The organism is Streptomyces sp. NPDC045695 (assembly GCF_056432025.1).
The window spans coordinates 1-114,075 of the sequence record NZ_JBWKJU010000012.1; the positions used below are offsets into that span (position 1 = coordinate 1).

Annotated in this window: 100 protein-coding genes, 1 tRNA gene and 3 pseudogenes (1 of these 104 only partly in view); 41 read left to right on the top strand and 63 right to left on the bottom strand. The window is 72.3% G+C overall.

Annotated features, from left to right (window positions below):
• Positions 1-758: 758 nt before the first annotated feature.
• Positions 759-1,760 (top strand): tryptophan--tRNA ligase, encoded by a 1,002-nt coding sequence (gene trpS / locus AC07DU_RS21025; protein WP_479035893.1) that lies wholly within the window; start codon positions 759-761, stop codon positions 1,758-1,760.
• Between the two features lie 48 nt (positions 1,761-1,808).
• On the opposite strand, the gene proC is transcribed toward trpS, so the two are convergent.
• The 5 genes from proC to AC07DU_RS21050 all read right to left on the bottom strand — a co-directional run bounded on the left by proC (position 1,809) and on the right by AC07DU_RS21050 (position 5,328).
• On the bottom strand, positions 1,809-2,618 hold the full coding sequence (gene proC / locus AC07DU_RS21030; RefSeq protein ID WP_360894789.1) for a pyrroline-5-carboxylate reductase: 810 nt from the start codon (positions 2,616-2,618) through the stop codon (positions 1,809-1,811).
• A gap of 108 nt (positions 2,619-2,726) precedes the next feature.
• Positions 2,727-3,482, bottom strand: a complete 756-nt coding sequence (locus AC07DU_RS21035) for an ABC transporter permease (RefSeq protein WP_479112855.1) — start codon at positions 3,480-3,482, stop codon at positions 2,727-2,729.
• Positions 3,479-4,303 carry an ABC transporter ATP-binding protein gene (locus tag AC07DU_RS21040; protein WP_479112857.1) on the bottom strand — a complete coding sequence of 275 codons (825 nt, stop codon included), beginning with the start codon at positions 4,301-4,303 and terminating at the stop codon, positions 3,479-3,481. Before AC07DU_RS21040 ends, AC07DU_RS21035 begins: the two co-directional genes overlap by 4 nt.
• A 78-nt stretch (positions 4,304-4,381) precedes the next feature.
• The gene (locus AC07DU_RS21045) at positions 4,382-4,924 is read right to left on the bottom strand and encodes a hypothetical protein (RefSeq protein ID WP_479112859.1); all 543 of its coding nucleotides are present in this window, start codon (positions 4,922-4,924) and stop codon (positions 4,382-4,384) included.
• A 56-nt stretch (positions 4,925-4,980) separates the two neighbouring features.
• A complete protein-coding gene (locus tag AC07DU_RS21050; protein WP_479112861.1) occupies positions 4,981-5,328 on the bottom strand; it encodes a peptidase in 348 nt (115 codons plus the stop codon).
• A 105-nt stretch (positions 5,329-5,433) separates the two neighbouring features.
• Between AC07DU_RS21050 and AC07DU_RS21055 the strand changes: the two genes are divergently transcribed.
• Positions 5,434-7,566 (top strand): serine/threonine-protein kinase, encoded by a 2,133-nt coding sequence (locus AC07DU_RS21055; protein WP_479112863.1) that lies wholly within the window; start codon positions 5,434-5,436, stop codon positions 7,564-7,566.
• Between the two features lie 72 nt (positions 7,567-7,638).
• On the opposite strand, the gene ilvD is transcribed toward AC07DU_RS21055, so the two are convergent.
• The 4 genes and pseudogenes from ilvD to AC07DU_RS21075 form a co-directional block, all read right to left on the bottom strand.
• The gene (ilvD, locus tag AC07DU_RS21060) at positions 7,639-9,489 is read right to left on the bottom strand and encodes a dihydroxy-acid dehydratase (protein ID WP_479112865.1); all 1,851 of its coding nucleotides are present in this window, start codon (positions 9,487-9,489) and stop codon (positions 7,639-7,641) included.
• Positions 9,490-9,623: 134 nt separating this feature from the next.
• Positions 9,624-10,280, bottom strand: a complete 657-nt coding sequence (locus AC07DU_RS21065) for a TetR/AcrR family transcriptional regulator (protein ID WP_479112867.1) — start codon at positions 10,278-10,280, stop codon at positions 9,624-9,626.
• Positions 10,277-11,122, bottom strand: coding sequence for a sugar phosphate isomerase/epimerase family protein (locus tag AC07DU_RS21070; protein WP_360894809.1), 846 nt, complete (start codon positions 11,120-11,122; stop codon positions 10,277-10,279). Before AC07DU_RS21070 ends, AC07DU_RS21065 begins: the two co-directional genes overlap by 4 nt.
• Positions 11,123-11,191: 69 nt before the next feature.
• A pseudogene (locus AC07DU_RS21075) lies at positions 11,192-11,844 on the bottom strand (DUF7691 family protein).
• A gap of 84 nt (positions 11,845-11,928) precedes the next feature.
• Here AC07DU_RS21075 and AC07DU_RS21080 point away from each other — a divergent pair.
• The gene (locus AC07DU_RS21080) at positions 11,929-12,462 is read left to right on the top strand and encodes a hypothetical protein (RefSeq protein ID WP_479112869.1); all 534 of its coding nucleotides are present in this window, start codon (positions 11,929-11,931) and stop codon (positions 12,460-12,462) included.
• Positions 12,463-12,595: 133 nt separating this feature from the next.
• Here the strand turns inward: AC07DU_RS21080 and AC07DU_RS21085 are convergent, their stop codons facing one another.
• On the bottom strand, positions 12,596-13,534 hold the full coding sequence (locus AC07DU_RS21085; protein WP_479112871.1) for a Ppx/GppA family phosphatase: 939 nt from the start codon (positions 13,532-13,534) through the stop codon (positions 12,596-12,598).
• Between the two features lie 120 nt (positions 13,535-13,654).
• On the opposite strand from AC07DU_RS21085, the gene AC07DU_RS21090 reads away from it, so the two are divergent.
• Entirely contained in the window at positions 13,655-14,491 is an 837-nt protein-coding gene (locus tag AC07DU_RS21090) for a DUF3109 family protein (RefSeq protein ID WP_479036274.1), read from the top strand.
• A gap of 41 nt (positions 14,492-14,532) precedes the next feature.
• On the opposite strand, the gene AC07DU_RS21095 is transcribed toward AC07DU_RS21090, so the two are convergent.
• On the bottom strand, positions 14,533-16,296 hold the full coding sequence (locus AC07DU_RS21095; protein ID WP_479112873.1) for a BACON domain-containing protein: 1,764 nt from the start codon (positions 16,294-16,296) through the stop codon (positions 14,533-14,535).
• Positions 16,297-16,504: 208 nt separating this feature from the next.
• Here AC07DU_RS21095 and radA point away from each other — a divergent pair, with 208 nt between their 5' ends.
• The gene (radA, locus tag AC07DU_RS21100) at positions 16,505-17,917 is read left to right on the top strand and encodes a DNA repair protein RadA (RefSeq protein ID WP_453374942.1); all 1,413 of its coding nucleotides are present in this window, start codon (positions 16,505-16,507) and stop codon (positions 17,915-17,917) included.
• Between the two features lie 180 nt (positions 17,918-18,097).
• The gene (disA, locus tag AC07DU_RS21105; protein WP_360894829.1) at positions 18,098-19,222 is read left to right on the top strand and encodes a DNA integrity scanning diadenylate cyclase DisA; all 1,125 of its coding nucleotides are present in this window, start codon (positions 18,098-18,100) and stop codon (positions 19,220-19,222) included.
• Positions 19,223-19,425: 203 nt separating this feature from the next.
• Here the strand turns inward: disA and AC07DU_RS21110 are convergent, their stop codons facing one another.
• Positions 19,426-20,256 carry a hypothetical protein gene (locus AC07DU_RS21110; protein ID WP_360894832.1) on the bottom strand — a complete coding sequence of 277 codons (831 nt, stop codon included), beginning with the start codon at positions 20,254-20,256 and terminating at the stop codon, positions 19,426-19,428.
• Positions 20,257-20,408: 152 nt separating this feature from the next.
• Here AC07DU_RS21110 and AC07DU_RS21115 point away from each other — a divergent pair, with 152 nt between their 5' ends.
• From AC07DU_RS21115 to AC07DU_RS21145, 7 genes are all read left to right on the top strand, one after another.
• Positions 20,409-21,011 (top strand): phosphatase PAP2 family protein, encoded by a 603-nt coding sequence (locus tag AC07DU_RS21115; protein WP_479112875.1) that lies wholly within the window; start codon positions 20,409-20,411, stop codon positions 21,009-21,011.
• A gap of 29 nt (positions 21,012-21,040) precedes the next feature.
• Positions 21,041-22,015, top strand: coding sequence for an HhH-GPD family protein (locus tag AC07DU_RS21120; RefSeq protein ID WP_479112877.1), 975 nt, complete (start codon positions 21,041-21,043; stop codon positions 22,013-22,015).
• Positions 22,016-22,315: 300 nt separating this feature from the next.
• A complete protein-coding gene (locus AC07DU_RS21125; RefSeq protein ID WP_360894841.1) occupies positions 22,316-22,876 on the top strand; it encodes a SigE family RNA polymerase sigma factor in 561 nt (186 codons plus the stop codon).
• A 65-nt stretch (positions 22,877-22,941) separates the two neighbouring features.
• On the top strand, positions 22,942-23,577 hold the full coding sequence (locus tag AC07DU_RS21130; RefSeq protein WP_360894844.1) for a hypothetical protein: 636 nt from the start codon (positions 22,942-22,944) through the stop codon (positions 23,575-23,577).
• Between the two features lie 34 nt (positions 23,578-23,611).
• The gene (cseB, locus tag AC07DU_RS21135) at positions 23,612-24,334 is read left to right on the top strand and encodes a two-component system response regulator CseB (RefSeq protein WP_360894847.1); all 723 of its coding nucleotides are present in this window, start codon (positions 23,612-23,614) and stop codon (positions 24,332-24,334) included.
• Positions 24,331-25,647, top strand: coding sequence for a two-component system sensor histidine kinase CseC (gene cseC, locus AC07DU_RS21140; RefSeq protein ID WP_360894851.1), 1,317 nt, complete (start codon positions 24,331-24,333; stop codon positions 25,645-25,647). Before cseB ends, cseC begins: the two co-directional genes overlap by 4 nt.
• Before the next feature lie 106 nt (positions 25,648-25,753).
• Complete coding sequence (locus AC07DU_RS21145) at positions 25,754-26,944, top strand: LamG-like jellyroll fold domain-containing protein (protein ID WP_479112879.1); 1,191 nt, start codon at positions 25,754-25,756, stop codon at positions 26,942-26,944.
• 52 nt (positions 26,945-26,996) lie between these two features.
• Here AC07DU_RS21145 and AC07DU_RS21150 read toward each other — a convergent pair whose 3' ends face one another.
• Positions 26,997-27,584, bottom strand: coding sequence for a M23 family metallopeptidase (locus tag AC07DU_RS21150; protein WP_479112881.1), 588 nt, complete (start codon positions 27,582-27,584; stop codon positions 26,997-26,999).
• 348 nt (positions 27,585-27,932) lie between these two features.
• Here AC07DU_RS21150 and AC07DU_RS21155 point away from each other — a divergent pair, with 348 nt between their 5' ends.
• On the top strand, positions 27,933-30,911 hold the full coding sequence (locus AC07DU_RS21155) for an NACHT domain-containing protein (protein ID WP_479112883.1): 2,979 nt from the start codon (positions 27,933-27,935) through the stop codon (positions 30,909-30,911).
• A gap of 71 nt (positions 30,912-30,982) precedes the next feature.
• Here the strand turns inward: AC07DU_RS21155 and AC07DU_RS21160 are convergent, their stop codons facing one another.
• Complete coding sequence (locus tag AC07DU_RS21160; protein ID WP_266603452.1) at positions 30,983-33,508, bottom strand: ATP-dependent Clp protease ATP-binding subunit; 2,526 nt, start codon at positions 33,506-33,508, stop codon at positions 30,983-30,985.
• 463 nt (positions 33,509-33,971) lie between these two features.
• Between AC07DU_RS21160 and AC07DU_RS21165 the strand changes: the two genes are divergently transcribed.
• The gene (locus AC07DU_RS21165) at positions 33,972-34,583 is read left to right on the top strand and encodes an SCO3374 family protein (RefSeq protein ID WP_479112885.1); all 612 of its coding nucleotides are present in this window, start codon (positions 33,972-33,974) and stop codon (positions 34,581-34,583) included.
• Here the strand turns inward: AC07DU_RS21165 and AC07DU_RS21170 are convergent.
• From AC07DU_RS21170 to AC07DU_RS21200, 7 genes are all read right to left on the bottom strand, one after another.
• On the bottom strand, positions 34,562-34,900 hold the full coding sequence (locus AC07DU_RS21170; RefSeq protein ID WP_360894862.1) for a histone-like nucleoid-structuring protein Lsr2: 339 nt from the start codon (positions 34,898-34,900) through the stop codon (positions 34,562-34,564). The genes AC07DU_RS21165 and AC07DU_RS21170 overlap by 22 nt on opposite strands.
• Before the next feature lie 165 nt (positions 34,901-35,065).
• A complete protein-coding gene (locus AC07DU_RS21175) occupies positions 35,066-35,596 on the bottom strand; it encodes an amino-acid N-acetyltransferase (RefSeq protein WP_360894865.1) in 531 nt (176 codons plus the stop codon).
• An 11-nt stretch (positions 35,597-35,607) separates the two neighbouring features.
• On the bottom strand, positions 35,608-36,090 hold the full coding sequence (locus tag AC07DU_RS21180; protein ID WP_479112887.1) for a BlaI/MecI/CopY family transcriptional regulator: 483 nt from the start codon (positions 36,088-36,090) through the stop codon (positions 35,608-35,610).
• A gap of 131 nt (positions 36,091-36,221) precedes the next feature.
• Positions 36,222-36,386, bottom strand: a complete 165-nt coding sequence (locus AC07DU_RS21185; RefSeq protein ID WP_360894871.1) for a hypothetical protein — start codon at positions 36,384-36,386, stop codon at positions 36,222-36,224.
• A 174-nt stretch (positions 36,387-36,560) separates the two neighbouring features.
• The gene (locus AC07DU_RS21190; protein ID WP_479112889.1) at positions 36,561-37,163 is read right to left on the bottom strand and encodes a hypothetical protein; all 603 of its coding nucleotides are present in this window, start codon (positions 37,161-37,163) and stop codon (positions 36,561-36,563) included.
• A gap of 48 nt (positions 37,164-37,211) precedes the next feature.
• Positions 37,212-37,403 carry a DUF397 domain-containing protein gene (locus AC07DU_RS21195; RefSeq protein WP_361952262.1) on the bottom strand — a complete coding sequence of 64 codons (192 nt, stop codon included), beginning with the start codon at positions 37,401-37,403 and terminating at the stop codon, positions 37,212-37,214.
• 121 nt (positions 37,404-37,524) lie between these two features.
• Positions 37,525-38,655: a threonine aldolase family protein gene (locus tag AC07DU_RS21200; protein ID WP_479112891.1), complete on the bottom strand. Its 1,131-nt coding sequence runs from the start codon at positions 38,653-38,655 to the stop codon at positions 37,525-37,527.
• 110 nt (positions 38,656-38,765) lie between these two features.
• Between AC07DU_RS21200 and AC07DU_RS21205 the strand changes: the two genes are divergently transcribed.
• The 7 genes from AC07DU_RS21205 to AC07DU_RS21235 all read left to right on the top strand — a co-directional run bounded on the left by AC07DU_RS21205 (position 38,766) and on the right by AC07DU_RS21235 (position 47,154).
• A complete protein-coding gene (locus AC07DU_RS21205) occupies positions 38,766-39,698 on the top strand; it encodes a Rossmann-like and DUF2520 domain-containing protein (RefSeq protein WP_453371295.1) in 933 nt (310 codons plus the stop codon).
• Positions 39,695-40,687 (top strand): pantoate--beta-alanine ligase, encoded by a 993-nt coding sequence (panC, locus tag AC07DU_RS21210; protein ID WP_360894886.1) that lies wholly within the window; start codon positions 39,695-39,697, stop codon positions 40,685-40,687. Before AC07DU_RS21205 ends, panC begins: the two co-directional genes overlap by 4 nt.
• Positions 40,684-42,435, top strand: coding sequence for an L-aspartate oxidase (locus AC07DU_RS21215; RefSeq protein WP_479035965.1), 1,752 nt, complete (start codon positions 40,684-40,686; stop codon positions 42,433-42,435). The genes panC and AC07DU_RS21215 overlap by 4 nt, the downstream gene beginning before the upstream one ends.
• A gap of 2 nt (positions 42,436-42,437) precedes the next feature.
• The gene (gene nadC / locus AC07DU_RS21220; protein ID WP_479035968.1) at positions 42,438-43,406 is read left to right on the top strand and encodes a carboxylating nicotinate-nucleotide diphosphorylase; all 969 of its coding nucleotides are present in this window, start codon (positions 42,438-42,440) and stop codon (positions 43,404-43,406) included.
• A 3-nt stretch (positions 43,407-43,409) separates the two neighbouring features.
• The gene (locus AC07DU_RS21225) at positions 43,410-44,219 is read left to right on the top strand and encodes a type III pantothenate kinase (RefSeq protein WP_360894895.1); all 810 of its coding nucleotides are present in this window, start codon (positions 43,410-43,412) and stop codon (positions 44,217-44,219) included.
• Positions 44,220-44,341: 122 nt separating this feature from the next.
• Positions 44,342-45,466, top strand: coding sequence for a DUF5937 family protein (locus AC07DU_RS21230; protein WP_479112894.1), 1,125 nt, complete (start codon positions 44,342-44,344; stop codon positions 45,464-45,466).
• A gap of 140 nt (positions 45,467-45,606) precedes the next feature.
• The gene (locus AC07DU_RS21235; RefSeq protein ID WP_479112896.1) at positions 45,607-47,154 is read left to right on the top strand and encodes a M28 family metallopeptidase; all 1,548 of its coding nucleotides are present in this window, start codon (positions 45,607-45,609) and stop codon (positions 47,152-47,154) included.
• 144 nt (positions 47,155-47,298) lie between these two features.
• Here the strand turns inward: AC07DU_RS21235 and AC07DU_RS21240 are convergent, their stop codons facing one another.
• Positions 47,299-48,288, bottom strand: a complete 990-nt coding sequence (locus tag AC07DU_RS21240; protein ID WP_479112898.1) for an SAM-dependent methyltransferase — start codon at positions 48,286-48,288, stop codon at positions 47,299-47,301.
• A 107-nt stretch (positions 48,289-48,395) separates the two neighbouring features.
• Between AC07DU_RS21240 and AC07DU_RS21245 the strand changes: the two genes are divergently transcribed.
• Positions 48,396-49,598 (top strand): sensor histidine kinase, encoded by a 1,203-nt coding sequence (locus AC07DU_RS21245; RefSeq protein ID WP_453371301.1) that lies wholly within the window; start codon positions 48,396-48,398, stop codon positions 49,596-49,598.
• 17 nt (positions 49,599-49,615) lie between these two features.
• A complete protein-coding gene (locus tag AC07DU_RS21250; RefSeq protein ID WP_360894910.1) occupies positions 49,616-50,290 on the top strand; it encodes a response regulator transcription factor in 675 nt (224 codons plus the stop codon).
• Positions 50,291-50,319: 29 nt separating this feature from the next.
• Here the strand turns inward: AC07DU_RS21250 and AC07DU_RS21255 are convergent, their stop codons facing one another.
• Positions 50,320-51,711, bottom strand: coding sequence for a PH domain-containing protein (locus AC07DU_RS21255; protein WP_479112900.1), 1,392 nt, complete (start codon positions 51,709-51,711; stop codon positions 50,320-50,322).
• Positions 51,708-52,199 (bottom strand): PH domain-containing protein, encoded by a 492-nt coding sequence (locus tag AC07DU_RS21260; protein WP_479112902.1) that lies wholly within the window; start codon positions 52,197-52,199, stop codon positions 51,708-51,710. The genes AC07DU_RS21255 and AC07DU_RS21260 overlap by 4 nt, the downstream gene beginning before the upstream one ends.
• Before the next feature lie 31 nt (positions 52,200-52,230).
• Between AC07DU_RS21260 and AC07DU_RS21265 the strand changes: the two genes are divergently transcribed.
• The 3 genes from AC07DU_RS21265 to AC07DU_RS21275 are packed head-to-tail and all read left to right on the top strand — an operon-like array spanning position 52,231 to position 54,504.
• Positions 52,231-53,373 carry an NADH-quinone oxidoreductase subunit D gene (locus AC07DU_RS21265; protein ID WP_392058289.1) on the top strand — a complete coding sequence of 381 codons (1,143 nt, stop codon included), beginning with the start codon at positions 52,231-52,233 and terminating at the stop codon, positions 53,371-53,373.
• Between the two features lie 17 nt (positions 53,374-53,390).
• Entirely contained in the window at positions 53,391-54,239 is an 849-nt protein-coding gene (locus AC07DU_RS21270; RefSeq protein ID WP_479112905.1) for an arylamine N-acetyltransferase family protein, read from the top strand.
• 49 nt (positions 54,240-54,288) lie between these two features.
• Positions 54,289-54,504 carry a hypothetical protein gene (locus tag AC07DU_RS21275; protein ID WP_360894922.1) on the top strand — a complete coding sequence of 72 codons (216 nt, stop codon included), beginning with the start codon at positions 54,289-54,291 and terminating at the stop codon, positions 54,502-54,504.
• Between the two features lie 18 nt (positions 54,505-54,522).
• On the opposite strand, the gene AC07DU_RS21280 is transcribed toward AC07DU_RS21275, so the two are convergent.
• On the bottom strand, positions 54,523-55,416 hold the full coding sequence (locus tag AC07DU_RS21280; RefSeq protein ID WP_479112907.1) for an NAD(P)-dependent oxidoreductase: 894 nt from the start codon (positions 55,414-55,416) through the stop codon (positions 54,523-54,525).
• A gap of 115 nt (positions 55,417-55,531) precedes the next feature.
• Here AC07DU_RS21280 and AC07DU_RS21285 point away from each other — a divergent pair, with 115 nt between their 5' ends.
• On the top strand, positions 55,532-56,146 hold the full coding sequence (locus AC07DU_RS21285) for a TetR/AcrR family transcriptional regulator (protein WP_360894928.1): 615 nt from the start codon (positions 55,532-55,534) through the stop codon (positions 56,144-56,146).
• 9 nt (positions 56,147-56,155) lie between these two features.
• On the opposite strand, the gene AC07DU_RS21290 is transcribed toward AC07DU_RS21285, so the two are convergent.
• The 4 genes from AC07DU_RS21290 to AC07DU_RS21305 all read right to left on the bottom strand — a co-directional run bounded on the left by AC07DU_RS21290 (position 56,156) and on the right by AC07DU_RS21305 (position 59,683).
• Entirely contained in the window at positions 56,156-57,169 is a 1,014-nt protein-coding gene (locus tag AC07DU_RS21290; RefSeq protein WP_479112909.1) for a hypothetical protein, read from the bottom strand.
• Positions 57,170-57,277: 108 nt separating this feature from the next.
• Positions 57,278-58,273, bottom strand: coding sequence for an ABC transporter substrate-binding protein (locus tag AC07DU_RS21295; RefSeq protein WP_479112911.1), 996 nt, complete (start codon positions 58,271-58,273; stop codon positions 57,278-57,280).
• A 32-nt stretch (positions 58,274-58,305) separates the two neighbouring features.
• Positions 58,306-58,980, bottom strand: a complete 675-nt coding sequence (locus AC07DU_RS21300; protein WP_360894937.1) for an ABC transporter permease — start codon at positions 58,978-58,980, stop codon at positions 58,306-58,308.
• A 4-nt stretch (positions 58,981-58,984) separates the two neighbouring features.
• Positions 58,985-59,683 (bottom strand): ABC transporter permease, encoded by a 699-nt coding sequence (locus tag AC07DU_RS21305; protein WP_479036001.1) that lies wholly within the window; start codon positions 59,681-59,683, stop codon positions 58,985-58,987.
• Positions 59,684-59,813: 130 nt separating this feature from the next.
• Here AC07DU_RS21305 and AC07DU_RS21310 point away from each other — a divergent pair, with 130 nt between their 5' ends.
• Complete coding sequence (locus AC07DU_RS21310; protein WP_479036004.1) at positions 59,814-60,776, top strand: ABC transporter ATP-binding protein; 963 nt, start codon at positions 59,814-59,816, stop codon at positions 60,774-60,776.
• 90 nt (positions 60,777-60,866) lie between these two features.
• Here the strand turns inward: AC07DU_RS21310 and AC07DU_RS21315 are convergent, their stop codons facing one another.
• Positions 60,867-61,976 carry an alpha/beta hydrolase gene (locus AC07DU_RS21315; RefSeq protein ID WP_479036007.1) on the bottom strand — a complete coding sequence of 370 codons (1,110 nt, stop codon included), beginning with the start codon at positions 61,974-61,976 and terminating at the stop codon, positions 60,867-60,869.
• A gap of 152 nt (positions 61,977-62,128) precedes the next feature.
• Here AC07DU_RS21315 and AC07DU_RS21320 point away from each other — a divergent pair, with 152 nt between their 5' ends.
• From AC07DU_RS21320 to AC07DU_RS21345, 6 genes are all read left to right on the top strand, one after another.
• Complete coding sequence (locus tag AC07DU_RS21320) at positions 62,129-63,976, top strand: phosphatidylglycerol lysyltransferase domain-containing protein (RefSeq protein ID WP_479036011.1); 1,848 nt, start codon at positions 62,129-62,131, stop codon at positions 63,974-63,976.
• A gap of 246 nt (positions 63,977-64,222) precedes the next feature.
• Entirely contained in the window at positions 64,223-65,095 is an 873-nt protein-coding gene (gene folP / locus AC07DU_RS21325; protein ID WP_360894950.1) for a dihydropteroate synthase, read from the top strand.
• Between the two features lie 25 nt (positions 65,096-65,120).
• Positions 65,121-65,564 carry a nuclear transport factor 2 family protein gene (locus tag AC07DU_RS21330; protein WP_360894953.1) on the top strand — a complete coding sequence of 148 codons (444 nt, stop codon included), beginning with the start codon at positions 65,121-65,123 and terminating at the stop codon, positions 65,562-65,564.
• 130 nt (positions 65,565-65,694) lie between these two features.
• On the top strand, positions 65,695-66,054 hold the full coding sequence (gene folB / locus AC07DU_RS21335; protein WP_360894955.1) for a dihydroneopterin aldolase: 360 nt from the start codon (positions 65,695-65,697) through the stop codon (positions 66,052-66,054).
• Positions 66,051-66,659, top strand: a complete 609-nt coding sequence (gene folK, locus AC07DU_RS21340) for a 2-amino-4-hydroxy-6-hydroxymethyldihydropteridine diphosphokinase (protein ID WP_360894958.1) — start codon at positions 66,051-66,053, stop codon at positions 66,657-66,659. Before folB ends, folK begins: the two co-directional genes overlap by 4 nt.
• 52 nt (positions 66,660-66,711) lie before the next feature.
• Entirely contained in the window at positions 66,712-67,197 is a 486-nt protein-coding gene (locus AC07DU_RS21345; protein ID WP_360894962.1) for a DUF3180 domain-containing protein, read from the top strand.
• Positions 67,198-67,240: 43 nt separating this feature from the next.
• Here AC07DU_RS21345 and folE read toward each other — a convergent pair whose 3' ends face one another.
• From folE to dacB, 6 genes are all read right to left on the bottom strand, one after another.
• The gene (gene folE / locus AC07DU_RS21350) at positions 67,241-67,849 is read right to left on the bottom strand and encodes a GTP cyclohydrolase I FolE (protein WP_360894965.1); all 609 of its coding nucleotides are present in this window, start codon (positions 67,847-67,849) and stop codon (positions 67,241-67,243) included.
• Positions 67,850-67,961: 112 nt separating this feature from the next.
• On the bottom strand, positions 67,962-69,977 hold the full coding sequence (gene ftsH / locus AC07DU_RS21355) for an ATP-dependent zinc metalloprotease FtsH (protein WP_479036018.1): 2,016 nt from the start codon (positions 69,975-69,977) through the stop codon (positions 67,962-67,964).
• A gap of 204 nt (positions 69,978-70,181) precedes the next feature.
• On the bottom strand, positions 70,182-70,742 hold the full coding sequence (gene hpt, locus AC07DU_RS21360; protein ID WP_030010907.1) for a hypoxanthine phosphoribosyltransferase: 561 nt from the start codon (positions 70,740-70,742) through the stop codon (positions 70,182-70,184).
• A gap of 67 nt (positions 70,743-70,809) precedes the next feature.
• Positions 70,810-71,871: a tRNA lysidine(34) synthetase TilS gene (gene tilS / locus AC07DU_RS21365; RefSeq protein WP_453371319.1), complete on the bottom strand. Its 1,062-nt coding sequence runs from the start codon at positions 71,869-71,871 to the stop codon at positions 70,810-70,812.
• Between the two features lie 176 nt (positions 71,872-72,047).
• Complete coding sequence (locus tag AC07DU_RS21370) at positions 72,048-73,193, bottom strand: zinc-dependent metalloprotease (RefSeq protein ID WP_360894974.1); 1,146 nt, start codon at positions 73,191-73,193, stop codon at positions 72,048-72,050.
• Between the two features lie 56 nt (positions 73,194-73,249).
• Positions 73,250-74,749: a D-alanyl-D-alanine carboxypeptidase/D-alanyl-D-alanine endopeptidase gene (dacB, locus tag AC07DU_RS21375; RefSeq protein ID WP_479112914.1), complete on the bottom strand. Its 1,500-nt coding sequence runs from the start codon at positions 74,747-74,749 to the stop codon at positions 73,250-73,252.
• 142 nt (positions 74,750-74,891) lie between these two features.
• On the opposite strand from dacB, the gene AC07DU_RS21380 reads away from it, so the two are divergent.
• A complete protein-coding gene (locus tag AC07DU_RS21380) occupies positions 74,892-75,386 on the top strand; it encodes an inorganic diphosphatase (protein WP_008742522.1) in 495 nt (164 codons plus the stop codon).
• A 192-nt stretch (positions 75,387-75,578) separates the two neighbouring features.
• The gene (locus AC07DU_RS21385; protein WP_479112916.1) at positions 75,579-77,222 is read left to right on the top strand and encodes a threonine/serine exporter family protein; all 1,644 of its coding nucleotides are present in this window, start codon (positions 75,579-75,581) and stop codon (positions 77,220-77,222) included.
• Positions 77,223-77,342: 120 nt separating this feature from the next.
• Here the strand turns inward: AC07DU_RS21385 and AC07DU_RS21390 are convergent.
• The 6 genes and pseudogenes from AC07DU_RS21390 to AC07DU_RS21415 all read right to left on the bottom strand — a co-directional run.
• Positions 77,343-77,966 (bottom strand): annotated as a pseudogene (locus AC07DU_RS21390) (DedA family protein); the annotation flags it as partial.
• 129 nt (positions 77,967-78,095) lie between these two features.
• Positions 78,096-78,854: a MerR family transcriptional regulator gene (locus AC07DU_RS21395; RefSeq protein ID WP_479112918.1), complete on the bottom strand. Its 759-nt coding sequence runs from the start codon at positions 78,852-78,854 to the stop codon at positions 78,096-78,098.
• A gap of 78 nt (positions 78,855-78,932) precedes the next feature.
• Positions 78,933-79,445: a DinB family protein gene (locus AC07DU_RS21400; protein WP_479036032.1), complete on the bottom strand. Its 513-nt coding sequence runs from the start codon at positions 79,443-79,445 to the stop codon at positions 78,933-78,935.
• Positions 79,446-79,561: 116 nt separating this feature from the next.
• Positions 79,562-81,643: pseudogene (gene mrdA / locus AC07DU_RS21405) on the bottom strand (penicillin-binding protein 2); the annotation flags it as partial.
• A gap of 40 nt (positions 81,644-81,683) precedes the next feature.
• Positions 81,684-83,141 (bottom strand): aldehyde dehydrogenase family protein, encoded by a 1,458-nt coding sequence (locus AC07DU_RS21410; RefSeq protein WP_479112920.1) that lies wholly within the window; start codon positions 83,139-83,141, stop codon positions 81,684-81,686.
• Between the two features lie 86 nt (positions 83,142-83,227).
• Positions 83,228-84,088 (bottom strand): helix-turn-helix domain-containing protein, encoded by an 861-nt coding sequence (locus tag AC07DU_RS21415; RefSeq protein WP_392058334.1) that lies wholly within the window; start codon positions 84,086-84,088, stop codon positions 83,228-83,230.
• 387 nt (positions 84,089-84,475) lie between these two features.
• On the opposite strand from AC07DU_RS21415, the gene AC07DU_RS21420 reads away from it, so the two are divergent.
• Complete coding sequence (locus AC07DU_RS21420; protein ID WP_360894994.1) at positions 84,476-84,985, top strand: ATP-binding protein; 510 nt, start codon at positions 84,476-84,478, stop codon at positions 84,983-84,985.
• Between the two features lie 121 nt (positions 84,986-85,106).
• On the opposite strand, the gene AC07DU_RS21425 is transcribed toward AC07DU_RS21420, so the two are convergent.
• The 3 genes from AC07DU_RS21425 to AC07DU_RS21435 form a co-directional block, all read right to left on the bottom strand.
• Positions 85,107-85,352, bottom strand: coding sequence for a DUF397 domain-containing protein (locus tag AC07DU_RS21425; protein ID WP_360894997.1), 246 nt, complete (start codon positions 85,350-85,352; stop codon positions 85,107-85,109).
• 196 nt (positions 85,353-85,548) lie between these two features.
• Positions 85,549-86,760 (bottom strand): DUF2786 domain-containing protein, encoded by a 1,212-nt coding sequence (locus AC07DU_RS21430; RefSeq protein WP_479112922.1) that lies wholly within the window; start codon positions 86,758-86,760, stop codon positions 85,549-85,551.
• Positions 86,730-87,140: a winged helix-turn-helix transcriptional regulator gene (locus tag AC07DU_RS21435; RefSeq protein WP_360895003.1), complete on the bottom strand. Its 411-nt coding sequence runs from the start codon at positions 87,138-87,140 to the stop codon at positions 86,730-86,732. The genes AC07DU_RS21430 and AC07DU_RS21435 overlap by 31 nt, the downstream gene beginning before the upstream one ends.
• Positions 87,141-87,221: 81 nt before the next feature.
• Here AC07DU_RS21435 and AC07DU_RS21440 point away from each other — a divergent pair, with 81 nt between their 5' ends.
• Positions 87,222-88,028, top strand: a complete 807-nt coding sequence (locus tag AC07DU_RS21440) for an NAD(P)H-binding protein (protein ID WP_479112924.1) — start codon at positions 87,222-87,224, stop codon at positions 88,026-88,028.
• A gap of 380 nt (positions 88,029-88,408) precedes the next feature.
• The gene (locus AC07DU_RS21445; RefSeq protein ID WP_479112926.1) at positions 88,409-90,178 is read left to right on the top strand and encodes a bifunctional 3'-5' exonuclease/DNA polymerase; all 1,770 of its coding nucleotides are present in this window, start codon (positions 88,409-88,411) and stop codon (positions 90,176-90,178) included.
• A gap of 3 nt (positions 90,179-90,181) precedes the next feature.
• Here AC07DU_RS21445 and AC07DU_RS21450 read toward each other — a convergent pair whose 3' ends face one another.
• The 13 genes from AC07DU_RS21450 to bldG form a co-directional block, all read right to left on the bottom strand.
• Entirely contained in the window at positions 90,182-91,435 is a 1,254-nt protein-coding gene (locus tag AC07DU_RS21450; protein WP_479112928.1) for a hypothetical protein, read from the bottom strand.
• Positions 91,436-91,529: 94 nt separating this feature from the next.
• Entirely contained in the window at positions 91,530-92,045 is a 516-nt protein-coding gene (locus AC07DU_RS21455) for a SigE family RNA polymerase sigma factor (RefSeq protein ID WP_453371329.1), read from the bottom strand.
• A 56-nt stretch (positions 92,046-92,101) separates the two neighbouring features.
• Positions 92,102-92,596: an N-acetyltransferase family protein gene (locus tag AC07DU_RS21460; RefSeq protein WP_479112930.1), complete on the bottom strand. Its 495-nt coding sequence runs from the start codon at positions 92,594-92,596 to the stop codon at positions 92,102-92,104.
• Positions 92,597-93,041: 445 nt separating this feature from the next.
• A tRNA-Thr gene (locus tag AC07DU_RS21465) sits at positions 93,042-93,115 on the bottom strand.
• Between the two features lie 217 nt (positions 93,116-93,332).
• Positions 93,333-94,901: an alpha/beta hydrolase gene (locus tag AC07DU_RS21470; RefSeq protein ID WP_479112932.1), complete on the bottom strand. Its 1,569-nt coding sequence runs from the start codon at positions 94,899-94,901 to the stop codon at positions 93,333-93,335.
• Positions 94,902-95,123: 222 nt separating this feature from the next.
• On the bottom strand, positions 95,124-96,338 hold the full coding sequence (locus AC07DU_RS21475) for a DNA polymerase III subunit delta' (RefSeq protein WP_360895037.1): 1,215 nt from the start codon (positions 96,336-96,338) through the stop codon (positions 95,124-95,126).
• A gap of 71 nt (positions 96,339-96,409) precedes the next feature.
• Positions 96,410-99,706, bottom strand: coding sequence for a dTMP kinase (tmk, locus tag AC07DU_RS21480; protein ID WP_479112934.1), 3,297 nt, complete (start codon positions 99,704-99,706; stop codon positions 96,410-96,412).
• A 229-nt stretch (positions 99,707-99,935) separates the two neighbouring features.
• On the bottom strand, positions 99,936-102,749 hold the full coding sequence (gene topA, locus AC07DU_RS21485) for a type I DNA topoisomerase (RefSeq protein ID WP_479112936.1): 2,814 nt from the start codon (positions 102,747-102,749) through the stop codon (positions 99,936-99,938).
• A gap of 577 nt (positions 102,750-103,326) precedes the next feature.
• Entirely contained in the window at positions 103,327-104,853 is a 1,527-nt protein-coding gene (locus tag AC07DU_RS21490; protein ID WP_479112938.1) for a DUF7059 domain-containing protein, read from the bottom strand.
• Positions 104,854-105,102: 249 nt separating this feature from the next.
• Entirely contained in the window at positions 105,103-105,669 is a 567-nt protein-coding gene (locus AC07DU_RS21495; protein WP_360895048.1) for a small secreted protein, read from the bottom strand.
• A 162-nt stretch (positions 105,670-105,831) separates the two neighbouring features.
• Positions 105,832-108,234 carry a sodium-translocating pyrophosphatase gene (locus AC07DU_RS21500; RefSeq protein WP_360895050.1) on the bottom strand — a complete coding sequence of 801 codons (2,403 nt, stop codon included), beginning with the start codon at positions 108,232-108,234 and terminating at the stop codon, positions 105,832-105,834.
• 308 nt (positions 108,235-108,542) lie between these two features.
• Positions 108,543-108,983, bottom strand: coding sequence for an ATP-binding protein (locus AC07DU_RS21505; RefSeq protein WP_360895053.1), 441 nt, complete (start codon positions 108,981-108,983; stop codon positions 108,543-108,545).
• A gap of 122 nt (positions 108,984-109,105) precedes the next feature.
• Positions 109,106-109,447, bottom strand: coding sequence for an anti-sigma factor antagonist BldG (gene bldG / locus AC07DU_RS21510; RefSeq protein ID WP_008743037.1), 342 nt, complete (start codon positions 109,445-109,447; stop codon positions 109,106-109,108).
• A gap of 81 nt (positions 109,448-109,528) precedes the next feature.
• Between bldG and AC07DU_RS21515 the strand changes: the two genes are divergently transcribed.
• A complete protein-coding gene (locus tag AC07DU_RS21515) occupies positions 109,529-112,000 on the top strand; it encodes a DEAD/DEAH box helicase (RefSeq protein ID WP_360895056.1) in 2,472 nt (823 codons plus the stop codon).
• Between the two features lie 76 nt (positions 112,001-112,076).
• Here the strand turns inward: AC07DU_RS21515 and AC07DU_RS21520 are convergent, their stop codons facing one another.
• The 5 genes from AC07DU_RS21520 to AC07DU_RS21540 form a co-directional block, all read right to left on the bottom strand.
• On the bottom strand, positions 112,077-112,430 hold the full coding sequence (locus AC07DU_RS21520; RefSeq protein WP_479036081.1) for an Rv3654c family TadE-like protein: 354 nt from the start codon (positions 112,428-112,430) through the stop codon (positions 112,077-112,079).
• Positions 112,427-112,813 carry a TadE family type IV pilus minor pilin gene (locus AC07DU_RS21525; RefSeq protein WP_360895062.1) on the bottom strand — a complete coding sequence of 129 codons (387 nt, stop codon included), beginning with the start codon at positions 112,811-112,813 and terminating at the stop codon, positions 112,427-112,429. Before AC07DU_RS21525 ends, AC07DU_RS21520 begins: the two co-directional genes overlap by 4 nt.
• Positions 112,800-112,997, bottom strand: coding sequence for a DUF4244 domain-containing protein (locus tag AC07DU_RS21530; RefSeq protein ID WP_360895164.1), 198 nt, complete (start codon positions 112,995-112,997; stop codon positions 112,800-112,802). The genes AC07DU_RS21525 and AC07DU_RS21530 overlap by 14 nt, the downstream gene beginning before the upstream one ends.
• Before the next feature lie 93 nt (positions 112,998-113,090).
• Positions 113,091-113,867, bottom strand: a complete 777-nt coding sequence (locus AC07DU_RS21535; RefSeq protein ID WP_479112942.1) for a type II secretion system F family protein — start codon at positions 113,865-113,867, stop codon at positions 113,091-113,093.
• Positions 113,867-114,075, bottom strand: the 3' end of a protein-coding gene (locus AC07DU_RS21540; protein WP_479112944.1) for a type II secretion system F family protein. The gene runs 676 nt beyond the window's last position; only the last 209 of its 885 coding nucleotides appear in the window; its start codon lies beyond the right edge, outside the window; it ends in the stop codon at positions 113,867-113,869. The genes AC07DU_RS21535 and AC07DU_RS21540 overlap by 1 nt, the downstream gene beginning before the upstream one ends.

Sequence of the window (114,075 nt, forward strand, 5' to 3'; positions counted from 1 at the left end):
CCGAAGTGGACGGGGTATCAACTTCTGGCGTTGATTTTTGGCACGCTGTTGAGTTCTCAAGGAACGGACGCTTCCTTTGTACTCACCCTCTCGGGCTTTCCTCCGGGCTTTCGTTCTGTTCTTGCGTTTCCGACTCTATCAGAGCCAGTCCCGCTCGCTTTCCAGGTTCTCGCTTTCGCGTTTCCCTTTCCGGCGATTCCGACTCTATCAGATCCTTTCGGGCCTGACCCCCGGTCAGCGGGGTTTGCGTTCCGGGCTGTTAGGCCCTTCCGGCGAGTGAGACAGTAGCGGATTCCTTGCCCCCGAACCTAATCGGCGGCTGCGTCCAGTGGACGCGGATTCCTCATTCGCAAATACGCATGAAAACGAGACGACACGGTGCGTCGTTCGTTCGAATGTGTAGTGCGGGATGGTCGTCCGGGGACCGACCGGGGGTCGGCGCTCACTTCGGACAACTCGAAGAACCTTACGGATCAGGCACACCTGTGTCAACCCCCGGCTGACCTGCCCCACGAGATGAAAGAACTTCCCCCCGTCCTCCTGCCGATCCGTCTACGCTGGGTCCCATGACGACGCATGCGCTCACGCTCGACCTGCGCTGGTGGCCCGCCTGACGGCGGCCCAGCTTCTGCGCGAGCACGCATGCGCTAACGGCCGCCGCTACGGCGGCCGTTTTTCTTTCTCCCCTCCCGGGAGCGGCTCGGTCGCCGCACACAGTGGCCTCGGCACGACTCACACGGGACAGAGGAGAGCGGGACATGACGAAGAGGATCTTCAGCGGGATCAAGCCGACCGGGCACCTGACGCTGGGGAACTACCTGGGGGCCGTGCGGCAGTGGGTCGCCGCCGACCGCGCGCCGGACGAGGCGCTGTTCTGCGTCGTCGATCTGCACGCGCTGACCGTCGAACACGAGCCGGCGCGCGTACGGCGGCTGAGCCGGCAGGCCGCGACGCTGTTGCTCGCCGCCGGGCTCTCACCGGAGAAATGCACCTTGTTCGTGCAGAGCCATGTCGACGAGCACACGCGGCTGGCCTACCTGATGGAGTGCACCGCCACCGACGGGGAGCTGCGGCGGATGATCCAGTACAAGGAGAAGGCGGCGAGGGCGCAGGCCACCGGGGAGGGCGTGCGGCTGTCGCTGCTGACCTATCCCGCGCTGATGGCCGCCGACATCCTGGCGTACGGGGCGTCGGAGGTGCCGGTCGGCGAGGACCAGCGCCAGCACGTCGAGCTGACCCGGGATCTGGCCGTGCGTTTCAACCAGCGCTACGGGCACACCTTCACCGTGCCCAAGGCCACGCTGCCGACGGTGGCCGCGCGGGTCATGGACCTCCAGGACCCGACGTCGAAGATGGGGAAGTCCCACGAGAGCGGGGCGGGGATCGTCTACCTGCTCGACGAGCCGGCGGTCATCGCCAAGAAGGTGATGCGGGCGGTCACCGACAGCGGGGACGGTGCGGTGGTCTACGACCGGGAGGCGCGGCCGGGGGTCGCGAACCTGCTGGACGTCCTGGCGGCGTGCTCCGGGGGTGATCCGGCCGTGCTCGCCGACGGGTACAGCGGGTACGGGGCGCTCAAGCGGGACGTCGCCGACGCGGTGGTGGAGCTGCTGCGGCCGTTGCAGGAGCGGCACGCCGGGCTGGCGGCCGATCCGGGCGCCGTGGAGAAGGTGCTGCGGGAGGGCGCCGAGCGGGCCCGGGCGCTGGCGCGGCCCGTGGTGAACCGGGCGTACGAGGCCATCGGCCTGCTCGCGCCGTAGGGGGTACGGGGTACGGGCTCCGCGTGCCGGGGCCCGTACCCGTGGGGGTCAGTTGTTGCCGGAGGCGAGCTCGCGGCTGCGGTCGCGGGCCGCTTCGAGGGCGGCGATCAGGGCCGCGCGTACGCCGTGCTTCTCCAGCTCCACGATCGCGTTGATCGTCGTACCGGCGGGGGAGGTCACCGCCTCGCGCAGCTTGACCGGGTGTTCGCCGCTGTCGCGGAGCATCACGGCGGCGCCGACGGCGGCCTGGACGATCAGGTCGTGGGCCTGGGCGCGGGGCAGGCCGAGGAGGATGCCGGCGTCGGTCATGGCCTCGACGAGGTAGTAGAAGTACGCGGGTCCCGAGCCGGAGAGGGCGGTGGCCGCGTCCTGCTGGGACTCCGGGACGCGCAGGGTCTTGCCGACGCCGCCGAAGATCTCCTCGGTGTGGGCGAGGTGCTCGGCGGTGGCGTGGCTGCCGGCGGAGATGACGGACATGGCCTCGTCGACGAGGGCGGGGGTGTTCGTCATGACGCGGACGACGGGGGTGCCGGGGGTGAGCCGCTCCTCGAAGAAGGAGGTGGGGATGCCGGCGGCGCCGCTGATGACCAGGCGGTCGACGGGGACGTGCGGGGCGAGCTCGTCGAGGAGCTTGGCCATGTCCTGGGGCTTGACGGTGAGGATGAGGGTGTCGGCGCGCTTGGCGGCCTCGGCGTTGGAGACGGCCTCGACCCCGTAGCGGCTGCGGAGTTCCTCGGCGCGGTCGGCGCGGCGGGCGGTGACGAGGAGTTTGGAGGCGGGTCGGCCGCCGCGGATCATTCCGCTGAGCAGGGCCTCGCCGATCTTGCCGGTACCGAGGACTGCGACTGTCTGGGTCATGCCCGATTCACCTCGCCGAACTGTTCTTGCGCGTGAGCTGCGTATGCGTCCTCATCCTCCCACCCGGGCCGGGGGGCGGGCGGAGTTGTCCGGAGTGCGGTCAGGCGGTCAGGTGGTGCGGCGGCGGAGGGTGGCCGCGCCGAGGACGAGGACGAGCAGGGCGCAGGCGGCGACGACGATCGCGTCGCGTACGAAGTCGGCGGTCATGTCGGTGTGGGTGAGGACCTGGTTCATGCCGTCGACGGCGTAGGACATGGGCAGGACGTCGGAGATCGACTCCAGGACCGGGTGCATGGTGTCGCGGGGCGCGAAGAGTCCGCACAGGAGCAGCTGGGGGAAGATCACCGCCGGCATGAACTGGACGGCCTGGAACTCGGAGGCCGCGAAGGCGGAGACGAAGAGGCCGAGCGCGGTGCCGAGGAGTGCGTCGAGGAGCGCGACGAGCAGGAGCAGCCAGGGCGAGCCGACGACGTCGAGGCCGAGGAGCCAGAGGGCGAGGCCGGTGGCGAGGAGGGACTGGACGACGGCGACGGCGCCGAAGGCGAGGGCGTAGCCGGCGATGAGGTCGCCTTTGCCCAGCGGCATGGCGAGGAGTCGTTCGAGGGTGCCGGAGGTGCGTTCGCGCAGGGTCGCGATGGAGGTCACCAGGAACATGGTGATGAGGGGGAAGATCCCGAGGAGTGACGCGCCGGTGCCGTCGAAGGTGCGGGGGCTGGCGTCGAAGACGAAGCGCAGCAGGGTGAGCATCAGGACGGGGACCAGCAGCATCAACGCGATGGAGCGCGGGTCGTGGCGGAGCTGCCGTAGCACGCGGGTGGCGGTGGCGAGGGTACGGGCGCCGCTCATCGCGGTCACGGCGGTCATCGGGCGCTCTTTTCTGCGGTGGCAGTGTTCGCGGTGGTGTCGGCGGCTCGGGCGCCGGCCTCGTCGACCAGGCGCAGGAAGCCCTCCTCGACGGTGGCGCTGCGCGTACGGGTGCGCAGCGCGTCGGGTGTGTCCTGGGCGAGGATGCGGCCCTCGCGCATGAGGAGCAGGTTGTGGCAGCGCTCGGCCTCGTCCATGACGTGCGAGGAGACGAGGAGCGTGGCGCCGCGGGTGGCGACGATCTCGTGGAAGAGGTTCCACAGGTCGCGGCGCAGGACGGGGTCGAGGCCGACGGTGGGTTCGTCGAGGACGAGGAGCTCGGGGGTGCCGAGCAGGGCGACGGCGAGGGAGACGCGGCTGCGCTGGCCGCCGGAGAGGTTCCCGGCGAGGGCGTCGGCGCGGGAGGTGAGGTCGACGTCGGTGATGGCCCGGTGCACGGCCGCGGCGCGACGGTCGGCGGCTCGGCGGCTGGGGTCGAGGATCGCGGCGAAGTAGTCGAGGTTCTGCCGCACGGTGAGGTCGTCGTAGACGGAGGGCGCCTGGGTGACGTAGCCGATGCGGGAGCGGAGCGTGGGGTGGCCGGCGGGGCGGCCGAGCACGTCGAGGGTGCCGGTGACGTGGGCCTGGGTGCCGACGATGGCGCGCATGAGGGTGGATTTGCCGCAGCCGGAGGGGCCGAGGAGGCCGGTGATGCGGCCGCGGGGGACGTCGAAGTCGATGGCGTCGATGACGGTGCGGGGGGCGCGGCCGGCGCCGCGGCGGACGGTCAGGCCGTGGGCGTGGACGGCGGCCGGGTCTCCCTCGGGCTGGTTATTCATCATGTGATGAATAATGCTCCTGGCGGTGCCCGGGCGTCAATCACCTGGAGGCGGGAGTGTGGGCCCGCGGGGCCGCGGTCCCTACTTCTTGCGCTTGGGGCGGCGGGCGGCCGGGTTGCCCGTACGGGTGCTGCGGCGGCGGGCGAATTCGGCCTTCGCGCGCTCGTACTCGGCGCGGCGGAGCTTCTCGCCCGGGGCCTCGCCGAGGCAGCGCAGGAAGTACGCGATGAGGGAGCCGATGAAACCGATCGCCTTGAGGCCCTTGAGGGCGGCCTCGTCGGAGGACGGGGCCGGGCGGCGGCTGTAGGAGTCCCAGGTCTTGGCGAAGGCGATGGAGCTGGCGATCGCGAAGAGGATGACGACGGAGATGCTGAGGAAGGGGCCGACGTTGCCGATCTCCAGGCCCTCGTAGGAGAGCCGGAGCAGGACGGCCGCGGCGACGGCGGTGACGAGCGAGCCGACGGCGACGCCGGCGCGGCGCAGGGCGTAGCCGCCGTCGTGGTCCACCCAGGTGGTGCCGAAGAACCGGATCGGCTCGGGCTCGGGGCCGGTGGGAACCGGGGCCGGGCCGGGGGCCGGGGCCGGGGCGGCGGGGGTCTGGTCTCGCTGGTCGTCGTCGCTCACACCGGCGATTATCACCCCCGGTGACGTCGCGACCCCCGCCGCCGGGCGCCGGTGCGTCAGCCGCAGCGGTTGGCGACGTAGCCGTCGCTGCCCGTCTTGACGTACGCGTCGGAGACGAAGAGGCCGTTGCCGATGCAGTCCCAGATGTCGGTGGTGCCGTAGGGGCCCGAGACGGTGGTTCCAGGGCACTGGCAGCGGATGCCCACGGTGGCGTCGTAGGGCAGCACCTTCATGATCGAGTACTGGGTACCCGGGCCGCTGCGGACGTTGACGCGGTAGCCCGGGGCGACCGGGAAGTACTCGATGCCGTCCTCGGCGAGGCTCTGGACCAGGGCCGCCTCGGGCTCCACCAACGCCTCGACCGACGCCTCCACGGGCGCCTCCATCGACTTCTCAACCGACATGCAAAATCTCCCCCTTGCGCATGACGCTCTGCAACTCGCGCAGGGTAGCAGGACCTTACCGATTCATATGCGCCATCGACTAGGCTCCGGCGGGGGTGGTCGGCAGTGCATTCGCTGTGCGCGGAACGGGCCGGATTTCCGGAATACGCCGGGCAGTACCGGCTGGAGTCCGTGCTGGGATCCGGCGGCATGGGGGTGGTGCATCTGGCCACCTCGGCGTCCGGCCTGCGCCTCGCCGTGAAGGTCGTACACGCTCAGCACGCGGTCGATCCGGAGTTCCGGGCCCGCTTCCGGCAGGAGGTCGCCGCCGCCCGCCGGGTGAGCGGGGCGTTCACCGCGCCGGTCGTGGACGCCGACCCCGACGCCGAACGGCCGTGGATGGCCACGCTGTTCATCGACGCCCCGACGCTCGCCGAGCGGGTACGGGAACGGCCCCTCGACGCGGCCGAGGCGACCCGGCTCGGCGCCGGGCTCGCGGAAGCGCTGCGGGACATCCACCGGGCGGGCGTGGTGCACCGGGACCTGAAGCCCAGCAACGTCCTGATGGCGCCCGACGGGGTACGGGTCATCGACTTCGGGATCTCGCGGCCGGTGGACAGCGACCTGCGGACCGAGACGGGAAAGCTGATCGGGACTCCGCCTTTCATGGCGCCCGAGCAGTTCCAGCGGCCGAGGGAGGTCGGGCCGGCGGCGGACGTGTTCGCGATGGGCGCCGTACTGGTCCACTCCGTGACGGGACGCGGGCCCTTCGACTCCGACAGCCACTACCTCGTCGCCTACCAGGTGGTGCACAGCGAGCCCGATCTGACCGGCGTGCCGGACGTGCTCGCGCCGATCGTCGAGCGCTGCCTCGCCAAGGACCCCGCCGACCGCCCCACCCCCGGCGCCCTGCTCGGCGAGCTGCGGGCCGCCGCGTATCCGACCGGCGACGAGACCCGCGCCTTCATCCCGCAGCCGCGCCGGCCCCTGGCCGCCGAGGCGAAGCCGGCGGCCGAGGAGGAGACCCACCGGCGGGTACGGGTGGAGGCGCCGCCCCGGCGCACGGCGCGCCCGCGGCCGTGGCGCACCGCCGCGGCGCTCGCCACGGGCCTGCTGCTCGCGGGGGGCGCGGTCGGCGGGTACCTCCGGATGCACGAGGTGGATCCCGGGCCGGCCGTACGGACCTCCGCCGCCGAGCCGTCGCGGCAAGGACAGCCCGTCAGCGCCTGGGCGACCTCCCTGGAGAGCCAGGGCCGCGCGAACCTCGTCGTGTCCTGCTCCCCGGCGGCCGGCGCCCTGTACTGCTCGACGCCCGCCCTGGCCGCCGCGCAGCTGAACCCGGCGGACGGCGCCGTCACCTGGTCGGTGCGGGCGACGGCGCCGGGCGCGGACAGCCAGGCCCCGCTGCACATCGGCGGGCTCGTCGTGACGGCGACTCCGGGCAGCGGGACGGTGCAGGCCCTCGACCCGGCGACCGGTGCGCGGCGCTGGCAGAAGCCGATGCCGGGCGGCGGGCGGATCCTGCCCGCCGCCGGGACCGTCCTGGTGACCGGCGGGGACGGAAGGGCGAGCGCACTCGACGCCGCCACGGGAGCCACCCTGTGGACGAAGCAGATCGGTGGCGTGGGGTCCCTCTGGCTCGCGGGCCCCGAGGGCCCCGACGGCTGCGTCCTGTACGTGGCCACCCCGGCGGGTGACGGCCGCTCGACCCAGGTCTCGGCCGTGGACTGCGCGAACGCGACGGTGCGGTGGCAGCAGCGCACGCCGGGCACGGCCGAGCCGGTCGGGGTCGCGCAGGGCGCGCTGCACCTGCTGCGGACCGACTCCGACGGGCGGACCCGAGCGGTCCTGCGGGTCGACCTGCGGACGCGAGCCGTGAAGGAGACGCCGCTGCTGGGACTGCCGCAGGCGCAGGCGGCGGTCGACGCCCACGGAACGGTGTACGTCTTCGGCATGTCCGGCGCGCTGGCGGCGGTCGGCGCGGAGACGGAGGAGTGGCGGCTGGAGACCGGGGTGTCGGTCGCCTCGCGGCCCGTGGCCGACGGCGGCCGCGTCTACCTGAGCGCGGTGGACGGGCGGCTGCTGGCGGTGGACGGGGCCGCCGGGCGGCTCATCGGCCAGACGAAGCCCCGTATGGGCACGGGGCACGCCTACACGGCGACGGTGCCCGCCCCCGTCGTCGCGGACGGGCGGGTCTTCGGGAGTGCGCCCGACGGGTCCGTCTTCGCGGTGGACGCGGTGGACCCCGCCGGCTGGTGAGCGCGGCGGGGTCCGTGGTCCGGCGTCGGCCGGTCGTCGCGGGCGGGGCCCCACCGCGCCGGTGAGGCCGGTTCAGCCCAGGCGGGAGACGTCGCGGACCGCGCCCTTGTCGGCGCTGGTGGCCATGGCGGCGTAGGCGCGCAGGGCGGCGGAGACGGTGCGCTCGCGGTTCTTCGGGGCGTAGACCCCGCCGAGGGCCGCGTGGCGTGCGGCGAGGGTGGCGTCGTCGACCAGGAGCTCGATCGAACGGTTCGGGATGTCGATGCGGATCAGGTCGCCGTCCTCGACGACGGCGATGGTGCCGCCCGAGGCCGCCTCCGGGGACGCGTGGCCGATGGAGAGGCCCGAGGTGCCGCCGGAGAAGCGGCCGTCGGTGACCAGGGCGCAGACCTTGCCGAGGCCGCGGCCCTTGAGGAAGGACGTCGGGTAGAGCATCTCCTGCATGCCGGGGCCGCCGCGCGGGCCCTCGTAGCGGATCACGACGACGTCACCCGCCTTGATCTCCTTGCGGAGGATCTTGTCGACGGCCTCGTCCTGCGACTCGCAGACGACCGCCGGGCCCTCGAAGGTCCAGATCGACTCGTCGACGCCCGCCGTCTTCACGACGCAGCCGTCGACCGCGATGTTGCCGCGCAGGACGGCGAGGCCGCCGTCCTTGGAGTACGCGTGCTGCACGGAGCGGATGCAGCCGCCCTCGGCGTCGAGGTCGAGGGTCTCCCAGCGCTCGGACTGGGAGAAGGCGGTGGCGGAGCGCTTGCAGCCGGGGGCGGCGTGCCACAGCTCCATGGCCTCCTCGCTGGCCGTGCCGGAGCGGGCGTCCCACTTCGCGAGCCAGTCCTCCAGGTTCGCCGAGTGGACGGTGGTGACGTCCTTGTTCAGGAGGCCGCCGCGGTGGAGCTCGCCGAGGATGGCGGGGATGCCGCCGGCGCGGTGGATGTCCTCCATGTAGTACGTGCCGCCGGGTGCCACGTTCGGGGCGACCTTGGACAGGCACGGGACGCGGCGCGAGACGGCGTCGATGTCGGTGAGGTCGTAGTCCAGGCCCGCTTCCTGCGCCGCGGCCAGCAGGTGCAGGATCGTGTTCGTGGAGCCGCCCATCGCGATGTCCAGGGCCATGGCGTTCTCGAAGGCCTCACGGGTGGCGATGTTGCGCGGCAGGACGGACTCGTCGCCGTCCTCGTAGTAGCGCTTGGTGATCTCCACGACCGTGCGGCCGGCGTCCTCGTACAGGGCGCGGCGGGCGGTGTGGGTGGCCAGGACCGAGCCGTTGCCGGGCAGGGCCAGGCCGATGGCCTCGGCGAGGCAGTTCATCGAGTTGGCGGTGAACATGCCCGAACACGAACCACACGTCGGACAGGCGTTCTCCTCGATGCGCAGCACGTCCTCGTCCGAGACGTTCTCGTTGGAGGCGTCGACCATGGCGTCGATCAGGTCGAGCTTGCGGACGGTGCCGTCCACCAGCGTCGCCTGCCCGGCCTCCATCGGACCGCCGGAGACGAAGACCACCGGGATGTTCAGGCGCAGGGCGGCCATGAGCATGCCGGGGGTGATCTTGTCGCAGTTGGAGATGCAGATCAGGGCGTCGGCGCAGTGGGCCTCGACCATGTACTCGACGCTGTCCGCGATGAGGTCGCGGGAGGGCAGGGAGTACAGCATGCCGGCGTGGCCCATCGCGATGCCGTCGTCGACGGCGATCGTGTTGAACTCGCGCGGGATGGCGCCGGCGGCCCGGACGGCGTCGGAGACGATCCGGCCGACGGGCGCCAGGTGCGTGTGGCCGGGGACGAACTCGGTGAAGGAGTTGGCGACCGCGATGATCGGCTTGCCGATGTCCTCGCTCGCTACGCCCGACGCGCGCATCAGCGCACGAGCGCCTGCCATGTTGCGGCCGTGGGTGACGGTGCGGGACCTCAGCTCGGGCATGCGGTTTCACTCCCCATGAGTGCGGCTGTACGGGGCAGCCGCGACTGCGGATATGGCTCAGGTACGAGGCTACGCCCCCTGCCCGCGATCCGGACGGCTCGTCCGGATGCCGGGACGAAGGGCTCATTCCTCGGTCAGGCCTCGGTCAGGTAGCGCTGGAGCGTGGGCGCGACCAGGGCCACGATGTCCTCCGGGTCCGCGGACGCGAGGGGCTCGACCTGGACGACGTAGCGCAGGATCGCGATGCCGACCATGTGGGAGGCGGCGAGCTCGGCGCGGAAGGTCGGGTCGGGGACGTCGAGGTCGGCGGCGACCCGCTCCAGCACCCGCCGCAGGACCAGCCCGCGCAGGACCTTCGCGGCGGCCTCGTGCGTGAGCGCCGAGCGGATGACGGCGAGCAGCGGAACGCGCGTGACCGGGTTCTCCCAGACGCCCAGGAAATAGCGGGCGAGCCGCTCGCCGATGCCGTCCGGGCCCTCCCCGAGGATCGCCGGGACCACCAGGGCGGGCTCCAGGCTCACCTCGACGGCGGCGGCGAAGAGGTCGTCCTTGCTGCCGAAATAGTGGTGGACCAGGGCCGGGTCCACACCGGCCACCTTCGCGACGCCGCGCACGGACGTCTTGTCGTACCCGCGCTCCGCGAACACCTCACGCGCGGCGAGCCGGATGCGCTCCTGCGTGCCGGGCCCCTCGTCGGCCTCGTCCTGGCGGGGCCGCCCGGGCCCGCGCCGACGCGGCTTCGCGGGCGGTACGGGTCCCACGGACTCCGCGGACTCTGCGGGCTCCGTCACGGCCGGTGCGCCCCGTCGCGCTCGTCCCGCCCGGCGCGCGCGGCGGTGGCGAGGTGCAGCCGCGTGAAGGCCAGGGCCTCGGCGAGATCGGCCTCGCGTTCGGCGGAGGACATGGCGCGCCGGGTGTTCACCTCTATGACCACGTGCCCGTCGAAGGACGTACGGGCCAGCCGCTCCAGCAGCTCGGCGCAGGGCTGCGTACCGCGCCCCGGGACGAGGTGCTCGTCCTTGGCGGAACCGTTCCCGTCGGCGAGGTGGACGTGGGCCAGCCGGTCGCCCATCCGGTCGATCATGGCGAGGGCGTCCGTACGGGCGGTCGCGGTGTGCGACAGGTCCACGGTGAAGTGCCGGTAGTCGTCCTTCGTCACGTCCCACTCGGGCGCGTACGCGAGCACCTCGCGGTCGCGGTAGCGCCACGGGTACATGTTCTCGACGGCGAACCGGACGTCGGTCTCGTCGGCCATCCGCCAGATGCCGCTGACGAAGTCCCGGGAGTACTGGCGCTGCCACCGGAACGGCGGATGCACGACCACGGTGGACGCCCCGAGCCGCTCGGCCGCCGCCTTGGCGCGGCGCAGCTTGGTCCAGGGGTCGGTCGACCACACCCGCTGGGTGATCAGCAGGCAGGGCGCGTGGACGGCCAGGACCGGCACCTGGTGGAAGTCCGAGAGCCGGCGCAGGGCGTCGATGTCCTGGCTGACCGGATCCGTCCAGACCATGACCTCGACGCCGTCGTACCCGAGGCGCGCGGCGATCTCGAAGGCGGTCGCGGTGGACTCCGGATAGACGGAGGCCGTGGAAAGGGCGACTTTCGCGGTCGGGACGCGGACTGGTTCTGCCACGGAGACAGGGTACGGGCCCGCCGCCCGGGCGGTACGTGACGACCGCCACGCGGGCCCGGCCCGACGGCGTCAGGTGAGCTTGAAGAAGAGGGTGTCCTGCGTGTACCAGCCGACGTTCTTCGTGGCGAACTCCCACTCGCGGTGCTCGAAGTCGAGCTTCTCGATCAGCTCCTGGACGTCGTACCGGAAGTCCTGGTCCATCCGCTGCAGGACGGCCCGGTAGGCGTCGGCGGCCGGCTTGGTCTTGGCCAGCGGCAGGTGGCCGATGGCCGGGTACCCGTCCATCGGGAAGGGGACGTACGGGAACTCGTCGGGCGGCCCGCCGTAGAGGAACCCGTGGGGCAACAGGTCGGCGGGCACGCCGAGGCGGCGCATCTCGTCGTCCACCAGAGCGAAGAAGGTGCTGGGCTTGGAATACGTGCCCAGCTGGCTCTGGGGTCCGAGGCGTTGTGGTCGATGACGTGCTGCAGGGCGGCGTGGTACGCGTTGCCCGCGCACGGCGCGTCCGAGTCGGTGCGCCCGGCGATGAGGTGTTCGAGGGCCTCGGGGACGGACAGGCCCCAGTCGACGTCCTGCCGGTCGAGGTCGTCCTGCTGGACCTGGGCGGCCCTGCGCATGTGCCCCAGAAGGCGCTGCTGGTCCGCCGTCAGGTTGCCGTTGCTGCCCAGGAAGGCCAGCACGTGGGCCTTGTCCGCCGTCGAGTAGGCGATGTTGTGACTCATGATCACAATGGTGCCCACCGGCACTGACAGCCGCTGTCAGGGGTCGGCCCTACGATCCGGGCAGGATCCAACGGAGGGCACGGCATGGGTTTTTCGGGTGAGCTGGTCTTCGGCCGCAGCGCGCGTCCGCTGCTGGAGGCGCCGGTGTTCGGTGGCGCGCAGGAGGACGACGGGGGCGGCGTCACCGCCTGGTGGCCGAGGCCGGGCGGCTGGCAGACGCTGCAGTTCCACGACACGCTGCCGGCCGACCCGGCCGACGTCCTGCGCGCGGTGGTCGAGTGGACCGGCGCACCGGCCTGCGTGGCCCGCGTGCACGACAGCGACGTCGCGCTGGTGAGCGGCCTGGAACCGGGTGGCGACCGGTGGCAGACCTGGCTGAACCTTGAGATCGCCGCCGAGATGACCGACCGCCCGCCGGCCGAGCTGGACGCCCGCGTCCCCGGCGACGCCGCCCGCATCCTGGCGTGGGCCTGGGACGCGGATGCCGGGGAGGGCGTGGAGTCAGCGGCGGTCGCCCAGACCCTGCGCTCCCGAGAACCGTTCGTGGAAGACCTCTTCAGCGCCCTCCTGGACCGCCTGGGCTTCCCGCCCGCCACGGACCCGGAAGCCCAGGGCTGACGGCCGCCGCCCTCGCGAGGCGCCTACCCGTCTGCGGCGGCCTGTTCCCAGCCCCGGACGGCCGCCGGACGCTGAGACGCGAGAAGCACGTAGCGATCTGACGCGCCCGCCCCCCGAAGCGAAACCGCTACGCCTACGCCCCCGCCGTCGGCAAGTGGTCCAGCCTCCGCAGGATCACGCCCTCCCGCAGCGCCCACGGGCAGATCTCCAGCTCATCGACGCCGAAGAGGTCCATCGCCCCCTCCGCGACCAGCGCCCCCGCCAGCAGCTGGTTCGCCCGGCCCTCCGAGACGCCCGGAAGGGCCGAGCGCTGGGCCGTGCTCATCGCGGCCAGGCGCGGGACCCACTCCTCCAGCGATTTGCGGCTCAGGTCCCGCTGCACGTACAGGCCGTCCGCCGAGCGGGCCGCGCCCGCGATGCGAGCCAGCTGCTTGAAGGTCTTCGACGTCGCCACCACGTGGTCCGGGGCCCCGAAGCGGCGGAACTCGCCGACCGTGCGGGCGATCTCCGCCCGCACGTGCCGCCGTAGCGCCCGGACGTCCAGCGAGTCCGGCGGGTCGCCCGGGAGCCAGCCCGCCGTCAGGCGACCCGCGCCCAGCGGGAGGGAGACGGCCGCGTCCGGGTCCTCGTCGATGCCGTACGCGATCTCCAGCGAGCCGCCGCCGATGTCCAGGACCAGCAGTTTCCCGGCGGACCAGCCGAACCACCGGCGCGCCGCCAGGAACGTCAGCCGGGCCTCGTCCTCACCGCTGAGCACCGGCAGCTCGATGCCGGTCTCGCGCTTCACCCGCGCGAGGACCTCGTCCGAGTTCGTGGCCTCGCGCACGGCACTGGTCGCGAAGGGCAGGACGTCCTCGCACCCCTTGTCCTCCGCGGCCTGCACCGCGTCGGCGATGACGGACACCAGCCGCTCGACCCCCTCGGGGGTCACGGCGCCGCCCTCGTCGAGCAGCTCCGCCAGCCGCATCTCCACCTTGTGCGAGTGCGCCGGCTGCGGGCGCGCGCCGGGGTGCGCGTCCACCACCAGCAGGTGGACCGTATTCGAACCCACATCCAGGACACCGAGTCTCATAGGGGGAAACGCTACTGCGGCGAACGCGCGGGGGTTGAGGAAGGGGCGCTTACGCTTGGGTTTGTGCCACATACGAAGAAGGCCAACAAGACCCGCTCGAAAAACGACACGGACACGGTCGTGGCCAAGGACGACACCAAGGTCACGGCGAAAGCCTCCAAGGCCGAGGCCAAGACCAAGGTCAGGACCAAGACCAAGAGCACCACCGTCGTCGACGACGAGAAGGGCCTCGACTTCCCCCGGGCCTGGGTGGAGTTCCCCGACCCCGCCGACGACGAGCAGGTCTTCCGCTGCGACCTGACCTGGCTGACCTCCCGCTGGACGTGCATTTTCGGCAGCGGCTGCCAGGGCATCCAGGCGGGCCGCGCCGACGACGGCTGCTGCACGCTCGGCGCGCACTTCTCCGACGAGGACGACGAGAAGCGCGTCGCCGAACACGTCGCCCGGCTGACGCCCGAGCTGTGGCAGTTCCACGACGTCGGCAGCGAGACCGGGTGGACGCAGCTCGACGACGACGGCGAGAAGCAGACCCGTCGCTGGGACGGTGCGTGCATCTTCCTGAACCGGCCCGGCTTCCCCGCCGGGGCCGGCTGCTCCCTGCACATCCTGGCGTTGAAGAGCGGCCAGGAGCCGCTGGAGACCAAGCCCGACGTCTGCTGGCAGCTGCCGATCCGCCGGACGTACGACTGGATCGACCGGCCCGACGACACGCGCGTGCTCCAGGTGTCGATCGGCGAGTACGACCGCCGCGGCTGGGGGCCCGGCGGCCACGACCTGCACTGGTGGTGCACGTCGGCCACCTCCGCGCACGGCGCCGGCGACCCGGTGTACGTGTCGTACCGGGCCGAGCTGACGGAGCTGATGGGCAAGGAGGGGTACGAGGCGCTCGTGAAGCTGTGCGAGCAGCGGCTGTCCTCGCTCCTCCCCATGGCACCGCACCCCGCCGACCCGGCCTGAGCCGCGCAGCACACGACCGGCGGCCGTACGGTACGACGACGCTAAGCCTGTGACGCCGACGCCCCCGGCCCCGGCGCATCCGTTCCGCCCGAGCCCTCCGTCGGCGACGGCGCAGGCGTCGGGGACGGCGGCGGGATCGTCGGTTCCGTCGCCGTGGGCGTCGGGGTGGGGCTCGGGGTCTGCGGCTCCGTCGGCATCGGCGTCGGCGTCGGCGTGGCCGGCTGCGTCGGCTCCGGCGGCGGCGTCTGCGCGGGGCGGCCGCGGCCCTGGATGGAGACCACCGCGCCGCTCGGGTCCACCCCCACCCGGGCCTTCCACGCGCCCACGGGCTGCGCCTCGCGGTCCACGGCGATCCGCAGGGTGACCGATTCTCCGGGGGCCAGCGTGCCCGCGGTCCGGCTCGCGCGCAGCCAGGGGGCGTCGGACCACAGCCGCCAGTGCACCGGGGCGCCGCCCGCGGCGGTGAGGGTGATCAGGGTGCTGGACCCGTAGGAGGTCGCGCTCACGGTGAGGTGGCCGGCGACCCCCGCGGGGTCGGGGGACGCCGGGCCGCCGGCGCTGATCACCTCGACGGAGACGTCGGGCGCCCCGCTGTCCTGGAGGAAGCCGGGGCTGCCGGTGGTGCTGGCGGTGTTCCCGGCGATCTCGAAGGCGGTCAGCGGACGGCCGTCGGTCCGCGCCGCCGGCATCTCGGACTCGCTCGCGGAGATGCGCGACGCGTCGCCGCCGATGGGCTCGCCCGTACTGGGCGCCCCCCGGTACGCCGCCCACAGCGCCAGGACCGGAGCCGCGACGACGGTGGCGACCACGGTGGTGGTCACCGCCCGGGCACGGAGCCGGTCGCGGCGGGCCGCGCGGTCCCTCGGGTCCATCGGGAAGCCGGTGCGGTCGAAGCGCGGTCCGGGCCGGCGGCCGCGGCCCCGGCCGGAGCGGAGCATCGCGGCGTGGACGGCGGTGCGGGGGGCCGGTACGAGGGGGAGCGCGGCGGTGTCGAGGCCGCCGGAGCCCGGCCAGGGGGACGCGGCGCCGACCCGTTCGGCGACGCGGCGGCACCGGGGGCAGTCGTCGACGTGGCGGACGAGCTCGGCGCGCAGGGTGGTGGACAGCAGGACCTGCCCGTCTCCGGTGAGCCGGGAGACGGCGGGGCAGCTGCCGGTCTCCACGACGGCGAGGGCGGTACGGGTGCGCTCCACCTCGCAGGCGGCGCCGGACAGCAGCTCCCGGGCGGAGGCCGGCGGGGTGCCGAGGACGGCCGCGAGTTCGGGGACGCCGAGGCGGTGGCGGACGGCGAGTTCGAGGGCTTCGCGCTGCTCGGGGGTGGTCCCGGCGGCCTCGGGCCAGGCGAGCCGGGCCAGCTCGGTACGACGGTACGCGTTCACGTCAAGGGCGCGACGGGCCGTGGGGGCGCGGCTGGTATCGGGATCGGCGTCCCGGTCACCACCCGGCGCACGGCCGTCCTCGGTGTGCTCCGGCGTGCGCTGGGCGGAATGCGCTCCCTGTCGCGCGCGCCTCCGCTCCGCGAGCTGGCGCAGACAGCCCCAGCGGGCGAGGGCGTAGAGCCAGGCCCGCCGGTCCCCCTCGTCGGGGCAGCGGCCTGGGTGCCGCTCGGCCACGGCGAGGACGTCGCCGAGCACGTCGGTCGCGGCGTCGTGGTCGCACAGGACCGAAAGGCAGTAGGTGAACAGACCGTCGAGGTAGGGCTCGTGCCGGAAAGGAGGCGGGAGCGCCCCCTCACGGGGTGTGCGCCCGTGCGCCCGGTGTGCGCCGGTGCGCGCTGAGGGGTGTGCCTGGCTGCTGCTGTTCACCTGGCGACCGTAGGCGGCACGCCGGTGGCGCCCCGGAAGCCTTCAGCACATTTAGTCCTTACGGGTGAACAGATCGGCGGTGCGCTGACCCGGGCCCTGACGCGGGACGCCCCGTAGCCCCCTCCCGCCTCCTCCCACCCCCCTGCCCCCTCCCCCACGCGCACCACCGCCGCCCCCGCTGTCAGTGCGGGCGGCTACGGTGAACGCCATGGCTGCCCGCACTGCTCGTTCATCCGCCAAGGACCGGCCGTCCTACCGCTGTACCGAGTGCGGCTGGACCACCGCGAAGTGGCTCGGGCGGTGTCCCGAATGCCAGGCGTGGGGCACCGTCGAGGAGATGGGCGCGCCCGCCGTGCGGACCACCGCCGCGGGCCGGGTGTCGACCGCCGCGGTGCCGATCGGGCAGGTCGACGGCCGGACGGCGACCGCGCGCAGCACCGGCGTGGACGAGCTCGACCGCGTCTTGGGCGGCGGGCTCGTGCCCGGGGCCGTCGTCCTGCTCGCCGGCGAGCCCGGTGTCGGGAAGTCCACGCTGCTGCTGGACGTCGCGGCGAAGGCGGCCAGCGACGAGCACCGCACGCTGTACGTCACGGGCGAGGAGAGCGCGAGCCAGGTGCGGCTGCGCGCCGACCGGATCAGCGCCCTCAGCGACCACCTCTACCTGGCCGCCGAGACCGACCTGTCGGCCGTGCTCGGGCACCTCGACGCCGTGAAGCCCTCGCTGCTGATCCTGGACTCCGTACAGACCGTCGCCTCCCCCGAGATCGACGGCGCGCCCGGCGGCATGGCCCAGGTGCGGGAGGTGGCCGGGGCGCTGATCCGGGCCTCCAAGGAGCGCGGGATGTCCACCCTCCTCGTCGGCCACGTGACCAAGGACGGGGCCATCGCCGGACCCCGGCTCCTGGAGCACCTCGTCGACGTGGTGCTCAGCTTCGAGGGCGACCGGCACGCCCGGCTGCGGCTCGTGCGCGGCATCAAGAACCGGTACGGGGCCACCGACGAGGTCGGTTGCTTCGAGCTGCACGACGAGGGCATCACGGGGCTCGCCGACCCGAGCGGGCTGTTCCTGACGCGGCGCGCCGAGGCCGTGCCGGGGACCTGCCTGACCGTGACCCTGGAGGGCAAGCGTCCGCTGGTCGCCGAGGTGCAGGCGCTGACCGTGGACTCGCAGATCCCCTCTCCTCGGCGGACGACCTCCGGTCTGGAGACCTCGCGCGTCTCGATGATGCTGGCGGTGCTGGAGCAGCGCGGCCGGATCACGGCGCTCGGCAAGCGCGACATCTACAGCGCCACCGTGGGCGGGGTGAAGCTCACCGAGCCGGCCGCCGACCTGGCGATCGCGCTCGCCCTGGCCTCCGCGGCCAGTGACGTCCCGCTCCCGAAGAACCTCGTGGCCATCGGGGAGGTCGGGCTGGCCGGCGAGGTGCGGCGGGTGACCGGCGTCCAGCGACGGCTCGCGGAGGCGCACCGGCTGGGCTTCACGCACGCCCTGGTGCCGTCGGATCCGGGGAAGGTGCCGGCCGGGATGAAGGTCATCGAGGTGGCGGACATGGGCGACGCGCTACGGGTCCTGCCGCGCGGGCGGTCCCGTACGCCGGCCAGGGAGCGGGCCACCGAGTAGCCCCGCCGGGGCCCTGTACGGGCCCCGCCGTAGACCCGCCGGGCCCTCTCGGGACCGGCCTGGTCAAGCCACCGCGGGCTCACAGCGCACGCCGGTAGACTTCTGGATGGTCCGCCCGGCCGTACGCACTCCCTCGTGCCCGCGTCGCAGGGCGGCGCAACCCGCGACCGGAGGAGTGCAGTGGCAGCCAAGGACGGGGCAGCAGCATCCGGCAAGTCGGGCGCCGGCTCCAAGCAGGAGGCCATGATGCGCGCCTCGCTGAGCGCGGTCGCGCCTGGTCAGCCGCTGCGTGACGGCTTGGAGCGGATCGTCCGCGGCAACACCGGCGGGCTCATCGTCCTCGGCATGGACAAGAGCGTCGAAGCGATGTGCACCGGCGGCTTCGTGCTGGACGTGGAGTTCACCGCGACCCGGCTGCGCGAGCTGTGCAAGCTCGACGGCGCGCTCATCCTCGACAAGGACATCACCAAGATCCTGCGGGCGGGCGTGCAGCTGGTGCCGGACGCGTCGATCCCGACGGAGGAGACCGGCACCCGGCACCGTACGGCCGACCGCGTCTCCAAGCAGTGCGGCTTCCCGGTCGTCTCGGTGTCCCAGTCGATGCGGCTGATCGCGCTGTACGTGGACGGGGAGCGCCGGGTCCTGGAGGAGTCCGGGGCGATCCTGTCGCGGGCGAACCAGGCGCTGGCGACGCTGGAGCGGTACAAGCTGCGCCTCGACGAGGTCGCGGGCACGCTGTCGGCGCTGGAGATCGAGGACCTGGTGACGGTCCGCGATGTGACGGCGGTCGCGCAGCGGCTGGAAATGGTCCGCCGGATCGCGACCGAGATCGCCGAGTACGTGGTCGAGCTGGGCACCGACGGGCGACTCCTGTCGCTCCAGCTGGACGAGCTGACGGTCGGGATCGAGCAGGAGCGCGAGCTGGTCATCCGGGACTACGTGCCGGAGCCGACGGCGAAGCGTTCCCGCACGGTGGAGGAGGCGCTGCCCGCGCTGGACGCGCTGTCGCACCCGGAGTTGCTGGAGCTGGCGATCGTGGCGAAGGCGCTCGGGTACACGGGGTCGCCGGAGACGCTGGACTCGGCGGTGTCCCCGCGGGGTTACCGGCTGCTGGCGAAGATCCCCCGGCTGCCGGGGGCCATCATCGAGCGGCTCGTGGAGCACTTCGGCGGCCTGCAGAAGCTGCTCGCCGCGAGCGTCGACGACCTCCAGACGGTGGACGGCGTGGGCGAGGCCCGTGCCCGCAGCGTCCGCGAGGGCCTGTCGCGGCTCGCGGAGTCCTCAATCCTGGAGCGGTACGTCTAAGAGCCGTCCCGCTCGCGCGCCGCTGCCGGGGCCCCGGCCCTAAGGGCTGTCCCGTAATCCCCGGCGGGCGCGCGACGCCGGCTACGGCGCCTCGCCGCGTTGTCGGAACGCCCCCATACGCCCAGTATGAGGACGCTCCTCCGCCTTGCGAGGCACCGCATCCGACGCCGCACGCTGATCCACCGGCGATTACGGGACAGCCCTTAGTTCGGCTTCAGGACGAACGAGGTGCGGGCCACCGGCATGCCGGGCGCCTTGACCTCGACCACGTACGTGTCCGCGGCCGCCGACCCCGCCGGAGGCGCCTGGCACTGGTCGGCCGCGCTGAACCTGCGGTCCCACTCCAGCGACTGCTTCGTCTCGCCCTGCGCCGGGACGCGGTAGAAGGCGTTGCCCGCGCCCGTCGGGCAGTCCGCCGAGGACCACACGGCCTTGCTGCTGCTCGCCTGAAGAATGGTCAGGACCGCCTGCTTGGGGCCGAGATCGACCTTGCAGGTGGTTCCGGAGACGTTGCGGGCGACCAGTTCGAGTCGGGGCTTCTCGTTCGCCTCGTACTCGTTCTTGACGCTCTTGACCTCCCACTGCAGCGCGGCCGGCGCGCACGTGGGGAGCGGGGAGTCCGCCGGGACCGGTGCCGGACCGGCTCCGGCGCCGCCGGCAGCCGCGGCGCCGCCCGCACCCGCCGCGCCACCCGAGCCCGCGGCGCCGCCGGGTTCGCCGTTCTTGCCGGAGCCGCCCGTGGAGGCGCCGTCGGAGCCGCCGCCGGAGCCCGCGGCCGCGCCGCCGCCCGACTCCGCGCGCCCGCCGGGTGCCGCGCTGATGGCCGGTCCCGTACCGGACGGGCCCGGGGTGATCGAGGCGACGGGGTCGGGGCCGCCCCGGCCCTTTCCGTTCGTACTCGTCTTCCCCCCGCCGGAACTGACGGTCCATACGGCGAGGAGCGCGAGGAGCGCGACAACGGACGCCAGCACAGCCCTCCGTCGCCAGTAGATGGAGGAGGGGAGCGGCCCGACCGGATTGCGCAGAGATCCCACGGACGGAACTTTACGAGAGTTCGCGGCCCGATCAGTGCCCCCCATGCCGCACGGCAGGCTCGATTTGCCGATGATCATCTCGGTGGCGTACTCGGGACGCCGAAAATCAGCCAGGGACCGGATGCGTAGATCATCCGCTTTGAGTATTTTTAATGACCATGAACACCTCCGGCCTCTACCGCGGCGTCACCGGCTTCGCCCACTCCGCGCCCACCTGGGTGCAGTCGGCGTTCCAGGCCTGGACGGCGTACGGGCTCCTGCTCTTCGGCGTGCTCTTCACGGCCGTCTGGTGGCGCTCGCGCGGCCGGGGCGGCCCCCGCCCGGTGGCGCTCGCCGTCCTCGCGCCGTCGGCCACCGCCGCCGCCTACGCGACCTCGGAGGTCGTGAAGAACACCGTGGACGAGGAGCGGCCCTGCCGCGCGCTCGCCGGCGCCGCCGCCTCGCTGGTCCCGTGCCCGGCGTCCGGCGACTGGTCCTTCCCCAGCAACCACGCGGTCATCGCGGGCGCCGCCGCCGTGGCCCTGGCCATGGCCGTACCCCGGCTCGCGCTGCTGACCGTCCCGCTCGCGCTGCTGATGGCCTTCTCCCGCGTGTTCGTGGGCGTGCACTACCCACACGACGTGGCGTGGGGCCTGCTGCTGGGCGGTGCGGTGGCGGCGCTCCTCGTCCTCGCACTCACGGGGCCGGTCAGCGCGGTCATCGCCTCCGTGCGGGCGAGGGGGCCCCGCGCCGTTGTCTGGTTCACGGGCCCGTAGGTCCGAAACGTGCCAGGATGCCGTCTGCCATGACTGCATCTCCCGTACCCCCCGCCACCGAGTCCCCCGACGCCTCCCCCTCCTCCCACGCGCTGCACTCCCCCGTCATCGCGTGGTTCGAGGAGCACGCCCGCGACCTGCCTTGGCGCCGCCCCGAGGCCGGCCCCTGGGGGGTCATGGTCAGCGAGTTCATGCTCCAGCAGACCCCCGTCAGCCGAGTCCTGCCGGTCTACGAGCAGTGGCTCGCCCGCTGGCCCCGCCCCGCCGACCTGGCCGCCGAGACCCCCGGTGAGGCCGTACGGGCCTGGGGGCGCCTCGGCTACCCCCGCCGGGCCCTGCGGCTGCACGGCGCGGCCGTCGCGATAACGGAGCGGCACGGCGGCGACGTACCGAGGGAGCACGCGCAGCTCCTCTCGCTGCCCGGGATCGGGGAGTACACGGCGGCCGCCGTGGCCTCCTTCGCGTACGGGCAGCGGCACGCCGTCCTCGACACCAACGTCCGGCGGGTCTTCGCGCGCACCGCCGCCGGCGTCGAGTACCCGCCGAACGCCACCACCGCCGCCGAGCGGCGCCTGGCCCGGGCCCTGCTGCCCGAGGACGAGCACACCGCGGCCCGCTGGGCGGCGGCCTCGATGGAGCTCGGCGCGCTGGTGTGCACCGCCAAGAGCCCGGACTGCGCCCGCTGCCCCGTGGCCGGGCTGTGCGCGTGGCGCCTCGCCGGGAAACCGGCGCACGAGGGACCGCCGCGCCGCGGGCAGACGTACGCCGGGACCGACCGGCAGGTGCGCGGCAGGCTCCTCGCGGTGCTCCGGGAGGCGGTGGGGGCCGTTCCGCAAGCCGTGCTCGACACGGTCTGGGACGAGCCGGTGCAGCGGGCCCGTGCGCTGGACGGGCTGGTCTCCGACGGCCTCGTGGAACCGCTCGACGGAGGCTTCTACCGGCTCCCGCAGAGCACACCGCAGAGCTCGGCCCGGATCGCACCCCAAAGCCCGTCGCACAGCTGATCGCACTGCTGATCGCGGAGCCGATCGCGCGGACGGCCGGCGCACGGCCCGGTGACCGCCGGGCCGCGTCCCGGGTTACGCCTCCGCGACGACTCGTCAACCGCTCGTAGTCGACCTTGGAACTGACGCCCTGATTCCGCTTTTCGCCGCTAAACCCCAGCTCACGACACTGTTACACAACCTATGGGTGTCCGTGCGCCCACCGAAGGCTGGCCCGCACAGGCCCGTGACAACCCCTCCGTACCTTCAGATCCGTAAGGCAGGGGATGAACGGGTGGACGGTAGCGGAGGCGGTCTGAGATGGCGCACGGCGAGGTACTCGAATTCGAGGAGTACGTACGCACCCGGCAGGACGCGCTGCTGCGCAGTGCCCGGCGCCTGGTCCCGGACCCGACCGACGCGCAGGACCTCCTGCAGACCGCCCTCGTGCGCACCTACGGCCGCTGGGACGGCATCGCCGACAAGTCCCTCGCCGACGCCTACCTCCGCCGGGTCATGATCAACACGCGCACCGAGTGGTGGCGCGCCCGCAAGCTCGAAGAGGTCCCCACCGAGCAGCTCCCGGACGCCTCCGTCGAGGACGGCTCCGACCAGCGCGCCGACCGCGCCCTGCTCATGGACATCCTCAAGGTGCTCGCGCCCAAGCAGCGCAGCGTGGTCGTGCTGCGACACTGGGAGCAGATGAGCACCGAGGAGACGGCCGCGGCGCTCGGGATGTCGGCGGGAACCGTGAAGAGCACTCTGCACCGCGCGCTGGCCCGCCTCCGGCAGGAACTGGAGAGCCGGGACTTGGACATGCGGGCGCTGGAGCGCGGTGACCACACCAGCCGGCACGAGGGGCGTGAGCGGTGCGCGGCCTGAACGGCCAAGGTCCGAACGGCAGGAGCTCTCCCCTGGCCGGCGCCGCCAGAGGCCCCCTGGTACTGATGTCGGCGGGGACGGTCGTCCTCGTCGGCGTCGCCGTGTTCGCGGTCGGCTGCGCCACCGGCGGCACCGGTCTGCGCGACGGCGGCCCCGCCCGCAGCAGCGAGGCCGTGGCCAGGGCCACCCCGAACGCCCCCTCGCCCGACGCCTCCTCGGCCTCCTCCTCCGGCGCCGCCCTCAAGAAGGTCGACCCGGTGGCGCTGCTCAAGGCGGACCCCAAGGTCAGCTCCGAGATCAAGCGGGACCTCAAGCCCTGCACGGGCAAGGAGTACCCGGTGGACGTGAGCTACGGGAAGGTCACCGGCAGCCCCGTCGTCGACGTCGTCATCAACGTCCTGTCCTGTGCCGACGCCCTGGGCCGCGGCAGCTTCGTGTACCGAGCGGACGGCGCGAAGTACGAGAATGTGTTCTCGGACGAGCAGCCACCCGTCTACGCGGAGATCGACCGGGGCGACCTGGTGGTCACGAAGCAGGTCTACGGAAAGAGCGACGCGCTCGCCTATCCGTCGGGCGAGGACGTGATCACGTACCGCTGGAACGGGGAGAAGTTCACCGAGCAGGACCGAGTGCACTCGGAGTACAGCAACGTGGCCGACGACGGGGTGCAGCCCGCCCCGGCCACGAGTCAAAAGAACTGAGCACAGCAGAGAAGAACTGAGGCGAGGCTTCCGCATGGCCGAGACCCATGTCCTGTTCGTGGAGGACGACGACGTCATCCGTGAGGCCACGACCCTGGCGCTGGAGCGCGACGGGTTCGTGGTCACCGCCATGCCCGACGGCCTGTCCGGCCTGGAGTCCTTCCGCGCCGACCGCCCCGACATCGCGCTGCTCGACGTGATGGTCCCGGGCATGGACGGCGTGAGCCTGTGCCGCCGCATCCGCGACGAGTCCACCGTCCCCGTGATCATGCTGTCGGCGCGCGCCGACTCCATCGACGTGGTGCTGGGCCTGGAGGCGGGCGCCGACGACTACGTCACCAAGCCCTTCGACGGCTCCGTGCTCGTCGCCCGGATCCGGGCCGTGCTGCGCCGCTTCGACCATTCGAGCGGGCCGCGCAACGGCGGACCGGGCGCGGCGGGCGCCGCCGACAGCGGTCCGGACGCGGAGCGCGGGGTGCTCTCCTTCGGTGACCTGGAGGTGGACACCGAGGGCATGGAGGTGCGCAAGGCGGGCGCCGCCGTGGCGCTGACGCCGACCGAGATGCGGCTGCTGCTGGAGTTCTCCTCCTCGCCGGGCACCGTACTGTCGCGCGACCGCCTGCTGGAGCGGGTCTGGGACTACGACTGGGGCGGTGACACCCGCGTCGTCGACGTCCACGTCCAGCGGCTGCGCACCAAGATCGGGCAGGACCGGATCGAGACGGTCCGAGGCTTCGGATACAAGCTCAAAGCATGAGACGGTTCACCCTGCGCACGGGGATCCGCTGGAAGATCACGCTCGCCATCGCCGCCGTGGGCGCCCTCGTGACGGTCGCGCTGAGCCTGGTCGTGCACAACGCTGCCCGCGTGTCGATGCTGGAGAGCGCCCGCGAGGTGCAGCTGGACCGCGTGCAGTTCATCTCCCGCAACGCCGAGGCCGGGCGCAAGCCGCCCATGGGCGCCAAGCTCAACGACCCGGAGCTGCCCGCCGAGCTGCGGCGCAAGGTGCAGTCGGGGCGGCGCGGTACGTACATCCAGGAGCCGGCGCACGGGCGGCCCGAGGTGTGGGCCGCCGTGCCGCTCGGGAACGGGCAGGTGCTCTCGCTGCACACGCAGTTCCAGAGGAACACCGATCTGATCCCCGACCTGGACCGCGCCCTGCTCGTCGGCGGCCTCGCCGCCGTGATCGGCGGTTCGGCGCTCGGCGTGCTCATCGGCGGGCAGATCTCCAGCAGGCTGCGCAAGGCGGCGGCCGCCGCACGGCGGGTGGCGCACGGCGATCCCGACGTACGGGTGCGGGACGCGGTCGGTGGCGTCGTACGCGATGAGACGGACGACCTCGCGCGGGCCGTGGACGCCATGGCCGACGCCCTCCAGCAGCGGCTCGAAGCCGAGCGGCGGGTGACTGCGGACATCGCGCACGAGCTGCGCACGCCGGTGACGGGCCTGCTCACGGCGGCGGAGCTGCTGCCTCCGGGGCGGCCGACCGAGCTGGTGCGGGACCGGGCGCAGGCCCTGCGCGCGCTGGTCGAGGACGTACTGGAGGTGGCCCGGCTGGACAGCGCGTCCGAGCGGGCGGAGCTCCAGGACGTGGCCCTGGGCGAGTTCGTGAGCCGGCGCGTGACCTCGCTGATGCCGGAGGCGACCGTGCGGGTCGTGGCGGACGAGATAGTCAGCACCGACCCGCGGCGCCTGGAGCGGATCCTGGGGAACCTGCTGGCCAATGCCGCGCGGTACGGCCGGCCGCCGGTCCAGGTCGACGTCGAGGGCCGGGTCGTACGGGTCCGGGACCACGGGCCGGGCTTCCCGGAGGCGCTTCTGCGCGAGGGGCCGAGCCGGTTCCGGACCGGGTCGACGGACCGCGCGGGCGTGGGCCACGGGCTGGGGCTGACGATCGCGGAGGGCCAGGCGCGGGTCCTGGGCGCCCGGCTGACCTTCCGCAACGTGGCGGCTCCGGGCGGCATCGACCGCGAGGGAGCGGCGGCGGGCGCGGTGGCGGTGCTGTGGCTGCCGGAGCACGCGCCGACGGCCACGGGCAGCTTCCCGGTGATCAAGCTGCCGCAGGGCTGAGGGGTCCGGTCCGGGGGCCGCAGCGGACCCGCCGCGGACCCGCCCTGGCATGCGGGGCCGGTACCGGGCGGTTCGGTCCGGCGGGTCGTGTTTTAGCATCCGTGGCATGACCGACGCCGTGAACCCCCCGAGCAACCCGCAGCCCGAGCCCGCTCCCGGGAGCGGCGGATACGGGTTCCCGCCGGGACCGCCCGCACAGGGCGGCGGCTACGGCTTCCCGCCCGGCCCGTCCGCACAGGGCTCCGGCCAGGGCGGCTACGGCTACCCGTCGGGCGGCGCCGGCTACGGCTACCCGCAGCCCGGCCAGCAGCCGAACCCGTACCAGCAGGCCTCCGCAGGCCAGTGGCCCCCGACCCAGGCGGACCTCCCCACCCAGGACGCCCACCCGGCCCTGTCGCCGACCCCGCAGCCGGACTGGGAGGCCATGGCAGACCGGTCGGCCGCCGAGCGGCGCAAGAAGCGGCTGTGGATGCTGGGCGGAGGGGTGACCGTACTGGCGCTGCTGGCCGGCGGCGGAACCTTCTTCCTGCTCGGCCAGAACGGCGACGACTCCGGCGGGGCCGACGCCCAGCCCTCGGCGACCGCCGAACCGGAGCCCGGCGGTTCGAAGTCCCCCGCGGCGTACACCGCCACCGTCGAGGGTGACGCGACGCTGCTGCGCGACAGCTACGGCAAGACCGGCATCCGGCTGGGCCCCGACTTGCAGGTCGGCCCGCTGGGCAAGCGGTTCCAGATCGTGGGGAAGGGCACAGGGAACTCCTACGCCCAGTCCGCCGAGCCGGTCGTGGACGTGACCAAGAGCTTCACGCTCACGGCGCGCGTCTACAGCTCGGGGACCAAGGGCTCGCGGATCGCGATCAGCCAGGGCGACGGGGAGTCGTTCTCCTTCGAGCTCGGCGTGAACGAGGTGAACGGCAAGCAGGCCTGGATCTTCCGCGTGCAGACCGGCGACAAGGGCGCCGCGGCGACCACGAGGACCGTCACCGCCGAGGGCGTCACCGTGCTCAAGACGCCCACCATGCTGATGGCCACCTACGACGCCGAGAAGAAGAACATCGCCCTCTACGTGGAGGGCAAGAAGGCCGGCGAGACCCCCGTGCCGCCCATCTGGCAGGCACCGGGCCCGCTCCAGCTGGGCCGTTCCAAGCACCACAACATCTGGACCGGCCCCTGGCAGGGCGCCCTGCACAACATCAAGATCTACGACACGGCCTTCACGCCGGAGCAGGCCGCCGCCTACAAGGAGGGCAAGCTCGGCCCGGAGACGAAGCCGGCCCACGCCTGGCTGCTCACCTGACCCGGCCGGCTCGGGCGGGTCAGGCGGACAGGCGCAGGACGCACAGGGCGGGTCAGATGGTGACGCCGACCTTGCGCAGGAAGGCCACCGGGTTCACGGCCGAGCCGTAGTTCGGGGTGGTCCGGATCTCGAAGTGCAGGTGCGGGCCGCTGGAGTTGCCGGTGTTGCCCGACAGGGCGATCCGCTGCTCGACGGCGACCTTCTGGCCGATCCTGACCTGGATCCGCGAGAGGTGCGCGTACTGCGAGTACGTGTTGTTGGCGTGCTTGATCACGATGGCGTTGCCGTACGCCGGACCGTCGCCGCCACCGTTCGGGCCCGCCTTGACGACGACGCCGGCGGCCGCGGCCTTGACCGGGGTGCCGACGGGGACGGCGAAGTCCTGGCCGGAGTGCTTGTGCGACCACATGCTGCCGCCCTTGCCGAAGGTCGCCGACAGCGTGTACTTGTCGAGCGGCTTGTCCCACAGGCCGCTCTTCGCGGAGGCGGCCTTGTCGGCGGTGACGACGGCCTGAGCGGCCTTCGGCGCGGTGTCGGCGAACGCGGCGGTCGTGCCCGCCCCGAGGGCCAGCGCCGCACCGAGAGCGGTGGCGCCGACGGCGAGACGGGTAGGACGGGTGCTGACGCGCTTCGCGGACATGAAGCAGACCTCCGGGGCCGGGAACGAGGACGGGTCACGCCCGACAGGGCATGAAGCGACCCGGCACGATGCGGCGTGTGCCGGGTTGGCCCACCTTTGGTAACCCGAGGTCCCTGACTTCCCCAAATGTCCCGGTTACTACCGGAGCTCGTAGTCGGGGCCGTGTGACGTGGCCCGTTGACGGCTCCCGCCCGTGGACCCAGGCAGGCCCTCCCCCGCCGCTGAACCCATTGGATCTACGAAACCACCTAGTACGTCCGATTTGCCCTGTGCGGCTTGTCACCGGTTCAGGACCTTCGCCCCGCCGATCCGGGACCATCGGCGGGCAACCGCAACTACGCTCCCGTCGTGGACGCATCGGTGGTGGGGATCCGGCTGGCGTCGGGGGTCGTGGCCCCTCTCGTCAAGAAGCTCTTCCAGGGAGAGGGGGCGGGCGCGGGCCTGGTGGACCGGCCCCTGCGCATCTCCTCCTACCTGGCCCGGCGCGAGAAGCGCGACCTCGACGCCGCGGACCTCGACAAGCTCGCCGGCCACCTGGTCCGGGAGGCCTTACGGGCCCCCGGCGAACGGCCCCTCCCGCCCTGCGAGGAGGCCGGCGTGTCGGCCGCCCTCGCCGCGACCCTGCACGCGCTGGGCGACCTCACCCTCTCCGACGTGGAGGCCGTCAGCCTCGGACCGAGGGCCTTCGCCCGCAGGCTCCGGGCCGCGGCCCCCCAGACCGGGCTCTCCCGGGACGCCGAACTCTTCCACGCCCGCCTGGTCGACCTGGCCTGCCTGCACATCCTGAACTTCTTCACCCAGCGCTCCACCTTCGTCGCGGCGACCCTCGTCGAACAGTCCCGGCTGCACGCCGAGACCATCGCCAAGGTGGACGAGCTGCTGACCCGGATCCCCCGCCAGGACGCCCGCGACAGCGCCTTCGAGACCCGCTACCTCTCCTACCTGGCCCACCGCCACCGCACGCTCACCATCTTCGGCCTGGACCTGGCCCCCGGCTCCGCCCGCTGGCCGCTGGACGCGGCGTACGTGAGCCTGGAGGTCGCCGGACCGCCGCCGCCCACCCCCTGGGGCCCGGGGCCCGACGGGAGCGCCGCCCCCCGCGTCCTGCCCGCCGAGCAACTCCTCACCGAGCACCGGCGGGCCCTGCTGCGCGGCGAGGCCGGATCGGGGAAGACCACCCTGATCCAGTGGCTGGCCGTCTCCGCCGCCCGCGAACCGGGCGGACCCGTCCCGTTCGTCCTGCCCCTGCGCACCCTCACCCGGCACGGCGAGCGACTGCCCGCGCCCCGCGACTTCCTCGCCGGCTCCCCCCTGGCCGGCGAAGCCCCCGAAGGCTGGGAGGGCCGCGTCCTGCGCGACGGCCGCGCCCTGCTGCTGGTCGACGGCATCGACGAGATCCCGGAGGCCGAGCGGGGCCCCGCCCGGGACTGGCTGGCCGACCTGATCACCGCCTTCCCCGGCAACCGCTGGCTGGTCACCTCCCGCCCTTCGGCCGTCCGGCACGACTGGCTCGCCGACGTCGAGTTCTCCGAGGTGACCCTGGCCCCGATGAGCCGGGCCCACGTACGGGCCTTCATCGAACGCTGGCACGCCGCCGCCGACCACGCCCCGCCGGAGTACCGGGAGCAGCTGCTGAACGCCGTGCGCAGCAAGCCGGACCTGGCCCGGCTGGCCACCAACCCGCTGCTGTGCGGGCTCATCTGCGCCCTGCACCGCGAGCGCCGGGGCTTCCTGCCCTCGGGCCGCAAGGAGCTGTACTCGGCGGCCCTGTCGATGCTGCTGGACCGGCGCGACCGCGAGCGCCTGCTGCGGCTGCCGTACCTGGCCGAGGAGCCCCAGCTCCAGCTGCTCCAGCGGCTCGCGTACTGGCTGATCCGCAACGGGCGCACCGAGATGGACCGCACCCGGGCCGAGGCCCTCATCGCGGACGCGCTGCCCTCCGTACCGGCCGCCCGCGCCCTGGGGGACGCGCCGGCCGTGTTCCGGCACTTCCTGGAGCGCACCGGCCTGCTGCGGGCCCCCACGGTCGACACCGTCGAGTTCGTCCACCGCACCTTCCAGGACTTCCTGGGCGCGCGGGCGGCCCTGGACGAGGGCGGCCTCGGGGAGCTGACCCGGCACGCCGAGGACGACCAGTGGGAGGACGTCATCCGCATGGCGGTGGCCCAGGGCCGCCCCCGGGACCGCGCCGAGATCATGAACGACCTGCTGAAACGGGGAGAGGGATCGCCGCGTGCGGCGCTCCTCGCCTACGCCTGCCTGGAGGAGGCGGCCGAGCTGGACTCCCGGCTGCGGGAGGAGGTCACGACGGCTGCCCGTGCGCTCGTCCCCCCGAGGGACAACGAGGCGGCCACGTCTCTGGCCCGGGTCGGCCCCCTGATCCTGGAGGTGCTGCCGGGCCCGGACGACCTCGACGACGAGGCCCCCGCCGCGTACACGATCATCGCTGCGGCGGGCACCGGTTCCGACGAGGCGCTCCCCTTCCTGGCCCGGTACGCCGTTCACCCTTCGGAACCGGCGCGGGAGCTGCTGGCCGGGTTCTGGAGCCGCTTCGACCTCGCGCGGTACGCCGAGGAGGTGATCGCCCCCCTGGACCCGGCCCCCGAGCGGCTCATCGTCACCTCGGACGACCAGCTCCTGGCCCTGTCCGGGTTCACCGGCCCGCCCGGTCTGATCATCGGCCGGCACGTGTCCCGCGCGGCCCTGTCCGCCTTCCTGCGCCGCTTCCCCGTGTCGGCGCTGTCCCTGCTCCACTTCGCCGGCGGGGCCGACGTGGAGTTCCTGCGGGGCCACGGTTCGCTGCGACGGCTGAGCATCGATGCCTGGCCCGAGCTGGAGGACCTGAGCGGGCTGTACGGGCTGCCCCTGGAGGAGGTCACCCTGTCCCCGGGCCGCCGTCCGGACCTCGGACCGGCCACGGCTTCCTGGCCCCGGCTGCGCAGCCTCACCCTGGCCGGGGACCACGCCCCGTGGTCCTTCCACTGTGTGGACCCCTCGGCGCCCCTGGAGGAGATCGAGCTCCAGCACGCCCCCGGCGACCTCGCGGGCCTGGGTCGGCTGCGCACCCTGCGCCGCCTGCAGCTCGGCCACGCGTGGCGCCCCGTCGCACCGGCCGCCTGGTACGAGCTCTCCCTGCTCATGCACCTCCAGGAGCTCGCCCTGCCGGCCGAGACGCTGGGCGGCCTCGTGCGGTGCCCCGGCCTGTTCTCGCTCCAGGAGGTGTACGTGTACCCGTACGAGGAGGTCGATCCCGCCGTCGAGGAGCGGCTGCGCAGCCGCTTCCCCGGGGTGGCCCTGTTGGAGCTGCAGGAGGAGTCCCAGCCATGACGAAGGGGCGGCCCGGAACCTCGTGGGTTCCGGGCCGCCCCTTCGTACCGCTCTGGATCAGCGCCTAGCGCTTACGCACCCTTGGAGAGGTCCGGGCCGGAGCCCGTGGCCTCGATCGGGGGCAGGTCCGGCAGGGCCGACTTCTCCTCGCCGCGGAAGGTGAACTTGGCCTCTTCGCCCTCACCCTCCTTGCCGACGACCACGATGTGACCGGGGCGCAGCTCGCCGAAGAGGATCTTCTCCGACAGGATGTCCTCGATCTCGCGCTGGATGGTCCGGCGCAGCGGCCGGGCACCCAGGATCGGGTCGTAGCCCCGCTTGGCGAGCAGGAGCTTCGCGTCACCGCTCAGCTCGATGCCCATGTCGCGGTCCTTGAGGCGCTCGTCGACCTTGGCGATCATCAGGTCGACGATCTGGATGATGTCTTCCTCGGTGAGCTGGTGGAAGACGACCGTGTCGTCGACACGGTTGAGGAACTCGGGCCGGAAGTGCTGCTTGAGCTCTTCGTTGACCTTCGCCTTCATCCGGTCGTATCCGGTCTTGGTGTCGCCCTGCGCCGCGAAGCCCAGGTTGAACCCCTTCGAGATGTCCCGGGTACCCAGGTTGGTCGTCATGATGATGACCGTGTTCTTGAAGTCCACGACCCGGCCCTGGGAGTCGGTCAGGCGACCGTCCTCCAGGATCTGGAGAAGGGAATTGAAGATATCCGGGTGGGCCTTCTCGACCTCGTCGAAGAGGACGACGGAGAACGGCTTGCGGCGCACCTTCTCGGTGAGCTGGCCGCCCTCTTCGTAGCCCACGTAGCCGGGGGGCGAACCGAAGAGACGGGAAACCGTGTGCTTCTCGCTGAACTCCGACATGTCGAGGGAGATCAGCGCGTCCTCGTCGCCGAAGAGGAATTCGGCGAGCGTCTTGGAGAGCTCGGTCTTACCGACACCGGACGGACCGGCGAAGATGAACGAGCCACCCGGGCGCTTCGGGTCCTTCAGACCCGCACGGGTACGGCGGATCGCCTGGGAGAGCGCCTTGATGGCGTCCTTCTGGCCGATGACCCGGCGGTGGAGCTCGTCCTCCATGCGGAGCAGTCGCGAGGACTCCTCCTCGGTGAGCTTGAAGACGGGAATGCCGGTCGCGGTCGCGAGGACTTCGGCGATGAGCTCGCCGTCGACCTCGGCGACGACGTCCATGTCGCCGGCCTTCCATTCCTTCTCGCGCTTGGTCTTCGCCGCCAGCAGCTGCTTCTCCTTGTCGCGGAGGGAAGCTGCCTTCTCGAAGTCCTGGGAGTCGATGGCCGACTCCTTGTCGCGGCGCACGCCCGCGATCTTCTCGTCGAACTCGCGGAGGTCCGGCGGCGCGGTCATCCGACGGATGCGCATCCGGGAGCCGGCCTCGTCGATCAGGTCGATCGCCTTGTCCGGGAGGAAGCGGTCCGAGATGTACCGGTCCGCCAGCGTCGCCGCCTGGACGAGGGCCTCGTCCGTGATGGAGACGCGGTGGTGGGCCTCGTAGCGGTCGCGCAGGCCCTTGAGGATCTCGATCGTGTGGGGGAGGGAAGGCTCCGCCACCTGGATCGGCTGGAAGCGGCGCTCAAGGGCCGCGTCCTTCTCGAGGTGCTTGCGGTACTCGTCCAGCGTGGTGGCACCGATGGTCTGGAGCTCACCACGGGCCAGCATGGGCTTGAGGATGCTGGCGGCGTCGATCGCGCCCTCGGCGGCGCCCGCACCCACGAGGGTGTGGAGCTCGTCGATGAACAGGATGATGTCGCCGCGGGTGCGGATCTCCTTGAGGACCTTCTTCAGGCGCTCCTCGAAGTCACCGCGGTAGCGGGAACCGGCGACCAGGGCACCGAGGTCAAGCGTGTAGAGGTGCTTGTCCTTGAGGGTCTCGGGGACCTCGCCCTTGACGATCGCCTGGGCCAGGCCCTCGACGACGGCGGTCTTGCCGACGCCGGGCTCGCCGATGAGGACCGGGTTGTTCTTGGTGCGGCGGGACAGCACCTGCATGACCCGCTCGATCTCCTTCTCGCGCCCGATGACCGGGTCGAGCTTGGATTCGCGGGCCGCCTGGGTGAGGTTGCGGCCGAACTGGTCCAGGACGAGCGAGGTCGAGGGCGTGCCCTCGGCCGGGCCGCCGGCCGTGGCCGACTCCTTGCCCCCGCCGGTGTAGCCGGAGAGCAGCTGGATGACCTGCTGCCGGACTCGGTTGAGATCGGCGCCCAGCTTCACGAGGACCTGGGCGGCGACGCCCTCGCCCTCGCGGATCAGGCCGAGCAGGATGTGCTCGGTGCCGATGTAGTTGTGGCCGAGCTGGAGGGCCTCTCGGAGCGAAAGCTCCAGGACCTTCTTCGCCCGCGGGGTGAAGGGGATGTGGCCGGACGGGGCCTGCTGCCCCTGACCGATGATCTCCTCAACCTGCTGGCGAACAGCCTCGAGCGAAATCCCGAGGCTCTCCAGGGCCTTAGCGGCGACACCCTCACCCTCGTGGATCAAGCCCAGGAGGATGTGCTCGGTGCCGATGTAGTTGTGGTTGAGCATCCGGGCTTCTTCCTGAGCCAGGACGACAACCCGCCGCGCGCGGTCGGTGAACCTCTCGAACATCGTTTATCGCTCCTCAGAGCGGTCGGGCAGTTCGGGGTCGGTCCCCGCCCTGTCCTTCCGCATGCTAGTCCCGTGAGGCGGGACAGCTCATTCCAACTGCCGACATCCGTCCACGGCTCACCCCTGCATCAGCGGGAAAACCGGCTTGAAGCGCCGACAACTGCTCCAACTCGATGGTGCGAGACGATGTTCCCGCAGGCCAGGCAGATACCCGTCATGCGTGTACGCCGACGGCGAACGGAAGCCGCTCAAATCAGCGTGTCGCCCCGATCCACTAGGCAATGTCTTACCCGTAAGGGCTGACACTCCATGCCGATCGCACCACTTCCCTCCGCTGAGGGCGAACACGACTGCGTCCCGAATGTGGGACTCCGCCGCCGCGGACGTTTACGTTCCGCTCAGGAACGGGTGCGGAGCGTCACTCCGACCGTAACCCCGGGGCGTTTGCGCAGTTGCTCCGGGCATGGCCGTAACCGTTCCGCCGAGCGTGCCGCCGACCGTCCCGACGCCCCGCGTCCCGCCCGAGGGCGACACGTACGCCTCCTGGTACGGGAGAGTGCTCGGCTGGGCCGTCACCGCCGGCCCGCCCGCCCAGCTCGTGACCGGGATCGGCTTCGACGTGCTGGAGCTGCCGTCCGATGCGGGGGCGGCGGTGCTGCGCAGGCCGGTCGCCACGGGCCCGGTGGCGCTCATGGGGCGCCGGATGCGGTTCCTGGTGGCCGCGGGGAGCGCAGAGGAGCTGGACGGGCTGCTCGACTGGCTCGAATGGGGCGGGGTCGCCCTGGATCTCGCCGCCCTGGGTGCGGGGGGCAGGATCACCGCCCCGGCTCCCCCGGGGATGTCCGTGCGGGACAGCCCTCGGGGAGCCGCCGTGTGGCTGCGACCCCCCGAGCAGGGGTGTGAGGCACTGCTGCCGGCCCTGCCCGGGCAGGGAAGGGCCGTCGGGCCCCGTCCTGGAAAAGGCACGGCCGGGCCCGATCTCGTACGCCTGGTGGCCGCGGCGGCGACGGAATGCCACCGGGCCCGCCTGGGGCGTCTTACGTCAGCGGCTTGTCAGCCGTTGGCCTTCTCGTAGGCCTCGCGGATCTCGGCCGGGACGCGGCCGCGGTCGTTCACGTTCCAGCCGTTGTCCTTCGCCCACGCCCGGATGAGCGCGGTGTCCGGGTTGGCGGCCGTCGCGCCGCCGCGGCCCTTGGCGCGCGCCGCGGTGGCACGGCCACCGGTGCGGCGGCCGCCCTTGGTGTACGGGTCGAGCAGACCGCGGAGCTTTTCAGCGTTGGCGGTGGTGAGGTCGATCTCGTAGGTCTTGCCATCCAGAGCGAACGTCACCGTCTCGTCCGCCTCGCCACCGTCGAGGTCGTCGACAAGAAGGACCTGAACCTTCTGTGCCACCGGGATTTCCTTTCATCGAAAAGCAGTACGCGGAAAGGAAACCGCTTTTGCGTGGAAAACACAAACCCCCGGGGAGAGGTTCGAGACCACTACGGGGCGGGAAACGTGCGCGATTCGGACATAGGCCACAGGTGTGCCGAGGGCGGGAAAAGCCAAGGCCATCGATCAGAGGTGCAGAAGCATCCGACTGTTGCCCAAGGTGTTCGGCTTCACTCGTTCGAGACCGAGGAACTCCGCGACGCCCTCGTCATAGGAACGCAGCAGCTCCATGTACACATCGGTCTCGACCGGAGTCTCCCCGATCTCGACGAAGCCGTGCTTCGCGAAGAAGTCCACTTCGAAGGTCAGGCAGAAAACCCGGCTCACCCCGAGGGTGCGGGCCGTCCGCAACAACTGCTCCAGCACCTGGTGACCGACGCCGGCGCCCTTCAACTCGCGGTCGACGGCGAGAGTGCGCACTTCGGCCAGGTCTTCCCACATCACGTGGAGAGCGCCGCAGCCGACCACCTGACCGTCGCGGTCGCGTTCCGCGACCCAGAACTCCTGGATGTCCTCGTAAAGGACGACCGGCGCTTTGTCGAGCAGGATCCGCTGCTGCACGTACTGGTCGAGGAGGCGACGCAGCGCGGGAACATCACCGGTGCGGGCACGGCGGATCGTCACTGTTTCTGCATGTGCAGTGGAAAACTCTCCCATGGCTGCGGACGTTATCGCCCCGGCTCCGCCGGGCGCTCGGCGGAGTCCCCCCGGACTTCGCCGGGAGCGGCGGCTTCGCCGGCGGCGGGGGATGCGGCGGGGGGCGGGGCGGGGACGTCGGCGGCGGACTCGTCGTCGTGCTGGACGACCCGTACGGCGTCCCGGAGGGCTTCGCGCTGTTCCGCCGACATCATGCCGAAGAAGGCGACCAGGGCGGCCGCCGGGTTGTCGCTCGTCGACCAGGCTTCGTTCATCAGTGCGGCCGAGTAGGCGGCGCGGGTGGAGACCGCCGTATATCGATAGGCGCGGCCTTCGGCTTCCCGGCGGACCCAGCCCTTCTGATGAAGATTGTCCATAACGGTCATGACCGTGGTGTACGCGATGGACCGTTCCTGCTGGAGGTCTTCCAGCACTTCGCGAACAGTGACCGGGCGGTTCCACTGCCACACCCGCGTCATGACGGCGTCTTCGAGTTCTCCCAAGGGGCGAGGCACAACAGCACGATAGTGCGAGTTGTGCGGAATTGCCCGACTATTCACCCGGTAACGCGCGGCGACATTCCGGGGACGCCCCGTCGAAGTCGGGCAGGAGTACGGCCGGTGCGGCCTCACTCCTGCCCGGAGGCTTACTTCTGCTGCTGGGCGGCTTCGGCCCGGGCGATCACGGCGTCGACCGCCGCGTCCTCCTTGGCCTTGTTGGAGCCGCCCTGGCTCTTCACGATCGTCACGACGAGAGCGATGAAGAACGCGGCCATCGCGATGGGGGGCACGAGCGCGGAGACGTAGTCCATGCCCTCAGACTAGCGAGTGCTGTGGCCGGAGAGGTTTGCCGGGTCGCGGCGTCCGGTGCGGTGCATCGCAAGGCGGAGGGCCGCGGCTCGTACTGGACGTACCTGCGCGGTCCGACAACGCGGCGAGGTGCCGTGCCGGGCGCCGCGACGCGGTGAACCTCTCCGGTCACAGCACTACCCGCACGCCAGCCCGGCCGCCGGGGGCGAGGTGGGCTTGCGCCGCGGCGGGAAGACCTCGCCGGGGGTCGGGACCGGCCGCTCGGGACGCGGCGGCTCCTTCGGCTGCGGCGCCGGCCGCGACGGCTCCTCCTTGCGGCCGGCCAGGGCGAGCAGCCGCGTGCGGGGTGCGGGGGTCGTCGACAGGCGACGACGTACGGAGCGCTCCGCGACGCCCTGGGCCCGCTCCAGCAGCGCGGCCGCGACCGGGTTGGCGCGCAGCGCGCGCAGGGCGGCCAGGTCGTCGGGGACCGGCTCGTAGCCGGCGGCCAGGGCGTCCTGGAGCAGCTCCAGGTAGCCCGGGAGGCTGCCGGGCAGGGCCCCCCGGTAGCGGGCCAGATCCGCCAGGAGGAAGGCTCTGAGCCGGCCCGCCTCCAGGACCGCGTCGTCCACCGACTGCGCGAGGTGCAGGCAGTCCTGGACCTCCGCGGCCGTCAGGGCCGACGGAGTCGTCAGGGGGGCCGAGGAGGGCTGGAGGGCGTGGGCGAGGAGGCGCCTGAGCACGTGCAGCTCAGCCGCGCTGAACGCCATGCCGCCGCGGGATCCGTAGGGCGTGGGCATGGGCCGAAGATACGCGCTAATCGGACAAAACTCCCTCAGGGTGAGGGGTTACGGCGCGGCGGTCTCCTTGACGGCGCGCAGGAAGTCGGCCCAGGCGGCCTGGGTGGTGGCGAGCACGAGATGGGCCGGGTCGACGCGGTCGGCGACGCGGACGAGGGCGCCGGGGGCGGTGGCGACGTAGACGCAGGCGTCGCCCTCACCGCAGAACGAGGACTTCTGCCACGCGGTCGGTGCGGTCATGGTGTCTCCTCCGGGCACGGTGGCCGGTCATTTTCCGTGAAGGGACGGTATCCCCGTGACCGGCCCGGCCGGTGACTTTCCCGGAATTCGGTGTTTCGGGCTCCGCCGCCCCCGACACCCCCTACAGCCGGGCCACGAAGGCCGCCACCGCCTCCTTCACGTCGGACTCCGTCCAGGACAGCCCCGGTGCGGTGATCTCCAGTTCCGTCACCGACAGACCCGGCGGCCCGTCGGGGGACCACCGGCGGAAGAGGACGGTGCCCGTCTCCTCCGCCTGGCGCAGGCCCGCCTCCGTCAGGCGGTCCGCCTCGTACGGGAGCCACACCTGGAACTGGTGGGTGTGCGGCTCCTGCGGGTGGATCCGGGACCACGGGACCCCCGACTCCGCGAACGCCGTGCTCAGCGCGCCCGCCACCACCCGCGCCTGGGCGACGTACTGCGGCAGGCGCGGCAGCTCCCGCTCCAGTCCCGCCAGCGCGGACAGGGCCTGCGGGAACTGCCGGAAGATCTGGCCGCCGTACCGGTGGCGCCAGACCCGGGTCTCCTCCACGAACTCCCACGAGCCCGCCAGCGCGGCCCCGCTCAGGCCGCCCAGCGACTTGTAGAAGGAGACGTACACCGAGTCCGCCAGCGCGGCGATCTCCGGCAGGGTGCGCCCGAAGTGGACGGTGGACTCCCACAGCCGGGCCCCGTCGAAGTGGACCACCGCCTCCCGTTCGCGGGCCGCGTCGACCAGGGCCTCCAGCTCCTCCCAGGAGGGCAGGAGGAAGCCCGCGTCCCGCAGGGGCAGCTCCAGCATCAGGGTGCCGAAGGGTTCGCGCAGCTCCGTGACCTCCGCGGGCGTCGGCTGGCGCGCCTCCGTCGTCGGGTGCACCACCCGCAGCCCGGACACGGCCGACAGGGCCTGGCCCTCCCACTTCTCCGGATGGCTCAGCGGGTGCAGGGCCACCACCGGGTTCCCGGTCCGGCCGGCCCAGCACCGCAGCGCGATCTGCTGCGCCATCGTCCCCGTCGGGAAGAACGCGGCGTCCTGGGTCCCCAGCAGCTGCGCCACCCTGCGCTCCAGCGCTTCCACGACCCCGTCGCCGTACGCGTCGGCGGGTGCGTCCATGTCGTACGGGGCTCCGGCGAGCGGGGCGAGCAGCTCCCCGACCGTGGGTTCCAGCAGGCTGCGGGAGAGCTTGCGCTCGGCCCCGCGCCAGGCCGCCACCAGCCGCCTCGTGCGTTCCGTGTTCTCGGTGTCGTCGCTCATGGGGTCCGATCCTCGCCCCTGTCGCCGCCGACCCGCCAATGGGCCAGGAGCTAGCATGGCCGCGTAACGTCCGGTACCCCCCGCGGACTGGAACGGAAGGCCCTCCCCGCGTGAACTCATCACAGCAGCCGCGCCCTGCCCGGCTCGCCGTCGGCGTCGTCGGAGCCGGCCGCGTCGGTCCGGCGCTGGCCCGCGCGCTCCAGCAGGCCGGGCACCGGCCCGTCGCCGTCTCCGGAGTCTCCGACGCGTCCGTGCGCCGCGCCGCGCGGATGCTGCCCGACGTACCGCTCGTACCGCCCGCCCAGGTGCTGGAGCTGGCCGACCTCGTCCTGCTGACCGTGCCCGACGACGCGTTGCCGTCCCTCGTGGAGGGTCTCGCCGAGACCGGCGCGATCCGGCCCGGGCAGCTCCTCGTCCACACCTCGGGGCGGTACGGGACCGCCGTGCTGGACCCGGCGCGCCGCGCGGGCGGTCTGCCGCTGGCCCTGCACCCCGCGATGACCTTCACCGGTACCGAGGTCGACGTGCAGCGCCTGGCCGGCTGCTCCTTCGGCGTCACCGCCCCCGAGGAGCTGCGGCTCGCCGCCGAGGCCCTGGTCATCGAGATGGGCGGGGAGCCCGAGTGGATCGCGGAGGAGAGCCGTCCGCTCTACCACGCGGCTCTCGCCCTCGGCGCGAACCACCTCGTCACGCTGGTCGCCCAGTCGATGGAGCTTCTCCACAAGGCCGGGGTCGAGCACCCCGACCGGATGCTCGGCCCGCTGCTCGGCGCGGCCCTCGACAACGCCCTGCGCTCCGGTGACGGCGCCCTGACCGGGCCGGTGGCCCGCGGTGACGCCGGTACGGTCGCCGCGCACGTCTCGGAGCTGCGCAGGCACGCGCCCGGCACGGTCGCCGGGTACCTGGCGATGGCCCGCACCACCGCCGACCGGGCCCTCGCGCACGGTCTGCTCAAGCCCGAACTCGCCGAGGACCTGCTCGGTGTCCTCGCGGACGACGCCGGCCCCGGCACCGTCACCGGCACCGGGGGCGGGGACCAGTGAGCGAGCTGCTGATCGACACCGCCGGGGAGCTCCTGGCGCTCCCGCGCACCGGCCGCCGGGCCGTGGTGATGACCATGGGCGCCCTGCACGAGGGCCACGCCACCCTGGTGCGAACGGCGCGCGAGCTGGCCGGGCCCGAGGGGCAGGTCGTGGTCACCGTCTTCGTCAACCCGCTGCAGTTCGGGGCGGGCGAGGACCTCGACCGCTATCCGCGCACCCTCGACGCGGACCTGCGGATCGCCGAAGGGGCGGGCGCCGACGCGGTGTTCGCGCCGTCCGTCGAGGAGGTCTACCCGGGCGGCGACCCGCAGGTGCGGATCAGCGCCGGCCCCATGGGCGAGCGACTCGAAGGGGCCACCCGCCCCGGCCACTTCGACGGGATGCTGACCGTCGTCGCCAAGCTGCTCCACCTGACCCGTCCCGACCTGGCCCTCTTCGGTCAGAAGGACGCGCAGCAACTGGCCCTGATCCGGCGGATGGTGACCGACCTGAACTTCCCCGTCGAGGTGGTCGGCGTGCCGACCGTCCGCGAGGAGGACGGGCTCGCGCTGTCGTCCCGCAACCGCTACCTCTCCCCCGCCGAGCGGCAGACCGCCCTGGCGCTGTCCCGCGCCCTGTTCGCCGGACAGGACCGGCTCGCCGCGCAGGCGGCGCTGCGCGCCCGCGCCGAGGCCGCCCCGGCCAGCGACGAGCGGGCCACCGCGCTGGCGCGGCTCGGCGAGATCCGCGCCTCCGCCGACGCGCACGCCGTCTCGGCGGCGGGCGGGGGGCTGCCGGACGCCGTACGGGCCGCCGCGCGCCACGTCCTGGAGGAGGCGGGCCGCCACGAGCCGCCGCTCGTGCTGGACTACCTGGCGCTGGTGGACCCGAAGGACTTCACCGAGGCCGGACCCGACTTCACCGGGCAGGCCGTGCTGGCCGTCGCGGCGAAGGTGGGCACGACCCGGCTGATCGACAACATCCCATTGGAGTTCGGAGCACACTCGTGAGCACCCCAGGCAGAGGCATCCCCTCGGACGGCGCGGAAGCGGGCACCGGCATACGGCTGCACGCACCGGCCCCCGGCTGGTCCCTCGACGCCGATGTCGTGGTCGTCGGTTCCGGCGTGGCGGGCCTGACGGCCGCGCTGCGCTGCGCCGCCGGGGGCCGCCGTACGGTCGTGGTCACCAAGGCCAGGCTCGACGACGGCTCCACCCGCTGGGCCCAGGGCGGGATCGCCGCGGCCCTCGGCGAGGGCGACACCCCCGAGCAGCACCTGGACGACACCCTGGTCGCGGGCGCGGGCCTGTGCGACGAGGCGGCCGTGCGGCTGCTCGTCACCGAGGGCCCCGACGCGGTGCGCCGGCTGATGGCCACGGGCGCGGTCTTCGACACCTCCGAGGAGACCGGCGAGATAGAGCTGACCCGCGAGGGCGGCCACCACCGCCGCCGGATCGCGCACGCGGGCGGCGACGCCACGGGCGCCGAGATCTCGCGGGCGCTCGTCGAGGCGGTCCAGGCCGCGGGCATCGAGACGGTGGAGAACGCGCTCGTACTGGACCTGCTCCAGGACGCGCAGGGCCGTACGGCCGGCGTCACGCTGCACGTCATGGGCGAGGGCCAGCACGACGGGGTCGGCGCGGTCCACGCGCCCGCCGTGATCCTCGCGACCGGCGGCATGGGCCAGGTGTTCTCGGCCACCACCAACCCGTCGGTGTCCACCGGTGACGGCGTGGCGCTCGCGCTGCGCGCCGGCGCGGAGGTCTCCGACCTCGAATTCGTGCAGTTCCATCCGACGGTGCTGTTCCTCGGCCCGGAGGCCGAGGGGCAGCAGCCGCTGGTGTCGGAGGCGGTCCGGGGCGAGGGCGCGTACCTCGTCGACGCGGATGGCGTGCGCTTCATGGTCGGCCAGCACGAGCTCGCCGAGCTGGCCCCGCGCGACATCGTCGCCAAGGGCATCATGCGCCGCATGCAGGAGCAGGGCGCGCAGCACATGTTCCTGGACGCCCGGCACTTCGGCGCCGAGATGTGGGAGCAGCGCTTTCCGACGATCCTCGCCGCCTGCCGGGCCCACGGCATCGACCCGGTGACCGAGCCGATCCCGGTCGCGCCCGCCGCGCACTACGCGTCCGGCGGCGTACGGACCGACCTGCAGGGGCGGACCACCGTCCGCGGCCTGTACGCCTGCGGCGAGGTCGCCTGCACCGGGGTGCACGGCGCGAACCGGCTCGCCTCGAACTCCCTGCTGGAGGGCCTGGTCTTCGCCGAGCGGATCGCCGAGGACATCATCACCCAGCGGTACGACAGCGCCGATCCGGTCGTCCCGGTGCCCGCGACCGGCCCGCTCCAGCCCGCCGCGGCGCGGCACGAGATCCAGCGGATCATGACGGACGGCGCGGGCGTGCTCCGTTCCGCCGCGTCGCTGAGCACGGCGGCCGGCGCCCTCGAAGCGCTGTACGCGACCGCCCTGAACGACCTCGAAGCGCACGGCAAGACCGCCGAGCCGGGCGTGGACACCTGGGAGGCCACGAACCTGCTGTGCGTGGCGCGGGTCCTGGTCGCCGCCGCCGAGCGGCGCGTGGAGACCCGCGGCTGCCACTGGCGCGAGGACCACCCGGACCGCGACGATGCCGACTGGCGCCGCCATCTCGTCGTGCGCCTCTCGGCGACCGAGAAGCGGGCCCTGGTCGTCGTCCCCACCGACTCCGCGGACTTCCCCGCAGTGGAACCCCTGAACCCCCCGAGCCTGGAGCAGTGACCGTGAGCACCCCCGAACTTCCCCTGATCGACCAGAACGACGGCGGCTGCGGCGACGACTGCGGCTGCGGCGACGGCGAGGAGAGCGGCCTGGACCCGGCGCTGGCCCAGCTGCTCGCCGACGCGGGCCTGGACCCCATCGAGGTCGAGGACATCGCCCACATGGCGCTCTCCGAGGACCTGGACGGCGGCGTGGACGTCACCACCGTGGCCACGGTGCCCGAGGACGCCGAGGCCGTCGCCGACTTCGTCGCCCGCGAGAACGGGGTCGTGGCCGGTCTGCGCATCGCCGAGGCCGTGTTCTCGGTGGTCTGCACCGAGGCCTTCGAGGTGGAGCGGCACGCGGAGGACGGCGACACCGTCGAGGCCGGGCAGCTGCTGCTGTCCGTCCGCGCGCACACCCGTGACCTGCTCACGGCGGAGCGCAGCGCGCTGAACATCCTGTGCCGGCTGTCGGGCATCGCGACGGCCACCCGCCGTTGGGCTGACGTCCTGGAGGGCACCACGGCCAAGGTGCGCGACACCCGCAAGACCACGCCGGGCCTGCGCTCGCTGGAGAAGTACGCGGTCCGCTGCGGCGGCGGCGTCAACCACCGGATGTCGCTGTCGGACGCCGCGCTGGTCAAGGACAACCACGTGGTGGCGGCCGGCGGCGTCGCGCAGGCCTTCCAGGCCGTACGGGAGGCCTTCCCGGAGGTCCCGATCGAGGTCGAGGTCGACACCCTGGAGCAGGTCGACGAGGTGCTGAAGGCGGGCGCCGACCTGATCCTGCTGGACAACTTCACGGTCGAGCAGACCGCCGAGGCCGTGGCCCTGGTGGCCGGCCGCGCGGTGCTGGAGTCCTCGGGCCGCCTGACCCTGGACACCGCCCGGGCGTACGCGCAGACCGGCGTGGACTACCTGGCCGTCGGCGCCCTGACGCACTCCTCCCCGATCCTGGACATCGGTCTCGACCTGCGCGAGGCGGTGTAACAGGTGCTCCTCACCATCGACGTGGGCAACACCCACACGGTCCTGGGCCTGTTCGACGGTGACGAGATCGTCGAGCACTGGCGCATCTCGACCGACCCGCGGCGCACGGCGGACGAGATGGCCGTGCTCATGCAGGGCCTGATGGGGACGCACCCGATGCTCGGCAGCGAGCTGGGCGACGGCATCCACGGCATCGCGATCTGCTCGACGGTGCCGGCGGTCCTGCACGAGCTGCGCGAGGTGACCCGCCGCTACTACGGCGACGTGCCGGCGGTGATCGTGGAGCCCGGCACCAAGACGGGCGTGCCGATCCTCATGGACAACCCGAAGGAGGTCGGCGCGGACCGCATCGTCAACGCGGTCGCGGTGGTCGAGCTGTACGGGGGCCCCGCGATCGTGGTGGACCTCGGTACGGCGACCACCTTCGACGCGGTGTCCGCGAAGGGCGAGTACGTGGGCGGGGTGATCTCCCCGGGCATCGAGATCTCGATGGAGGCCCTCGGACTGCGGGGCGCCCAGCTGCGGAAGATCGAGCTGGCCCGGCCGCGCAACGTGATCGGGAAGTCGACGGTCGAGGCGATGCAGTCGGGCGTGGTCCACGGGTTCGCGGGCCAGGTGGACGGGATCGTGACCCGGATGGCGAAGGAGCTCGCGGGGCCGGCCGGCAACCCGGACGACGTCCGCATCATCGCCACCGGCGGGCTGGCCCCGGTCGTCCTCGGGGAGTCCGCGGTGATCGACGACCACGAGCCGTGGCTGACGCTGATCGGCCTGCGCCTGGTGTACGAGCGCAACGCGCCGAACTTCGGCTAGTACGGGGCCTGCGCGCCGCTCTTCCGGCGCCGCGGGCCCCGTCGGCGGCGCGCCGCACGAACCACCCGTCCGCCACCTCGCGTCCCCCATTTCTCACACCATCACACCGGCAGAATGGCCTGATGAGCGTCACCATCGACATCGCGGGCCTGCCACCCGAGCGGATCGCCTTCGCGCCCTCCCCTCTCGCAGAGCTCTGCATGGCGCTGCACGCGCTCTCCCAGCCCGCCCACCACCCCGGGCTCACCTCCTGGACCACCGCCACAGCCGCCTCGCTCGACCCGGCCCTCGCGGACCGGCTGCTGGAGGGCGACTTCATGTGGCGGAGCTCCTTCTCCGACGTCTTCATGGCCTTCGCCGGTGTCCCCGGCGGCACGGGGCTGCCCGCCGCGACCCTGGCCGAGGAGCTCGACGTACTCGACCGGATGGACGACGAGCGGTTCGTGACGGCCGCCCTGGAGCACTGCTGGCTGGCGCTCTACGACGAGGGCGGCTGGCCCTCGCCGCTCCACGACCCCGCGGCCCGGGCCAGGGCCCTGGCGGCGGCCGCCGCCCGCGGCCCGCGCCAACTGGGCTTCTCCCAGCGGCTACTGGACGACCCGCCGGGCGTCCGGGTGTGGCTGCGGCGGCTCCTGGAGGACTGTGACGAGGCCTTCTTCGCCGAGACCTGGAAGCGCGTCGAGCCCGCGCAGAGCGCCGACGCCCGGCACAAGACCGGGCTGCTGCGGCACAAGGGACTGCCGGCCGCGCTGAAGGAGGTCTCGACGGCGCTGAGCGTCGACGAGGACCGCACCACCATCACCGTCGACAAGATGGTGAGCGGGTCGACGACCGCGACCGACACCCGAATAGGCACCGGCGTGGTCTTCGTGCCGACCAACTTCGGCTGGCCGCACCTGCTCGTGCTGCACGCACCGGGCTGGCGTCCGGTGGTCCACTATCCGCTCGCCATACCCGAACCGGCCTCCGCGCCGGGCTCGGTGGAACTGCTCCAGCGGCGGATGGAGGCCCTGGCGCATCCCCTGCGGATGAGGCTGTGCCGCAGTCTGGCCCGGGCGCCGTACACGACGGGCGAACTGGCGCGCGTGTACGGGATCAGCGCGCCGGAGGTGTCACGGCATCTGGCCGTCCTGAAAAGGGCCGGTCTGACGCATACGATCCGCGAAGGCCGCTATGTCCAGCACCAGTTGGACCTGGCCGTGGTCGCACGCATCGGCTCGGACTTCATCGAGGGCGTCCTGCGCTGACGCGCGCTCGCACGCCCCTCGCCGATATGCGGAATTCATAAACCGGAATCAGTTGAAAGTCTGGTCAGAGTGGCTGGTTGCTGCTTAACGTGCGTCCACTGCTCCTCCCTGCTCGCATTTTTGCCGTGGAAGGACCCTGCATGCCCTCACGCCGTATAGCCGCAGCAACCGCCGCCCTGGCCGCAGCGGCCCTCGTCTCACCTCTGCTGCTCGCCGGACCGGCCGGTGCCACCAGCCCGCAGAGCGATGCCGCCCGGGGTGACGCGCTGGCCAGGAAACTGGTCAAGGACGCGACCGGCAAGGGCGCGTACAACCACCTGAAGGTCCTGCAGTCGATCGCCGACTACAACAACGGCACGCGCGTGGCCGGTTCCAAGGGTCACGTGCAGTCCGCCCAGTACGTCGAGGCCGTCATGAAGGCGGCCGGCTACGAGGTCACGAAGAACGAGTTCGACTTCGTGTACGTCGAGACCATCGCCGAGAAGCTCACGGTGAACGGCGCGAACGGCCGCGACGTCCCGATCCACCTGATGTCGTACACGACGAGCACCCCGGAGGGCGGCATCACGGCCCAGGTCGCCGTCGCCCCGGTCGACGCGGACGGCACCAACGGCTGCGAGCCCGGCGACTTCGCCGCGGGCGCCTTCACCGGCAAGATCGCCCTGGTCAAGCGCGGCGGCTGCCCCTTCGCGGCGAAGCAGGCCAACGCGGCCGCGGCCGGTGCGGTCGGCGCGATCATCTACAACAACACCGCGGGCGCCCTCAACGGCACCCTCGGCGGCCCCGACGCGGGCAAGGTCCCGACGGGCGGCGTGACCCAGGCGGAGGGCGAGAAGCTCGCCGCCGAGGCCACGGCCGGGCCGGTCGAGGTCACCCTCGACATCCGCCAGCTGCGCGAGAACCGCAAGACGTACAACGTCATCGCGGAGACCCGTGGCGGCGACGAGGACAACACCGTCTTCCTGGGCGCGCACCTGGACTCGGTCGCGGCGGGCGCGGGCATCAACGACAACGGCTCCGGCTCGGCCGGCATCCTCCAGGTGGCGCAGCGCCTGGCGAGCAGTCAGTCGAAGATCAAGAACAAGGTCAAGTTCGCCTGGTGGTCGGCCGAGGAGTTCGGCCTGCTCGGCTCGGAGGCGTACGTCGCCGGGCTGACGGACGAGCAGAAGAAGCAGATCAAGCTCTACCTGAACTTCGACATGATCGCCTCGCCCAACTCCGCGTACTTCGTCTACGACGGCGACGACTCGGACGCGACCGGCGCGGGCCCCGGCCCGGAGGGCTCCGCCCAGCTGGAGAAGGGGATCACCGACTTCCTCGACTCGAAGAACGTCCCGCACGAGGGCACGGACTTCTCCGGCCGCTCGGACTACGGCCCGTTCATCGAGGTGGGCATCCCGTCGGGCGGCACCTTCACGGGCGCCGAGGGCATCAAGACGGACGCCCAGGCCGCGCGGTTCGGCGGTCAGGCGGGTGTCGCCTACGACGTGAACTACCACGGCAAGGGTGACGACATCACCAACATCGACCAGAAGGCGCTCGACATCAACGTGGACGTCATCGCGGACGCGGTCGGCCACTACGCCTTCTGCCTGGCCCCGCTGGCGAAGCCGGTCGTCTCGACGCCCACGGACGGCACGGGCAGCGGCGGCGGCCTGCACGACGGCCACGACGAGGTCCAGGAGTAACGAGTCCAGGAGTGACGAGGACCCGGACCGCCGGGCGAGGCTGATCCCCAGCCCCGCCCGGCGGTTCCGCACGTTCCAGCCCCGCCGGCGTTTGAGGCGCGGGGGCCCGGGGGCGGAGCCCCCGCAACGGCGCCGCACGCCCCGTCAGCCGCCCGCCCCCGGCCAGGCCGCCCCGATGCCCACCGGCTGGCAGAGCCACAGGAAGTCCCCCAGCCCGCCGCGGGCGGTCAGCTCCGCCGCCTCCCCCGCCGCGGCCAGCCCCCGCACGTAGGCCGCCGGATCCGCGGAGGCCAGGGCGAGCGGCGGCCGGGCCCCCGAGACGCCCAGGTCCGCCAGCGCCTCGCGCTGGGTCAGCAGGGCCGCCCCCGGCCCCGCGCACGCGTCCAGCGCCACGTGCGCGGTGACGTCGCAGCTGCCGTCCGGGACCGGCGGGACCTCCCGGCCCGAGCGGAAGCCCGTGAGCGTGCCGTAGGGGGGCCTGGCCCCGCGGGTGTGGGCGTAGTCCACCGCCACGGCCAGGCCCCGCTCCAGGGTCCCGACGGCCGCCGCCCAGGCCTCGTCGCGCGCCCGGCCGATCTCCGCACGGCCCCCGCCCGGCCACCACCGCTCCAGCCAGGCCCGGTCCGCGCCGTCCAGGGGGTCGCCCGGGCTCTCCGTGCCGTCGCGCGCGACCAGGACGTAGCGCCCGTCCTGCGCGATCTCCAGCGGCACGTTGTCCAGCCACTCGTTCGCGAAGAGCAGCCCCGTCGTCCGTTCGGGCGGTTCGGCGACCCAGCGGATCCGCGGGTCGGTCCCGTCCGGCCGCCGCGCGCGCTCCACGGCGTACGGACGCACCCGCGCGGCCAGCTCCGGCTCCGGCTCCAGCGCGGCGAGCACCCCGGCCAGCAGCTCCCCGCGCCCGGCCCCGACGTCGACCAGGCCGAGCTCCGCCGGGTGCCCCAGCTCCGCGTCCACCCACCGCAGCAGGCGGGCCACGGCCCGCGCGTACAGGGGCGAGGCGTGTACCGAGGTGCGGAAGTGCCCGGCGGGACCCGGCCCGCCGGGACGCACGTAGAAGCCGCCGGACCCGTACAGCGCGGTTTCCATCGCGTCGCGCCACCGGACCGGCGCCTCGTATCGGTCCTGAGTGCTCATCCCCCACAGACTAAGGTCGGCCTCCACCTTCGGGAGTACGCCCCGGATGTGAGGTTCGGACCTCTGGTTGACTCCAGCACCTATCCCCGTTCCCTACGCTGGGTTACGTGCAGCGCCTCTACGACTTCCTCCGCAGACACCCGACGGGCGTCGACAGCTTCTGGGCTGTCCTCCTGTTCGGGTTCTCGATGCTGGACGTGGCGGCCGACACGCCGGCGAGCACCTCCCTGAAGCTCGCGACCGTCCCCGTGGTCCTCGCGCTGAGCACCGCCGTGGCGCTGCGCCGCAAGTGGACGCAGGCCATGTTCTGGCTCACCCTCGGGGCGGGCGTCTACCAGCTGGCCGTGGGCGTCATGGCGGGCGTCTGGGACGTCGCCGTGTTCGTCGTCCTCTTCACCGTCGCGGCGAGCGACGTCCCGCGGTGGGTCTCGCGCACGGCCCTGGGCTGGGGGCTGGCCGCCGCCCCGCTGTACTTCCTGCGGTTCGGCGTGGACAAGGGCACCAACGACGTCGACAACGCCCTCTTCACCCTCTTCATGATCGTCCCCTTCGTCCTCGCCTGGGTGCTGGGCGACTCCCTGCGCACCCGGCGGGCCTATTACGCCCAGCTGGTCGAGCGCAACCAGCGGCTGGAGAAGGAACGCGAGGCCCAGGCCAAGGTGGCCGTGGCCGCCGAGCGCGCCCGCATCGCCCGCGAGCTGCACGACGTGGTCGCGCACAACGTCTCGGTGATGGTGGTCCAGGCCGACGGGGCCGCGTACGTCATGGACGTGGCCCCCGAACAGGCCAAGGAGGCCCTCCAGACCATCTCCGGCACCGGCCGCCAGGCCCTCGCCGAGATGCGCCGGCTGCTGGGCGTCCTGCGCACCGGCGAGCCGCAGGAGTCCGAGGACTACGTGCCGCAGCCGGACGTCGAACAGATCGAGGTCCTGGTCGAGCAGGTGCGGGCCGCCGGGCTCGCGGTGGACTTCGAGGTCGAGGGCGCGCCGCGGCGGCTGCCCAGCGGCGTCGAGCTGACGGCGTACCGGATCGTGCAGGAGGCGCTCACCAACACCCGCAAGCACGGGGGCCCCGACGCGAGGGCCAGCGTCCGGCTGGTCTACTTCGACGACGGGCTCGGCCTGCTGGTCGAGGACGACGGCCGGGGCGCGGCCCACGAGCTGTACCAGGACGGCGGCGCGGACGGCGCCGGGCACGGGCTGATCGGCATGCGCGAGCGGATCGGTATGGTCGGCGGAACCCTGGACGCCGGGCCGCGGCCCGGCGGCGGCTTCCGGATCAGCGCACTGCTTCCCCTGAAGAAGATATGACGAGGACGAGGTAACCGATGTCCATCCGAGTGATGCTGGTCGACGACCAGGTGCTGCTGCGCACCGGCTTCCGGATGGTGCTCGCCGCCCAGCCGGACATGGAGGTCGTCGCCGAGGCGGGCGACGGCCTGGAGGCGCTGGAGGTGCTGCGGGCCACGAAGGTGGACGTGGTGCTGATGGACGTCCGCATGCCGAAGCTCGACGGGGTCGAGGCCACGCGGCGGATCTGCGCGCCGGACGAGCACCCGAAGGTGATCATCCTGACCACCTTCGACCTGGACGAGTACGCCTTCTCGGGCCTGAAGGCGGGCGCGAGCGGGTTCATGCTGAAGGACGTGCCGCCGGCCGAACTGCTCGCGGCCATCCGCTCGGTGCACAGCGGGGACGCGGTCGTCGCCCCGTCCACGACGCGGCGCCTGCTGGACCGTTTCGCCCCGATGCTGCCGAGCACCACGCAGGAACCGCAGAACAAGGAGATCGAGCGGCTGACGGAGCGCGAGCGCGAGGTCATGCTGCTGGTCGCCCAGGGCCTGTCGAACGGTGAGATCGCGGCCCGGCTGGTGCTGTCGGAGGCGACGGTGAAGACCCACGTGGGCCGCATCCTGACGAAGCTGGGGCTGCGCGACCGGGTCCAGGTGGTGGTCCTGGCGTACGAGACGGGCCTGGTGCGCGCGGGCGGCGGGGCCGGATAGCGCGCCACGCGGTCCCCTGCCCCGCCCCCCTACGTCATCCAGCGGTCGGGCCGGGCCGAGGCCCGGGACGTACGGGCGCGGGCGGCCTGGGCCGCCAGCAGGGCAGTGGCTTCGGCCGCCTGGCGCAGGCGGGCCGTGACCGTGCCGTTCGCGCCGGTGTCCACGTGGACGTCGGCCACGCCGCGGGCGCGGGCCCAGGGGCCCTGGGTGAGCCGCACGCTCTGCACCTTGGCGTGCGGGACGATCTCCGTACGGCGGCACAGGCGGCCGCGGCGCGCCGTGAACACCTCCGGGGACACCGCCAGGGCGTAGCCCTTCCACCACACCGGGACCACCCAGCGCGCCCCGTTCCCCGGGGAGCCGGAGAAGACCAGCGCCGCCAGGTCCACCCCGGGCAGGACCCGGGCGATCACGGCGTGCGCGGCGGCCCGGGAGGCCACCGGGACCAGGACCTCGTTCTGGGAGCCCGCCACGGCCAGCTCCACGCGGACCAGGCCGCGCCGCCGCCACAGCAGCGGCTCCACGATCCGTACGCTCTGCACGCGCCCCGGCGGCACGGTCTCGTGGGCGCGGTCCAGCAGGCCGTGGTCCAGGCGCAGCCCGTCCGGGGATTCGGCGACCCGCCAGTCGTACTCCGCGAGGAAGCGGCCCGCGGTGCCCGCCCAGACCGCGCCGAGGATCGGGAGCAGGGTGATGACGGCGGCCCACGGGCTGGAGCTGAACCACCACACGGCCACCGGCGCGACCAGCCCGCCCGCCAGCGCCGCCGGCACGCCGAGGCTGAGCAGCAGCGATACGGCGAGCTCGCGCGGGCTCACCCGCAGCAGTTCGCGGTCCGGGGCCTCGCCCAGGCGCACGGCCTCCTCGGGGGCGAAGCCCGCCGCCCGGGCGAGGAGCTCTGCGCGCAGGGCCACGGCCTCCTTCTCCCCGAGGAAGGCCAGCTGGTCCTTGTCCTCGGTGCCGATGACGTCGAGGCGCAGCGAGGCGACGCCGGCCAGCCGGGCCAGCAGCGGCCGGGTGACGTCCACGGCCTGGAGCCGGTCGAGGCGGATGTGCGCGGTGCGCCGGAAGAGCAGTCCGCTGCGGATGCGCAGTTCGGTGTCGGTGACGGCGTAGTGGGTGCACCACCAGCTCAGGAAGCCGTACGCGCCGAAGACCAGGACCAGGCCCGCGAGCACCGCGAACCGCAGGAGGGTCGACAGGTCCGCCACCCACGCGGTGGCCCGGTCGCCCTGCTGCGCGATGACGCCGACGGTCGCGGCGATCGGCACCCAGGCGCGCCGCAGCGGGGTGAGGGGATGCAGCCGGCGGCCTGCGGCGGGCGCGGTGGCCGGCTCGGGGGCGGGGCCGGTGGCGGGCACGGGGGCGGGGCCGGCGGTGGGCACGGGGGCGAGGCCGTCGCCCGCCGGGCCGGTGCTCACAGGCCCGCCGACCTTGCCTCGCCGAGGGCGGTGAGCCGGTCCCGCAACCGCTCGGCCTCGGCCGGCACCAGCCCGGGGATCTTGGCGTCGGTGGCCGCGGCGGCCGTGTGCAGCTGTACGGAGGCCAGGCCGTAGCGCCGCTCCAGCGGGCCGGAGGTCACCTCGACCAGCTGCATCCGCCCGTACGGGACGACGGTCTCCTCCCGCCACAGCACGCCCCGGCTGATCAGCAGGTCGTCCACGCGCTCCGCGTACCGCCAGGACCGCCAGTTCCGCCCGAGCAGCACCCAGCCCCAGGCCGCGGCCGCCGCCCAGAGCAGCGCGAGGGCCGCCCACACCGGGCCCGCGACCAGGGCGAGCAGGACACCGGTCGCCACCGCGAGGAGGACCGTCCAGAGCGCCAGCAGCATCCGCCGCAGGGCGAGCAGCCCGCCCGGCAGCCCCACCCACTCGGGCCCGCCCGTCTCACCCGTCGTCCCCGTATCCATGTCTCCACCTTAGGACTGAGACAATGCCCGCATGACGGAGACCACGGTCGGCATCGGCGGGGCGGCGGAGAGCACCGACATGGTGCTCAACATCGGCCCCCAGCACCCTTCCACGCACGGCGTGCTGCGCCTGCGCCTCGTCCTGGACGGCGAGCGGATCGTCAGCGCCGAGCCGGTGGTCGGCTACATGCACCGCGGCGCCGAGAAGCTCTTCGAGGCCCGTGACTACCGGCAGATCGTGATGCTGGCGAACCGCCACGACTGGCTGTCCGCCTTCTCGAACGAGCTCGGCGTGGTCATGGCGGTCGAGCGGATGCTCGGCATGGAGGTCCCCGAGCGGGCCGTGTGGATGCGGACCCTGCTGGCCGAGCTGAACCGGGTGCTGAACCACCTGATGTTCCTCGGCTCGTACCCCCTGGAGCTGGGCGGCATCACCCCGATCTTCCACGCGTTCCGCGAACGCGAGGAGCTCCAGGCGGTCATGGAGGAGATCTCCGGCGGCCGCATGCACTACATGTTCAACCGCGTCGGCGGCCTCAAGGAGGACCTCCCGGCGGGCTGGCTCGGCCGGGCCCGCGCCGCGATCGCCGACGTCCGCACCCGGATGGACGTCTACGACAAGCTGGTCCACGGGAACGAGATCTTCCGCGCCCGCACCCGCGGGGTCGGCGTCCTGTCCGCCGAGGCGGTGCACGCGTACGGGGTCTCCGGCCCGATCGCCCGCGCCTCCGGCGTGGACTTCGACCTGCGCCGCGACGAGCCGTACCTGGCCTACGGCGAGCTCCAGGACGTCCTCAAGGTGGTCACCCGCCCCGAGGGCGACTGCCTGGCCCGCTTCGAGGTCCTGCTCGACCAGACCCACAACGCGCTCGACCTGGCTGTGGCCTGCCTGGACCGGATGGCCGAGCTCCCGCCGGGCCCGGTCAACCAGCGCCTGCCCAAGGTCCTGAAGGCGCCGGAGGGGCACACGTACGCCTGGACCGAGAACCCGCTCGGCGTCAACGGCTACTACCTCGTCTCCAAGGGCGAGAAGACGCCGTACCGCCTGAAGCTGCGCAGCGCCTCCTTCAACAACATCCAGGCGCTGGCGGTGCTGCTGCCGGGACAGCTCGTCGCGGACATGGTGGCGATCCTCGGCTCGCTGTTCTTCGTCGTGGGCGACATCGACAAGTAACCGCATACGCTGGCCGGATGATCTCTGGGATATTCACCGACTACCTGCGCCGACTCGGGATCGCCGACCACGGATCCCCGTCCGCCGAAGGCCTGTTCGCGCTCCACCGCGCCCATCTGGAGCGCGTTCCCTTCGAGAACACGGACATTCAGCTGGGCCGTCCGCCGGGCATCGAGCCCGAGCTGTCCGTACGCCGTCTCACGGCCGGGCGGGGCGGGTACTGCTTCCACCTCAACGGCGCCTTCGCGGCCCTGCTGGAGCACCTCGGGTACGACGTGACACGGCACGTGGGGGGCGTGTACGGGGAACCGGACGCCCGGGGCGTGAGCGGTGACCACCTCACCCTGACCGTACGGATCGACGCGCGGGCCTGGTTCGTGGACGTCGGCCTGGGCGACGGCCCCCACGAGCCGCTGCCCCTGCGCGAGGGAAGGTACGAGCAGGGCTTCGGGTACGGCCTGGAGCCGCTGGCGGGCGCGGTCGGCGCCGAGGCGGGCTGGACCTTCCGCAACGACGCGAGCCCGTTCCCGGTGATGAACTTCCGCTCGGCGCCCGCGTCCATGGCGGACTTCGCCGCCGAGCACCTGCGGCTGTCCACGGCCCCGGACTCCCCCTTCCAGCAGTCCTTCTTCATGCTGCGGCGCGACGCCGGGGGCGTGCACCGGCTGCACGGCAAGGTGCTGCTCCACCTCGGCACGGACGGCGGGCGCGACAAGCGGGAACTGGCCTCGCAGGAGGAGTTCTTCGAGGTCGTCGCCGGTGTCTTCGGGCGGGAGCTCGACGACCTGACCCCCGCCGACCGGGCGTCCCTGTGGGACCGGGTGGAGCGCGCGCACGAGGCGTGGCTCGCCACCCAGCAGGGCTGAGGCCGGTGCGGCGGGGCTGGTGTCGGTGCGGCAGGGCAGACTTGGCGGCATGTCCCACTCCCCCCGCCGGGCCTGCCCCTCCTGCGGCCGTGACTGCGCCGTCACGGCCGGCCGCATCGCCCGCCACGACCCGCCCGCCGGGCGTGGCCGCGGCGACCTGGTGTCCTGCCCCGGCTCCCGGGCCCGGGTGACACTCGGCGCGAGCGCCCCGACCCTGGACGGCTTCGTACTCCCCGAAATCCCCGGCCAGCTCCCGCTGTTCTGAGCCGGCCGGGTACGGGCCTCACGCGGGGGCGCCCAGCAGCCCGATCAGGCGCGAGCTGCTGTCCGCGCCGAAGCCGGCGTCGACCCCCCGCCGGTAGAGCTCGGCGTGCGCGGCCAGGATCGCGGTGTCCACACCGGAGTCTGCGGCGGTGTGCAGGACGTGCTCGACGCTCGCCGCGCACATGGCGAGGCGCTCGTACGCGCCGCCGTGCTCGTCGGCGTCGATGAGGGGGGCGCCCTGCGTGTAGAAGCCGCGCATGCTGTCGGCCGTGGGGACGGCGTACGGGAGGATGTCGGCCGCCGTCAGGCCGTTGGCGCGGGCGACGGCGAGCGCCTGGTACCAGCCGGTGTAGGCGGTCCAGAAGAGGATCATGTTGAGCTGGTAGTAGAGCTGTGCGTGGCCGGGGTCGGCGCCGCGGTAGTCGCTGGCGGCGAGCACGTCGATCGCGGCGCGGTGCTCGTCGTAGATCTCGCGCGGGCCGCTGACGAAGACGGAGGACCCCTCCTGGCCGACGCCGGTCGGCGGCACATTGACCCCGCCGGTGAGGTACGAGGCCCCGCGCTCCCCGGCCCACCGCGCTGCCCTGCGGGCGGCGTCGGGGACGTCGGAGGACAGGTTGACCAGCACGCGGCCGGCGAGGTCGGTGTCGCCGAGGGTGGCGTACATGGCGCCCACGTCGATGAGGCTGAGCACGGTCAGGGGGCTCGCGGCGACGGCCTCGGCGACGGTCGCGGCTCGCCGCGCCCCGCGGGCGACGAGCTCGGCGTCCTTGCCGGCGCTGCGGTTCCACACGGTGACCTCGCATCCGGCGTCGAGGTAGGCGGCCGCCATGGCGCGGCCCATGGGGCCGAGTCCGACGACGGTGACGGTGGTGCCGGGCAGGTTCGGTGCGTGGTTGGGTGCGTGGTTCATGGCGGTGCTCTCCCCCGGAGACTGGACTAGAACGAACGCTCTATCTAGCGCTCGGGGCGACCATAGCAGAACTAGAACGAACGCTCTATCCAGAGTCGCGGGTATGATCGCGCCCATGGCAGCAGCAGCTTCGGCGAAGACAGGACCGGGAACGCGCGACCGGCTGATCCGCACCGCCTCGCGCCTCATGCAGCACGGCGGTTACGAGAGCACCCCGGTCAAGCAGCTCGTCCGCGAGGCGGAGGCCACCCTGGGCTCGCTGTACCACTTCTTCCCGGGCGGCAAGCAGGAGCTCGCGGTCGCCGCCCTCCACTTCGGGGACGAGGAGTTCGCCGAAGTGCTCCGCGCCGGCCTGGCCTCGCGCCCCGACCCGGCAGCGGCCGTGGAGGCGGTGGCGGAACTGCTCGCGCAGGCCCTGGCGGCCTCGGACTGGCGCGACGGCTGCCCGGTGACGGCGACCGCCCTCGAAACGGTGGGACGCCTCCCGGACCTCCAGGCGGCCTGCGCCCGGGCCTTCGCCAACTGGCAGCACCTCGTGGCCGCCAAGCTCCTGGCCTCGGGCTTCCCGGAGCCGGAGGCCCGCGATCTGGCGGTGACCGTCATCAGCACCCTGGAGGGCGCCGAGATGACCGCCCAGGTGACCCAGAGCCGGACCCCGCTCCTGCTCGCGGGCCGGCACCTGGCCCGGCTGCTGGCCTCGTACGCCGCCCGACCGGGCAGCGCGAGCTAGGAGACAGGCCTAGGAGATCGCGGTGCGCAGCCGGGCCACGTCGATCGGCTCGGTCTCGTCGTGGGCCGTCAGGTCGATGACCTGGCCCACCGTGTGGGTCTCGGCCGTCACCGCCTCGGCCGTGTCCTCGGCGGGCGCCGGTTCGGCGGGCGGCCGGGCGGACTCCGCCTCGTGGACGGCGAGGGCCTCCGCGCCGACCACGTCGGCCAGGTCCTCGTTCTGGACCGCCTCGATCACCGCGCGGGCCTGCTCCGCGTTCTTGGTGCCGAAGAAGTCGAAGCCGCCCTCGACGCGGGAGGCCGTACGGCGCTGCGCCGCGTACGGGGCCACGGCCGAGGGCGCACGGCGGGCGGGGACCGCGGGAGCTCCCGGAACCGCCGGAGCGGCTGCGGCGGACGGGGCCGACGGGCCGCCGGGACGCGGAGGCAGCCCCTGCGTCCCCGCCCTACGGGCCAACGCGTCCAGGGCCGCATGGGCGCGGGCGTAGCCGACCGAGGTGGGCGCGCCCGCGGAGTTGCGCTCCTGTGAGACGGCGGGGAGTTCCTTCGGCGGGAGGGCCGGGGCGGCGGCGGCCTCGATGGCCAGCAGCCGGCGGCCCTCCAGGGCGCTGGCGCGCTCGGTCTCGGCGGTCGCGTACCGCCGCAGCAGCGCGGCGTGCTCGCCGCGCAGCCCCGCCAGTTCGACGCGCTTGGCGCGCAGCTTGGTGTCGAGCCGCGCGCGCAGCATCCGGGCCTCTTCGAGGTCGGATTCGAGCTCGGCTATGCGCTCGTCCGTCTTCCACTCGTCCTTGATCCGCTCGCGCGCGAGCTCCGCGACGCGGCGGCCCGCCGAGCGGTCCCAGGCGCGCATGACGACGGCGCCGGCGACCCCGGCGGCGGCGGTGACGGCCACGAGCAGCCTCAACGCCATCGGTTCCGCGAGGAGCCAGGCCGCTCCGGCGCTGGTGACGGACACGCCTGCGACGGTCGTCGGCGTGAGCAGCCGGTGCAGGGGTTCGGGATTGCGGTGGCGTCCACGGGGCATGGCCCGAAATTTACAGGGCCGCGAGGTCAAGTGCAGTACCCGCCCGGCAATCTCTTTGCCGCTCTTCCCGGGCGGGTACTCCACATTTCTCCGTCAGCCCTGTGACGGCTACTTCTTCAGGAGGCCCTTGGACTCCAGATAGGCCTTCGCCACGTCCGCCGGCTTGGCGCGCTCCGCGTCGACCTTCCGGTTCAGATCGACCAGGTCGGCCGTCGTGAGTGCCTTGGTCAGCTTGTCGAGCGCGGCCGCGACCTCCGGGGCGCCCGCGTCCTTGGCGTTGACCACCGGCAGGACGTTGTCGGCGTTCTGGAGCTTCTTGTCGTCCGCCAGGAGGACCAGGCCGTAGCTGTCGAGCGTCGCGTCCGTGGTGGTGGTCAGCACGAGCTGGTTGGCGCCGTCCTTGACCGCCTGCTTGGCCTGCGGGGTGCCGACGCCCTTCGGGTCAATACCGGAAACCTGAATTCCGTATGTCTTCGTCAAGCCGGGTGCGCAGAACGGACGGACGGAGCATTCGTCGCCCGCCGCGATCTTCACCTTCAGTCCGGACTTCCCAAGATCGGAAAGCGTCTTCAGGTTGTTCTTCTCGGCGAATTCCCTGGACACCGCGAATGCGTTCTGGTCGACCGCCGCCCCCGCGGGCAGCGCCTTGAGGCCGAGCGGGCCCGCGAGCTTGTCCAGGGCCGCCACCGTCGCGGCGACGTCGCTCGACGCGACCGGCTTCTCCTCGGGCGCCTTCGACCCGTTCACCTTGGCGTTGAGGAACTCCGCCAGCGTGGCCGCGTACTCCGGGACGACGTCGATCTCGCCCTTCTCCAGCGACGGTTCGTACAGCTCGCGGTTGTTGACCGTCTTGACCGACGTGCTGTAGCCCGCGTCCTTGAGGACCTGCGCGTACAGCTCCGCCAGCACGTTCGACTCGGTGAAGCCGGCCGCGCCGATCACCAGGCTGCTGCCCTTGGCGCCCCCCGAGCCCGAGGAGGACTCGGGGGCGGCCGAGCCACCGTCCTTGCTCTTCTCCAGGCTGTCGCCGCCGCACGCGGCCAGCGACACCGTCAGGGCGAGGGCGCCCAGGGACGCGCCGAGGACGCGCGTGGTCTTGGTCATGGAGATACTCCGTTCGAGGCGAGGGACAGGGATCAGCGGGACGTCGCGGACCTCGGCAGCAGCCGGTCCGCCGCCACCAGCGCGCCCTCCACGAGCAGGGCCAGCGCCGCCACCAGCAGGGCGCCCGCGACGACCTGCGGGGTGTTGTACGTGTTGAAGCCGGCGGTGATGATCCGGCCGAGGCCGCCCTGGCCGACCATCGCGGCGATGGTGGCCGTGGCGACGACCTGCACGGCGCCCGAGCGCAGCCCGGTCATCACCAGGGCCCGCGCGAGCGGGAGTTCCACGCGCAGGAAGAGCTGACCGCCGGACATGCCCATGCCCCGGGCGGCCTCCACCACCGAGCGGTCCACCTCGCGCATGCCGACGTACGCGTTCGTCAGCAGTGGCGGTATCGCGAACAGCACCAGCGCGGCGATGGTCGGCAGATAGCCCGCGTTGCGCAGCGGGGAGACCATGAACAGCGCCAGCACCGCGAAGACGGGCACGGCCCGCCCGGCGTTGGAGACGTTGACGGCGAGGGCCCCGCCCTTGCCGAGGTGGCCCAGGAACAGGCCGACGGGCAGCGCCACCGCGCAGGCGATCGCCAGCGCGACCCCGCTGACGTAGACGTGCTCGCCGAGCCGGTGCCAGACACCGCTCTCCCCCGACCAGTTGGCGCCGTTCGCCAGCCAGTCCCAGGTCTCTGCCAGTACGCCCGCGCCCATGGCGTCAGGCCCCCTTCCCCGGAGCGGCCGACCGGGCACCGGCCCGGGTCCACGGCGTGAGCAGCCGCCCCACGCCGAGCAGCAGCAGGTCGGCGACGAGCGCGAGCAGCACGCACAGCACGGAGGCGGTGAGCACCTGCGCCTTGAAGGAACTGTTCACGGCGGGGGCTATGAGGTTGCCCAGCCCGCCCTTGCCGACGATGGAGCCGACCGTGGTCAGCGCAACCGTCGAGACCGTGGCGATCCGCACGCCGGCCAGCAGCGCGGGCAGCGCCAGCGGCAGTTCGACCTGCCACAGCAGCCGGCCCGGGCCGTACCCCATGCCGCGCGCGGCCTCCCGCACCTCTTCGGGGACGGCTTCCAGCCCGGCCAGCACGTTGCGGACCAGGATGGTCAGCGAATACAGCACCAGCCCGGTCACCACCAGCGCGGCGGACAGTCCGAAGAACGGCAGCAGCAGGGAGAACATGGCCAGCGAGGGGATCGTGTAGAGCAGGGTGGTGAAGGCCAGCACGGGCGCGGCCCAGCGGCGGCCGCGGCGGGCCAGCAGGGCGAGCGGGAGAGCCACCGCCAGGCCGATCAGCACCGACACGCCCGTGATCCAGACGTGTTCGAGGGTGGCGTCGGTGAGCTCCTGCGAGCGGGAGGAGACGTAATCCCAGCAGATCCAGTCGTTCGCCACCAGACAGCTCTGTGCGGCCATGCTCCTCACCCCCCGTCACCGAACACATGTGGGATCGACCTTAACCCCCGGCACTGTCAGTGGCCGGAATCCTTCACATGGGAAACACGCTCTTCACCTTCGGGCCGGGCCGGTAGGGAAGGATGGCGGTGTGATCCGATTCGAGCACGTGACCAAGCGGTACCCCGACGGGACGACAGCCGTCGAGGACCTGTCCTTCGAGGTGGCGGAGGGCGAGCTGGTCACGCTCGTGGGACCGTCCGGCTGCGGCAAGACGACCACGATGAAGATGGTCAACCGGCTCATCGACCCGACCTCCGGCCGGATCCTGCTGGGCGGCGAGGACATCGCGGCCGCCGACCCGGTCGAGCTGCGCCGCCGGATCGGCTACGTCATCCAGCAGGTCGGGCTGTTCCCCCACAAGACGGTGCTGGAGAACACGGCGACCGTGCCGCAGCTGATCGGCACCCCGAAGGCCAGGGCCCGCGCGCGGGCGGCCGAGCTGCTCGAACTGGTGGGACTGGATCCGGCCGTGTACGGGAGCCGGTACCCCGAGCAGCTGTCGGGCGGGCAGCGCCAGCGCGTCGGCGTGGCCCGCGCGCTCGCCGCCGATCCGCCGGTGCTGCTGATGGACGAGCCGTTCGGCGCGGTGGACCCGGTGGTGCGCGAGCGGCTGCAGAACGAGTTCCTGACGCTGCAGAAGACGGTGCGCAAAACGATCCTGCTGGTCACCCACGACCTGGAGGAGGCGATCCGGCTCGGCGACCGCATGGCGGTCTACGGGACGGGCACCATCGAGCAGTTCGCGCGCCCGGCGGCGGTGCTCGGGGCGCCGGCCACCGCGTACGTGGCCTCCTTCGTCGGCTCCGACCGCGGGCTCAAGCGGCTCGCGGTCACCTCGGTCGAGGCGGCCGACCTGTCGCAGGCGCAGGGCCCGGCCCCCGCGGTGTCCGTGGCGTTGGGGGCGACGCTGCGCGAGGCCCTCGCGGCGCTGCTCCAGGAGGACTCGGGCCGGATCGGGGTCACCGATCCGGACTCCGGCGCGCTGGTCGGCGTACTGACCCCGGAGGGCGTCCACCGGGCGCTGCGCCGGGCCCAGCTCCAGGAGGCGTAGGCCCCGGAAACGGCTGTGACCGGCCCCGGAGGGGCCGGTCACCGGGTGCTCGCGCTGCCGGGCAGACCTGGAGCCCCGGGCCTGGAAGCCTCAAGCCTGGATGCGGCCGCTCATCCACATCAGCATGGGCGGGATCTCGCGCCGCCACGTGTTGAAGTTGTGGCCGCCGCTGTCGAGGATGATCGAGGAGACCCGGTCCGGGCCCTTCACCTTCTTGATGAACTTCCGGGTGTCCCCCAGGTTCGGCTCGCCCTTCTCGCTGCTCGTGACGAGGAAGGACGTACCGCTCGGCTTCTTGTTCTCGATGCTGTGCAGGACGTTCGCACGCTTCTTGAGCTGCTCGTCCCCGTGGAACAGGTCACCGGTCGTCGGGTCGTCCGCGGCGTCGTAGTACGCGGACAGGCCGGCGGCCGCGCCGAAGGTCTCCGGGTAGTGCGCGGCGATCTTCAGGGCGCAGTACCCGCCCGTCGAGTTGCCGATGAAGCCCATGTTCTCCGGCTTCTTGCCGACCCGGAAGGTGCTCTGGATGGCCTGCGGCAGGTCCTGGCCGAAGAACGTCTCGGTCTGGGGGCCATCGGGTATATCGACGCACTCGGTGTCACGCGGCGGCGCGACGGTCGGGCGCAGCATGACCAGGATCATCGGCTTCATCTTGCCCGCCTTGGACAGGCTGAAGGCCTTCATGGGGTAGTCGAGCCCTTTGATCAGGTTCTCGGCGGTGCCCGGATAGCCCGTCAGCACGATGGACGCGGGGAAGTTCTGGTCCTTGTGCTGCGGCTGGAAGTATTCGGGCGGGAGCCACACGTAGCCGGGACTCGTTATCTTCGACTTCTGCCCCGTTATGGCAACCTTCAGGATCTGACCGCCGACCTGCGGCTTGGCACCACCGGGCACGTCAAGCTGCTGCTTGTCGACGACCTTGATGTCCTTGCTGTTCATCGAGTGGTCGACGACCTTGCCGATGGACGTCTCCTGGCCGAACAGGTCGGCCCAGGAGCCGTAGAAGAGGAACGACTTGTTAGCCGCGAGCCCCACAGCCGAGAACAGCGCCAGCTGGGTCGCCAGCAGCAGCCCGATCCGGCCGGCGAATGCGCGCCAGGTGCGGCCCGAGAGCTTCGGCCAGAGCCAGACCGTGGCTGCGAACAGCAGCACACCGGCGAGGATGGCCAGCGCCAGAACCGTAGTACTCGTGAGACCCATGAGCAGTCAGTCGACTTTCTGATGGCAGGACAGTTTTTTTACGACGAAAGAGTGAACCCGCTCCTCGTCGCTGTCGTCCTAAGGGACGCACCACACACCGGGGGCTGTCGCAGCCTTCGGCCACATGATCTCTCGCGGAGCAACGGGAAGCGATGTCTAGCAGGATAGATGGCGATAAGTCGGGACAGGTTCCGAGCAGGGTCCGCCGAATCTTCCGAGGCCCACAGCCGGAGTCGGTGCCCGGACTGGTAGGTACGGCCGTCATGATCGTCGGGCTTCTGGACATCGCGGCGGGCGTGTTCCCGCGCTTCCGGTACAGCCGGATCCACGCGGTCGCCGAAGTGCTGCCGGTGTTCGGCCCCTTCGCGGCGGCCCTCGCCATCAGCGCGGGCGTGCTGCTCCTGTTGCTCGCGCACGGCCTCAAGCGGCGCAAGCGCCGGGCCTGGCGTGCGACGGTCGTGCTGCTGCCCGCCGGCGCGGTGGCGCAGTTCGCGTACCGGCACTCGATCGTGGGCGTGGTCATCGCGGCGGTGCTCTTCGCGCTGCTGCTGCGCCATCAGGGTGAATTCAAGGCGCTGCCGGACCCCCGCAGCCGGTGGAAGGCCCTCACCAACTTCGTGCTGATGAGCGCCGGATCCATCGGCCTGGGCCTGGTCATCGTCAACTCCCACCCGAGCCGGGTCGTCGGCAACCCCGGACCGTACGAGCAGATCACCCACGTCATCTACGGCCTCTTCGGCTTCGAAGGCCCCGTGGACTACGCCGGAAAGGTGTCCTGGACCGTCGGGTACTCCCTCGGCGCCCTCGGCATGCTGACCGCACTCACCACCATCTACCTGGCCTTGCGCCCCGAGCACCCGGCCGCGCGGCTGACCGCCGACGACGAGGCCAAGCTGCGCGAGCTGCTCGCCCGGCACGGCGGCCGCGACTCGCTCGGCCACTTCGCGCTCCGCCGCGACAAGGCCGTCGTCTTCTCCCCCAGCGGCAAGGCCGCCGTCACCTACCGCGTCGTCTCCGGCGTGATGCTCGCCTCGGGCGACCCCATCGGTGACGTGGAGGCCTGGCCGGGCGCGATCGAGCGGTTCATGGAGGAGGCCAAGGCCCACTCCTGGACCCCGGCCGTCATGGGCTGCAGCGAGACCGGTGGCGAGGTCTGGACCCGCGAGACCGGCCTGGACGCCCTGGAACTGGGTGACGAGGCGATTGTCGATGTCAAAGACTTCTCCCTCTCGGGCCGCGCCATGCGCAATGTCCGCCAAATGGTGAAGCGCATCGAGCGCAACGGCTACACCACCAAAGTCCGCCGGGTCAGCGAGCTGACCGAGGAGGAGCTGGAGCAGGTCCGCGGCGCCGCCGAGGCCTGGCGCGGCACCGACACCGAGCGCGGCTTCTCGATGGCGCTGGGCCGGGTCGGCGACCCGGGCGACGGCGACTGCTTCATCGCCACCGCGCACCGGGTGGAGGAGGGCGACACGAGCCCCTTCGGCGACCTGAAGGCCGTCCTGCACTTCGTCCCGTGGGGCACGGACGGCATGTCCCTGGAGCTGATGCGCCGTGACCGCGCGGCCGACCCCGGCATGAACGAGCTGCTGATCGTGGCCTCCCTGGAGGCCGCCCCCGCTCTGAAGATCGAGAAGGTCTCCCTCAACTTCGCGATGTTCCGCTCGGCCCTCGCCCGCGGCGAGAAGATCGGCGCCGGCCCGGTGCTCCGGATGTGGCGGAACCTGCTCGTCTTCCTCTCCCGCTGGTTCCAGATCGAGTCGCTCTACAAGTTCAACGCCAAGTTCCGCCCCCGCTGGGAGCCGCGCTTCGTGGTCTTCCGCACCACCCGCGACCTGCCCCGCATCGGCTTCGCCGCGATGCAGGCCGAGGGCTTCGTGACGCTCGCCCTGCCGCGCCTGTTCGCGAGCCGCCGCCGGCCCAAGCCGGTCCGCGCCTGCGCCCACCACCACGTGGCGGCCGTGCCCCAGCAGGCCGAACGCGAGGTCCAGGCCGCGTAGGCACCCGTACGAGCCCCAGGGCCCCGGCCGCCTAGGTCGCCTCTTTCGGATCTTGTCGGTTGAGCCCGCGTCGTCCGGTGCCGTGCATCGCAAGGCGGAGGGGCGCCCGTGTACTGGACGTACTCGGGCGCCCCGACCACGCGGCGAGGTGCGGTGCCGGGCGGCGCGGGCCCCGGCAAGATCCGGAAGAGACGGCCTAAAGGCGCCGGGGCCCTGCCGTATCCAGGTCAGCCCTACCCTTGACCCATGAACACGAAGCGCGGAGCCACCGGCAGGGGCCGGGTCGCAGGTCTGCCGGAGTGGGACCGCTGCGGGGTCATGGGCGTCGTCAACGTCACCCCCGACTCCTTCTCCGACGGCGGACGCTGGTTCGACACCACCGCGGCCGTCAAGCGCGGACTCGAACTCGTCGCCCAGGGCGCCGACCTCGTCGACGTCGGCGGCGAGTCCACCCGCCCCGGCGCCACCCGGGTCGACGAGGAGGAGGAGCTGCGCCGGGTCGTCCCCGTCGTGCGCGGCCTCGCCTCCGAGGGCGTCACCGTCTCGGTGGACACCATGCGCGCGGCCGTCGCCGCTCAGGCCGTCGCCGCCGGCGCGGCCCTGGTCAACGACGTCAGCGGCGGACTCGCAGACCCGGGGATGATCCCGGCCGTCGCCGCGGCCGAGGTGCCCTTCGTGGTGATGCACTGGCGCGGCTTCAGCGCCGACATGAACAGCCTCGCCGTCTACGAGGACGTGCTCGCCGAGGTCACCACCGAGCTCCGGGCCCGGATCGACGCGGTCGTGGCCGGAGGCATCGCCCCCGAGCGGCTCATCGTCGACCCCGGCCTCGGCTTCGCCAAGAACGCCGAGCACGACCTGGCGCTGGTCGCCCACCTGCCCGAGCTGCGCGCCCTCGGCTTCCCGCTGCTGGTCGCCGCGTCGAGGAAGCGTTTCCTCGGCCGGGTCCTGGCGGGCGGGGCCGACGCCGCCCCGCCGCCCGCCCGCGAGCGGGACGCCGCCACGGCCGCCGTGTCCGCCATCGCCGCCCACCAGGGCGCCTGGGCCGTACGGGTGCACGAGGTACGGGCGACCGCGGACGCGGTTCGGGTGGCCCGCGCCGTGGAAGGGGCACTCTGATCCCCGTAAACCGAGAAGGAGCCACGTGAGCAGAACCGACATCGAAGCCGTCGAAGAGGTGAACACGGCCTTCTACGAGGCCATGGAGCGGGGGGACTTCGACACGCTGTCGGCGCTCTGGCTGGAGGACGAGATCTCCTGTGTGCACCCCGGCTGGCCGGTGCTCTCCGGCCGCGGCGAGGTGCTCCGCTCGTACGCGCTGATCATGGCGCACACCGACTACATCCAGTTCTTCCTCACCGACACCAAGGTCGCCCTCATAGGTGACACCGCCCTGGTGACCTGTACGGAGAACATCCTCAGCGGCGGTCCCGCCGAGGACGGCGGGGAGCTCGGCCCGCTCGTCGGCCAGCTCGTCGTCGCCACGAATGTGTTCCGACGCACATCCGAGGGCTGGCGGCTCTGGTCCCACCACGGTTCTCCCGTCCTGACCGAATCCGACGAAGAGGACGAAGAGGACACGGCCTGACCCCCGCGGGCAGGGCCCCGGATATTTCGCAGGTAAATTCGAAGACGGACGACGCCGACCGCACTCGGCGTAGGCCCATGGTTTCGGGGAGTCCCGGACCGGAAGCACCTACGAAACAGGAGTGATTCGCGTGGATCGTGTCGCGCTGCGCGGCCTCAAGGCTCGCGGGCACCACGGCGTCTTCCCCCGGGAGCGCGAGGAAGGCCAGACCTTCATCGTCGACCTGGTGCTGCACCTCGACACCCGACCCGCGGCGGCCGGGGACGACCTGGCGAAGACCGTCCACTACGGGGTCGTCGCCGAGGAGGTCGTCGACGTGGTCCAGGGAGAGCCCGTCGACCTGATCGAGACCCTCGCCGAGCGGATCGCCCAGCGGTGCCTCAAGCACGAAGCGGTGGCGCAGGTGGAGGTCGTCGTCCACAAGCCGGACGCCCCCATCACCGTCCCCTTCGACGACGTGACCATCACGATCACCCGGAGCCGCGCATGAACAACGGACTGAACGCTCAGAGCGACCCCACCGTCCAGCCCGTCCCCGCCTCCGTCGTCGAGGCGGTCGACGCGGCGGACGTGACGCTGTCGAACCCGAAATGGGCCGTCATCGCGCTCGGCGCGAACCTCGGCAACCGGCTGGAGACCCTCCAGGGCGCCATCGACGCCCTCGGAGACACCCCGGGCCTGCGGGTCAAGGCCGTCTCCCCCGTCTACGAGACCGCGCCGTGGGGCGTCGAGCCCGGCTCGCAGCCCTCGTACCTCAACGCGGTCATCGCGCTGAAGACCACCCTGCCCCCGTCCTCGCTCCTGGAGCGCGGCCACGCCATCGAGGAAGCCTTCGACCGCGTCCGCGAGGAGCGCTGGGGGCCGCGCACGATCGACGTCGACATCGTCGCCTACGCCGACCGGGTCTCCGACGACCCCGTCCTCACCCTCCCGCACCCCCGCGCCCACCAGCGCGCGTTCGTGCTGGCCCCCTGGCACGACATCGACCCGGAGGCCCAGATCCCGGGCCACGGCCCGGTCGCCGCACTCCTGGCCGAAATCGGCCTGAGCGGCGTGACGCCGCGCCCCGACCTGGAACTCCACCTCCCGGACTAATCGTTACCCTGTGGACTGCTGACGGATGGCGCGGGAAGCGGGGAACGGGCAAGTGAAGCAACTGAGGCCGGCGGTCCTGGCGGGCATCTTCGTGGTCGCCGGGGTCCTGTCCTGGGCGGGCGCCCGCCTGTGGAACGCGTACGGCACGCTGCCGGGCGTCCCCCTGGCCGCGCCGATCGTCCTCGGGGTGATCGCGGTCGTCCTGCTGGCCACGGCCCTCTCGCTGCGCGCCCGCCTCAAGGCCCAGCGCGAGCGGCGCCCCGGCGCCAAGGGCGTGGAGCCGCTGATGGCGGCCCGCGCAGTGGTCTTCGGGCAGGCCAGCGCCCTGGTGGCGGCGCTGGTGGCGGGCATGTACGGCGGCGTGGGCGTGTTCCTGCTGACCGAATCCCTTGAGGTGCCCGCCCGCCGTGACCAGGCCTGGTACGCCGGCTTCTCGGTCCTGGCGGGCGTCGCGGTCATCGCCGCCGCCCTCTTCCTGGAGCACGTACTGAAGCTCCCGGAGGACGACGACACCCCGGAGGCGGCGGCCCGGGCCTAGGCCCGGGCCGGACCCACCCGGGCACGGCACCAGGGGGTGGGCCCTAGCGGGCCATGATCAGGCTCATGGCCTCGTTGCGGGTCGCCGGGTCGCGGAGCTGGCCGCGGACCGCCGAGGTGATGGTCTTCGCGCCCGGCTTGCGGACCCCGCGCATGGTCATGCACATGTGCTCGCACTCGATGACCACGATGGCGCCGCGCGGATCCAGGATCTCCATCAGGGAGTCCGCTATCTGGGTCGTCAGGCGCTCCTGTACCTGGGGCCGGCGGGCGTACACGTCCACCAGCCGGGCCAGCTTGGACAGCCCGGTGATCTTGCCGTCCGTGGACGGTATGTACCCCACGTGGGCCACGCCGTGGAACGGCACGAGGTGATGTTCGCAGGAGCTCATGACCTCGATGTCCTTGACCAGGACCATCTCGTCGTGACCGATGTCGAAGGTCGTCGTGAGGACCTCCTCGGGCCTCTGGTACAGGCCCGCGAATATCTCCTTGTACGCCCGCGCCACACGCGCCGGGGTCTCCAGGAGGCCCTCGCGCTCCGGGTCCTCGCCGACCGCGATCAGGAGCTCTCGGACGGCCGCCTCGGCGCGCTTCTCGTCGAACTCGCCGATCGTGCCCTCGCCACCGGTCAGGGTCACTGGGTCGGTCATCTCATCCTCGTTCCTGTGTGCACCGCGCTCACGGCCGGTGAAAAAGGGCCGCGCCCCCCAGGCTAGAACCTGGGGGGCGCGGCTTCCATTCCGGGTGTGTGCAGGTCACGGACTAGTCCGTGAGCTCCTCCGGGGCGGCCTCGGGGGCCTTCTCCACCGACACGGCGGTGGTGCCGTTCGCCGCGTTCGTCAGCTGGAGCTCCTTGGGAGAGAGCACCGGCGGACGGGTGGAGGGGGTGCGTCGGGCGGAACCGGTCCACGCGGGGCGGGCCGGACGCTTCACGATCGTCGAGAAGATCTCGGCGATCTGCTCCTTGTTCAGCGTTTCCTTCTCCAGCAGCGCGAGGACCAGGTTGTCGAGGACGTCACGGTTCTCGACGAGGATCTCCCAGGCCTCGTTGTGCGCGGTCTCGATGAGCTTCTTGACCTCTTCGTCGACCAGCGCCGCGACCTCTTCCGAGTAGTCCCGCGGGTGCGCCATCTCGCGCCCGAGGAACGGCTCGGTGTTGTCGCCGCCGAACTTGATCGCACCGAGACGCTCGGTCATGCCGTACTGCGTGACCATGGCCCGCGCCGTGGCGGTGGCCTTCTCGATGTCGTTCGCCGCGCCCGTCGTCGGGTCGTGGAAGACCAGCTCCTCGGCCGCGCGCCCGCCCAGCATGTACGCCAGCTGGTCGAGCATCTCGTTGCGCGTGGTCGAGTACTTGTCCTCGTCGGGCAGGACCATGGTGTAACCCAGGGCCCGGCCGCGGGACAGGATCGTGATCTTGTGGACCGGGTCGGAGTTCGGGGAGGCCGCCGCGACCAGGGCGTGTCCGCCCTCGTGGTACGCGGTGATCTTCTTTTCCTTGTCCGACATGATCCGGGTCCGCTTCTGCGGGCCCGCCACGACGCGGTCGATCGCCTCGTCCAGCGAGTGGTTGTCGATCAGCTTCTTGTCCGAGCGGGCCGTGAGGAGCGCGGCCTCGTTCAGGACGTTGGAGAGATCGGCACCGGTGAAGCCGGGCGTGCGACGGGCGACGGCGCCCAGGTCGACGTCCGGGGCGACCGGCTTGCCCTTCTGGTGGACCTTGAGGATCTCCAGACGGCCCTGCATGTCCGGGCGGTCGACCGCGATCTGCCGGTCGAAGCGGCCCGGGCGCAGCAGCGCCGGGTCGAGGATGTCCGGACGGTTCGTGGCGGCGATCAGGATGACCCCGCCCTTCACGTCGAAGCCGTCCATCTCGACCAGCAGCTGGTTGAGGGTCTGCTCGCGCTCGTCGTGACCGCCGCCGAGGCCCGCACCGCGGTGCCGGCCGACGGCGTCGATCTCGTCGACGAAGACGATCGCCGGGGCGTTGGCCTTGGCCTGCTCGAACAGGTCGCGGACACGCGAGGCACCGACACCGACGAACATCTCGACGAAGTCGGATCCGGAGATCGAGTAGAAGGGCACACCGGCCTCGCCCGCGACGGCACGCGCGAGCAGGGTCTTTCCGGTGCCGGGCGGGCCGTACAGCAGCACGCCCTTGGGGATCTTGGCGCCGACGGCCTGGAACTTCGCCGGCTCCTGGAGGAACTCCTTGATCTCGTGGAGTTCCTCGACGGCCTCGTCCGCGCCCGCGACATCGGCGAACGTGGTCTTCGGGGTGTCCTTGGTGATGAGCTTGGCCTTGGACTTCCCGAAGTTCATGACCCGGGAGCCGCCGCCCTGCATCTGGTTCATCAGGAACAGGAAGACAACGACGATGAGGACGAAGGGCAGGAGCGAGAGCAGCACGCTCAGGAACGGGCTGGTCTTGTCCGGGGTGACGGAGTATCCGTCATGGATCTGACCGGCTTCGTACTTGGTCTGGAGGTTCTGGGCGAGCTGGACGCCCTGTTCCCCGATGTAGTTGGCCTGGAACTTGGTGCCGTCGTGCTTGCCGAGCTTCTGGCCTTCGCTCAGCTCGATCTTGATCATCTGGCTGTCGCCGGTGGTCAGCTTCGCTGTCTCCACCTGGCCACTGTTGATCGCCTTGATGACCTCGCTGGTGTCCACCGACTTGTAGCCGCCGCCGGAGCCGACGACATTCATCAACACGACCACGGCGAGGACGGCCAGCACGATCCACATGACCGGCCCACGGAAGTATCGCTTCACGTCCATCCATACGGGGCGCCAGGCACCCCGTCCCTCCTGCCCGTAGGTAAATGCTGCTGTGAGTAAAGACTGTTCTTCGGAATGTACCCCTGTATTGTCACCCGCGGCCTCATGGGACGGCTGACAAACCCGCCTTCCCCTGCTCCAACGGCGGGAATCGCCCCCGAGTTCCCCGGAGCGCGCCGGTTGTTCCCGGGGGCGGCAGCGGGGTCAGCCGCCGTAGACGTGCGGGGCGAGCGTGCCCACGAACGGCAGGTTGCGGTACTTCTCCGCGTAGTCGAGGCCGTAGCCCACGACGAACTCGTTGGGGATGTCGAAGCCGACCCACTTCACGTCGATCGCGACCTTCGCGGCCTCGGGCTTGCGCAGCAGCGTGACGACCTCCAGGGAGGCCGGCTGGCGGGAGCCCAGGTTCGACAGCAGCCAGGACAGCGTCAGGCCCGAGTCGATGATGTCCTCGACGATCAGGACGTGCTTGTCCTTGATGTCGGTGTCCAGGTCCTTGAGGATCCGCACCACGCCGGAGGACTGGGTCCCGGCGCCGTACGAGGACACCGCCATCCAGTCCATGGTGAGCGGGGTGGACAAGGCGCGCGCCAGGTCCGCCATCACCATCACGGCGCCCTTGAGCACACCGACGATGAGCAGGTCCTTGCCCGCGTACTCCGCGTCGATCTTCGCGGCCAGCTCCGCCAGCTTCGCGTCGATCTCTTCCTTGGTGATGAGCACCGACTGGAGGTCGTTGCCCATGTCCTTCTCGTCCACCCGCATCACTTTCGTTGTCGGCCGGGGCTCCGGGGGGTGCCCCCCGGAGGACTCAGCCGTGTTTCAGCACCAATCAGCCCTGCCGGATGACAAGTCTGCCACCCTGCCGCTGGGCCTCCACCCGGCCGGGCAGGTTGATGGCGCCCTGACCGCGCCATCCGGTGATGAGCCGGTCGACTTCCTCGATGTGGCGGGCGAAGAGGGAGCCCGCGGGAGAGCCCGCGGCGACCACGGCCCTGCGCAGCACACGGCGGCGGACGGCCGGGGGCAGGGCGTACAGCTTGGCGCACTCCAGCCGGCCGTCCGCGTCCCGCACTCCGGTCTCCGCCTCGGCGGCCCAGGCGTCCAGGGCGTCGGCGTCGTCGCGGGAGAGCTGGGCGGTGCGGGCGAGTGCCTCGACGACCCCCTTGCCCAGCGCCTTCTCCAGGGCGGGCAGTCCCTCGTGGCGCAGGCGGGAGCGGGTGTAGGCGGGGTCGATGTTGTGCGGGTCGTCCCATACGGGGAGGGACTGGACCATGCAGGCCTTGCGGGCGGTCTGCCGGTCGATCTGGAGGAAGGGCCGGCGGTAGCGGTGGCTGCGGCCGGGCCCTCCGCTGACCTCCGCCATGCCGGAGAGCGAGCGGATGCCCGAACCGCGGGCGAGGCCCAGCAGGACGGTTTCGGCTTGATCGTCCCGGGTGTGGCCGAGCAGCACGGCGGCGGCGCCGAGCCGGTCCGCGGCCTCGTCCAGGGCTCCGTAGCGGGCGTCGCGGGCGGCGGCCTCGGGTCCGCCGTCGCGGCCGACGCGCACGGCTACGGACTCCACCGGGTCGAGGCGGAGCGCGGTCATTCGGGTGACGACCTCGGCGGCACGCAGGTCGGAGCCGACCTGGAGCCCGTGGTCGACGGTGATGCCGCCGGCGCGGATGCCGAGCTTGGGGGCCTCGAAGGCGAGGGCCGAGGCGAGGGCCATGGAGTCGGCGCCGCCGGAACAGGCGACGAGTACCAGGGGCGGGGTGCCGGCTCCGGTGCGGGGGTCGGCGCCGGGCGCACCCCCGGACGGAGTCCGCGAGAGGTCGGTGAGATCGGTGAGGACGTCGTGGAGTACGCGGCGGACCGCCAGGCGTATCGCCGCGACCGCTGGATGGGGACCCATGTCCGGTGCCCTTCGATGGAGTTCGGAGTTCGGATGCCGCGAGGCTTGCTCGGATCGAGATGTCACGCAGAGTGCGTTGATGGTGACAGAACCGAGCCGTTCCCCGAGCATCGCACGCCCTTCATGCGCTCACGGTCCCTCGGACGGGTGACGCTGCTTCCCCCAGAGGGACATGTTTACGCCTCTTCTCCTGACGCCTTGCGGTGCACTCGGGCCACCCAGTCGGCGGGCTTGGCGATCTCGGCCCTGGTCGGCAGCGTGTTCGGGGAGGTCCACACCCGGTTGAAGCCGTCCATGCCGACCTGGTCGACGACGGCCCGCACGAAGCGCTCGCCGTCGCGGTACTGGCGCAGCTTGGCGTCGAGGCCGAGGAGCTTGCGCAGGGCGACGTCGAGGCGGCCCGCGCCGCTGGCCCGGCGTTGCTGGAACTTCTCGCGGATCTCGGCGACCGAGGGCACCACCTCGGGGCCGACCCCGTCCATGACGAAGTCGGCGTGCCCCTCCAGCAAGGACATGACGGCGGTGAGCCGGCCGAGGATCTCGCGCTGCTCGGGGGTCTGCACCAGCTCGACGAGGGAGCGCCCCTCCTCCCCCCGCTCCGCCTCGGGGCGGGCGCCGGCGAAGGACTGGGCGGCGTCCCGGATGCGCTCCAGGATGGTCATCGGGTCGACCTCGGTGGCGCCGAGGAACGTCTGGATTTCGCCTTCGAGGTGGTCGCGGAGCCACGGGACGGCCGTGAACTGCGTACGGTGCGTCTCCTCGTGCAGGCAGACCCACAGCCGGAAGTCGTGCGGGTTCACCTCCAGCTCGCGCTCGACGTGCACGATGTTGGGCGCGACGAGCAGCAGCCGCCCGCCCCCGGCCGAGGCCGGCAGCTCGCGGGAGGCCGGCGCGAAGGTCTCGTACTGGCCGAGGACCCGGGAGGACAGGAAGCTCAGCAGCATGCCCAGCTCGACGCCGGTGACCTTGCCGCCGACCGCGCCGAGGACGGCCCCGCCGGGGGTGCCCGCGCGGCGCTCCTGCATCTTGCCGAGGAGCGGCTGGAGCAGTTCGCGGAAGCCGGCCACGTTGGCCTTCACCCAGCCGGCCCGGTCCACGACGAGGACGGGCGTGTCGGGGGCGGTGACCCCGTCGGGCAGCAGGCTGATCATCCGGGTGAACTCGCGCACGTGCCGTTCCGAGGTTCTGGCGTACCCGCGCAGCTCCGCGACGACGGCCCGGGCTTCGTCCCGGGTGACCTCCGGGCCGGGCCGCACCAGCCGGGTCGCGGTCGCCACCGCGAGGTTCCAGTCGACCATCTCCGCACCACTGATGCTCGTCATGCGTCAACGGTACGTGGACCGGGCGTCCGGCGGACCCCCTGCGGCCGGGTCCTGCCCTACGGTGTGGCCGCGACGGCCGCGGCCAGCTTGTCGAGGGCCCTCTCGGCGCCCTCGGGCCCGGGGCTGTTCGCGGTCAGGAAGGCGAAGGCCAGGAGCCGGCCCGAACGGTCGACGACGGTTCCGGCGAGGGAGTTCACGCCGGTCAGCGTGCCGGTCTTGGCGCGGATGAGACCTGCGGCCGGGGAGGTGCCGGCGTTGCGGGCGCGCAGCGTGCCCGTGAATCCGGCGACGGGCAGTCCGGTGAGGACCGGCCTCAGCTCCGGGCGCTGGGGGTCGGCGGCCTTGGTGAGCAGTCCGGTCAGCAGGCCGGCGCTGACCCGGTCGGCGCGGCCCAGGCCGCTGCCGTCGGCGAAGCGGGAGCCGGCCACGTCGACACCGAGGGCGGCGAGCCGGGCGGTGACGGCCTTCTCGGCGCCTTCGAAGCTCGCGGGCTGGCCGGAGGCGAGGGCGGTGTGCCGGGCGAGGGCTTCGGCGATGTCGTTGTCGCTGTTGGTCAGCATCCGCTCGACGAGGCCGGCCACCGGGGTCGAGAGGGTGGCGGCCAGCGGCTGGGCGCCCGCGGCGGCCTTGGCCCGGGCCGGTTCGCCGGTGACCTTGATGCCGCGTTCGGCGAGCAGGGTGCCGAAGGCCCGGGCCGCGTCCTCGGAAGGGGTCTCGGTCCGTTCCACGGGCCCGGAGGTGGAGTCTCCCCCAGAGCCTCCGGCCTGGGGGGTGCCCCCAGGACGGCCTTCGTCGGCCGTCAGCGCGGTCACCGGGGCGATGTTGGGGTTGTCGCCGATGGGGTGGCGGACGGGGCCGGTGTAGAGACTGTCGTCGTAGCCCAGGGTCACGGTGTCGGTGCCGGCGGCCTTGAGGGCGCGGGCGGTGTCGGCGGCGAGGACGATCAGGCTGCCGCCGGAACCGGCGGGGCCCTTCTTCTTGGCGGTGAGGGAGGGGTCGCCGCCGCCGACCAGCACGATCTGGCCCGGGCCCGCGCCGGGCGCGACGGTGGTCCGGATCCGGTGCTCGGGCCCGAGGGCGGCCAGTGCCGCGGCGGCCGTGGCGATCTTGACGGTGGAGGCGGGGGTCATCGGCTCCCGCGCCCCGGTCTCGAACAGCACCTGCCCGGTGGCGGTGTCGACGACGGAGGCGGTACGGGCGGTGCCGAGCGCGGGATCGGCCAGCAGCGGCTTCAGGGCCGCGGCGAGGCCCTCGGAGCCGCCGGCGGGCTCGGGGGCCGCGGGCAGCGTGCGCGGAGCGCCGGGGCCGATCGCGCCGAGCACCCCGGGGGCGCTGGGAGCGGCCTGCGGCAGGGGGCCGGCACCGTGATCTGCGCCACCCGTACGGCCCCAGGAGGCGGCGCTGTCCCGCTCGGCCTTACGCTGGCCGGAGTCCCAGGGACCGGCGGCGGCCGCCACTGCCACCGACAGGGCCAGGCCGGCGACGGCCGAACCCGCGATGAGCTGCCACGTCTTGACCAATGGCACCTCGGACCAGCCCCTTTCGCGATCACACATATGCGTGAGGGACACTTAACCACTGCGTCTTGCCGCGAGCATGGCACCCACCCCGCTGGGCTGGGCCGGACGCGCGCGTATTGAATCAAATGCGGTCCCGAGGCGATTCGGACCGCTGAAGCTGATCATGGAGGAGCAGGACGTGGAGTTCGACGTCACCATCGAGATCCCCAAGGGTTCGCGGAACAAGTACGAGGTGGACCACGAGACCGGCCGGATCCGTCTGGACCGTCGCCTCTTCACCTCGACCAGCTACCCGGCCGACTACGGCTTCGTCGAGAACACCCTCGGCGAGGACGGCGACCCGCTGGACGCGCTGGTCATCCTTGACGAGCCGACCTTCCCGGGCTGCCTGATCAAGTGCCGCGCCATCGGCATGTTCCGCATGACGGACGAGGCGGGCGGCGACGACAAGCTGCTGTGCGTGCCGGCCTCCGACCCGCGTGTCGAGCACCTGCGCGACATCCACCACGTGTCCGAGTTCGACCGCCTGGAGATCCAGCACTTCTTCGAGGTCTACAAGGACCTGGAGCCGGGCAAGTCGGTCGAGGGCGCGAACTGGGTCGGCCGCACCGAGGCCGAGGCCGAGATCGAGGCCTCGTACAAGCGCCTGGAGGCGCAGGGCGGCCACCACTAGGCTCCGCCGGTGAGGGGGGTCAGCGGGATGTGACCCCGCCCCCTTGGCACGACAGCGGGCGGTACCCCCGACGGGGGTGCCGCCCGCTGCGCGTCCCGGGCCGTGCGCACGACGGCCGCGCAGCCCGCTTTGGCCACGGATGAAACGGTTCCGCATACTGATACTCCGGGTGATCACGAACTGGAGGGGCGCGTGGCGGAGGCCGATGGGGCAGAGGACGGCAAGCCCCAGTCCGACGAGGCGCACAGCGCCTTCACGCCGCCGCCCGGGATGGGGCCGGAGGTCCCCGACGAGGACCAGCCGACCTCGGAATTCGCCCGTCCGGCAGGCGCCGAGCCGCCCCACGCCGAGCCCGGGGGATCGGCCTTCGCCACCCCGGCCACCTACAGCGCCGCGCACTCCCCGCCCGCCTACACCCCCGGCCAGGGCTTCCCCGTCGCCAAGCTGACGGAGTCCCCCTGGCAGGACCGCATGCGCACGATGCTGCGCATGCCGGTCGACGTGCGTCCCGTACCGGACCTCGTGCAGCGGCCGAGCGAGACCGGGCCCGCCGTGGGCCGCGTGCTCGACCTGACCCTGCGCATCGGCGAGCTGCTGCTCTCGGGCGGCGAGGGGTCCGAGGACGTGGAGGCCGCGATGTTCGCCGTGGCCCGCTCGTACGGGCTGGACCGGTGCGAGCCGACCGTCACGTTCACGATGCTGTCGATCACCCACCAGCCCTCCCTGGTCGACCACCCGGTCTCGGCGAACCGGACCGTACGCCGCCGCGGCACCGACTACACCCGCCTGGCGGCCGTGTACCGGCTGGTGGCCGACCTCAGCACCCCCGAGACCGACGTCTCGCTGGAGGAGGCCTACCGGCGCCTCGCGGAGATCCGCCGCAACCGGCACCCGTACCCCACCTGGGTGCTCACCGCCGCCGCCGGACTCCTCGCGGGGGCCGCCTCCGTCCTGGTCGGCGGCGGGGTGATCGTCTTCTTCGCGGCGGCCCTCGGGGCGGTCCTCGGGGACCGGCTGGCGTGGCTGAGCGCCGGGCGCGGGCTGCCGGAGTTCTACCAGTTCGTCGTCGCCGCGATGCCGCCCGCCGCGTTCGGGGTCGCGCTCAAGCTCGCCGAGATCGAGGACATCAAGGCCTCCGCGGTGATCACCGGCGGGCTGTTCGCGCTGCTGCCCGGGCGGGCCCTGGTCGCGGCCGTCCAGGACGGTCTGACCGGCTACTACATCACGGCGTCCGCCCGGCTGCTGGAGGTCATGTACCTCTTCATCGGCATCATCATGGGCGTGCTGGTCGTGCTCTACCTCGGGCTCCAGCTGGGCGCCTCCCCCAAACCGGAGGAGGTCCTCCAGATCACCCAGCGGCCGCTGATCCAGATCGCGGCCTCGATGGCGCTGGTGTTCACCTTCGCCATCCTGCTCCAGCAGGAGCGCTCCACCGTCTGGATAGTGACCCTCAACGGCGGGGTGGCGTGGGTGACCTTCGGGGCCCTGCACTACGCGGGCGGGATCCCTCCTGTGCCGTCCACCGCCGTCGCGGCCGGGCTGGTGGGCCTCTTCGGTCAGCTCTTCTCCCGCTACCGCTTCGCGTCCGCGCTGCCGTACGTGACGGCCGCCATCGGGCCGCTGCTACCCGGCTCGGCGACGTACTACGGGCTGCTGCTCATCGCCGAGGACCGGCTGAACGAGGGGCTGGGCTCGCTCGTGAACGCCGCGGCCATCGCGCTGGCCATCGCGATCGGGGTCAACCTGGGGTCGGAGACCTCCCGGCTGTTCATGCGCATCCCGGGGGCCGCGAGCGCCGCCAAACGCGGTGCGGCGAAGCGGACCCGCGGCTACTAGCGGCCAGGAACGGGGCCGGGGCTTGCGCCCCGTACCCCCTCACAGCGTCTAGCGCTTGGCGTGGCGGCCGCGCTGCGGGCCGGCCTCCTCGGACGCGCCGACGGCCGCAGCCCCGCCGTCGGCCGCCTTGCCCTCCTTGCGGGCCTTGAGGACCTCGAAGATCACCGGGATGACCGAGAGGAGCACGATGGCCACGAGGATCGCCTCGACGTTGGTCTTGATGAACTCGATCTGTCCGAGCCAGTAACCCGCGATCGTGACGCCCGCGCCCCAGCCGATGCCGCCGATGACGTTGTACGTCAGGAAGGTGCGGTACTTCATCGAGCCGGCGCCCGCGACCATCGGCGCGAAGGTGCGGATGATCGGCACGAAGCGGGCGAGCACGATGGCCTTCGGCCCGTGCTTGTCCATGAACTCGTGCGCCTTGTCGAGGTTCTCCCGCTTGAAGAGCTTCGACTTCGGCCGATTGAAGATCTTCGGCCCGAAGAACTTGCCGATCAGGTACCCGACCTGGTCACCGATGATCGCGGCGGCCACGATCAGGGTGCAGACCAGCCACAGCGGCTGCTTGATGTACTGCCCGTCCGCGACCAGCAGACCCGCCGTGAACAGCAGGGAGTCACCCGGCAGGAAGGCGAAGAGACCCGACTCCGCGAAGACGATGACCAGGATGCCGATCAGGCCGAAGTGCGAGATCAGGTAGTCCGGGGTAAGCCACTCAGGGCCGAGCGCAAGCGTATACACGGGTTCCGGGCTCTCCTGGATCAGGGGGTGTGCGGCGGGGCGGGCGGTTTCAATTATCAACGCACACGACCCCCGCCCGGTTCCAGGGACCGGAGGGGGGCCGTGTGGGGCCTTCCGCTCGCGCCGCGCCTACGCCTTGCGCACCGCGTTGGCGAGGATCGCGTCCCGCAGGTGCTCGGCGAAGCCCGGCTTCATCGCGTCGTAGTGCTGCTTGAACCGCTCGTCCGAGACGTACATCTCGCCGAGCCCCGTGTGGATCTCGTACGAGCAGTCGTAGAACCACGTGCTGATGTGCCGGCGGTGCTCCTCGGCCAGGTCCATCGCGCGCTCGCCCTCCGCGGGCTCGCCCGCCTCCAGGAGGGCCGTGTACCGGGCCCCCCAGTCGGCGGCCTCGTCCTGGATCCGCTTCCAGTCGTCCTCCGTGTAGGACGAGGTCCTGCGCTGGGACTGCGCGTAGGCCTCGGTGTCGCCCCAGCGCTCCTCGACCTCCTGCGCGTACTGCTCGGGGTCGCTGTCCCCGAAGACCTCGAACTTCTCCTCCGGCGTGAGGTTGATGCCCATCTTCTTCGCCTCCATGGCGTGCTCAACAGCCTTGGCCATCTGCTGGAGCCGGGCGATCCGGTCGGTCAGCAGGGCGTGCTGCCGGCGCAGATGCTCCCGCGGATCCGATTCCGGGTCGTCCAGCAGGACCGCGACCTCGTCGAGGGGGAAGCCGAGCTCCCGGTAGAACAGGATCCGCTGCAGCCGGTCCAGGTCGGCGTCGTCGTACCGCCGGTGACCTGCGTGGCTGCGGCCGCTCGGGGAGAGCAGGCCGATCTCGTCGTAGTGGTGCAGGGTGCGCACCGTGACTCCGGCGAATCCGGCGACCTGGCCCACGGAGTAGCCCATCGCTTCCGCTCCTCTGGTTGGGTACGCCCTTCACTGTGGTCCCTCACGCCGCGTGAGGTGCAAGTCCCCGCCGGACGGTCAGCCCATCGCCTTGGTGCCGTCGATGGACTCGCGCACGATGTCCGCGTGGCCGGCATGCCGGGCGAATTCCTCCACCAGGTGCAGGAGCATCCAGCGCATCGAGACCTTCGCGTCCTTGGGGAACCAGGGCGCCGGCGGCAGCGGGAAGGTGTCGTCCAGGCTGGGGACGGCGGCGATGAAGGCCTCCGTCTCCTGGCGGACCTCGTCCCAGAAGGCCAGGACCGCCGGGACGGACTCGCTCCCGACCAGGCGGAACATCTCGTCCCGGGTCTCCTGCGTACGGTGCCGCTCGTTCGGCCGCTGCTGCGCCATCCGCAGCCAGGCCAGCTCGACCTCGGCCACGTGCTTGAGCACCCCGGACAGGGTCAGCTCGCTGGCGCTGGGGCGGCTCGCGGCCTGCTCCTCGCTCAGGCCGAGCAGGCTTTCGCGGATCGCCGTGCGCTGGGCCTCGACGAAGGACAGGAGCGTGCCGCGCTCGTCGCCGGGAACCTCGGTGGAAACCTGAGCCATGACCGACCGCCTCATGTGTGTGGGGTGTTGCCCCGGGGGGCTTCTTCCTGACACCTCACACGCTACGGACCATTGCGGTCAGATCCTGTCCTCGATCCGTTTTTCGGCCGTCAGTTGGCTGAGATCTCCCCGTCCGGGCGGATCGCCGGCAGGGCGGTGGCGGGCTTCGGGAGAAGGGCCTTGGACAGGTCCTGCTTCCCCGTCGGGTCGAGCCCGTACATCGCCTCGTAGATCTTGCGGACCGCCGGTCCCGAGGCGCCCGAGCCGGTGCCGCCCTGGGAGATCGTCATGATGATCGCGTAGTCCTCGGTGTACGAGGCGAACCACGAGGTCGTCTGCTTGCCCTGGACCTCCGCCGTACCCGTCTTGGCGTGCATGGGGATCTGCTTCTGCGGCCAGCCGCCGAAGCGCCAGGCGGCGCTGCCGTTGGTGGCCACGCCGGCGAGGGCCTCGTCGATGTCGTCGCGGGTCTTCTCGTCCATCGGGAGCTTGCCCCGCACCTTGGGCGCGATCTCCTGGACGGCCGTCCCGTCGGCGCTGACGATCGCCTTGCCGACGCTGGGCTGGTGGAGGGTGCCCCCGTTGGCGATGGCCGCGTAGACGGAGGCCATCTGGACCGGGGTGACCAGGGTGTCGCCCTGCCCGATCGAGTAGTTGATCGCGTCGCCCTCGCGCAGCTGGTTGCCCTGGCGGCAGTTCTCGTAGGCGATCTTCTCGGCGAAGGTGCCGTTCTTCTTGCCGTCGCGGCACCAGGCGGCCTTGTTCGCCTCGAAGAAGTCCTGCTTCCACTTGCGGTCCGGGATCCGGCCGGTGACCTCGTTGGGCAGGTCGATGCCGGTGGCCTTGCCCAGCCCGAACTCGTGGGCGGTCTTGAAGAACCAGTCGTTCGGCGTCTTCTTGGGATTGATCCCGCCGTCCTTCTTCCACTCCTGGTCCGCGATGGAGTAGTAGACGGTGTCGCAGGAGACCTCCAGGGCCCGCCCGATGGTGATGTCGCCGTGGCCCTGCGACTCGAAGTTCGTGAAGGTCTGGTTGCCGACCGAGTACGCGCTGGGGCAGGGATAGCGGTTGTTGAACGGGTACCCGGCGTTGACCGCGGCGGTCGAGGTGACCACCTTGAAGATGGAGCCGGGCGCCGCCTGGGCCTGGATCGCCCGGTTCAGGAGCGGATAGTTCGACTCCTTGTCGGTGAGCCCCGCGTAGTCCTTGGCGGAGATGCCGCCCACCCAGGCGTTCGGGTCGTAGGTCGGGTTCGAGGCCATCGCGACCACGCGGCCGGTCTTGGTCTCCATCACCACGACGGCACCCGAGTCGGCCTCGTAGTTCCTGCGGGTGTTCTTGTCGTACGTCTTGCGGGCCTCGACCATCGCGTTGTTCAGCTCGCGCTCGGCGACCGCCTGCACCCGGGAGTCGATGGAGGTCACGACGTTCGAGCCGGGCTGCGCCGGGTCGCTCTGCCCCTGCCCGATCACCCGGCCGAGGTTGTCCACCTCGTAGCGGGTGACGCCGGCCTTTCCGCGCAGCTCCTTGTCGTACGTGCGCTCCAGGCCGGAGCGGCCGACCTGGTCGGAGCGCAGGTACGGGGAGTCGGACTTCTTGGCCTTGGCGATCTCCTCGTCGGTGACCGGCGAGAGGTAGCCCAGCACCTGGGAGGTGTTGGCCTGGTCCGGGGCCGCGTACCGGCGCAGGGCGGTCGCCTCGGCCGTGATGCCCGGGAAGTCCTCGGGGTGCTCGCGGATCTGCAGGGCCTGCTCGGTGGTGGCCTCGTCACTCACCGGGATCGGCTGGTAGGGGGAGCCGTTCCAGCAGGGCTGCTTGGTCTTGGAGTCGCAGAGCCGGACCTTGTCGATGACCTCCTGGGCGTCCATGCCCAGCACCTCGGCGAGGCGGGTCAGGACGGACCTGCCCTTGTCCTTCATCGTGAGCAGCTCGGTACGGCTGGCGGAGACCACGAGGTGGGTCGCGTTGTCGGCCAGCGGGACCCCGCGCGCGTCGAGGATCGAGCCGCGCACGGCGGGCTGGACGACCTGCTGGACGTGGTTGTTCTTCGCCTCGTCCGTGTACTCCTGGCCATTGCGTATCTGGAGGTACCAGAGGCGTCCGCCCAGGGTGAGCAGCAGCGAGAAGACCACGATCTGGATGACGACGAGCCGGTTCTGGACCCGAGGGGTCCGGCCGGTCTCCGGTATGTTGCTCAACTTGCTCTCCCCCGGACGCATGCCGTACGCCCGGTCGAGTCTAGAACGGGAAGTGGGTCCGCCCGTGCTGCACCGAGATCCATTTCTGGGTGGTGAAGGCGTCGACCGTGGCCTCGCCGTTCAGACGGCCCAGGCCGGAGGCCTTCTCGCCGCCGAAAGCGGCCAGGGGTTCGTCCCCGATCGTGGAGTCGTTGACGTGGATCATGCCCGTCTCGATCCGCTGGGCGAAGCGCACGCCCCGCTCCACGTCCCGGGTGTGCACGGCGCCGCTCAGCCCGTACGGGGTCGCGTTGGTCAGCCGTACGGCCTCGTCCTCGCCGTCGAAGACCACCAGCAGGGCCACCGGGCCGAAGATCTCCTGGCCCAGCAGCGGGGAGTCCTCCGGGAGCCCGGCGAGGACGGTCGGCTCGACGAGGTTGCCGCGCGTAGAGCCCCGTACGAGCGCCTGCGCGCCCTCTTCCACGGCCCGGTCCACGAGAGCGGTCAGGGCGTCGGCCTGGAAGGAGTTGATCAGCGGGCCGATGTGGGTGTCGGCGTCGTGCGGGTCGCCCGTTCTCAGGCCGCGCACGCGGGCGGTGAACTTCTCGGTGAACTCCTCGGCGACCGACGCGTCGACCAGGATCCGGTTGGCGGCCATGCAGACCTGGCCCTGGTAGACGAAGCGGCTGAAGAGGGCCGCCTCCACCGCGTAGTCCAGGTCGGCGTCGTCGAGGACGACGAGCGCGCTGTTGCCGCTGAGCTCCAGGACCGTGCGCTTGAAGTGGCGTGCGGCGACGGCCCCGACGTGCCGGCCGACCCGATCCGATCCCGCGAAGGAGATGACCTTGGGGACGGGGTGGGTCAGGAGCGCGTCGCCTATCTCGGCGATGTCGGTGACGAGGACGTTCAGCAGACCGGCGGGCAGTCCGGCGTCCTCGAAGATCTTGGCGATGACGCCGCCGCCGACCACGGGCGCGTTCTGGTTCGGCTTGATCACGACCGCGTTGCCCAGCGCCAGGGCGGGGGCGACCGACTTCAGGGTGACCAGGAAGGGGAAGTTGAAGGGGCTGATCACGGTGACCACGCCCACGGGCAGGCGCTGGACCCGGTTCTCCTTGCCCTCGACCGGCGAGGCCAGGATCCGGCCCTCGGGCCGGACGGCGAGCTGGATGGACTCGCGGAGGAACTCCTTGCCGAGGTGGACCTCGTACTCGGCCTTGGGGCGGGTCCCGCCGAGCTCGTCGATCATCGCCTCGATGATCTCCTTCTCGCGGAGCTCGGTGATCCGCAGGGCGCGTTCCAGGACCGCGCGTCTGGTGTAGGGGCTGGTGGCGGCCCATTCCCTCTGGGCGCGCTCGGCGCCGCGGTAGGCCTGGTCCACCTGCTCGACGGTGGCCACGGTGATGGCCGCGAGCTTCTCCCCGTTGTACGGGTTCACGTCGATGATGTCCCACGAACCGTTGCCGGCCAGCCATTCGCCGTCGATGTACTGGTGAGCCAGGTCGCTGAATATGGACATGCCATCCCTTACTGCGAGCGCGCACCCGTGCGCTGCACCGGAGACCGATCGGTCATGCACTGATCAGGCGTCATACTACGTGCGAATCAAGACAGTTGGAGCAGGCCACGAAGAAGATCCCTGGTCCTGTCCGCGTCCGGGCAGTCGGCCTGGAGGCGCTCCATCGCCCGTCCGTACTGCCCCACTTCCTCGTCCTTGTCCAGGTAGAGGGCGCTGGTGAGCTGTTCCAGATAGACGATGTCCTGAAGGTCGGACTCGGGGAAGCGCAGCAGGGTGAAGGCTCCGCTCTCGCCCGCGTGGCCGCCGAAGGAGAAGGGCATCACCTGGAGCTGCACGTTGGGCCGCTGGGAGACCTCGATGAGGTGCTCCAGCTGACCGCGCATGACCTCGCGATCGCCGTACGGGCGGCGCAGCGCGGCCTCGTCGAGGACGGCGTGGAAGACCGGGGCGTTCTCGGACACGAGGACCTTCTGCCGTTCCAGGCGCAGTGCCACGCGGCGGTCGATCTCGGCGGCGGTGGCCCCGGGCATGCCGCGGCTGACGACGGCGTGGGCGTAGGCCTCGGTCTGCAACAGACCGTGGACGAACTGCACTTCATAGATCCGGATGAGCGACGCGGCGCCCTCCAGACCGATGTACGTCTGGAACCAGCCGGGCAGCACGTCGCCGTAACTGTGCCACCAGCCCGTCGCGTTGGCCTCGCGGACCAGCCCCAGGAGCGACTCGCGCTCGGTGCTGTCCGTGACTCCGTAGAGCGTGAGGAGGTCCTCGACGTCTCTGGCCTTGAAGCTCACCCTTCCCAACTCCAAGCGGCTGATCTTCGATTCGGATGCGCGGATCGAGTAGCCGGCCGCCTCACGGGTGATGCCGCGGGATTCTCGGAGTCGCCTGAGCTGGGAGCCCAGCAGGATGCGGCGCACCACAGAACCGCTTGCCTCTGCGGTCACTAGTACTGCCCTCCCCATCGCATGGATGTGCGCGTGGCGTGCGCGTGTGCTCCCCCGTAGCCTCCGGCACGGCTCCCCGGTGGGGGAAGTCCGTACCCAGAGGCCGCAGTCTGCCACCAAAACGCATCGGCCCGTACTCGTTCTGTAACGGAATCCAGCGTCCGGGAAAAGAAGTGCGCAGGGATGCGTAGGAAGAAATGAGCAAGAACCGTCACGGGAGCGGACAGGTCCGGCGCGTGCACGTGCATCTGCCCTTGCATCCGGCTCCGCCATTCGGAACGATGGTCCCCGCGCACCTGCGTGCTCTTCGCGCCGGAGCCGGACCACCCCGCAGTTCTTTCTGGACGGAGTTGACCGCTCCGCCCGCGAATCCCGGGAGTGCCTCGCATGGGGACGAATGGATCGACCATGCTCGAGCCGTTACGGCAGGGGCTGCCCCCGGTCGACCCCACGGCCGTCTCCGGGTCCGCCTCATGCGCCCTGCCCGCCCGTTACGAGGCGGTGCGGGGAGCGCGCTCCTTCTGCCGGTCGACCCTGTCCCAGTGGGGTCTCGACGACCGCTTCGACGACGTGGCCCTGGTCGTCTCCGAACTCGTCACCAACGCGCTGCGCCATGCCCTTCCGGACGACGCGCGGGGCGCGGACGCCGAGTCGGAGCCGTCGGTACGGCTGCACCTGATGCGGTGGAGCACCCGGCTGGTGTGCGCGGTGCGCGACCCGAGCGAGGACCGGCCCGGCGGGGCCTTCTCACCGGAGCGCACCGAGGAGAACATCGACCTGGAGTCCGGCCGCGGGCTGTTCCTCGTGGACTCCTACAGCGACAGCTGGGGCTGGCACCCGCTCGCGGGGCGGCTGACCGGCAAGGTGGTCTGGGCGCTGTTCCTGCTCCAGGACTGAACCGCGGCCGGGGAAACGGAAGACGGAACACGGAATACGGGAACACGACAACTGGCCGGGACCGATCATTGCGATCAGTCCCGGCCAGTGCACGTGCATGGCTTGATGGATGCGCCGTTCCTCAGCCGATCAAGTGATCGAACTCGCCGTCCTTGACGCCCAGGAGCAGGGCCTCTATTTCGGCCGGCGTGTAGACGAGCGCCGGTCCGTCGGGGAAGCGCGAATTGCGCATGGCCACATCGCCCCCCGGCAGCTTGGCGAACTCCACGCAGGAACCCTGCGAGTTGCTGTGTCTGCTCTTCTGCCACGTCAGCTCATACAAGGAAGCGAGCTCGGCACCTGCCATCCCGTTGTACGCGTGGTCCACAGGAAGCCCCCGATAGTGCAGATGTCAACTCCACCGGATCATAGCTGTGTTCACTTGCCGCTGCACGGGCAGATGCACGTGCACGCGGGGTGGTGCGTTGATCACAGACAGGTCCACCCGGACCGCCCGAAAGGCGGAACACCCACGTCTTTGTTCTAGTCGCCTGCCCGGTGGTGTTCGGTTCCAGGAAATCGCCTCAGGGCAGGGACTTTCGCCCGCGGCCCACATGGGCGCGGTCGGCGGCCGCCGTGCCGTCCTCCCAGCCCGCGTGGTCGGTGGCGCCGCGCAGGCGGGTCGTGGTCGTCCGGGGGAACATCTCCTGCGCCCGGGAGGTCACCGCCACGTCGCGGGCCACCAGGGCCGGCAGGTTGTCGGGGGCTTCCGTGGCCGCGTGCTCGGCCGTCTCGGCGAGCCGGTGGCCGAGCCGGCTGGCGTAGGCGAGGAGGAAGGACTGCCTGAAGGTCTTCGTCCGCTTGCGCCCGCCCGAACGCTGGGCGGCCTCGGCCCGCGTCATCGCCGCCGTGCCCTGCACGAGCAGCGAGGTGTACAGCAGCTCCACCGCCTCCAGGTCGCTCTCGAAGCCGACCACCGTGGAGAACTCGAACGCGCCGTTCCACACCGCGCGGCAGCGGTTGGCCGTGGCCACCGCGTCGAGCAGCACCGCCTTGGCCTCCTCGTACGGCGGCTCGACGCCGATCCGGCAGGCGGCGGGGACCTGGGCCGGCCCCTTGCCGCTCGCCGCGAGCACCGCCTCGTCGACGGTGTGCCGGGCCATCAGCTCCTGGGCCTTGGCGCTGAGCGCCTCCGCCTCCTCCGGGAAGGTGGTCGCCTCGGCCTTGGCGAGCAGGGCCCGGATCCGGCCCAGCATCCGCGGCTCGATGTGGGCGTGCTCGGCGAGGGCGTCGACCGGGTCGCCGGGAAGCGGACCCACCGGTTCGATCGAGGGCAGCCGGATCAGCAGCCGCAGCACCTCCAGGAAGGCGGTCGCCAGGGTGAACCGGTCCGCTCTCTCGCGCTGCGCGAGCTGTTCGGCGTACGCGTCGTCGCCCGTCCACCAGACCTCGGCGTCGTGCCACCGCTCGGGGAGCCGGGCGTAGCGGCGCGCCTCGGCCGCGATCAGGTCCCCCGTGATCCGCACGTGCCGCTCGTCGAGGTCCCGGCGGACGAGCCGCAGCACGTCGGCCGGCTGCCAGCCCCGCTCCCAGCCCTGCCGTACGTACGCCTCCCCGCGCGTCAGCAGCTCCCGCCCGACCCCGGCCCAGCGCCCCTGCTCGGCGACGAGCAGCGAGGCCCCGGTGTCCAGCCCCGCGTCGTCCTGGGCGTAGAGGGCGGCGGCGAAGGCTCGGTCGACGGTCTCGGCTAGGTCTCTCACACCCTTCAGCTTGGCATGTCCGCCTTCGCGTCCCATTCCCGGCGGGCGGCCTCGATGTGCGGGCGGTGCGCGAGCGACCAGTCCGCGAGGGCCTTGACCAGGCGGGTCAGGCTGTGGCCGAGCTCGGTCAGCTCGTACTCGACCTGCGGGGGCACGGTGGGGTACACGGTCCGGGTGACCAGCCCGTCGCGCTCCAGACGGCGGACGGTGAGGGTGAGCATCCGCTGCGAGATGCCGTCGACGGCGCGCTGGAGCTCCTTGAACCGGCGCACTCCGGCCGCGAGTTCGACCACGACCAGGACCGACCACTTGTCGCCGAGCCGGTCGAGGACATCGCGGATGCCGCAGTCGTCGTCGCAACTCACGACCGGCTCGCTGCTGCTCATGGTGGTTATCCGGGTGTGCCCTACTGACATGAAAGTGCCTCCTTACGCTGCGTGCGCCCGTCCGCACACGATGTCCGTGTAGCCAACCACGACGCGGAAGAAGGACTTCCCATGCTTTTGATCACCGGCGCCTCGGGCGGACTCGGCTCACTCGTCGCGGGGCGGCTGGCGGACCGGGCGGAGGTGCGGTTCGGCACCCGGGTGCCGGAGGGGCCCGGCCGGGTCCGGGTGGACTTCGACGACCCGGACTCCCTTGACTTCACCGGGGTGGACACGCTCCTGCTCATCTCGGCGGGTTACGGGGAGGACGACCAGGTCATCGCCCGCCACGGGGCGGCGATCGCGGCGGCCGAACGGGACGGGGTGGGCCACATCGTCTACACCAGCCTCACGGAGGCGGGGGACCACCTGCCGTACGCGCTGCCCCACCGCTGGACCGAGCGCCGGCTGCGCGAGTCCCCGCTCGCCTGGACCGTCCTGCGCAACGGCCTGTACGCGGAGCTGCTGGGCGCGCTGGCCGCGCCGGGCCCGGAGGGCCTGATCACCGCCCCCCTGGGCACGGGCCGGCTCGCGGCGGTCGCACGGGAGGACCTGGCGGAGGTGGCGGTGCGGGTGGCGCTCGCCCCGCAGGCCCATGCCGGGCAGGTGTACGAGCTGGTCGGCGACCGCCCCCTGGGCGGCGCGGACCTGGCCGAGGCGGTCGGCGCCCGCTACGCCCCCGGCTCCCTGGCCGAGGCCCGCGCGGCCCTGTCCGTCCCGGACGCGCCCCCGTTCGAGACCCCGATGCTGGTCTCCACGTACTCGACGATCGCGGCCGGCTTCCTGGCCACCCCGGACGCAGGCACCCTCCCCCACCTCCTGGGCCGCGCCCCACGCCCGGCGCTGGAGGTCTACGCCGAGTCGGCACGGCGGCGGTAGCCGCCAGTTTCAGCCCCGCCGGCGTTTGAGGCGCGGGCGCCCGGGGGCAGCGCCCCCGGCAACGGCGCCACAGCCCGCAGCGAACGGCACCGGCCCGGCACGGCCGCACCTTCCGCCCCCGCCACACCATCCAGCCCCGCCGGCGTTTGAGGCGCGGGGGCCCGGGGGCAGCGCCCCCGGCAACGGCGCCACAGCCCGCAGCGAACGGCTCCGGCCCGGCACGGCCGCACCTTCCGCCCCCGCCACACCATCCAGCCCCGCCGGCGTTTGAGGCGCGGGGGCCCGGGGGCAGCGCCCCCGGCGACGGCGCCGCGGCCGGCAGCGAACGGCACCGGCCCGGCGACCCGGCTCTGTCAGACCCCGGTGGGACACTCGCACCCGTGAGCGAAACACCCGGACGCTGGGCCCTCGCCGAGGACGGCGACGGCTGGTGGCACGCCGCGCCAGTGAACCCCGCCGACGGAGCACGGCTCCGCGTCCGCGACCCCGCCGAGGCGATCGCCGCCGCCCCGCCCGGCACCCGCTGGATCTGGCGCTCCACCGCCGCGGTGTACCCCCGCCTACTCGCCGCCGCCAGCCCCGGCACCGGCACCCCCGCCCCCGCCCCCGCCCCCGCCCCCGTAGACCGCTGCCACGACATCGAGGCCGCCGAGCTGCTGCTCCTCGCCCACGAGGGCCGCTTCGGCGAACCCCGCTCGGCCGCCGCCGCCTGGGCCCGGCTCACCCACGCCCCCGTACCGCCCGACCCCCGCCCACGCGGGCCCCGCGCCGCCGCGTCCCGGACCCAGGACTCCCTCTTCGACCCTCAGCCCACCCCCGTCCCCCTGGACGCCCTCCTCGCCGTCCACGCCGACCAGGCGAAACGGATCGGCGCCACCGCCCACCCCGACCGGATGAGCCTGCTCATCGCCGCCGAGTCCGCGGCCTTCCTCATCGCCGCCGAGATGAACCGCGCGGGCCTGCCCTGGCGGGCCGACGTACACCGCGCCCTGCTGACGGAACTGCTCGGCGAGCGGTACGCGGGCGGCGGGGAGCCCCGGCGCCTGGCCGAGCTCGCGGACCAGATCTCGGCCGCCTTCGGCAGACGCGTACGCCCCGAGCTGCCCGCCGACGTCATCAAGGCCTTCGCCGAGGCCGGCATCAAGCTCAAGTCCACCCGCCGCTGGGAGATCCAGGAGCTCGACCACCCCGCCGTCGAGCCCCTCCTCGCGTACAAGAAGCTGTACCGGATCTACACCGCCCACGGCTGGGCCTGGCTCGCGGACTGGGTCCACGACGGCCGCTTCCGCCCGGAGTTCATCCCCGGCGGCACCCTCACCGGCCGCTGGGTCACCAACGGCGGCGGGGCCCTGCAGATCCCCAAGGTGATCCGCCGGGCCGTCGTCGCGGACCCGGGCTGGCGGCTCGTCGTCGCGGACGCCGATCAGATGGAACCGCGCGTGCTCGCCGCGATCTCCCGCGACCCCGCCTTCATGGAGGTGGCCGGGCGGCCCGAAGACCTCTACACCGCCGTCTCCCGCCAGGGTTTCTCCGGCGACCGCGACAAGGCCAAGATCGCCGTCCTCGGCGCCGTCTACGGCCAGACCTCCGGGGACGGCCTGAAGAACCTGGCCGCGCTGCGCCGGCGCTTCCCCCGGGCCGTGGCGTACGTGGACGACGCGGCGAAGGCCGGTGAGGAGGGCCGGCTCGTACGGACCTGGCTCGGCCGCACCTGCCCCCCGCCCGCCGGCTCCGGCGACGAGGACTCCGGCGAGGGCGTAACCGCAGGCGACGACGGCGGCAGCGACACGGGAGGCGGCGAGGCCGGCATCCCCCAGGGCCGGGACGACGCCTGGACCCCGAGCTACGCCTCTACCAACACCCGGGCCCGCGGCCGCTTCACCCGTAACTTCGTCGTCCAGGGCAGCGCCGCCGACTGGGCCTTGCTGCTGCTCGCGGCCCTGCGGCAGGCCACCGCCGGGATGCGGGCCGAGCTGGTGTTCTTCCAGCACGACGAGGTGATCGTGCACTGCCCGGCCGAGGAGGCCGAGGCCGTCGTGGAGGCGATCCGCGCCGCCGGCGACCGGGCCGGCCGGATCGCCTTCGGCGACACCCCGGTCCGGTTCCCGTTCACCACGGCGGTCGTGGAGTGCTACGCGGACGCCAAGTGATCCCTAAAGGGTGTTCCACTGCGGGCTCAGCGCGATCTCCTTCAGCTGATCCATGGTCAGCAGCGGGGTCTTGCGCGTGGCGGGCTTGTTCTGCTCGCCCGTGTTGAAGGCGGAGACCACCACCCGGAAGCCGTCCGCGCGCAGGGTGTCCACGGTCCACCAGACCACCCCGGCGCCGCCCTTCTCGCCCGGTTTCTGCTCCATCTTCACCTTGGTGCCGTCCGGCAGCGTGGTCACGTCGGGGCCCTCCATGTGACCGGCCAGCGCTTTCGCCATGTTCGGCTGTGCGTTGACCTGCACCATCGACTTGCCCTTGCCGTCGTCGAGCACGGCATACGCGTAATCACCCTGATCGCCCTGGGAGACGACCGCGATGCCCATCTTCGCCAGCAGGGACTGGAGGACCGGTCCGGCCTCCGGGCCGCTGGGCGGGGCCTGGGGGGCCCGCTCCTGGGGAGCCGCCGGCAGGTCCTTCAGCGCCGGATGCCACTTCTCCGAGGTGACCAGGGCCTTCAACTGTGCTGTGGAGAGGGGCGGGTTGGGGCGAGAGATGGCCGCGCCCTTCTCGGCGGGGGCGTTCCACTCGGAGGCATCGATCTGGAAGCCCTGCGGGGTCACGAGCACCGCCCGCCAGAGCTTCGTGTCCACCCGGCGGTCCGGATACTCGTACCCCTTGTGGAGCAGGATCCGGGAACCGTCGGCCAGCTGCTCGCTCAGGCAGTCGTCGTACTTCTGGATGCTCTTGTCCCCGCACTGGGTCAGCTCACGGGCGCTGCTGCCGTTCGGGTCCACCCGGGAGAGGCCGAGGCTGATCGCCGCCTTGCCCGCTCCGTCGTCGTACACGCCGGACACGTAAGGGGAGTCGTCGCTGCCGCGCGCCTCGGCGCCGGTCAGCTGGCCGCCGGGCAGCAGCTCCTTGAACAAGGCGATCATCTGCGCTGCGGTGACCGCGCCCGTCCCGACCCCCGGCTGCTTCGGCCCGGCGCTCCCTTCGGGCCGGCCGCTCGACATGGTCGGCGGCGCCGCGACGTCGACGGAGCCCGAGCCGCCGGAGCCGCCGAGCAGACCGCCGGTGTAGGCGCTCGCCGTCCCGATCAGGGCCAGGGCCAGCGCGGATCCGCCGATCACGGCGGCCCGGCGGCGCGCCACCAGCTGCCGGCCGCGCCGCTCGCCGGCGTCGGTGAGGGCTTGCCGGTCGGGCGTGAAACCGTCCCCCGCACGCCCGAGGGCTTCTCTGAGCTCATCTTCAAGGGGCATGAGGAATCAAACCTTCCGCTTCAAGGGTGGAATGAATCAGGGACGGAGCGCATCCACTCGGCGGCTCGACTCAGCTCAACTCAACTGGCCGGCCTCAGTGATCCGCGAACTCCGCGAGACTGCCGCCCAGCTGGTCCCGCAGCCGGGCCAGTGCCCGCGACGTGCGGGTCCGGACGGCCGCCGAGCTGACGTTCATCGCGTCGGCGGTCTCCTCGACGCTGCGGTCCTCCCAGTAGCGCAGCACCAGCACCGCCCGGTCCTTGGGCGCCAACCGCCCCAACGCCTCCAGCAGCGTCAGCCGCAACACCGGATCGGTGCCGCCGGCCACCGAGGCGCCCGACTCGGGGAAGTCCCCGACCGGGCGCTCCTTCGACGACCGGCGCCGCTGGTGCGTGAGGAAGGCCCGTACGAGCACGGTCTGCGCGTACGCCGCCGGATTGTCGATACGGGAGATCCGCCCCCAGAGCAGGTACATCCGCCCCAGGGTCTCCTGTACCAAGTCCTCCGCGAGATGGGTGTCCCCGCTCGCCAGCAGACAGGCCGACCGGTACAGATGTCCCGACCTGCCCGCCGCGAATTCGCGGAACCCGTCTCTGCGACCCTGCCGCATTCGCTCCCCCTCGCGTCCGTCCCACCCCCTTGACGCGTCGGCGGCGGGGAAATGTTTCACCCCAGGTCGTGGAAGTACACGTGGAACTCCTCGCGGACGAAGCCCTCCGCCTCGTACAGCCCCTGCGCGACGGTGTTGTCGTACGCCGTCTCCAACTGGACGCCTACCACCCCGGCCTCGCGCGCCCGGCGCAGCACCTCACGCAGCAGCGCCCGGCCGGCGCCGGTGCGGCGGCCCGCCGGGGCCACGTACAGGTCGTTGAGGATCCAGGCGGTCCGCAGGCTGAGCGAAGAAAACGCCCGGTAGACCTGCGCGAACCCAACCGTCCCGACCCCCGGCACGTCGGCGAGCAGGACGAGCGACTCGTCCTTGGCGATGCGCTCCGCCAGGAAGGCCCGCGGGGCGTCGGGGTCCTGGACGTCCACCTCATAAAAATCGAGGTACCCACGGAACAACGCGGCCGCGGCCTCGACATCCCCCTCCCCAGCGGCCCGCACCACGACCCCGCCGTCGACTCCCGCTGTCTCGTGCTGTGCTGACTGACCGTCCACGTAGATCTCCTTAAGCTCCTACCCCGCGCAACGAAGCCATTGTCCGCGGCCCACCCCCAAGGAAACCCAAGGGCCCCACACGCAACCCCCGCCAACTCCTCACGCCCCAGAACCGAGCGCCGCCGCCGCGCACCCCACTAGCGGGGCGCCCGCGTGAAGCACGGCGGCCCTCAGCGGGTGAAGTTGAACAAACGCGCCGACAGAGTCCGCTGGCGTTGCTGAGCGGAGGCCTTCCAGAGCTCAAGGAGCTACTGGAGCAGGCGGAGACCAGCGCCGTCACCAGCACGACAGAAGCGGTCACACGGCCGGGACCGACCCTCACCGATGGGCGTGCCCACCAACACGGACGCCCTTCAGCACATGCCTCCGTGCACGACGGCGGCGCAAGATCCGGGAAATAGCAAAAGCCCCAGGTCACGGCGAGTGAGTCCTGGGGCTTCTACAGAGCCGCCTTCGGGATTCGAACCCGAGACCTACGCATTACGAGTGCGTTGCTCTGGCCAGCTGAGCTAAGGCGGCACCGCTGGTTAGACAAGCATTCCCTTCGAGAGGGGCGCTCATCAGCAGCGGCGCTAAGTCTACAGGGTGTGAGGGGGTGCCCTGAACCGCGTTCTGTTCGGGTGAGGCGAACTTCACCCATGGGGGCAGTCTGCGCATATCTGGCACCGGCTGGCTGCCGGGCGGGGCGCCGGTCCCGCAGGTGTTCCGGGAGCCTCGCAGCGGTGTGCCCGGCGGCTCAGCACTTCTTGCCGTCCGTAGGGGCCTTGCCCTCCAGTAGGTAGCGGTTGATCGAGGAGTCGATGCAGTCGCTGCCGCGCCCGTACGCCGTGTGGCCGTCGCCGTCGTAGGTGAGCAGGGTGCCCGACTCCAGCTGGGCCGCCAGTGCCTGCGCCCACTTGTACGGGGTCGCCGGGTCGCGGGTGGTGCCCACGACCACGATCGGCGGGGCTCCCTTCGCGGTCAGCGGCTTCGCCTGGCCCGTGGCCTTCACCGGCCAGTACGTGCAGTTCAGCGAGGCCCAGGCCAGGCCCTCGCCGAAGACCGGGGAGGCCTTCTCGAAGGAGGGCAGAGCGGCCTCGACCGCTTCCGGGCCGGTGAAGGCCGGGGGCTGGTCAAGGCAGTTCACGGCGGCGTTCGCGAACATCAGGTTGGCGTACTTGCCGTCCGGCTCGCGCTCGTAGTAGCTGTCGGCCAGGCTCAGCAGGCTGGACCCGTCGCCGTTCATCGCGGCGGTGAGCGCCTCGCGCAGCTGCGGCCAGGCGCTCTCGTCGTACAGCGCCGCGATCACGCCGGTGGTCGCGAGGGACTCGCCCAGCGGACGGGCCGCCTCCCCCGTCGGCACGGGGTGCGCGTCGACCTTGTGGAAGAACTCCTTCAGGCGCGCCGCGACCTCCCGGGGACCGCCCTTGCCCAGCGGGCAGTCGGGCTGCTTCGCGCAGTCCTCGGCGAAGGCGGTGAAGGCGGTCTCGAAGCCCTCGGTCTGGTCCCGGTTCAGATCCACCGCGGACCGTGCCGGGTCCATCGCGCCGTCCAGGACCATCCGGCCGACCCGCTGGGGGAAGAGGTCCGCGTAGGTCGCCCCCAGGAAGGTGCCGTACGAGGCCCCGACGTACGTCAGCTTCTCGTCGCCGAGCACCGCGCGGAGCAGGTCCATGTCCCGGGCGGCGTCGACGGTGGAGACGTGCGGCAGGATCCGCTGCGAGCGGGTCTGGCAGCCCGCCGCGAACTCCTTGAAGGCGCGCACCAGCTCGGCCCGCTCCGCCGGGTCGTCCGGGGTCTGGTCCACCTGCGTGTACTCGTCCATGGCCGGGCCGGTCAGGCACTCGACGGGGCTGCTGCGGTCCACTCCGCGCGGGTCGAAGGAGACCATGTCGTAGCGGGCGCGGACCGGCGCGGGATAGCCGATGCCCGCGTACGCCTGGAGGTAGCCGATGCCGGAACCTCCCGGGCCACCGGGATTGACCACCAGCGAGCCGAGCCGCTTGCCGGGGCCCGTGGCCGCCCGGCGCGCCACCGCGATGTCGACGTCCTGGCCGGAGCCGGGGTTCGCGTAGTCCAGCGGGGCCTTCATGGTCGCGCACTGGAAACCGGGGACGCCGCAGTCCCGCCAGGCCAGCTTCTGCTGGTAGTACAGGCGCAGCGCGGCCTCGTCGGGGGACGGCTGCGGCGACGGCGTGCCGGAGCCTCCCGCGGAAGACGCGGCGGCCCGGGGTCCCCCCGGCCCGCCCGAGGTGCACCCGGAGAGCAGCAGCCCGGCGGCTGCGATCACGGTCCCGGTGGTACGCAGCAGGCGACTGGTGTCCATCCTCGGAGCGTACGGCCTGTCGGCGGGGGTCAGGCGGCTCCCCGCACCGGTCCCCCGCGCGCCTTCCGCGGACGGCACCGGGCAGGACACGGACGGCGACCGTCCCGGCGCGGCGGCCGGTCCGCCCGTACGGGTGAACCCGTCAACCGGGCCTGGACCCCGGTCGGGGCGGGGTGGCCCGTGTAAGGCCGCGCCCCCCTCGCGAGGCCAGTCCTTCGCGGGTCAGCCCGCGCGCAGGGACATCGTCATCGCCTCGACGGCGAGGAGCGGGGCCACGTTCCGGTCGAGGGCGTCCCGGCAGGCGATGATCGCCTCGATCCGGCGCAGGGTCCGCTCGGGACCCGAGGCCCGGGCGATCCGGTCGAGGTCCGGCCGTATCTCCTCGTTGGCGATGGCCACCGACGAGCCGAGCTGGAGCGCCAGCACGTCCCGGTAGAAACCGGTGAGGTCCGTCAGCGCCAGGTCGAGGGTGTCGCGCTGCGTACGCGTACGGCGGCGCTTCTGCCGGTCCTCCAGCTCCTTCATCACGCCCGCCGTGCCGCGCGGCATCCGGCTGCCGGACCCGCCCGCTCCGGCCCCGAGCGCGGCCCGCAGCTCCTCGGTCTCCTTGGTGTCGACCTCCTCCGCGACCTGCTTGGCGTCCTCGGCGGCGGCGTCGACCAGCTCCTGCGCGGCCTTGAGGCAACCACCCACGTCATCGATGCGCAGCGGCAGCTTCAGTACGGCGGCGCGGCGCGAGCGGGCGGACTCGTCGGTCGCGAGCCGCCGGGCCCGGCCGATGTGCCCCTGGGTCGCCCGGGCGGCGGCCGCGGCGACGGCGGGCTCGATGCCGTCACGCCGGACGAGCACCTCGGCGACGGCGTCGACGGGCGGCGTCCGCAGCGTCAGGTGCCGGCAGCGGGAGCGGATCGTCGGCAGCACGTCCTCCAGCGAGGGGGAGCAGAGCAGCCACACCGTACGCGGAGCGGGCTCCTCCACGGCCTTCAGGAGCACGTTGCCGGCGCCCTCGGTGAGCCGGTCGGCGTCCTCCATGACGATGACCTGCCAGCGGCCCACGGCCGGCGAGAGCTGCGCCCGGCGGACCAGGTCGCGGGTCTCCTTGACGCCGATGGACAGGAGATCGGTGCGGACGACCTGCACATCGGAGTGCGTGCCGATCAGGGCGGTGTGGCAGCCGTCGCAGAAACCGCAGCCGGGCTCACCGCCGAGGGCGCGGTCCGGGCTCGTGCACTGCAGGGCGGCCGCGAAGGCCCGGGCGGCGGTGGACCGCCCGGAGCCGGGCGGCCCGGTGAACAGCCAGGCATGGGTCATCTTGGACGCCGCGGGCGGTGCGGTCCCGTCCGTGATGGCCGTGACCAGGGCGTCAGCGTCGCGGGCGGCGGCGGCCAGCTGCGTCTGGACCCGCTCCTGTCCCACCAGGTCGTCCCATACGGGCATCCCGCCCACCACCTTTCACTCTCCGTGCACCCATTGTGGCGGGCGCCACTGACAATCCGGTTCCGCCGAGGTCAGCGGCGGCGGCGCGGCCCGCGTTCGCCGTGTCCGGCGTCGTCGCCGTCCTCGTCGTCCCGGTGGCGCCCCAGCAGCTCGTCCGCGAGCGTCGGCAGATCGTCCAGAGGGGTCTCCTCGGCCCAGTCCGGGCGAGCGCGGCGCGGGCGGCCGTCTTCGCCGAGGACGGGAAGCTCCCGCGTCCGGTCGTTGCCCGAGTCCCGGACGTCGTTGCCCGAGTCCCGGAAGATGTCGGACGGCACCCGGTCGGCCGGGTTCTCCTCGGAGCGCCGGGCCGTCGGCCGCGAGGCGGACCGGGCCTGGCCGGCGCCGCTCCCAGTGCCACGGCCACTACCGCTCCCACTCCCGCCACCGCGCGAACCGCTCTGACCGCCGGTCTGCGGGCCGTCCGGGCGCACGGGCGGCAGCACCGCCGTCTCGTCGGCCGGGCCGACCCTCGGCAGCACCGAGGTCTCCGCGGCGGCCACGGAAGCGCCGTCCCGGCCGGCCGCCGGGTCGGCCTTGGGCACCGGCACGGTCTGGGTGACGTCGTCCGGCCGGACGACCCGCTTGACCAGCGGGGTCTCCACCGTCACCGCGTCGTCCGGGTGCGGGTACTGCGGTTCCTTCGTCATGGGCACCTTCGGAGCAGGCTCCGCCACGGGAGCCGCCGCCGCCACGGGAGCCGCTGCCGCCGCGGCGGCCGCAGCAGCAGCGGCCGCAGCCTTCGCCGCCGCCTCCGCCGTCGCGGCCTCGACCAGCCGACGCTCCTCCTCGGCCTTCAGCAGGGCCTCCTCGGCGCGCCGCTGCTTCTCCAGCCGCCGCTCCTCGGCCTCGGCCCGCAGCCGGGCCTCCTCCTCGGCCTGCTTGCGCAGCCGCTCCTGCTCCGCCGCGCGCGCCTTCTCCTCGGCCTCCCGGCGCAACCGCTCGGCCTCGGCCCGGGCCCGGGCCTCCTCCTCGGCGCGCAGCCGCTCCTCCTGCGCCCTGCGGGCGGCCTCCGCCTCGGCCTTGATACGCGCTTCCTCGGCCTCGCGGGCCTTGCGGGCCTCCTCCTCGGCGCGCAGCCGCTCCTCCTCCGCCTTGCGCGCCGCCTCCTCCTCGGCCTTGCGCCGCGCCTCCTCCTCGGCGAGCCGACGGGCCTCCGCCTGCGCGGCCACCTCGGCCTCGGAGAGCGGAAGCATCCGGTCCAGCCGGTGCCGTACGACGGTGGTCACCGACTGCGGATCCTGGCCGGCGTCGACCACCAGATAGCGGCCGGGGTCGGACGCGGCGAGCGTCAGGAACCCGGACCGCACCCGCTGGTGGAACTCCGCCGGCTCCGACTCCAGCCGGTCGGGCGCCTCCGTGAACCGCTCCCGCGCCGCCTCCGGCGACACGTCGAGCAGCACGGTGAGATGCGGAACGAGCCCGTCGGTCGCCCAGCGCGAGATACGGGCGATCTCCGTCGGGGACAGGTCGCGGCCGGCACCCTGATAGGCGACCGAGGAGTCGATGTAGCGGTCGGAGATGACGACGGCGCCGCGCTCCAGGGCCGGGCGCACCACCGTGTCCACGTGTTCCGCGCGGTCGGCGGCGTACAGCAGCGCCTCGGCGCGGTTCGAGAGTCCGGCCGAGGACACGTCGAGCAGGATCGAGCGCAGCCGCTTGCCGACCGGGGTCGCTCCCGGCTCGCGGGTCACCACGACCTCGTGGCCCTTGCCCCGTATCCACTCGGCCAGTGCCTCGACCTGAGTGGACTTGCCGGCTCCGTCGCCGCCCTCCAGGGCGATGAAGAACCCGGTGGCGGACGGGGCCTGGACGGGTTCCCCACCGCGCAGCGCCTCGCGCAGGTCCCGCCGCAACGGGACGCCGCTGCGGTCGTCCGCCTTCGTCAGCACCACCACGGCGACCGGCAGCAGCAGGGCGCCGACCAGCATCAGGGTGAAGGCGGCGCCGCCGTGCGCGAAGACGATCTCGGCGCCGGTCAGCCGGTGCGGGCCGATCACCGCGGCCAGGACCGGGGCGATGACGGCGCCGAGCGCGATGGCGACCCGTACGGCCGCGTGGAGGTGCTCGGTGACCCGGGACCGGCGCAGCTCCTCGGTCTCCTGGTCCAGCAGCGTGTGGCCGGTGTTGGCCGCGACGCCCGCGGCGGCGCCGGCGAGCAGCGACAGGAACAGCACGGTCGCCGTGTCCGGGACGAGGCCCGCCAGCAGCAGCGCGACGCCGACCACCGCTATGGCCAGCGCCAGCTGCCGGCGCCGGGACAGCCCGGGCAGCACCTTGCCGGCCTGGTTCGCGCGGATGCCGACGGCGGTGCCGCCGACCAGCGCGAGGACGAACAGCGCGAACGCGGCCGGGCCGCCGCCCAGGTCGACGGCGTGCAGGACGGACACGGCGACGGCGCTGGACACCGCTGCGGCGACCGCGGCGCAGGCCAGCACGAGGAGGGGGATGGCACCCGTACGGCCCTTGTCCGCACGGTCGCCCGCCTTCGGCGCGCGCAGGCCCTCCAGCGGGGACCTCGTCCGCGGGGTCGCCGCGGCGGGCAGCACGAGCGGGAGCAGCAGCGAGACCGACGCGGCGAAGAGGCCGGAGGCGACGTACGAGCCGAGCGCGGCCTGGTTCGCGGCGAACCAGGCCACGCCGAGCCCGAGGGCCTTGCCGACCAGGGTCGCGACGAGCAGCGCGGCGGCCGCGACGGGCAGCGCCCCGAAGGCCGTACGCAGCGTCAGGCGCCGCAGCGCGTCCAGGTGGTCCGGGAGCGGCCGCACGGTCGCCCCCTCCGGCGGCGGCGCGGGCAGCAGGGCGGGCGCCGCGCTTTCCTTGGCCAGCGTCCACAGCCGCTCGGCGGCGCCGGAGACGAAGACGGTGGCCAGCAGCGCGGTGAGCGCGTGGGCCGGGATCCAGTCGAGCCACAGCGGGGCGACGACGAAGAGCCCGAGGCGGACCCCGTCGGCTCCGATCATCGTCCAGCGGCGGTCCAGCTTGCCGCCCGGGGCGAGGAGCCCGGAGAGGGGGCCGAGGAGGACCGCGCCGAAGACCAGGGTGGCGAGGATCCGGACGCCGAAGACCGCGGCGACGGCCAGGGCCGCGCCTTGGTACCCGCCGCCGAAGCTCTCTTCGGAGGCCGCTGCCTGGAGTGCCAGGAGGACCAGCACCAGGAGGGCGAGGGCGTCGCCGATTGCGCTCACCAGCTGGGCGCTCCACAGCCGTCGCAGCCGGGGAGTGCGCAGCAGTGCGCGCACCGCACGCTCGCGGGAATCCGCGGCTAGGGCTTCGTCGTAGGTGGGGTTCGCCGGGGCGGTCACGACCGCCGGCTGCTCGGCTCGCGTCATCCGCCCAGCCTATCCGCTGCGCTTGGCGGGTGCGGAAGCCTGTGGACAAGGTCCGCTGTGACCCCGGCCCCACCCCTCCCGGGGCTCCCGCCCCGCGGCCCGCCCGGGACCCCGGCGCGGTCGACGCGTGCGGCGCCGCCGCGCAAGCGGCCCGGGCTGCGCCCGGCTTTCGGGGCTTCGCCCCGGACCCCGCCTCAAACGCCGACGGGGCTGGAACAGCCGTGAGCGGCTACTCGTCCGCCGGGGTCGCTGCCGCCTTCTTCGCCACGGTCTTCTTGGCGGTCGTCTTCTTGGCCGCCGTCGTCTTCTTCGCGGCGGCGGTCTTCGTCGCCGTCGCCTTCTTCGCCGGGGCCTTCTTGGCGGGGGCCTTCTTGGCGGGAGCCTTCTTCGCCGTCTTCTTGGCCGGGCCCTTGGCCCGCTTCTCCGCGAGCAGCTCGTAGCCCCGCTCCGGCGTGATCGTCTCGACGTCGTCGTCCCGCCGCAGCGTCGCGTTCGTCTCGCCGTCCGTCACGTACGGGCCGAAGCGGCCGTCCTTGACCACCACCGGCTTCTGGCTGACCGGGTCCGTGCCCAGTTCCTTCAGCGGCGGCTTGGCCGCGGCGCGGCCCCGCTGCTTCGGCTGCGCGTAGATGGCCAGGGCCTCGTCCAGCGTGATCGAGAAGAGCTGGTCCTCGGTCTCCAGGGACCGCGAGTCCGTGCCCTTCTTCAGGTACGGGCCGTAGCGGCCGTTCTGGGCCGTGATCTCCACGCCCTCCGCGTCGACGCCGACCACGCGCGGCAGCGACATGAGCTTCAGCGCGTCGTCCAGCGTGACCGTGTCCAGGCTCATCGACTTGAAGAGCGATGCCGTCCGCGGCTTGACCGCGTTCTTGCCCGTCTTCGGTGTGCCCTCGGGCAGGATCTCCGTCACATACGGCCCGTAGCGACCGTCCTTCGCGACGATTTCATTCCCGCTGACCGGGTCCTTGCCGAGCTCGAACTCGCCGCTCGGCTTCGCGAACAGCTCCTCCGCGTACTCGACCGTCAGCTCGTCCGGAGCCATGTCGTCCGGGACGTCGGCCCGCTGGTGGCCCTCCGCGTCCTTCTCGCCGCGCTCGACGTACGGCCCGTAGCGGCCGACCCGCAGCACGATGCCTTCACCGACCGGGAAGGAGGAGATCTCCCGGGCGTCGATCGCGCCGAGGTCCGTGACCAGCTCCTTGAGGCCGCCGAGCGCGTCGCCGTCGGCCGGTACGACCTCCGAGGCGTCCTCCGCGCCGAAGTAGAACCGCTTCAGCCACGGCACGGACTGGGCCTCGCCCCGCGCGATGCGGTCGAGGTCGTCCTCCATCTTCGCGGTGAAGTCGTAGTCGACGAGCCGGCCGAAGTGCGTCTCCAGCAGGTTCACCACGGCGAACGAGAGGAACGACGGCACGAGCGCCGTGCCCTTCTTGAAGACGTAGCCGCGGTCCAGGATCGTGCCGATGATCGACGCGTACGTCGACGGGCGGCCGATCTCGCGCTCTTCGAGCTCCTTGACCAGCGAGGCCTCGGTGTAGCGGGCCGGCGGCTTGGTCGAGTGGCCGTCCGCCGTGATCTCCTCGGCGGTGAGCGCGTCGCCCTCCGCGACCTGCGGAAGGCGCTTCTCGCGGTCGTCGAGCTCCGCGTTCGGGTCGTCCGCGCCCTCGACGTACGCCTTCATGAAGCCGTGGAAGGTGATCGTCTTGCCGGAGGCGGTGAACTCGGCGTCGCGTCCGTCCGAAGCGCGGCCGCCGATCTTGACGGTCACCGAGTTGCCGACCGCGTCCTTCATCTGGGAGGCGACGGTCCGCTTCCAGATCAGCTCGTAGAGGCGGAACTGGTCGCCGGTCAGACCCGTCTCGGCGGGGGTGCGGAAACGATCACCCGAAGGCCGGATCGCCTCGTGCGCCTCCTGCGCGTTCTTGACCTTGCCGGCGTAGACGCGCGGCTTCTCCGGCAGGTAGTCGGCCCCGTAGAGCTGCGTGACCTGCGCCCGGGCCGCCGACACCGCGGTGTCGGACAGCGTCGTGGAGTCGGTACGCATGTAGGTGATGAAGCCGTTCTCGTACAGCTTCTGCGCCACCTGCATCGTCGCCTTCGCACCGAAGCCCAGCTTGCGCGAGGCCTCCTGCTGGAGCGTCGTCGTACGGAACGGCGCGTACGGAGAACGGCGGTACGGCTTGGACTCGACCGACCGGACGGCGAAGGAGCTGTCCTCCAGGGCGGCGGCGAGCGCCCGGGCGCCCTGCTCGTCGAGGTGCAGCACCTCGCTCTTGAGCTGCCCGGTGGAGCTGAAGTCACGACCCTGCGCGACGCGCTTGCCGTCCACCGTGTTCAGGCGGGCGACCAGCGTCGACGGGTCGGAGGCGTCTCCGGCGCGGCCGGTGGAGAAGGTGCCGGTCAGGTCCCAGTACTCGGCGGAGCGGAAGGCGATGCGCTCGCGCTCCCGCTCGACGACCATGCGGGTGGCGACGGATTGGACGCGGCCGGCCGACAGGCGCGGCATGACCTTCTTCCACAGGACCGGCGAGACCTCGTAGCCGTAGAGGCGGTCGAGGATGCGGCGGGTCTCCTGGGCGTCGACCATGCGCTGGTTGAGCTCGCGCGGGTTGGCGACGGCGTCGCGGATCGCGTCCTTGGTGATCTCGTGGAAGACCATCCGGTGGACGGGGACCTTGGGCTTGAGGACTTCCTGCAGGTGCCACGCGATGGCTTCGCCCTCGCGGTCCTCATCGGTGGCGAGGAAGAGTTCGTCGGACTCGGCCAGCAGCTCCTTGAGCTTCCTGACCTGGGCCTTCTTGTCCGCGTTGACGACGTAGATCGGCTGGAAGTCGTGCTCGACGTCCACGCCGAGGCGGCGGACCTCGCCGGTGTACTTGTCGGGAACCTCGGCCGCGCCGTTCGGGAGGTCGCGGATGTGCCCGACGCTCGCCTCGACGACGTATCCGGGGCCGAGGTAGCCCTTGATCGTCTTCGCCTTGGCTGGGGACTCGACGATGACGAGTCGGCGGCCGCCCTTTGCGGTCTCGCTAGTCGGGGACAACTTGGCTCTTCTCTCCGGTCGGCACTCGGTCGCAGTACGGCGACGCTGCGGAGTGTGACGGTACAACCCGCCCCCGTGTCAAACGGCAGAAGCCCGCAACGGCCACTCGAACGGTAACCCGACAAGTGCCGTTTCTGCCGCCCGGATGTCGCGGCGGAGCCTTACCGATCACCGGGCCGGGTGGCCGGGGGGCCGTCTGGCCCCGCTCCGGCGCTGTGTCCCGCGCCGCCCCCGAGGGCCGGATCCGGGCCGGTCGCAGCCCCGCGCCGCACCCGCGGGGCGCGCCGTGACGCGAGGGCCGGCCGGGGCCGCCGACCGGCCGCGGCCCCGGTACGACCACGACGGGGCGCGCGCCTCCCGCCACCGGTGCACGGTGTGGGGCGCGCGCCCCCGTCCTGGCCTGTTGAGCGGCCCCGAACTGCAGGAACACCGTCGCGGCGAAGATCGCCGGACCGTCCTCCCCGCGGTTCCCCTCTTCCCCCGGGCCGCCCTCGGGATCCCCCCGGATCCCGCTGCGCAGGACACTGCCAGCCGGGGGGATACAGCGGGCGAACCCCGGGTTACATTCCGGTGCCGGCTAGTGCGCGGGCCCCGCCACGGGCTCCAGGAAACCTTGCTCGACCAGCATCCGGATGGCCTCCGGAGTCCGGTCCCGCAGGACGACCGGGTCCTCCTGCATCAGCTGCGCGATCGCGTCCAGGATCCGGCCGGCGGTCAGTGAGCCGTCACACACTCCGGCGAAGCCCGCGCCGACGGTGTCGACCTTGGTGGCGCGCCGCATCCCGCGGTGCTGCCGGAGCACGACGTGCTCCGGATCCTCCGCGCCGGGAGCGCCGACCTGCTCCTGGACCACTTCCGCGGCCAGGGTGAAACGGGCCTCCAGCAGGGCCGCGTCGTCGTGCTCGCGCAGGTAGTCCTGGCGGGCGAAGTGGGCCAGGACGCTCTCGCCGAGCGGCTGCTCCACCGTGTGCGGCCACTCCTCGATCACGATCGAGGGCTCGGGCGCGTCGGAACGACGCAGGGTGATCCAGCCGAAGCCGACGGACTTCGTCTTGCGGGCCTCGAACTCGTCCAGCCAGTCCTCGTACCGGCGCGCGTACTCGGCGGGGTCGCTCTGATGGTCGCCCGCGTCGCGCAGCCACAGCTCCGCGTACTGCGTCACGTCCTGTACGTCACGCTGCACGATCCAGGCATCGCAGCCGCGCGGCACCCAGGAGCGGAGCCGGTCCTGCCAGTCCTCGCCGTCCACGTGCTGCCAGTTGCCGAGGAACTGCGCGTAGCCGCCCGGGTTGAGGTGGGCTCCGGCCTGCTGGACCAGGGTCCGGCACAGGTCGTCGCCGCCCATGCCGCCGTCGCGGTACGTCAGCCGGGCGCCGGGTGAGATCACGAACGGCGGGTTCGACACGATCAGGTCGTACGTGGCCTCCCCGACCGGCTCGAAGAGCGACCCCGTGAGGAGCTCGGCCTCGGGCGCGCCGGACAGGGCCAGCGTCAGACGGGTGAATTCCAGGGCCCTGGGGTTGACGTCGGTGGCGGTGACCCGGGTGGCGTGCTGGGCGGCGTGCAGCGCCTGGATGCCCGAGCCGGTGCCGAGGTCGAGCGCGGAGCCGACCGGGGTGCGGACGGTGATCCCGGCCAGGGTGGTGGAGGCGCCGCCGACCCCGAGGACCACCCCCGTGCCCGGCTGGCGCCCCCGGCTGCCGATGCCGCCGGCCCCGCCGACGGCGCAGCCGAGGTCGGAGACGATGAACCAATCCTCGCCGTCGGGGCCTCCGTACGGGCGGACGTCGACGGTGGCGTGCACCTCGTCGCCCTCGCTGCGCAGCCAGCCGTCGGCCAGGGCCGCCTCGACGGGCAGCGCGGCCTCGGCGTGCACGTACGGCACGGGCTGCTGGAGCAGGAACAGCAGGACCAGGCCCGCGAGCGGGCTGTCGCCGCCGCCACGGGTGGCACGCAGGGCGGGAACCGTCTCGCTGCGGGCCAGCGCGGCGTAGGCGGGGGCGCCGAGCAGGTCGAGCAGGCCGTCGGCGGTGAAACCGGCGGCCAGCAGGGCGCTGCGGAGCTCGGCGGCGTGGGCGGGCGTGGGAAGGCTGCTGGTACTCACGGGTCCATTGTGTCCGCTGGCGCCCGTCCTGCGGGTCAGCCCGGGCCCGGTTGCGCGAAAGGGCGGCCGCGGGCCCCTTGCGGGACCCCGGCCGCCCTGACGGACGTACGCGGCGGGCCTGGCAGGCGTACCGGCCGGGCTGACCGGCGTACCGGCTGGGCCTGAGCGGCGTACCAGCCGACCCGACCGGCGTACCGGCTGCCCCGCCCTGCGTACCAGCCGGGCTGACCGGCGTACCGGCTCGGCGCGTTACTTGGGCGAGGGCGACGGCGCCGCGACCTGGCAGCCCTTCTGGCTGTTGATCGCCTTGTCCAGACCGCCCGCGTTCAGCGTGGCCACCGCGTCCTTGCCGCCCTTGGTGGCCTCCTCCAGGCCGCCCGCGACCTCCTTGAGGCCGTCGGCGAACTTCGTCTGGTCCTTGGGGTCGAGGGCGTCCATCTTCGTCTTCAGGTCGGCGTAGCCCTTGGAGGCCGCCTCGAAGCCCTTGACCGCCGAGTCCAGGGTCGCCTGGCCGTTCTTGACCGGCGGAACTCCCGCCTCCCCCAGGGCGCTCCCCATCTCCTTGTACGACTCCGTCATGGTCCCGAACGCCGCGGAGTCGGCCTTCTGGACCTCCTCGGGCTTACTGCTCTCGGTCGCCACCCGCTTGATCTCGGCGTTGGCCGTCTCGATCTTCTTGAGTTCGGGCTGCCACTGGTCGCAGACCTTCTTGGCCCAGGCGTTGGCCTTCTCGTCGCCGTCGTCCCCGCCGCAGCCGGACAGGACGAGCATCAGCACCGCACTGCCCGACAACGCGGCCGCAAGCTTCTTGTTCACCGGATTGGTCCCTTCGAAGGCTCTCGGCCCGGAAGATACACGGCCGCCATCAGGCCACGCACAAAGGCGGACAGACGGCGCGTCAGTCCGCGCCGCCTGTCCGCCGTTCGGGCGTACGGCCGGCCCTGCCCGGCTCTGCCCGTCCTGCTGCCCGGGCTCGGGTCAGGAGACAGTCGCGGGGTCGGCCGACTGGGCCACCCGCTCGGCGGCTCCGCCCTCGGTCTCGTCACCGACGGCGATGCCCCGGCGCTTGGAGATGTACACCGCGCCGATGATGACGGTGATCGCGAGGATGGCGACCACGGCCCGTACGGCCGGGCTGGTGTCCTCGCCGTAGCTGAACTGCACGACGGCGGGGGCGATCAGCAGCGCCACCAGGTTCATGACCTTGAGCAGCGGGTTGATCGCGGGACCGGCGGTGTCCTTGAACGGGTCGCCGACCGTGTCACCGATGACGACCGCGGCGTGGGCCTCGCTGCCCTTGCCGCCGTGGTGACCGTCCTCGACGAGCTTCTTCGCGTTGTCCCACGCGCCGCCGGAGTTGGCGAGGAACACCGCCATCAGCGTGCCCGTGCCGATGGCGCCGGCGAGGAAGGAGCCGAGGGCGCCCACGCCGAGGGAGAAGCCCACGGCGATGGGGGTGAGGACGGCGAGCAGGCCGGGCGTGGCGAGCTCGCGCAGCGCGTCCTTGGTGCAGATGTCGACGACGCGCCCGTACTCGGGCTTCTCGCTGTAGTCCATGATCCCCGGGTGCTCGCGGAACTGGCGGCGCACCTCGTAGACCACGGCGCCCGCGGAGCGGGAGACCGCGTTGATGGCCAGACCGGAGAACAGGAACACGACGGCGGCGCCCAGGATCAGCCCGACCAGGTTGTTGGGCTGGGCGATGTCGAGGCTGAGGTTCATCTCCCCGGCCTTGGCACCGACGTCCTTGACCGCGGTGGCGATCGCGTCGTTGTACGAGCCGAAGAGCGCGGCCGCGGCGAGGACGGCCGTGGCGATGGCGATGCCCTTGGTGATGGCCTTGGTGGTGTTGCCGACGGCGTCCAGGTCGGTCAGGACCTGCGCGCCGGCGCCCTGGACGTCGCCGGACATCTCGGCGATGCCCTGGGCGTTGTCGGAGACGGGCCCGAAGGTGTCCATGGCGACGATGACGCCGACGGTGGTGAGCAGGCCGGTGCCGGCCAGGGCCACCGCGAAGAGCGCGAGCATGATCGACGTACCGCCGAGCAGGAACGCGCCGTAGACGCCGAGGCCGATGAGCAGCGCCGTGTAGACGGCGGACTCCAGGCCGACGGAGATGCCGGCGAGGACGACGGTGGCCGCGCCGGTGAGGGAGGACTTCCCGATGTCCCGGACGGGGCGCCGGTTGGTCTCGGTGAAGTAGCCGGTGAGCTGCTGGATCAGGGCCGCGAGCACGATGCCGATGGCGACGGCGACGACGGCCAGGACGCGCGGGTCACCGGAGTGGTTGGTGATCGCGGGGTTCTCGACGCCCGCGAGCTCCTTGTAGGTGGCCGGCAGGTAGGCGTAGACGGCGATCGCGACCAGCACCAGGGAGATCACGGCGGAGATGAAGAAGCCGCGGTTGATGGCGGTCATGCCGCTGCGGTCGGACCGGCGCGGGGAGACCGCGAAGATGCCGATCATCGCGGTGATCACGCCGATCGCGGGGACGATCAGCGGGAAGGCGAGGCCCAGGTCGCCGAAGGCGGCCTTGCCGAGGATGAGCGCGGCCACCAGGGTGACGGCGTAGGACTCGAAGAGGTCGGCCGCCATTCCGGCGCAGTCTCCGACGTTGTCGCCCACGTTGTCGGCGATGGTCGCGGCATTGCGCGGGTCGTCCTCCGGAATGCCCTGCTCGACCTTGCCGACCAGGTCGGCGCCGACGTCGGCGGCCTTGGTGAAGATGCCGCCGCCCACGCGCATGAACATCGCGATCAGGGCGGCGCCGAGGCCGAAGCCCTCCAGGACCTTGGGTGCGTCGGCCGCGTAGACCAGGACGACGCAGGAGGCGCCGAGCAGGCCGAGGCCGACGGTGAACATGCCGACCACGCCGCCCGTACGGAAGGCGATCTTCATCGCCTTGTGGGAGACCTCGGTCAGGTCCTTGGCGGGTTCGCCCTCGGCCGGGGTGGCCTCGCGGGCGGCTGCGGCGACGCGGACGTTGGCACGGACCGCGAGGCGCATGCCGATGTAACCGGTGGCCGCGGAGAAGAGGGCGCCGACGAGGAAGAAGGCGGATCGTCCGGCCCGCTGGTTCCAGTCGTCGGCGGGGAGCAGGAAGAGAAGGAAGAAGACCACGACGGCGAAGACGCCGAGGGTGCGCAACTGCCGTCCGAGGTAGGCGTTGGCGCCTTCCTGGACGGCGGCGGCGATCTTCTTCATGCTGTCGGTTCCCTCGTCGGCGGCGAGGACCTGGCGGACCAGGATCTGCGCGACGACGAGCGCGGCGAGTGCCACGACCGCAATGACGATCACGATGAGCCGATTGTCATCGGTGAGTACTGCGGCTGCCAGATCAGTGGTGCGATCCGGCGCGATAGGGGTGAAGAGCCCCGTCATTCGTCCTCCTTGACGTGATGAGCTCAAGATGTGGACGGATTGTAGGGAGCGCGCCCCGATCAAAACAGTGGGCAGGAAGCGGAATTGGCGCGCTCTCGCTTCTCAGCAATAGATCGCGTCACTCCATTACCCTCGAAAGCGGTAATGGGGCAAAGGCATTGACGCCTGATCATTTGATCTAGAGAAATGAAAAAGGCCCTGCTCGGCAGGGCCTTGATAAAGATCGGAAGATACGATGGGCGTGCGCGCGATGGATCTTCCGGGCGGTTACGGGCGGCGGATCTTCCGGGTCTTACGGGCGGCGGACCTCACGGAAGGTCGGAGGCCCCGGAGACGGGCCAGCTCATGCGGATGGTCCCGCCCGACTCGCCCGTGGTCACCTCGACATCGTCGACGAGCCCGCTGATCACGGCGAGACCCATCTCGTCCTCGGCTTCGACGTCGGCGTCCAGGACGGCGTCGATGCCGGAGACGGTGTCGCCCGGGCCGCCACCCGGGCCGGGGACCTCGTCGCCGACCTCGATGGAGAACAGCTTGTCCTCCTCGGTCAGCACCACCCGGACGGGCGCGGTCAGCCCGTTGCTGCGATGGAGTCCGACGGCACGCGAGCAGGCCTCGCCCACGGCGAGGCGAACCTCGTCGAGGACGGCTTCCTCCACACCGGCCCGGCGTGCCACGGCGGCCGCGACCAGGCGGGCCGTCCGGACGTGTTCGGGCTGGGCGCTGAAGCGCAGTTCAACGGTGGCCATGCGCGTCCCCCTCGGACTACGGGCGTGCCTTGACAGGGGCCCGGGCCACCCGTGGCCCGGTACCCCTTCTCTCCTCGTCGACTCCCTGCGGCCCGCGGGCCGCCAGAAGACGCCTGGAGCCGTCAGTCGGTGGCGTTGACGGCGTCTTCCACCGTGGTGTGGATGGGGAACACCTTGGTCAGACCGGTGATTCGGAAGATCTTCAGGATGCGCTCCTGGTTGCACACCAGACGCAGCGAGCCCTCGTGCGCACGAACGCGCTTGAGGCCTCCCACGAGCACACCGAGGCCGGTGGAGTCGAGGAAGTCCACTCGCTCCATGTCGACAACCAGGTGGTAGCTGCCGTCGTTCACCAACTCGACCAACTGCTCGCGCAGCTTGGGCGCGGTATACACATCAATCTCGCCACCGACCTCTACGACCGTACGGTCGCCGACAGTGCGAGTCGACAGGGACAGGTCCACGGATCCTCCAGCACCTTGCTATCGAGCGGCGCCCCCCAGGGGCCTCCCCACCCGAAGGTGGGCGAGGGATTGGCTGCCGCGATGGCATTCAATCACTTACCGGCAGGCGCGCACGACGCCTTCGGACCATTGTCCCGCAAGCCGGTGACACACTCGGTTCCGATGGCCCATACTCACCGTCCCGGTCGGCCCACGGCAACCGCGGACCACCGACCCACCCCCGGCACGGTCCTGGACCGCCTGTCACGGGGGCCTTCCCGAGCTGCGCGCATCACCCATACGGAGCACTTGCCCCCTCGGGCGGGTCGTCATGCAGTGTGGCCCGACCGCATCCGAACGGATGTCGTAGCAGCCATCCAGGCCGCCGGAATCGAACACCCGTGGGAGCATCAGGCCGCGGCCGCCGAGCACGCCCTGGACGGCGAATCGGTGGTCGTCGCCACCGGCACCGCCTCCGGCAAGTCCCTGGCGTACCTGGCGCCCGTGCTCTCGGCCCTGGCGGACGGCGCCGAGGCCCCGAACGGCCGGGGCGCGACCGCCCTGTACCTGGCCCCCACCAAGGCCCTGGCGGCCGACCAGCGGCGCGCCGTTCGGGAGCTGGCCGCCCCGCTGGGCAACGCCGTACGGCCCGCGGTCTACGACGGGGACACGCCCGTCGAGGAACGCGAGTGGGTACGCCAGTACGCGAACTACGTCCTGACCAACCCCGACATGCTGCACCGCGGGATCCTCCCCTCCCACCCCCGCTGGGCCTCCTTCCTGCGCTCGCTGCGCTACGTCGTGATCGACGAGTGCCACACCTACCGCGGGGTCTTCGGCTCGCACGTGGCCCAGGTACTGCGCCGGCTGCGGCGGCTGTGCGCCCGCTACGGCTCGCAGCCGGTCTTCCTGCTGGCCTCCGCCACCGCCAGCGACCCGGCGGCGGCCGCGTCACGGCTGACCGGCATGCGGGTGATCGAGATCACGGACGACGCCTCCCCGCGCGGCGAAGTGGTCTTCGCCCTGTGGGAGCCGCCGCTGCTCACCGAGCTGCGGGGCGAGAGGGGCGCGCCGGTACGCCGCACCGCCACCGCCGAGACCGCCGACCTGCTGACCGACCTGGTCGTGCAGGGGGTCCGTACGGTCGCCTTCGTCCGCTCCCGGCGCGGCGCCGAGCTGATTTCCGTGATCGCCCAGGAACGGCTCGCCCATGTGGACCGCTCCCTCGTCCGGCGTGTCGCCGCCTACCGGGGCGGCTACCTGCCCGAGGAGCGCCGGGCCCTGGAGCGGGCCCTGCACTCCGGCGAACTGCTGGGCCTGGCCGCCACGACCGCCCTGGAGCTGGGCGTGGACGTCTCGGGCCTGGACGCCGTGCTGATCACCGGCTACCCGGGCACCCGGGCCTCCCTGTGGCAGCAGGCCGGCCGCGCCGGACGCGCGGGGCAGGGCGCCCTGGCCGTGCTGATCGCCCGGGACGACCCCCTGGACACCTACCTCGTCCACCATCCCGAGGCGCTGTTCCGCCAACCGGTGGAAGCCACCGTGCTGGACCCCGACAACCCGTACGTCCTGGCCCCCCACCTGTGCGCGGCGGCGGCGGAGCTGCCGCTGACCGAGGCGGACCTGGAACTCTTCGGCCCGGCGACCGAGGACCTCCTGCCCCAGCTCGAAGCGGCGAAGCTGCTGCGCCGCCGGGCGACGGCCTGGCACTGGACCCGGCGGGAGCGCGCCTCGGACCTGACCGACATCCGGGGCGGCGGCGGCCGCCCGGTGCAGATCGTCGAGGCCGCGACCGGCCGGCTGCTGGGCACCGTCGACGAGTCGGCGGCCCACACCGCCGTCCACGACGGGGCCGTCCACCTGCACCAGGGCCGCACGTACCTCGTGCAGCACCTGGACCTGGAGGACTCGGTGGCCCTCGTGGAGGAGGCGAACCCGCCCTTCTCCACCACCGCCCGCGACACCACCTCCATCTCCATCCTGGAGACCGAGACCGAGATCCCGTGGGGCTCGGCCCGGCTCTGCTTCGGTTCCGTCGAGGTCACCAACCAGGTCGTCTCCTATCTACGGCGCAAACTGATCACCGGCGAGGTCCTGGGCGAGGCCAAACTGGACCTTCCGCCCCGGACGCTGCGCACCCGCGCCGTGTGGTGGACGGTGACCGAGGACCAGCTCGACGAGGCCCGGATCAATCCGGAGATCCTCGGCGGCGCCCTGCACGCCGCCGAGCACGCCTCCATCGGCCTGCTCCCGCTGTTCGCCACCTGCGACCGCTGGGACATCGGCGGCGTCTCCGTGCCGCTGCACCCCGACACCCTCCTGCCCACGGTCTTCGTCTACGACGGCCACCCCGGCGGCGCCGGCTTCTCGGAGCGCGCCTTCCACACGGCCCGCGCCTGGCTGACGGCGACCCGCGACGCGATCGCCGCCTGTGAGTGCGAGGCGGGCTGCCCTTCCTGCATCCAGTCCCCCAAGTGCGGCAACGGCAACGACCCCCTCCACAAGCGCGGCGCCATCCGCCTCCTCTCCCGGCTCCTCGCCCAAGCCCCGGACAGCCCTCCTCCCGCGCCCTGAACGGGCCCTGACCCCCTCCTGGCCCACCCGGCGCCCCCTGGGCCCGTTCCGACCTCCCGGGCCCTGAGCCGGGCGCTCAGGGCGCCGCCGTCAGGGGCGGGCCCGCGCGGGCCCCCATCGTGGCGGTGAACGGTCCCACCGCGACCCGGGCCCTGACCTCGGCGACCTCACCCCCCAGACGGCACGCGCCGAGCTCCGCTCCCTGGGCCCGCGCCACCCTGAGCGCCGCGGCGCAGGCCTTCTGCGGCCCGTGGGCCCAGCCGGCCGCCGCCGCGAGCGCCGCCAGGTCGGCGGCCGCCGCCGCGCGGTGGCGGGCCACGACGGCCTGGCCCAGGAGCAGCACACCGCCGAACACCGCGCCCAGCACCGTCGCCACCAGCGCCGCCCAGACCGTGGCCGAGCCCCGGTCCCGGCCCCCGCACCGGCTCACGGCGGCGGCCCCACGCTGTCCTCCGCCAGGGCGACCGCCCGTGCGCCCAGGCGCACCGGCAGCCCGTTCGGCCCCGGCGCCGGCGCCGCCACCCGGACCTGCCAGAGGTCGCCGACCCGCTCCAGCTCCACCCGCGCCCCCGGCGGGGCGGCCGCCCGCGCCGCCGCCACGGCCACCTCCGTAGGCTCCGATCTCGACGCCGCCCGGGCACCGGCCCGGGCCGCGTCCACGCACCGGATCTGGGCCGCGGCTGCCATCAGCGCCCACACCAGCAGCGCCGCGAACAGCACCAGGGCCGGGATCACCAGGGCCGCCTCAGCCGTCACATATCCCCTGTCCCGCATTTCGCGAACGGCCCGTGACTTACCCTCAGAACGGCACATCGAGCGCCTTCCCGATGGTCGACTGAAGGGCCGTGGCCACGACTTCACTCGTCACCACCTTGTAGAGAACGGCCGCGAATGCGCACGCCGCGATCGTGCCCATGGCGTATTCCGACGTGGACATCCCCGCGTCGCTCCCGCGACGGCTCAGCGCCGTCCGTACGCGAAACCAGATGATCCTCATGGCAACCTCCTGTGGATTTCCTTTGTTGATGTTGTTGATGTTGTTGATGTCGTTGATGTCGTTGATCTCGTCGATGTAGGTACCAATAGGACTTCAGGTGTTCGAGAGGAGTCCCGAGGCCATACCGATCACCACCGGCGCGACCCCGATCGCGAGGAAAGCGGGGAGAAAACACAAGCCGACCGGTGCGGTGACCAGCACCGCCGCCCGCTGCGCCCTGGCGCCCGCCCGGCGCGCCCGGTCCTCCCGGAGCGCCGACGCGAGCCGCGAGACCGGTTCCGCCGCGGGCGCCCCCGTCCAGGCGGCCCGCTCCAGGCATTCCGCGAGCTCCCGGGCGCCCGATATCTGCGCCAACCTCCCCCACCCGGCGCCCGGTTCGCCGCCGAGCCGCAACTCCGCCCCGGCCCGCGCCAGCCGCTCGCCCACCGGGCCGCCCAGCGACTCCCCCACCACCTCCGCGGCCTCCACCGGGCCCGCCCCGGCCGCCAGGCAGGCCGCCAGCAGATCCGCGGCGAACGGCAGCTGACGCTCCGCCTCCCTCGGATCCACACCGACCGGGGGCCGCACCCGGGCCTGCCACCGGCGCACCCCGAGCGCGGCCAGGACCCCGGCGACCAGGCCCGTCACCCCGCCGATGAGCAGCCCGCCCGCCAGCAGCGCGCCGGCGGGCCCGGCCCACACCGCCAGTGCGCCCCGCACCCCGGCACCGAGCACCGGCCCCCGAGGAGACGCCGGCGCACCCAGCAACGCCCTGGTCCGACGCCGAACGGCCCGGCCCCGGATCCGCGCCGTCACCGCCGAGAGGATGCACAGCGCCGCCACCGCCAGGCACAGCGCGATCCCCAGCCTGTGGACGACGAAGCCGCTCATCACCGCTCCCCCGCCCGTACGATCCGCCGGCACCACAGCAGCCCCAGCGCCTCCAGGACCGCGCCCGCCAGCAGACAGCCCCACCCCATCGGGGTGTGCAGCAGCACCCGCAGTGGATCCGCGCCCAGCCCGGTCCCGATCAGCAGGCCCACCAGCGGCAGCAGGGCCAGGACCACCACCGTCGACCTCGCTCCCGCCAGCTGGGCCC

What these genes read in the sequence shown, in the direction of transcription:
- trpS (WP_479035893.1), top strand. Translation starts at nt 759, where the DNA reads ATGACGAAGAGGATCTTCAGCGGGATCAAGCCGACCGGGCACCTGACG.
- proC (WP_360894789.1), bottom strand. Translation starts at nt 2,618, where the DNA reads ATGACCCAGACAGTCGCAGTCCTCGGTACCGGCAAGATCGGCGAGGCC.
- AC07DU_RS21035 (WP_479112855.1), bottom strand. Translation starts at nt 3,482, where the DNA reads ATGACCGCCGTGACCGCGATGAGCGGCGCCCGTACCCTCGCCACCGCC.
- AC07DU_RS21040 (WP_479112857.1), bottom strand. Translation starts at nt 4,303, where the DNA reads ATGATGAATAACCAGCCCGAGGGAGACCCGGCCGCCGTCCACGCCCAC.
- AC07DU_RS21050 (WP_479112861.1), bottom strand. Translation starts at nt 5,328, where the DNA reads ATGTCGGTTGAGAAGTCGATGGAGGCGCCCGTGGAGGCGTCGGTCGAG.
- ilvD (WP_479112865.1), bottom strand. Translation starts at nt 9,489, where the DNA reads ATGCCCGAGCTGAGGTCCCGCACCGTCACCCACGGCCGCAACATGGCA.
- AC07DU_RS21080 (WP_479112869.1), top strand. Translation starts at nt 11,929, where the DNA reads ATGGGTTTTTCGGGTGAGCTGGTCTTCGGCCGCAGCGCGCGTCCGCTG.
- AC07DU_RS21085 (WP_479112871.1), bottom strand. Translation starts at nt 13,534, where the DNA reads ATGAGACTCGGTGTCCTGGATGTGGGTTCGAATACGGTCCACCTGCTG.
- radA (WP_453374942.1), top strand. Translation starts at nt 16,505, where the DNA reads ATGGCTGCCCGCACTGCTCGTTCATCCGCCAAGGACCGGCCGTCCTAC.
- AC07DU_RS21115 (WP_479112875.1), top strand. Translation starts at nt 20,409, where the DNA reads ATGACCATGAACACCTCCGGCCTCTACCGCGGCGTCACCGGCTTCGCC.
- AC07DU_RS21120 (WP_479112877.1), top strand. Translation starts at nt 21,041, where the DNA reads ATGACTGCATCTCCCGTACCCCCCGCCACCGAGTCCCCCGACGCCTCC.
- AC07DU_RS21125 (WP_360894841.1), top strand. Translation starts at nt 22,316, where the DNA reads ATGGCGCACGGCGAGGTACTCGAATTCGAGGAGTACGTACGCACCCGG.
- AC07DU_RS21130 (WP_360894844.1), top strand. Translation starts at nt 22,942, where the DNA reads ATGTCGGCGGGGACGGTCGTCCTCGTCGGCGTCGCCGTGTTCGCGGTC.
- cseB (WP_360894847.1), top strand. Translation starts at nt 23,612, where the DNA reads ATGGCCGAGACCCATGTCCTGTTCGTGGAGGACGACGACGTCATCCGT.
- cseC (WP_360894851.1), top strand. Translation starts at nt 24,331, where the DNA reads ATGAGACGGTTCACCCTGCGCACGGGGATCCGCTGGAAGATCACGCTC.
- AC07DU_RS21145 (WP_479112879.1), top strand. Translation starts at nt 25,754, where the DNA reads ATGACCGACGCCGTGAACCCCCCGAGCAACCCGCAGCCCGAGCCCGCT.
- AC07DU_RS21150 (WP_479112881.1), bottom strand. Translation starts at nt 27,584, where the DNA reads ATGTCCGCGAAGCGCGTCAGCACCCGTCCTACCCGTCTCGCCGTCGGC.
- AC07DU_RS21160 (WP_266603452.1), bottom strand. Translation starts at nt 33,508, where the DNA reads ATGTTCGAGAGGTTCACCGACCGCGCGCGGCGGGTTGTCGTCCTGGCT.
- AC07DU_RS21165 (WP_479112885.1), top strand. Translation starts at nt 33,972, where the DNA reads ATGGCCGTAACCGTTCCGCCGAGCGTGCCGCCGACCGTCCCGACGCCC.
- AC07DU_RS21175 (WP_360894865.1), bottom strand. Translation starts at nt 35,596, where the DNA reads ATGGGAGAGTTTTCCACTGCACATGCAGAAACAGTGACGATCCGCCGT.
- AC07DU_RS21185 (WP_360894871.1), bottom strand. Translation starts at nt 36,386, where the DNA reads ATGGACTACGTCTCCGCGCTCGTGCCCCCCATCGCGATGGCCGCGTTC.
- AC07DU_RS21190 (WP_479112889.1), bottom strand. Translation starts at nt 37,163, where the DNA reads ATGCCCACGCCCTACGGATCCCGCGGCGGCATGGCGTTCAGCGCGGCT.
- AC07DU_RS21195 (WP_361952262.1), bottom strand. Translation starts at nt 37,403, where the DNA reads ATGACCGCACCGACCGCGTGGCAGAAGTCCTCGTTCTGCGGTGAGGGC.
- AC07DU_RS21200 (WP_479112891.1), bottom strand. Translation starts at nt 38,655, where the DNA reads ATGAGCGACGACACCGAGAACACGGAACGCACGAGGCGGCTGGTGGCG.
- AC07DU_RS21230 (WP_479112894.1), top strand. Translation starts at nt 44,342, where the DNA reads ATGAGCGTCACCATCGACATCGCGGGCCTGCCACCCGAGCGGATCGCC.
- AC07DU_RS21235 (WP_479112896.1), top strand. Translation starts at nt 45,607, where the DNA reads ATGCCCTCACGCCGTATAGCCGCAGCAACCGCCGCCCTGGCCGCAGCG.
- AC07DU_RS21240 (WP_479112898.1), bottom strand. Translation starts at nt 48,288, where the DNA reads ATGAGCACTCAGGACCGATACGAGGCGCCGGTCCGGTGGCGCGACGCG.
- AC07DU_RS21250 (WP_360894910.1), top strand. Translation starts at nt 49,616, where the DNA reads ATGTCCATCCGAGTGATGCTGGTCGACGACCAGGTGCTGCTGCGCACC.
- AC07DU_RS21260 (WP_479112902.1), bottom strand. Translation starts at nt 52,199, where the DNA reads ATGGATACGGGGACGACGGGTGAGACGGGCGGGCCCGAGTGGGTGGGG.
- AC07DU_RS21265 (WP_392058289.1), top strand. Translation starts at nt 52,231, where the DNA reads ATGACGGAGACCACGGTCGGCATCGGCGGGGCGGCGGAGAGCACCGAC.
- AC07DU_RS21270 (WP_479112905.1), top strand. Translation starts at nt 53,391, where the DNA reads ATGATCTCTGGGATATTCACCGACTACCTGCGCCGACTCGGGATCGCC.
- AC07DU_RS21275 (WP_360894922.1), top strand. Translation starts at nt 54,289, where the DNA reads ATGTCCCACTCCCCCCGCCGGGCCTGCCCCTCCTGCGGCCGTGACTGC.
- AC07DU_RS21280 (WP_479112907.1), bottom strand. Translation starts at nt 55,416, where the DNA reads ATGAACCACGCACCCAACCACGCACCGAACCTGCCCGGCACCACCGTC.
- AC07DU_RS21285 (WP_360894928.1), top strand. Translation starts at nt 55,532, where the DNA reads ATGGCAGCAGCAGCTTCGGCGAAGACAGGACCGGGAACGCGCGACCGG.
- AC07DU_RS21290 (WP_479112909.1), bottom strand. Translation starts at nt 57,169, where the DNA reads ATGCCCCGTGGACGCCACCGCAATCCCGAACCCCTGCACCGGCTGCTC.
- AC07DU_RS21295 (WP_479112911.1), bottom strand. Translation starts at nt 58,273, where the DNA reads ATGACCAAGACCACGCGCGTCCTCGGCGCGTCCCTGGGCGCCCTCGCC.
- AC07DU_RS21300 (WP_360894937.1), bottom strand. Translation starts at nt 58,980, where the DNA reads ATGGGCGCGGGCGTACTGGCAGAGACCTGGGACTGGCTGGCGAACGGC.
- AC07DU_RS21305 (WP_479036001.1), bottom strand. Translation starts at nt 59,683, where the DNA reads ATGGCCGCACAGAGCTGTCTGGTGGCGAACGACTGGATCTGCTGGGAT.
- AC07DU_RS21315 (WP_479036007.1), bottom strand. Translation starts at nt 61,976, where the DNA reads ATGGGTCTCACGAGTACTACGGTTCTGGCGCTGGCCATCCTCGCCGGT.
- AC07DU_RS21320 (WP_479036011.1), top strand. Translation starts at nt 62,129, where the DNA reads ATGTCTAGCAGGATAGATGGCGATAAGTCGGGACAGGTTCCGAGCAGG.
- folP (WP_360894950.1), top strand. Translation starts at nt 64,223, where the DNA reads ATGAACACGAAGCGCGGAGCCACCGGCAGGGGCCGGGTCGCAGGTCTG.
- folK (WP_360894958.1), top strand. Translation starts at nt 66,051, where the DNA reads ATGAACAACGGACTGAACGCTCAGAGCGACCCCACCGTCCAGCCCGTC.
- folE (WP_360894965.1), bottom strand. Translation starts at nt 67,849, where the DNA reads ATGACCGACCCAGTGACCCTGACCGGTGGCGAGGGCACGATCGGCGAG.
- ftsH (WP_479036018.1), bottom strand. Translation starts at nt 69,977, where the DNA reads ATGGACGTGAAGCGATACTTCCGTGGGCCGGTCATGTGGATCGTGCTG.
- hpt (WP_030010907.1), bottom strand. Translation starts at nt 70,742, where the DNA reads ATGCGGGTGGACGAGAAGGACATGGGCAACGACCTCCAGTCGGTGCTC.
- tilS (WP_453371319.1), bottom strand. Translation starts at nt 71,871, where the DNA reads ATGGGTCCCCATCCAGCGGTCGCGGCGATACGCCTGGCGGTCCGCCGC.
- AC07DU_RS21370 (WP_360894974.1), bottom strand. Translation starts at nt 73,193, where the DNA reads ATGACGAGCATCAGTGGTGCGGAGATGGTCGACTGGAACCTCGCGGTG.
- dacB (WP_479112914.1), bottom strand. Translation starts at nt 74,749, where the DNA reads ATGTGTGATCGCGAAAGGGGCTGGTCCGAGGTGCCATTGGTCAAGACG.
- AC07DU_RS21395 (WP_479112918.1), bottom strand. Translation starts at nt 78,854, where the DNA reads ATGGGCTACTCCGTGGGCCAGGTCGCCGGATTCGCCGGAGTCACGGTG.
- AC07DU_RS21400 (WP_479036032.1), bottom strand. Translation starts at nt 79,445, where the DNA reads ATGGCTCAGGTTTCCACCGAGGTTCCCGGCGACGAGCGCGGCACGCTC.
- AC07DU_RS21410 (WP_479112920.1), bottom strand. Translation starts at nt 83,141, where the DNA reads ATGTCCATATTCAGCGACCTGGCTCACCAGTACATCGACGGCGAATGG.
- AC07DU_RS21420 (WP_360894994.1), top strand. Translation starts at nt 84,476, where the DNA reads ATGGGGACGAATGGATCGACCATGCTCGAGCCGTTACGGCAGGGGCTG.
- AC07DU_RS21430 (WP_479112922.1), bottom strand. Translation starts at nt 86,760, where the DNA reads ATGGGACGCGAAGGCGGACATGCCAAGCTGAAGGGTGTGAGAGACCTA.
- AC07DU_RS21435 (WP_360895003.1), bottom strand. Translation starts at nt 87,140, where the DNA reads ATGTCAGTAGGGCACACCCGGATAACCACCATGAGCAGCAGCGAGCCG.
- AC07DU_RS21440 (WP_479112924.1), top strand. Translation starts at nt 87,222, where the DNA reads ATGCTTTTGATCACCGGCGCCTCGGGCGGACTCGGCTCACTCGTCGCG.
- AC07DU_RS21450 (WP_479112928.1), bottom strand. Translation starts at nt 91,435, where the DNA reads ATGCCCCTTGAAGATGAGCTCAGAGAAGCCCTCGGGCGTGCGGGGGAC.
- AC07DU_RS21455 (WP_453371329.1), bottom strand. Translation starts at nt 92,045, where the DNA reads ATGCGGCAGGGTCGCAGAGACGGGTTCCGCGAATTCGCGGCGGGCAGG.
- AC07DU_RS21470 (WP_479112932.1), bottom strand. Translation starts at nt 94,901, where the DNA reads ATGGACACCAGTCGCCTGCTGCGTACCACCGGGACCGTGATCGCAGCC.
- AC07DU_RS21475 (WP_360895037.1), bottom strand. Translation starts at nt 96,338, where the DNA reads ATGCCCGTATGGGACGACCTGGTGGGACAGGAGCGGGTCCAGACGCAG.
- tmk (WP_479112934.1), bottom strand. Translation starts at nt 99,706, where the DNA reads ATGACGCGAGCCGAGCAGCCGGCGGTCGTGACCGCCCCGGCGAACCCC.
- AC07DU_RS21500 (WP_360895050.1), bottom strand. Translation starts at nt 108,234, where the DNA reads ATGACGGGGCTCTTCACCCCTATCGCGCCGGATCGCACCACTGATCTG.
- AC07DU_RS21505 (WP_360895053.1), bottom strand. Translation starts at nt 108,983, where the DNA reads ATGGCCACCGTTGAACTGCGCTTCAGCGCCCAGCCCGAACACGTCCGG.
- AC07DU_RS21515 (WP_360895056.1), top strand. Translation starts at nt 109,529, where the DNA reads ATGGCATTCAATCACTTACCGGCAGGCGCGCACGACGCCTTCGGACCA.
- AC07DU_RS21525 (WP_360895062.1), bottom strand. Translation starts at nt 112,813, where the DNA reads ATGTGCCGTTCTGAGGGTAAGTCACGGGCCGTTCGCGAAATGCGGGAC.
- AC07DU_RS21530 (WP_360895164.1), bottom strand. Translation starts at nt 112,997, where the DNA reads ATGAGGATCATCTGGTTTCGCGTACGGACGGCGCTGAGCCGTCGCGGG.
- AC07DU_RS21535 (WP_479112942.1), bottom strand. Translation starts at nt 113,867, where the DNA reads ATGAGCGGCTTCGTCGTCCACAGGCTGGGGATCGCGCTGTGCCTGGCG.